Source organism: Mycobacterium mantenii, assembly GCF_001667865.1.
In the GTDB taxonomy this organism is placed as follows: Bacteria; Actinomycetota; Actinomycetes; order Mycobacteriales; family Mycobacteriaceae; genus Mycobacterium; species Mycobacterium mantenii_A.
This window is the reverse complement of the sequence record NZ_LZJP01000036.1, coordinates 1-115,343: the sequence shown is the minus strand read 5'-3', so window position 1 is coordinate 115,343 and position 115,343 is coordinate 1. Positions and strand designations below refer to the sequence as shown.

The following is a 115,343-nucleotide window of genomic DNA, read 5'->3' as shown; positions in this document are numbered from 1 at the left end:
CCGCTGGCCGTCGCCACCATTTTGGCCGAATTGGGTATGGACACCACCACTTTGGTGGCCGCGCTGCTGCACGACACCGTCGAGGACACCGGCTACACCCTGGACGCTTTGAGCGAGGAATTCGGTGAGGAGGTGGGCCATCTCGTCGATGGCGTCACCAAACTGGACCGGGTGGTGCTGGGCAGCGCCGCCGAGGGCGAGACCATCCGCAAGATGATCACCGCGATGGCGCGCGATCCCCGCGTGCTGGTGATCAAGGTCGCCGACCGGCTGCACAACATGCGCACCATGCGGTTCCTGCCGCCGGAGAAGCAGGCGCGCAAGGCCAGAGAGACGCTGGAAGTCATTGCGCCCCTTGCGCATCGGTTGGGTATGGCCAGCGTCAAATGGGAATTGGAAGACCTGTCGTTCGCGATCCTGCACCCCAAGAAGTACGAGGAGATCGTGCGGCTGGTCGCCGGGCGCGCCCCGTCGCGCGACACTTACCTGGCCAAGGTCCGCACCGAGATCGTCAACACGCTGAACGCGTCGAAGATCAAGGCGACCGTGGAGGGCCGCCCCAAGCACTATTGGTCGATCTACCAGAAGATGATCGTCAAGGGGCGCGACTTCGACGACATCCACGACCTGGTCGGCATCCGCATCCTGTGCGACGAGATCCGGGACTGCTATGCCGCCGTCGGCGTGGTGCATTCGCTGTGGCAGCCGATGGCCGGGCGGTTCAAGGACTACATCGCCCAGCCCAGATACGGGGTCTACCAGTCGCTGCACACCACCGTCGTCGGGCCGGAGGGCAAGCCGCTGGAAATCCAGATCCGCACCCGCGACATGCACCGCACCGCGGAATACGGCATCGCCGCGCACTGGCGCTACAAGGAAGCCAAGGGCCGCAACGGAGTTCCGCATCCGCACGCCACCGCCGAGATCGACGACATGGCGTGGATGCGTCAGCTGCTCGACTGGCAGCGGGAGGCCGCCGACCCGGGCGAGTTCCTGGAGTCGCTGCGTTATGACCTTGCGGTACAAGAGATCTTCGTGTTCACCCCGAAGGGTGACGTCATCACCCTGCCCAACGGTTCCACGCCGGTGGACTTCGCCTACGCGGTCCACACCGAGGTCGGGCACCGCTGCATCGGCGCCCGGGTCAACGGCCGGCTGGTAGCGCTGGAACGCAAGCTGGAAAACGGGGAAGTCGTCGAGGTCTTCACCTCCAAGGCCGCCAACGCCGGGCCGTCGCGGGACTGGCAACAATTCGTGGTCTCACCACGCGCCAAGGCCAAGATCCGGCAGTGGTTCGCCAAGGAGCGCCGCGAGGAGGCGCTCGAATCCGGCAAGGACGCCATGGCGCGTGAGGTGCGTCGGGGCGGACTTCCGTTGCAGCGCTTGGTCAATGGCGAGACGCTGGCGGCGGTGGCACGCGAGCTGCACTACACCGACGTGTCCGCGCTCTACACCGCGATCGGCGAGGGGCACGTGTCGGCCCGGCACGTGGTGCAGCGGCTGCTGGCCGAGCTCGGCGGCATCGACCAGGCCGAGGAGGACCTCGCCGAACGGTCCACGCCCACAACCATGTTGCGCCGGCCGCGCAGCAGCGACGATGTCGGCGTCTCGGTCCCCGGCGCACCGGGCGTGCTGACCAAGCTGGCGAAATGCTGCACCCCGGTGCCCGGCGACCAGATCATGGGGTTCGTCACCCGCGGCGGCGGGGTGAGCGTGCACCGCACCGACTGCACCAACGCCGCCTCGCTGCAGCAGCAGTCCGAGCGCATCATCGAAGTGCACTGGGCGCCGTCGCCGTCGTCGGTGTTCCTGGTCGCCATCCAGGTCGAGGCGCTCGACCGGCACCGGCTGCTGTCGGACGTCACGCGGGTGCTGGCCGACGAGAAGGTCAACATCCTGTCCGCGTCGGTCACCACCTCCGGTGACCGGGTCGCTATCAGCCGCTTCACCTTTGAGATGGGCGACCCCAAGCATCTCGGCCATCTGCTCAACGTCGTGCGCAACGTCGAAGGCGTTTACGACGTCTACCGCGTCACGTCGGCGGCCTGACCCGGCCTGAGCCCGGCCTCAGCTCAGCCGCACCGCGGTGACCTTCACCGGGTTGGTGGGCGCACCGCTCTGACGATTGCCGGCGATACCGGCCCGGGCGATCTTGTCCAGGGTTTCCAGCCCCGCCTGGTCGATGGTGCCCAGCACGGTGCTCTGCGGTTCCATCTCGGAATCCTTGAAGATCAGGGCGAACTGGCTGCCGTTGGTGTTGGCTCCTTCGGTGGCCATGACGATGGTGCCGCGCGGATACACCACCGTCGCGCGCAGTGCGGGATCGTCGGGCTTGTACTGGTCCGCGGGGTACTCGTCGGCGAATTCGTAACCGGGGCCGCCTGACCCGTCCACGTCGGGCCCCCCGCACAACAGCGACCCGCCATCCTGGGAGTTGATCAGCCGGGCGCACTGGGTGTTGTCGAAGAACTGCTGCCTGGCCAGGCTGACGAAACTGTTCACCGCGCACGGGGACTCGGAATTGGCGAGCTGGATGGCGATGTCACCGAGGTTGGTGGAGATGACGGCGCCGATCTGCGGGGGAATGGTGGACACCCTGCCCGCCGGCGGCGGGTTCACCGACCGGGCGGCCGGGTCGGGCACCGAGCGGTATTGGCAGTTGGCGCCCAGATCGGGTGGCGGTGCGAACGCCGGCAGCGGCGGGGCCGTCGCCGACGCCGGGTCGCTCGTACCGGGGTTGGAGCCGGTCCTGCCGGGCACCCGGGCCCGGGTCTGGGTGGACGACGCCGCGCTGTCGGCCGAACCGTGGCTCTGGGTCACCAGCGCGATGACCAGGACCGCCACCGCGGCCAGCGCCAGTGCCGAGGCGCCGAAGATGCCGGCCAGCAGCCGCCGCGAATGTGTCGGACGGTGTTGTTGCGCATCGGGTTTGCCGCCCGGCGGGGGAACCGCTGGGCCCGGCGGCGGTGACGCGCTCGACGTCGCGCCCATGCCATCGGCGGCCAGCACTGCCCTGGCGGCCGCGGCGAGCTCCATGGCGGTCTGATACCGCTGTTCGGGGTCCTTGGCCATTCCGCGGGCGACGACCGCGTCGAAACCCGGTGGAACGCCGGGCGCGGTTGCCGACGTTCGCGGCGGCGGCGCGTTCAGGTGCGCGTTGAGCTGTTCTTCGAGGCTTTCCCCCGCGAAGGGCCGCTTCCCGGTCAGGCACTCGTGCAGAACGCAGGCCAGCGAGTAGACGTCGGCACGGTGATCCGTCTTGCCCTTGAAGCGCTCGGGCGCCATGTACGCGACGGTGCCCATCGTGGCACCGGTCTGCGTGAGTTGAGTGTCGGCCTCCGCGCGGGCAAGACCGAAGTCGATCAGGTAGACGAAATTGTGTGCGGTGGTGATCAAGATGTTCATCGGTTTGATGTCGCGGTGGATCAGCCCCGCGTGGTGGGCGCTGTCCAGCGCCGCGGCAACCTGCTCGATCACCGCGACCGTCTGCTCCGGGCTGAGTCGGTCGCCGTTCTCCTTGATGTAGTGCGACAGGTCGCGGCCCTCGATCAGCCGCATGTCGACGTAGAGCCGACCGTCGAGCTCGCCATAACCATGAATGGGCACCACGTGCGGGTCGTTGAGACCGGCCGCTATCCGGGCCTCCCGGCGGAAACGCTGCTGAAAGTCTTGATCCTCAGCCAGATGCGGCGGGAGCACCTTGAGAGCCACCACCCGGTCCGTGGTCGCGTCGTAGGCGCGGTACACGCGTCCCATCCCGCCGCGCCCCAACAACTCCAATATCCGGTAATGACCGAATGAGTCCGGATCCAGATTCACCCAACGACCATAAGCTCTCGGCGGTACAGGCCGGGCGAATCTGGCCGATCAGAGCGTGTTTCGCACCGATCCCGCCTCGTCGACCCGGCCTGGTCGACCCGGCCTAGTCGAGCGCCACCGACGTGATGGTCACCTCGGTGGCGGGTGCGCCGTCTTCACCGCCGCCGGCGACGCCGGCCTTGGCGATCTTGTCCAGCGTGGCCAGCCCGTCGGCCTGGATGGTGCCGAAGACGGTGTACTGCGGCGGCAGCTGGGAGTCCTTGTAGACCAAGAAGAATTGGCTGCCGTTGGTGCCGGGTCCGGCGTTGGCCATGGCCAGGGTGCCGCGCGGATAGAGCACGGGTTCTTGGGCCTTGGGGTCGTTCGGCGGGTATTGGTCGGTCGGGTACTCGTTGGCGAATTGGTAGCCCGGACCACCCGTGCCCTCGCCCTTGGGGTCACCGCATTGCAGGACGCCCAGGCCCTGCGAGGTGGTCAGCCGATGGCACTTGGTGTTGTCGAAGTATTTCTGGCCGGCCAGGCTCGCGAAACTGTTGACGGTGCAAGGTGATTCGTTGTTCGCCAGCATCAAACCGATGTGGCCCTGGTTGGTCACCATGCTGGCGCTCACCTGGGCCGGATCGGTCGGTATCTTGCCGGTCCGCGGTGGCTTGACCTGCTTGGCCGCCGGTTCGGACGAGGCCGGGTACTGGCAGTTGGCGCCCACGGTGTCCGACGGCTTGAACGTCGGCAGCGGCGGAACCTGACCCGGCTGACTTGGGGCCGTCGTGTCCGGCGAGCTGCTGGTGGCGGTGGTGCTCGTCGCCGACGCCGCGGTGTTGCTCTTGTGGTCGTGCTTGGTGTTGACGATCGTGATCACCACCGCCGCGATCACGGCCACGGCCACGATCGAGCCGGCCGCGATCAGTACGATCCGGCGGGTTTTGGCTTGCTTCGCGCGCCGCTCCAACTGCCGTTCGAGCTTGCGTTTGGCGGTGGCACGTCGCTGTTCGTTGGTCGGCACGGCCGCTATGCCTCCATGCTTGGTGAGTCGGAGCCCTCTGAACCGGTGAAGGTGCCAGCTCAGGCTAATGTGAGCGCGGCGTGCAGTGTCAAGCGGCCCCCATGGGAAAATGGGTGGTGTGTTGATCACCGGATTTCCCGCGGGCATGTTGCAGTGCAACTGCTATGTGCTGGCCGAGCGGCCGGGGACGGACGCCGTCATCGTCGATCCGGGGCAGCGGGTGATGGGCCAGTTGCGCAACATCCTGGACAAGAACCGGCTGACGCCGGCCGCGGTGTTGCTGACCCACGGGCACATAGACCACATGTGGTCGGCGCAGAAGGTGTCGGACACCTACGGTTGCCCGACCTACATCCATCCCGAGGACAGGTTCATGCTCACCGACCCGATCTACGGCCTGGGCCCGCGCCTGGCGCAGCTGGTGGCGGGCGCTTTCTGGCGGGAGCCCAAACAGGTCGTCGAGCTCGACCGCGACGGCGACAAGCTCGACCTGGGCAGCGTGACGGTCAACGTCGATCACACGCCCGGGCACACCCGCGGGTCGGTGGTGTTTCGGGTGTCGTCCGATAAGGACGCAAAAGACTACGTGTTCACCGGCGACACCCTCTTCGAACGTTCGGTGGGGCGCACCGACCTGCACGGTGGCAGCGGCCGCGACCTGCTGACCTCCATACTCGACAAGCTGCTGGTGCTCGACGACAACACCGTGGTGCTGCCGGGGCACGGCAACGCCACCACCATCGGCGCCGAGCGGCGCCTCAACCCGTTCCTCGAAGGCCTGTAGCCCGTGAGCGAGTTCTCCGCGTTTACGTCGTTCTCCGCGCCCAAGGGCGTGCCCGATTACGTCCCGCCGGACTCGGCCCAGTTCATCGCGGTCCGAGACGGCCTGCTCGGCGCCGCCCGCCGGGCCGGCTACGGCGACATCGAGCTGCCCATCTTCGAGGACACCGCCCTGTTCGCCCGCGGTGTCGGCGAATCCACCGACGTGGTGTCCAAGGAGATGTACACGTTCGCCGACCGCGGCGGTCGTTCGGTGACGCTGCGGCCCGAGGGCACCGCCGGCGTGGTGCGCGCGGTCATCGAACACGGGCTGGACCGCGGCGCATTGCCGGTCAAGCTGTGTTACGCGGGGCCGTTCTTCCGCTACGAGCGTCCGCAGGCCGGCCGCTATCGCCAGCTTCAGCAGGTCGGCGTGGAGGCGATCGGCGTCGACGACCCGGCCCTGGACGCCGAGGTGATCGCCATCGCCGACGCCGGCTTCCGGTCACTCGGGCTCGACGGCTTCCGCCTGGAGATCACCTCGCTGGGCGACGACAGCTGCCGTCCGCAATACCGGGAACTGTTGCAGGAGTTCCTCTTCGCGCTCGACCTCGACGAGGAAACGCGGCGACGGGCGCAGATCAATCCGCTGCGGGTGCTCGACGACAAGCGGCCCGAGGTGCGCGTCATGACCGCCGACGCGCCGGTGCTGCTCGATCACCTGTCCGACGCGGCCAAGCAGCACTTCGACACCGTGCTGGCGCACCTGGACGCGATGGGGGTGCCCTACGTCATCAATCCGCGCATGGTCCGCGGGCTGGACTACTACACCAAGACCACCTTCGAGTTCGTGCACGACGGCCTGGGCGCGCAGTCCGGGATCGGTGGCGGTGGTCGCTACGACGGCCTGATGCGGCAGCTCGGCGGACAAGACCTGTCCGGCATCGGGTTTGGGCTCGGCGTGGACCGTACGGTGCTGGCGCTGCGCGCGGAGGGCAAGAGCGTGGGGGAGACCACGCGCTGCGAGGTGTTCGGCGTGCCGCTGAGCGAGCAGGCCAAGTTGCGGCTGGCGGTGCTGGCCGCACAGTTGCGCGCCGGCGGTGCGCGCGTCGACATCGCCTACGGTGACCGCGGGCTCAAGGGCGCGATGCGCGCGGCCGACCGCTCCGGTGCCCGGATCGCGCTGGTGCTCGGCGACCGCGACATCGAGTCCGGCACCGTCGGGGTGAAGGATCTCGGAACCGGGGAACAGGTCCCCATTGCTCTAGATTCCGTTGTCGCCGAGGTGCTTTCGCGACTGGGTCGGTAGGCGTTCGCGTGTGCGCGGCGGCGCACTATTTTTTGCTGGGAATGATGATTACGACGATCAACGTCAAGATAGAGAAGAACAGTCCGAGGATTCCCCAGCCCGGTCCTTTCGTGAGGGGCCCCGGGGTAATACCCGAACAAATGACACGTGAAACCGAACCCTTAATTCCTCGCGCAACCGAAAATCGACGGGCAACACGGTGTGTGGCACCGGCGCGGCTCGGTCTTTATCCGCGCGGATAACCACGGCGCACGGTGCGGTCGAGAATTCCGAGCGTCGCGCGCAATGCGCCCTCGGACAGAATCGGGAAAATTCCGGCTTCCCGCCACTTCGGGTCGATGTCGGACCAGTCGTAGAACGAGGTAACGGTCGTGGCCGACGCGTCCTCGGTGGGTGTGAGCGCATAGCCGTAGACATGACCGATCGGTGGCTGGATTTGGCCCAGAACCGTCCACGCAATCAGGCGATCCTGTTCGAACTCCCTGATGTCGACGGTGACATCGTATTTGCCCAATTCCGGGAAATCGTTCAATGATTCGCGGTCCATGTGCACCACGAACTGGTCTCCCACGCCGCGCACCGGATCGCCCTCGGCGTCTTGAAGCATCCCGGACGAGTCGATCGCGACGTGGCCGTGCGGGTCGCACAGCACGGCGAAGATGGCCTGCGCGGGGGCGGCGATGGTGCGGGAAGTCTCGATGCGTTCGGTCATAGATCCTCGCGGCCGGCGTAGGGGCGATACGACCCGAAGCTTAGCCTCGGGTGCGGCGCTGCGGGGATGGTCGCGCCGTGCGAAAGTTGTCGCCGCCCACTGGCATAATCGAACACATGTTCGAAGAGGCGATTGCTCGGCTGGACGAGTTGTTCGAGCGACAACATCCGTCGGTGACGCCGGAGTCGGCGGCACTGCTGGAGCGGATCGGCGTGTTTTCGCGGGTCGAGAACCGCGCGGCGGCTGAGCAGTTGACGGCGATCGGCGAGTTGTTTGCGCATCGGCTTTCGCGCTGTTCGGAGTGCGAGGAGTGGGCGGTCGACACCGAGGCGGCGGTGAGCGCGGAAGTGGCCGCCGAGCTGCGGATCAGTCAGGGACTGGCCGCCAGCCGGGTACGGTATGCCCGCGCGATGCGCGAACGGCTACCCGAGATCGGTGAGATCTTTCGGGCCGGCGACATCGACTTTCGGCTGTTTACCACGATCGTGTACCGCACCGACCTGATCACCGATGCGCAGGTGCTTGCCGCGGTGGACGCCGAGTTGGCAACGAAGGTCGCGCGCTGGCCGTCGATGACGCAGAGGCGGCTGGCTGCACAAGTGGACCAGGTCGTGGCCAGGAATGATGCCGATGCGGTGCGCCGGCGCACCGAGAGCCGGGCCGACCGGCAGGTTTGGGTCGCCGATATGGAGGGCGGCCTGTCGCACATCGAGGGCAGTCTGTTCAGCCCGGATGCGCATGCGCTTGATCAGCGGCTGGACGCATTGGCGGCCACGGTATGTGACAAGGACCCGCGCAGCCGCGAGCAACGCCGCGCTGATGCGTTGGGGGCGTTGGCCGCCGGCGCGGACCGGCTGGGATGCCGGTGTGGGCGCCCGGACTGCGCTGCCGGGAAACGGCCGGCCGCCGGGCCGGTGGTGATCCACGTGATCGCCGAGCGCGACACCCTGGAAGGCCGCGGCCAGGCGCCGGGAGCCGAGGTGGGTGCCGAGGGGCTGATCCCGCCGGAGCTGATAGCGGAGCTGGCCGCCTCGGCGACGCTGACGTCGCTGGTCCATCCGGTCGACTCCCCGCCCGAGCCGCATCGGGTGCCCTCGAAGGCGCTGGCGGATTTCGTGCGGTGCCGTGACCTGACCTGCCGCTGGCCCGGGTGCGACCGCCCGGCCACCGAGTGCGATGTGGACCATACGATCCCGTACGCCGACGGCGGGCCCACGCACGCGTCGAACCTCAAATGCTATTGCCGCACACATCATTTGGTGAAGACCTTTTGGGGCTGGCGCGAACAGCAACTGCCCGATGCGACGCTGATTTTGACCTCCCCATCCGGGCGCACCTATGTCACCACCCCGGGCAGCGCCCTGCTCTTCCCGAGTCTGTGCGCGCCCACCGGCGAGATTCTTGCGCCCGCTGCGCCACGGGCCGAACCGTGCGGTGACCGCACCGCGATGATGCCGCGGCGCAACAGAACTCGCGCCCAGAACCGAGCGCACCGCGTCGCCACCGAACGCGGGCAGAATCGCCAAGCCCGGCAAGCGAAACGTCGAGAACGCGCGGCCGCCTACTTTGGCCCCGCTCCACCGGCCGACGCCGACGACGACCCGCCGCCCTTCTAGCGCGGTGCTTGACTCGGCCTCGAACTGATGTTCGAATAGACGGATGCGGTGGGCAAATCAGGCCGTCGCGGTCAACGGGAAGCCGGTCGAGGACGGGGCATTGCCGGGGCTGCAACGCATCGGCTTCGTGCGCAGCGTGCGCTCGCCGCAGTTCGAGGGGATCACCTTCCACGAGGTGCTGTGCAAGTCCGCGCTCAACAAGGTGCCCAACGCGTCGGCGCTGCCGTTCCGCTACACCGTGAACGGCTACCGCGGCTGCTCGCACGCCTGCCGATACTGCTTCGCCCGGCCCACCCACGAATACCTGGAGCTGGACTGCGGCAACGACTTTGACACCCAGGTCGTCGTCAAGACCAACGTCGTCGAGGTGCTGCGCCGCGAGCTGCGGCGGCCGGCCTGGCAGCGCGAGACCGTCGCGCTGGGCACCAACACCGATCCGTACCAGCGGGCCGAGGGCCGCTACGCGCTGATGCCCGGCATCATCGGCGCCCTGGCCGAATCCGGCACGCCGCTGTCGATCCTGACCAAGGGCACCCTGTTGCGCCGCGACCTGCCGCTGATCACGGATGCCGCCACGCGGGTTCCGGTCTCGGTCGCGGTGTCGCTGGCCGTCGGCGATCCAGAGCTGCACAAGGACGTCGAACCCGGCACGCCCACACCGCAGGCCCGGCTGGGTCTGATCAGCGCCATCCGTGCCGCCGGGCTGGACTGCCACGTGATGGTCGCGCCGGTGCTGCCGCATCTCACCGATTCCGTCGAGCACCTCGACGGGCTGCTCGGCCAGATCGCGGCGGCGGGTGCCAGCAGCGTCACGGTCTTCGGCCTGCATCTGCGCGGCTCGACCCGGGGCTGGTTCATGGCGTGGCTGGCGCGCTCGCATCCCGAGCTGGTCGGCCGCTATCGCGAGCTGTACCGGCGGGGTGCCTACCTGCCGCAGGACTATCGCGACGCGTTGCGGGAGCGGGCCGCGCCGCTGATCGCCAAGTATCGGCTGGCCGGCGACCACCGCCCGTTCGCACAGCCGGTCTCACCCGGGCCGGCGCCGGAACCCGTTCAGCCGACGTTGTTTTGAGCTAGCCGGGATCGCTGACCCGCGGGGTTCGTCTGCGGGTGAACGCGACGAAGTGCCGGGTGCGCTGGGTGTCTTCGTTGATGTCGTGTAGGCGGGCGGCGAGCAGATCCTGCAGCAGCAGGTGACCTTGTTCCGTGCCGTCCGGCGACAGGACTCGCAGCGCGCGGCCGCCCGATTCGGCGAGGACGTTCGCGGCGTGGCGGAGGGTGTCGCGGGTGCTGACGCTGCCGTCCGTCGGTATGTCCGTGGGCTCGGAATGCATGACGTCGGCGACGAAGAACGCTTCCAGCGGGTCGGTGGTGTAGTCGCGGGTCAGATGCAGCCCGCGTCGGGCGATCTTCTCCGTCAGAACGGACCGGTCGAGCATCATCACCGACGCGGCATAGGCCGTGGCCGACGCGACGATCAAGGGAAGCAGCGCGGGCCAGGCATGCGTGAGTTCGAGGGTGAAGACGATGCCGGTCAGCGGCGAACGCATGACGCCGCCCACCACGGCCGCCAGGCCGAGGATCGCCCAGAAACCCGGGAACACGGCCGGCAGGCCCTGTCCCACAAGGGCTCCGAGCGCACCGCCGATCATGAACACCGGCGCGAGTACACCGCCAGACGTGCCCGAACCCAATGACAGTGACCAGATGACGGTCTTCACGATGAGGATGCCGACGATCAGGGACAGGGTGGCACGGCCGGTGAGCAGCGCGTCGATCACGTCATAGCCGACGCCGAGGGCGCGCGGCTCGATCAGCCCACCCGTTCCTATCACCAAGCCGCCGATCGCGGGCCACCACATCCAGTGGATCGGCAGGCGCGAGAAGGCGTCTTCGGCCAGATACACCAACCGCGTTGCGGCGATCGCGACCACGGCGCCGCAGGCTCCGATGACGAGTGCCAACAGGTCGATCTTCCAGTCGACGCGGGTGAGGTGCGCAACGTCGACGGGGAAGACCGGGTTGCCGCCGAGGATGAATTGGCGCACGACGGTCGCGACGACGACCGATGCCGTCACCGGAATCAGGCTGCGGGGCCGCCATTCGAACAGCAACAGCTCCACTGCCAGCAGGATGGACGCCAGCGGCGAATTGAAGGTGGCCGCCATTCCGCCGGCGGCTCCCGAAACCAGCAGGATCTTGCGCTCGTCGGCGGTCAGATGCAGGTGCTGGGCCAGGATCGACCCGAGCGCCCCGCCGGTCATGATGATCGGCCCCTCCGCGCCGAACGGGCCGCCGGTGCCGATGCTGATCGCGGCCGAAATTGGTTTGAGGATAGCGACTTTCGGCTCGACGCGGCTGCCCTGGGTGAGAATCGCCTCGATCGCCTCGGGCATGCCGTGACCGCGGATCTTCTCCGAGCCCAGCCGCGCCATGACGCCGACCACCAGGCCGCCGGCGACCGGGGCGCCCAGCAACAACCACCACGGATGGGGGTGGGATCCCGGTGCCACCAGGTCGACGGCCCAGCGCTGGTAGAAGACGAGGTTGGTGACCAGCCCGATCAACCGGAGCAGACACCACGCCGCACCGGCGGCAAGCGCTCCGATCGGCACCGCGAGCGCCGTGATCAGCAGCATGCGCCGGTCGACCACGAAGTCCGCCAGGCGGCCCCCGGCGACCGGACCACCCGGCGGTTCAACCATTTCTGAAGTATTTCACAGGGATAAAATCCGCCGCGGCCATGTTGCTGGGTGGGGCTAGCCGGCCTTATCGCCGCGCGGCTTGGTGAGCGTGAATTCGTCGATGACGGCGACTTCACCGAACGGGCCCCGCAGCGCGTAGTGCGTGGCCTTGATCGAGGTGTTACCGCCGGGCCGGCCCGGATCGACGTCGAAAGCCGCGAAACCGTAAGGGTTGTCGCGGTCGCGAAAGGCCGACCACGGCGCGTCCTCGAGGACGTAGATGGGCGCCTTGCGGCCCAGCCCGGGATCGAAGGCGCCCACGCCGGTCACCACCCGGCACCGAGGATCGGGGAAGAACATCGCGTTGCTCGGCGCCGAGGTGCCGCCGCCGCCGATGACCAGGTGCACCGTTCCCCGTGTGGCGTCGATGAGATCGTTTCGGGTGTCGACGGGTATCGGCGTGCGGGTATCGGTCCCGAGCGTGCCGCGCAGCGGGTGCGAGCGCTCGTAATGGTGTTCGTGACCGCACAGCACCAGATCGACCTGGTACTGGTCGAAGAGCGGCAGCCATTCCTCGCGGATGCCCAGGTCGGCGCCGTTGGTCCGGTCGGCGGTGGAGATCGCCGTCTGATGCATGCACACCACGATCCAGTCGATGTCCGGATCGTGCCTGGCCGCGGCGAGTTCGCTTGCAAGCCAACGCCTTTGCTCGCCGCCGGAGTAGCCGTGCACGTAGAAGTTGCCGCCGTCCTGAAAGGCGACGTCGTCGTTGCTGAGGCTGATCACCCGCACCGAGCCGGCGGTGAATGAGTACCACATGCCGCGCGTCTCGGGGCTCGACCCGGAATCGGGCACCGCGAAGTAGGCCTGATAGGCGCCGTAACCGATTGGACCGTTGCCCAATTCGTTCTCGTGATTCCCGGCCGCGGGCATCCACGGCCGGTATCGTGCCGAGCGGGTGTTGTTCTCGAACCAGTTCGACCAGGTGCGCACCCGGTCTCGGGCCAGGTTGGCGTAGCACAGGTCGCCGTTGATCAGGTTGAACAGCGGGCCCATCCGCTCGATCGCCATGGTGGTGTCGGCGGCGGCCGGCGAGCCGATGTTGTCGGTGGCGTAGCTGCCGTCGGGCATCTTGGCCAGGGCCGGCGTGGACTGGTCACCGAAGCTGGTGAACAGCAATCTCTTTCGGCCCGTCGGCGCGGTGCGCACGGTGCCCTGCTCGGCTTCCGCGCCGTCGTGCACCGCGGCGTACACGTAGTCGGTGTCCGGGCTGAGATTGGTCAGCCGGGCATGGTTGACGCGAACTTCGGTGCCCGACTTCGCGTCCCGATAGGTGCGGGTTTCCGCGGCCACGGTGTGGCCGAAGCCCGATGCCGGCGTCCCGAGCAGGACGCGGGGATTGCGGACCGCGTCGGTGGTGTGCCAGGACACCACCACTTCCGTGCCGGCGTTCTTCCCGAATTGCAGGTGCAGCCCGGCGACCGGTTGTGCGCCGTGGCGATCGGGCCGCAGCCAGGCCATCGGTCCGCGCGGGCGTGACCACAGCAGCGCGGCACCGCCCCCGATGCCCACCCCGAGAGCGGCCGAGACCGCGCCGGTCGTCAGCAATCGGCGGCGGGTCACCGGCGCTCGGGTGACGTCCGCCTGTTGCGAGGCCTGTTGTGGGGCCGAACGCGGGTCGTCGCTCATGCTTGCTTCATACCCGAGCCGGGCGACCGCGGGCACAGCCGCCGGTAAACAGCGAACCTCTGCTAACGAATCCGGTAGCGTTTTCGATATGACGAACGTGCAAAGGACAGCGAGCGCGATCTCAGCGGTACTGCTGGCAACGGCCGCGGGCGCGGTATTCACGCCCGCGACCAGCTATGCGGATCCGGCCGGTCATCAGGTGACGTACACGGTGACCAGCCCCAACAACGTGACCGCCACGGTCAACTACGTGAGTTCCGATCCGCCCAGCCAGGCGGCCTACAACGCGGACTCGTCGAAGTTCATGACCAACGTGCAGGCCCCGCTCAGCGCCGGGCAACCGGTCACCTACAACGCCACGCTGGCAAACCCGAACCAGTGGGCGAGCATCACCGCCAGCGGCATGCTGCACTGGCCGGATTCGGGCAACGGGCCCGCCTCGTTCCACTGCGAGATCGCGGTGGACGGCCAGGTGGTCGCCCAGCAGGACGCCACCACCACCGTCACCTGCACGGCCCCGCGCGGGTAATCAGGCCGGCTCGTTCATCGGTGCACGCGCAGTGCGAGGTAGTACTCGGGCTGCCGGGCCTTGTCGATGGTGTAGCTCACCGCCGTCGCGAGGCCGTCGTGGTCGGACTCCAGCCAGCGCTCGGTGTGCTGGTGCTGAAACTCGCTCCAGGACGGCACCGTGAACCTCTCGAGGACCGCGTCGGGGTCCTCGATGCTGTGATACAGCCGCCAGCTGTGTCCACCGGTGCGTAACCGCGACCGCCGGACCGCGCTCATCGCCTCGACGAACTCTTGGAGTTTGTCGGCCGCCACGCGGTAGCGGACGGCCACCAGGACGGGTCCGTCGTCAGGACAGGGTTCGAAGACGACCATCGGCGACGGCCATGCCCTGGAGATGTCCCGGCTGAGCTTGCCGGTGGCCGGTCGCAACGGAAGGACGGCGACGCTGAGTGCGGCGGCACCCAGGAACGCGGCCGACAACACCAGCGCGAAATCAAGCCCCGCCCGCGTGGCGATGGCGCCCCAGAGATATGAGCCGAGCGCCTGTGATCCGGTGAAGACGAGAAGGTACGCCGACAATCCGCGGGCCCGAACCCATTGCGGGAGATGGAGTTGCGCGGCGGCGTTCAGCGTCGTGAGCGTGACCAGCCAGGTCGTGCCGGACAGCACCAGAAACGGCGCCGCCGCCGCGAACGGCAGCAGGACCACGGCGAGCGGCGCCAGCGCATACGCGGCGGCCGAGACTGCCAGCAACGCGTTCGGGGGCACCGTCCGGCGCACGGGCGCGGGAACCGCGACGGCGAGCACCGCGCCACAACCTATGGCCCCCAGCGCCACACCGTAGCCACTGGCGCCCAGGTGCCACCGGTCGGCGGCGGCCACCGGCAACAGCGCCAGTAGGGCCGAGGCCGGGAACACGAAAAGTGTTGTGCGCAAGAGAATTCGGCGAAATATCGGGCCGTTGATGACGTAGCGGAGCCCGGTGACGATGGCCTGGCTGAAGTGTTCCCGTTCGACGGGTGGCTCTTGTTTGGGTCGACGCCACGCCGCCAGGGCGATGATGATTCCCGCGAAAGATATGGCGTTGATGGCGAAGACGGCTCCGGGCCCGGTCATGGCCAGCACCACGCCGCCGATCGCGGGCCCGACCACCCGGGCGACGTTCACCGAGACGCTGGCCAAAGTCGCTGCGGCCGGTATCTGCTCGCGCGTGACGACCTCGGGCTGAATGGCCTGCCAGGCCGGCGCGGTCAGGGCGGAGGCGAAGCCGACGGCCAGAGTGAACAGCAGTAGCTCGGTCGGGGTGAGGGTGCCGAGAAAGGTCAGCGCGGCCAGGGCCAGCGTCACCAGGACCGCATAGGACTGCAGGAAGATCAGTAGCCGCCGCCGGTCGAACAGGTCGGCAAGCGCCCCGGCGAAGATCCCCAGCAGCAGCGTCGGTCCCAGGCTCGCGGTCTGGACCAGCGCCACGACGACGGCACTGCTGTGGTCCTCGACGAGGAACCACTGCGCGGCCACACTCTGCATCCAGGTCCCGACGTTGGACACGAACTGGGCGATGAACAACGCGCGAAACACGCCGTTGCGCATCGGCGCCCATGCCGACACTTTCCCATCTTCGGTGAGCGCTGAGGTCTGAGTCACGGCTGGGTCGCTCGTTTCCTATCCGACATACGCGCGTGGGGGATAGAAGTCTAAGGCACAAACATGTCGCGGAGGCCGCGGGCGCTGGGCTCGGCATGCGCCACGACCACGACTTCGGGGCGTTCGGCGCCGACCGCCCGGATCTTATGGCTGACCGATGCGTCGAAATAGGCGCTGTCGCCGGGCCCGAGCGTGAACGTCTGGTCCCCGTAGTCGAGTTCGACGGTGCCGGCGTGCACGAACATGAATTCCTGGCCGGCGTGCTCGGGATGGGGATCGTCGGCGAGCTGCTCGGTCGGGCGAACCACGAAGGGCGACATCGACTTTCCCAGCAGGGTCGAGGCCAGTACCCGGTAGCGCTCACCCCCGGCGTCGGGGTCGGCACGCTCGACGGTGATCTTCTCCTGTGCGGCCTCCTCGGAAAACAGCCGCCCGACATCGACGTCGAGGACCTTGGCGACCTTGAGGGCCACCGCGATCGACGGTGTGCTGCGCCGGCGTTCGATCTTGGACAGGTAGCTCTTGGTCAATCCGGTCTGCTCGGCCAGCGCCTCGAGGGTAAGGCCGCGTTGCTTGCGGACCGCGCGCAGTAGTGCGGTCACGACGCCCCTTTCATGACACAAGGTTTCCTATTCTGTTACATTGTGTCATATGGCCAGCACGTTCACCGATTCGAAATCCGAACTGATGCGCCGCGCCGCCGAGCAACTGACCGCGAACGTCGCCGATTCGGGGTTGACCACCCGCCAGAAGCTGGCGTTGACCTGTCGGGCGCTGTTCGACGCCGGGCATGACTCCGGGCTGGCCGGGCAGATCACCGCCCGGGCCGAGGCCGACGGCACCTACTACACGCAGCGGCTCGGGCTGGGATTCGACGAGATCACCGACGCCAACCTGCTCCTGGTCGACGAGGACCTCAACGTTCTCGACGGGGACGGAATGGCCAACCCGGCCAATCGTTTTCACAGCTGGATCTATCGCGCCCGTCCCGACGTCCACTGCATCGTGCACACCCACGCGTTTCACGTGGCGGCACTGTCGATGCTGGAGGTCCCGCTGATCGTCTCCCACATGGACACCACGCCGCTCTACGACGACTGCGCGTTCTTGCCGGATTGGCCGGGTGTTCCGGTCGGCAACGAGGAAGGCGAGATCATTACCGCCGCCCTCGGCGACAAGAAGGCGGTGCTGCTGGCGCATCACGGTCACGTCATCGCCGGCGCCAGCGTCGAGGAGGCGTGCTCGTTGTCGATCCTCATCGAACGAGCCGCCAAGCTGCAGCTGACCGCCATGGCCGCCGGCGCCGTCAAGGAACTTCCCGAAGAACTCGCCCGCGAGGCCCATGACTGGACGCTGTCACCGCAGCGCAGCCGCGCCAACTTCGCCTACTACGCCCGCCGGGCCCTGGCCCGGCATCCCGACGTGTTGACCGGCTAAACCCGTTATCCGCCAACCCAATCCGAGGAGCCCGTCAGTGGCGCACACGCCTGAGCCCAAGATCCACGGCATCATCGCCTACCCGGTGACTCCGTTTTCGGCCGCGAAAGGCCGCAATGGCGTTGCCACCCAGCGGCTGGCCGCGCTGGTCGAGCGGCTGGTGTCCGCCGGCGTTCACGCGATCGCCCCGCTGGGCAGCACCGGCGAACTGGCTTACCTCGAGGAACCCGAATTCGACGCCGTCGTCGACACCACGCTCGCCACCGTCGCAGGCCGCGTACCGGTGATCGTCGGTGTGTCAGATGTGACCACCGCCAAGACCATTCGGCGCGCGAAGTACGCGCAGCAGGCCGGGGCCGACGCGGTGATGGTCCTGCCGGTGTCCTACTGGAAGCTCACCGAGCGGGAGATCTTCCGGCACTACCAGAGCATCGGCGACGCCATCGCCATCCCGATCATGGCCTACAACAACCCGGCCACCAGCGGTGTCGACATGCCCCCCGAGTTACTGGTCCGCATGTTCGACAGCATCGACAACGTCACCATGGTCAAGGAGTCCACCGGTGACCTGACCCGTATGCAGCGCATCGCCGAGCTGTCCGGCAACCGGCTGCCCTTCTACAACGGCAGCAACCCGCTGGTGCTCGACGCCCTGACCGCCGGGGCCTCCGGATGGTGCACGGCCGCACCGAATCTGCGGCCGCAACCCTGCATCGACCTGTACGAGGCGGTGCGCGCGCAAGACCTCGACACGGCGCAAAAGCTCTACGACGACCTCAAGCCGCTGCTCACGTTCATCGTCGCGGGCGGACTCGCCACCACCGTGAAGGCCGGCCTGGACCTGCTCGATTTCCCGGTCGGCGACCCGCGCGCGCCGCTGCTGCCGCTCGACGAGCAGGGTCGTGCCGAGCTGCGGGGCCTGCTCGCCTAGCGGCGGCTAACCCAGGTCGGGCGCGGAGAAGGTGTCACACTTGTTCGGGTCACCGGTCTGGTATCCGATGGTGAACCACTTCTGCCGCTGTTCCGACGAACCGTGCGTCCAGGACTCGGGATTGACCCGCCCGGTGGATTCCTTCTGGATACGGTCGTCGCCCACCGACGCCGCGGCGGAGAGGGCATCGGAAATGTCCTTGTCGCTCAACGGTTCCAGGTAGGGCACACCCGTGCTCTCCTGCTTGACCGTGGAGGCGTAGTGCGCCCAGATCCCGGCATAGCAGTCGGCCTGTAACTCGGTGCGCACGCCGTTGCCGCCGGCGCCCTGCGCGCCCTGCTGCGAGCGGCCGAGCACACCCTGCAGCTGCTGCACGTGGTGGCCGTATTCGTGGGCGACCACATACTCCTGGGCGAACGGCCCACCGCTGGAACCGAATCGATCGACCAGCTCCTGGAAGAAGTCGGTGTCGAAGTACGCCGTCTGGTCGACCGGGCAGTAGAACGGCCCGACGGCGGTGGTGGCCGCCCCGCAGCCGGTGCTCACCCGGCCGGTGAACAGCCGGACGTGCGGGCGGGTGTAACCCTGCAGCAGCTGATGCCACACCGCGTCCACCGAGTTGCCCGTGGCGACCACCCGGCATTGCACGTACTTGTTGGCGTCGGCGCCGGTCTTGCACTGGCTCAGGTCGAAACCCGGCGCCGAGTAGCCGCCGGTGTTGGTCTGCTGGGAGTTCATCACGCGGCCGGGGTCGACGCCCAGGAACAGCGCCCCGATCAGGATGAGCAGTCCGATGCCGCCGCCCCCGACGGCCATTCCCATGCCACCGCCACCGGATGAGGACGCAGTGCTGGTGTCGATCTGCATGCCCTCGTTGAAGGTCATGACACTCTCCTAATGTTGCCGGGTCGCAAGGGAATCGGTGTAGCTGCGCAGGTTGCGCAGGTAGCGGCGCAGGGCCAGGTTCAGCAGCGGCCCCACCACGACCATCGCCAGCCTCGCCGGGCCGGCGGGTTTCTGGGCCATCGTCCACGTCAGCCGGCAGCCACCCGGGATGACCTCGACCCGGTAATCCTCGGCGAAGGCAGCCACGGATCGGGTCGAGCATTCGTTGAACCGAAATGCCATGTGCGTGAACGGTTCCCAGGCGATGAATTCCTCATTGCCGACCAAGGGTTTCAAGCCGCCGCGCATCTCGACGACGCGGGTGGTCCCGACGCCGCGCGGCTCGGGGCTGGTCCAGGTCACCTTCGTGATCACCTTCGCCCACCGCGGCCAGGACTGGGCATCGGAAAGCACCTCGAACAGCTGCTCGGGGGTGATGGCCAGATCGACGCTGTTGCAAAAACGGAAACGGGCCTCGACAGAATCAGCGTCGGTGAAGCTCGCATCGACGCGCTCGCAGGGGAACATGACAACAACTTAGCCGGGGCCGTCACTGGCCGCGGCCAATAAGGGCACCACCACGTCGCTGATCGGCGTGGCCAGGCCGTGGGCCTGGCCCTTGCGAACGATCACGCCGTTGCGGATGTCCCATTCCATCGGCCGCTGATGTTCCGCGTCGGTCAGGATCGACGTGCCCATGTCCTCGGCGACGTTGCTGAACATGTCGACCAACTCGTCGACCACGCCGTCGGCCAGCCGGGCGCCCTCGGCCCGCGCGACGGCCAGGCACTCGGCGACATAGCGCCGCGACAGCGCGGCGACGTCGTCGCGGCGGAACATCCCGGACCGCCGCCGTGTCAGCGCCATGAACCCGGCCAGCGCGTTGGTGAGCAGCTTGTGCCAGGCCGCGGTCAGGATGTCGGGGTCGCAGTCGACCCGGCAGCCGGCGCCGCGCAGCAATTCGGCGACGGTCTCCGCGGCCGGCCCGCTCGGCAGGACCAGGGCGGCCTGCGTGCGCAGCCGCACCCAGCCGTCGGGCTGGGTCTGCGCCGAGTACCACACGATCCCGGGGATGACGGGGGACAACGGGCAGTGCGGCTGCACCTGCTCGACCTGCTCCACGCCGTTTTGCAGCACCACGACGATGGTGTGGACGTCGCACAGCCGGGCCAGCCACGCGGCGGCCGCGTCGTTCTGGGTGGCCTTGACGGCCAGCAGCACCACGTCCACCGGCCCGGTCACCTCGACGGGGTCGGTGTGCACGGGACCCGGGACGACGATCGGGTCGGCCCCGTCGGGCCGCAGTTCGATGGCGTCGCGCCGGGTGCGGCCGCACACCATGACCGAATGCCCGGCCCGGTACAGCAGCGCGGCGACCGTCGTGCCGACGGCGCCGGGACCGACCAGGGCGATGTTGGTAGCAGCGTCTGTGGCGATGCCACCGAAATTACCTCCTTTAGACTGGTCACTCGTTCAAGCCAGGTGAAAGGGAGTGTTTTGTGCTGCGCAGTCACGCCGCGGGTTCGCTGAGGAGTAGCGACGCCGGGCAGCAGGTGACCCTGGCGGGCTGGGTGGCTCGCCGCCGCGACCACGGCGGCGTCATCTTCATCGACCTCCGCGACGCCTCCGGGATCGCGCAGGTGGTCTTCCGCGCGGCAGACGTGCTGGCCCAGGCGCACCGGCTGCGCGCCGAGTTCTGCGTCGCGGTCACCGGTGTGGTCGAGATCCGCCCCGAAGGCAACGCCAACCCCGAGATCGCCACCGGCGAGATCGAGGTCAACGCCACCTCGCTGACCGTGCTCGGGGAGAGCGCGCCGCTGCCGTTCCAGCTCGACGAGCCCGCGGGCGAGGAGCTGCGGCTGAAGTACCGCTACCTGGACCTGCGCCGCGACGGGCCGGCCGAGGCAATCCGCTTGCGCTCCAAGGTGAATGCCGCCGCGCGTTCGGTGCTGGCGCAGCACGACTTCGTCGAGATCGAGACCCCGACCATCACCCGCTCCACGCCGGAAGGCGCGCGCGACTTCCTGGTGCCGGCCCGGCTGCACCCGGGCTCGTTCTACGCCCTGCCGCAGAGCCCGCAGCTGTTCAAGCAGTTGCTGATGGTGGCCGGCATGGAGCGCTACTACCAGATCGCCCGCTGCTACCGCGACGAGGATTTCCGCGCCGACCGCCAGCCGGAGTTCACCCAGCTCGACATGGAGATGAGCTTCGTCGACGCCGAGGACATCATCGCCGTCTCCGAGGAGATCCTGTGCGCGCTGTGGGAGCTGATCGGCTACCGGATTCCGACGCCGATCCCGCGGATCAGCTACGCCGACGCGATGCGGCGATTCGGCTCCGACAAGCCCGACATGCGCTTCGGGCTGGAGCTCGTCGACTGCACAGAGTTCTTCAAAGACACCACCTTTCGCGTCTTCCAGGCACCGTACGTCGGTGCGGTGGTGATGCCCGGCGGGGCGTCGCAGCCGCGGCGCACGCTCGACGGCTGGCAGGAGTGGGCCAAGCAGCGCGGTCACCGGGGACTGGCCTACGTGCTGATCGCCGACGACGGCACCCTGGGCGGCCCGGTGGCCAAGAACCTCACCGACGCCGAACGCGACGGGCTGGCCGCGCAGGTCGGGGCCAAGCCGGGGGACTGCGTCTTCTTCTCGGCCGGCCCGGCCAAGCCGTCGCGGGCCCTGCTGGGCGCCGCCCGCGGTGAGATCGCCCACCGGCTGGACATGATCGATCCCGACGCCTGGGCGTTCGTCTGGGTGGTGGACCCGCCGCTGTTCGAGCCCGCCGACGACGCCACCGCCGCCGGTGACGTGGCCGTCGGCTCGGGGGCGTGGACCGCCGTGCATCACGCGTTCACCTCACCCAAGCCCGGACACGAGAACGAAATCGAGACCGCCACCGGCAACGTGCTCGCCGACGCCTACGACATCGTCTGCAACGGCAACGAGATCGGTGGCGGGTCGATCCGTATCCACCGCCGCGACATCCAGGAGCGCGTGTTCGCGGTGATGGGCCTGGACCAGGCCGAGGCCCAGGAGAAATTCGGATTCCTGTTGGAGGCGTTCACCTTTGGCGCACCCCCGCACGGCGGGATCGCGTTCGGGTGGGACCGGATCAACGCGCTGCTGTCCGGGGTCGACTCGATCCGCGAGGTGATCGCCTTCCCGAAGACCGGCGGCGGCGTCGACCCGCTCACCGAAGCGCCGGCGCCGATCACCGCCCAGCAGCGCAAGGAATCCGGAATAGACGCCAAGCCCGAAAAGGTTGACCGGGCATGACCGAAATGCCCGACACCGACACGATCAACGCGTTCAACCAGAGCATCATCGACGAGTTCCGCACCAACGACGGCAAGGTCGGCGGCCAGTTCGAGAACGCAGACCTGCTGCTGCTCCACACCACCGGCGCCAAGTCGGGGGAGCCCCGGGTCTCGCCGCTGGCCTATTTCCGCATCGACGGCCGGCTGATCATCATCGGCTCCTTCGCCGGCTCGCCCGTCAGCCCGGCGTGGGTGCACAACCTGCGGGCCAACCCGCGGGCCCGCGTCGAGATCGGCACCGAGGATTTCGACGTCACGGCGCACGAGCTGCCCGCCGACGATCGCGCCGCGCTCTTCGACAAAGTCACCGCCGCCGCGCCCGGCTTCGCCGAGTACCAGGCCAAGACCACCCGGGTGATCCCGCTCTTCGAGTTAAGCCGGACCTAGCCGGTGCGCACTCCGCGGCGGGCGGTGCCATCGCTGGTTCTCGCCTCCGCGCGTGCGGGCAACAAACGGCTGCGGGTCGTGTGGTTCAACCTGGTGCAGACCGCGACGGCCGCGGGCCTGTCCTGGTACATCGCGCACGACGTCCTGGATCACCCGCAGCCGTTCTTCGCGCCGATCGCCGCCGCGGTGTCGTTGTCGACCAGCAACGTGCTGCGCGCGCAACGCGCCGTGCAGATGATGATCGGGGTGACCCTGGGCATCGGGCTGGGCTCGCTGGTGCAGGGCCTGCTCGGGCCCGGCGAGGTGCCTATCGCGGTCGCCGCGCTGGTGGCGCTGGGCGCGGCGGTGTTCATCGGCGGCGGCTTCATCGGGAACGGGATGATGTTCGCCAACCAGACCGTGGTGTCGGCGATTCTGGTGCTGGCCCTGTACCGCGGCGGCGTCGGGTTGGAACGCATCTTCGACGCGCTGATCGGCGGCGCCGTGGCCATCGTGTTCGCGGTCCTGTTGTTTCCCGCCGACCCGTTGAAGGTGTTGCGCACCGCGCGGGTCGGCGTGCTCGGCGTGCTGCACGACGTGCTGGCGCGGGCCGCGGACGTCGCCGTCGGGCGCAAGGAGCCACCGCCGGACTGGCCGCTGACGGCCGTCGACCGGGTGCACGAACAGCTCAGCGGACTGCTCGAGGCGCGCACCACCGCCCGCCACGTCGTGACCATCGCCCCTCGGCGGTGGGCCCTGCGGACCGCGATCGAGGCCGCCGATCACCAGGCCGTGCACGTGGCCCTGCTGGCCGGCTCGGTGCTGCAGCTGGCCCGGGCCGTCTCGCCGAGCCCCGATACCACCTCAGACGGCGACCGCGGACGCCTCCCGCAGCCCGTGCACTCGGTGCTGGTGGTGTTGGCGGCCGCGACGGCCCTGGCCGACCCCGATCCCGCCGGGGCCTGCGTGTACACCGCCTCGGCACGTCAGCACGCCGCGGAATTGCAGTCCGGCGCGCACGAGAAAACGCAGGTGATCCTCGCCGACGTCGTCAGCGCCTGCGTCGACGACCTGCAGCGGGTCATCGACCTGCGGCACGTGTGAGGGCTCAGCGCGAGTCGGCCAAGAACTCCTGGACCAGTTTCCGTGGCGCCTGGGTCAGCCACGCCTCGGTGATCAGCTCCTCGAGGTCGCGCACCGAGATCTCGGCCAGGTTGACCAGCACGGCGGGATAGCCGTCGAAATGCGGGGTGGTGAAGTAGATCCCCGGCTCGTCGTCGATCAGCGCGAACTTGACACCCTCGTCGGACACCCGCACCCCGAGGATGTCGCCCTGCGGTGGCTGCGGGCCGCTGCGTGCCAGCGCCTCGCGCTCGGAGGGCCGCAGCGGCCGCTCCCAGGCCAGCAACTTCTTGCCGACCCGCCAGTCGTGCGGTGACGGCTCGGAGGTGAGTGCCAGCTCACCAACGATGCGGGCGACGTCGCCCCACGTGGCCACCACTCGATTGTGCGCCCGTTTTGGCGTGCTCGCCGTCGGATTGGCAAACGGTGGGCGGCCGGGGCGAATCGCGGACCCCACGCGGCCCGGCGGCATGTGATGTGATCAGCGGTGAGGAGGTGGCGCTTGCCAGCAGAACCAGGCGAAGGTGGGGCCGGGGTCGCCCGCCGCCATCGGGTGACCCACCGCACCGAGTACCGCTACTCCGACGTCGTGACCAGCTCGTACGGCCGCGGATTCCTCACCCCGCGCGACTCGTTGCGGCAGCGCTGTGTCGCGCACCGGCTGACCATCGAACCGGCCCCCGCCGACAAATCCACCAGCACGGACACCTACGGGAACATCAGCTCGTATTTCCACGTGACCGAGCCGCACGGCGCCCTGAAGGTGACCAGCGATTCGATCGTTGACGTGTATCCGCCGGAGCCGGATCTGTACAGCGGCGGGCCGGCGGTCCAGCCGTGGGAGGCGGCCCGGCCGGTCGGGCGCGGCGGAGCGCTGGCGACCGAGTTCACCCTGGACCTGAATCCGCCGGAAATCACAGACGAGATTCGCGACTACGCGGCGCCCAGCTTCACGCCCGGGCGTCCGCTGATCGAGGTGTTGCGCGACCTGACATCGCGGATCTTCACCGACTTCACCTATCGGTCGGGGTCGACGACGATTTCCACCGGGGTGAAAGAGGTTCTGGCGGCCCGCGAAGGGGTATGTCAAGACTTTGCCAGGCTGGCGATTGCCTGCCTGCGAGCCAACGGGTTGGCGGCCAGTTACGTATCCGGGTATCTGGCCACCGACCCACCACCTGGGAAGGACCGGATGATCGGCATCGACGCCACCCACGCCTGGGCAGCGGTATGGACCCCGCGGGAGCCCGGCCAATTCGAGTGGCTGGGGCTTGATCCCACCAACGACCAGATGGTCGACGAGCGTTACATCATCGTGGGCCGGGGTCGCGATTACGCGGACGTCCCCCCGCTGCGCGGCATCATCTACACCGACTCGGAACGCAGCGTGATCGACGTCGCCGTCGACGTGGTGCCTTTCGAAGGCGATGTGCTGTATGCGTGACTTCACCTGCCCCAACTGCGGCCAGCGCCTGACCTTCGAGAACTCCACCTGCCTGAACTGCGGTAGCGCGCTGGGGTTTTCACTTGACCAGATGGCGCTGCTGGTGATCTCGGACGACGGGTCGACCGAGCACGCCGGCTTCGTGCCTGCCAGCGAGTATCAGCTGTGCGCCAACCTGCTGCTCGCCGAATGCAATTGGCTCGTCCCCGTCAACCACCCCCGGCTGTTGTGCACGTCGTGCGCGCTGACGACCGAACGGCCGAACGACGCCGACACCGTGGGGATGGCGGAGTTCGCCCGGGCCGAGGCGGCCAAACGCCGGCTGATCGCCGAGCTGCACGAGCTGAAGTTGCCGATCGTCGGGCGTGACAAGGATCCCGCCTACGGGCTGGCCTTCCGGCTGCTGTCCAGCGCGCACGAGAAGGTGTTGACCGGACACGAAAACGGGGTCATCACCATCGATTTGGCCGAGGGCGACGACGCGCATCGCGAGCAGCTGCGCGTCGAGATGGACGAGCCGTACCGGACCCTGCTGGGGCACTTCCGTCACGAGATCGGGCATTACTACTACTACCGGCTGATCGCGCCGTTCAGCGACTACGTGGAGCGGTTCAACGAGCTGTTCGGCGATCATGAAGCCGACTATCAGGAGGCGCTCGACCGGCACTACAGCGAGGGCCCGCCCGAGGGCTGGCAGGAGGACTTCGTGTCGTCCTATGCCACCATGCACCCGGCCGAGGACTGGGCCGAGACGTTCGCCCACTACCTGCACATCCGCGACACGCTGGACACCTCGGCGTGGTGCGGACTAGCGCCCGCGTCGGCCACCTTCGACCGGCCGGCCTTGGGCCCCAGCGCTTTTCAGACGATCATCGACATGTGGCTGCCGTTGTCGTGGTCGCTGAACATGGTGAACCGGTCGATGGGTCACGACGACCTGTACCCGTTCGTGCTGCCGGTCACGGTGCTGGAGAAGATGAAGTTCATCCACACCGTGGTCGACGAGGTGACCTCGGAGTCCCGCGGGCCCGCCTCGGTCGCGGGCTGAGCCGCGCCCGGGGCCGTACCCGATTCGCGGCGGCACAAACGGGAACTCTGCGGCGATGTGCTTCTCGATGACGGCGGATCTGGTGGTGGGCACCGCCCTGGTGCCGGTCGCCGTGGCGACCCTGCGCGAGGTGAAGCACTGGCGCGAAGTGCCATTCGCGTTGTTACCGGCGGTGTTCGCGGTACACCAGTTCATCGAGGTGGCCGTGTGGCCCAACGGCGTCGTCTCCCCGGGGATGGCCCAGCTGGCGGTGCGGGCATACGTCTTCATCGCACTGCCGCTGCTTCCCGCGCTGGTCCCGTGGGCGATCTTGCTGCTGGAACCGCGCGGCGCCCGGCTGCGGGTGGCGCCCTTCGCGGTGCTCGGCACCGTCGTGTCGGCCTATCTGGCCGTCGTCGTGCTGACCGAGCCGGTCACCGCGACGACGGGCCCCCACGCTCTGCAGTACCGGACCGGTGTTCACGACGGCTACGTGTGGGCGGTGCTGTACATCATCGCCGTCATCGGGCCGGCGGTGATGTCGGGCTATCGCTCCATCGTGGTGTTCGGGGTGGCGAACCTGGTGGGGCTGATCGTGGTGGCCGTCCTCTACCTGCAGGCGTTCGCGTCACTGTGGTGCATCTACGCCGCCACGCTGTCGGTCCTGGCGCTGGTGCACATGGTGCGGCGCCGGCGACTGCCCGATCCGCACCGCTATCACGGCGTCGCCGCGGATCGGGCACCGTCGAACGCCTGAAAGATGCGGGGAGCCAACGCAACTAGGCTGGCATCACCCGGCGTTCGTCGGGACCCCACAGTGGCTGCATATGACCGGGCAATGCCAGCTGGGTGGTGGTGATGACCTCGGCCAGGTCGCGCAGCTCGACATGCACCGAAGAGAGCAGCTCGGCGAGCTCGGCGCGCCGGCCGTCGGCGCCGACCCGTTCGAGTTCGGCGGGATGGGACCGCCGCAGCAGGGTGCCGATCTCGTCCACCAGCCGTTCCGGGCGCGACGACCCCGACGAGCCGGGCAAATCCTTGAGATCGGTGCGCAGCCGCTCCAACTGGTACAGCAGCGACCGCGGGTTCTGCGCGTCGAACAGCATCAGCTCGGCCATCGCGGCCACACTGATCTTGCCCACCGTGCGACGCCGGTAGATCACCGACGACTCGCAGGCCACCAGGGTGGACTCGATGACGGTTTGTTCGGCCGCCGCGCCGCGGCCGACGGTCAGCGTGGCCCGCAGCAACGCCGTCAGCCACAGGCCGCGTTCGATCCGTTTGCCGATGTCCATCATCGTCCAGCCGACGTCGCGCACCATCGACTCGCTGGCCACCCCCGACAGGGTGAGCATGCCGGCCAGCGTCTGGTTCTGGGCCGTGGTCAGCAGGGCGTCGGCCTCGGAAAGTGAGTCCGGCGGTTCGCTTTCCAGTGCCAGCGCCCGCTCCACCGCGGCCAGCACCATCCACGTGTCGTTGGACATCTGGTCGCGCACCGCCCGGGCGGCCAGCGCCAAACCCTCCACCGACTGCACCAGGGACCCGGGCCGGTGCGGGTCGACGGTCAGCGACCACAGGGTGGAGGGGGCGACGGCGATCATCTCGGCGTGGTCGCCGTCGCTGTCGGCCGCGGTGTCGGTTCCGGTGATGCGGCCCAGCGCGGTCATCAGCACCGGCACGCATTCGCTTTCCTCGCTCTGCTGGTGGTGGCGATAGACGTGGAAGCGGTCGCGGGCGACGATGAGCAGCCGCGCCATGCTTTCCGCGCGCTCACCGTAGCGGCCGATCCAGAACAGGTCGGACAGCACGCGCGGGGAGCTGATGCCCCAGGTGCCCGCGGCCGTCTTCGCCGGTGTCTCCGGCGTCGGAAAGCTGATGGTCTCGGCGCGCGCCCGTTCGGTGGGGCGCACCCAGACATCTTTGGCCGCAATGGTTTTCAGTGTGTATGCGTCCGACCCCGGTGCCAGCACGTAGCCGATGCCGCCGATCATCGGCGCGTAGCCGCCGCGCTGGGCAACGGTGAACAACCGGATGCCGATGCCCGCCGACGACAGCACACCGGCGTGGTCGGTCGGCGCGGACGAGAATTGCGGCAGTTCCTGGCCGATCCACTGCCACGGCAGCTGCTCGATCCGGGCCGCCAACTTCGTCAGCTGGCGAGACGAAAGCGTCGGTCCGACAAGGGTTTTCTCACCGATGGTGGACTTGATCAACAACGACGACAGATTCGCCAGCAGGTGCGAGCGCTCACTGGCAATGCCGCCCCAGTACACCGGGGCGGTGGGCAGCTGCAGGGTTTCCGACAGCAGGTGCTCGGCCATCGCGGGCAGAAAACGCAGCAGCCCAGGGTTTTCCAGAATCCCGCTACCCAGCGTATTGACGACGGTGACCGTCCCGCGACGCTGCGCCTCCACCAATCCTGCCACCCCGAGACGGGAGTCGGCGCGCAGATCCAGCGGGTCGGAGTAGTCGGCGTCGACCCGGCGCAGAACGACGTCGACACGTTTCAAGGTGCCCAGCGAGCGCATCCACAACATGCCCTCGCGCACCACCAGGTCGGCGCTTTCCACCATCGGGAAACCCAGCAGGGTGGCCAGGTAGGCCTGGTCGAACGCGGTCTCGGAATAGATCCCCGGGGACAGCACCACCACCACCGGGTCCTGGGCGTCGTCGGGTGCCGCGTCGGTCAGCGCGAGCCGCAGCGCCTGGGCGAACGGCGTCGTCGGCCGCGGCGCGATGCGTTCGTAGAGGTCGGGGATCGAGTGCGCGACCACGCGCCGGTCGGCCAGCGCATACCCGGCGCCCGAGGGCGCCTGGGTGCGGTCGCTGTTGACGACGAAGGCGCCGTCCGGTCGCCGGCTGACGTCGCAGGCGTGCATGAAAAGCTGGTGGCGGCCCGGGATTTCGATTCCATCGGCCGCGCGCACGTACCCGGGATGGCCGAACAGCAGCTCGGGGGGCAGGACGCCTTCGGTGAGCAGGCTGCGCGGCCCGTACAGGTCGGCCAGCACCGCGTCGAACACCCGCGAGCGTTGCAGCAGGCCGGCCTCGAGCGCCTCCCAGTCGGTCGCGGACAGCACGACCGGCAGGGTGTCCAGCTGCCAGGGCCTGGGTTCCTGGCCGCGGCCGCCAGGCTCGACGTCGGTGTAGGTGATGCCGTCGTTGTCGATGAGGCCGTGTACGACCGAGCGCAGCCGGTCCAGTCCGGCGCGGCCCCGCTCCGCGATGGCGTCGGCCAGCTCGGCCCACGCCGGGCGCACATTGCCGTCCTGGTCGACGAATTCGTCATAACCGCTTGCCGGGCCGTGCCGCAGATCGAAGAGTGCTTCCTGGGCCCGCGCTGCGCGGTAGGAGGCCAGCAGGCGATCGGCGTCGTAACGCCCGGTGCCGGCCATCGAGCCGGGCCCAGCCGGTGCACCGGTGCCGAATGTCATGTCCGCAAACGCCATTACTGCGCAACGGTACGCACGCGGCGCAGGTCGAGGATGCCCGGCGCGCCGACGTCGGTGAAGATCCGGGCCTGCTTCTCCCGGATGTCGGCCAGGTCCGCTTTGCCGGGGGTGAAGCCGGTCGCCTCGAAGCGGCGGGCGCGGCGCGCCTCGGCCTCCACGGCGTTGACCGGTGGCGTGTCGTAGGCCCGCCCGCCGGGATGGGCGACGTGGTATGTGCAGCCCCCGCGCGACGTGCCGGTGGTCAAATCGATCAGCTCGAACTGCAGGGGCCCGTCCGCCGAGATGGTCGAGTGCAGCGCGCTGGGCGGCTGCCAGGCCTTGAACCGCACCCCGCCCACATGAATGTCGGGATTGTCGGTGGCCAGCAACGGCACCGGGTAGCCGTTGACCGTCACCACGTAGCGATGACGGTCGGCCCCGATGATGCGGACCTGGATGCGCTCGACCGAGGAGTCGACGTAGCGGGCCGTGCCCGTCGCGGTGGACTCCTCGCCCAGCGTGGTCCACGGCTCGATCGCACCGCGCAGCTCGATCTCCACGCCGTCGAACACCGCGGTCCCGATGCGCGGGAACCGGAACTCGGTGAACGGATCCAGCCAGCTGGTCTCGAACGCGATACCGTGCGCGCGCAGGTCGGCGGCAACCTCGGCGATGTCGTGAATCAGGAAGTGCGGCAACAGATATCTGCCGTGCAGATTGGCGCCGTGGCGGATCAGCGGCGCGCGCAGCGGCTCGTCGATGAACCAGGCGACCAGTGAGCGCACCAACAGCGATTGCACCATCGCCATGCGCAGGTGCGGGGGCATCTCGAAGCCGCGCAGCTCCAGCAGGCCGAGCCGGCCGCGGGCGCTGTCGGGGCTGTAGAGCTTGTCGATGCAGAACTCGGCGCGGTGGGTGTTGCCGGTGATGTCGGTGAGCAGGTGGCGCAGCGCGCGGTCGATCACCCACGGCTTGGTGGCGCCACCGCCGCCCAGCCGGGCGATCTCGGCGAACGCGATCTCGAGCTCGTAGAGGGCCTCGGCGCGGCCCTCGTCCACTCGCGGCGCCTGCGAGGTGGTCCCGACGAACCGGCCGGCGAACAGGTAGGACAGCGACGGGTGACGCTGCCAATAGGTCAACAGTGAGACCAGCAGATCGGGACGACGCAGCAGCGGCGAGTCCGCGGGCGTCACGCCGCCCAGCGTGATGTGGTTGCCACCACCGGTGCCGCCGTGCGTGCCGTCGACGTCGAAGGACTCGGTGGACAGGCGGGCCAAACGGGCTTGCGCGTACAGCGTTTCCAGCTGTTGGTGCTGTTCGGCGAAGCTGGCGGTGGGCGCGACGTTGACCTCGATCACCCCGGGGTCCGGGGTGATGGTGGTCGAGCGCAGCCTCGGGTCGGGCGGGGGATCGTAGCCCTCGATCACCACCGGACAGTCGGCCTTCGCCGCGGCGGCCTCGACCCGGGAGATGAGATCGACGTAGTGCTCGAGCGCCTCAGTGGGCGGCAGGAAGAGGTAGAGCAGCCCGTCCCGGATCTCGGTGACCATCGCGGTCGGCGGCGCCCCTTCGGCATCGACCAGCACGGCGCCTATCGACTCCGTCGACAGGGCGCCACCGACGGTGAGGGGATCGGCGTCGAACGACGGGCGCGGCGGTTGCCAGCTGATCGAATCCAGTGGCAGCCGCAGCCCCGCCGGGGAATCGCCGGCCAGCAACACGATACGACCGCGGCGGAGCCGCCAGTCGGCGCTGGCCCACCCGAGGTCGTCCTCGCGCCGGTGCAGGGGCAGCACGAATGCCGCTGGGGCCGTGACGGATTCGTCCAATCGCGACAGCAGCGCGGCACGGCCGGCGGGCGAATCGGATTCGAGGTCGTCGGCGGCGTCCACCGGAACCCCGTCGGGCTCGCGGACTTTGGCCGCCAGCCGATGCAGCGGATCCTCGTAGGCCGGCCGCACCTGCGAGGCCGGCAACCCCAGGCCGTCGGCGATCCCGGCGAGCACCTGGTAGGCCGCTTCGGTGTCGGCGGGGCGCTGCGGCTCGGCGCCCCAGGGGTCGGCCAGCAGTCTGTCGTCGGTCCACAGCGGACGCCCGTCGGTGCGCCAATGCAACGCAATCTGCCAGCGCGGCAGAGGTTCTCCCGGATACCAGCGGCCCTGCCCGCGCTGGATCACGCCGCCCGGCGCCCACTCGGACTTCAGCCGGGCGGCCAGGTCGGAGGCACGCCGCCGCTTGTGCGGGCCGTCGGCGGCCGTGGTCCATTCCTCGGCCGAGCCTTTCGGGGGGATGTCCACCGCGACGAAAGTCGGCTCACCACCTATGGTCAGCCGGACGTCGGCCGCTGCGAGGCGCTCGTCGACGCGCCGGCCGACGTCCTGAATCGTCCGCCACGCGTCGTCGGTGTACGGCGCCGTGACGCGCGGATCCTCGTGGACCCGGGTGACGGTGTTGGAGAACTCCAGCGTCGACGTGCAGGGCTCGGTGCCCCCGCTGATGGGTGCGGCGGACGTGGGGTGCGGGGTGGCGGCCAGCGGGATGTGGCCCTCGCCGGCGAACAGTCCGGACGTCGGATCCAGCCCGATCCAGCCGGCGCCGGGGATGTACACCTCGGTCCAGGCGTGCAGGTCGGTGAAGTCGGCGGCGGGGCCCGACGGCCCGTCGAGCGCCTCGATGTCGGACGCCAGCTGCACCAGGTAGCCGGACACGAAGCGGGCGGCCAGCCCCATCTGGCGCAGGATCGACACCAGCAGCCAGGCCGAGTCGCGACACGAGCCCACCCCGGCGCGCAGCGTGTAATCCGGGGTCTGCACGCCGGGTTCCATCCGCAGGCTGTACGCGACGTCGGCGTTGATCGCCCGGTTGAGCTCGACCAGCATGTCGATGGTGCGGGTGCCGTCGCGCACCGAGAAATTGCCCAGCCAGTCCCGCACCAGTTCGCCCGGACCCGAGCCGTCGCCGTCTTCGTCGACGGGCCGCAGATAGGGCTCCAGGTCTTTGGCCAGGTCTGTGGGGTAGACCGAGCCGGCCCACGGCCAGGTTTCGGCCCAGTCCTCGATGAAGAAGTCGAACGGGTTGATCACCTTGAGGTCGGCGATCAGCCCGACCGTGATGGTCAGCCGTTGCGTCGGGTTCGGAAACACCAGCCGGGCAAGGAAATTGCCCACCGCGTCCTGTTGCCAGTTGATGAAGTGTTCGTCGGGCTCGATCCGCAGCGAGTACGCCTCGATGGGCGTGCGGGTGTGGGGCGCCGGGCGCAGCCGCACGATGTGCGGATACACCCGGACCAGCCGGTCAAAGGTGTAGCTGGTGCGGTGCTCCAGCGCAACTTTGATGCTCATAGTCGCTGATCCCATCACACGCGCGGACGCGGCGCAGCGCACCGCAATTGCGGCTTACCGCGCCGTAATACGAGTAACCCGCGCGCAGCCTCAGGCCGGCGCGGGCCCCGGTGGTGCGCCTGGCGGCGGACCGGCCTGGTACCCGGCCTGCTCGACCGGCACCACGTGACCGCCGGAGAACTTGCGATAGGCGTAGATCCCGACCAGGGCCGCGACCGGGGCCCCCACCAGCAGGCCGACACCGCACGCCAGCGCGCCCACCAGGAACGCCGCGACCTCGACCAGCCAGACCAGCAGGGCGTTGCCGAAGTTCGCGGTGACGGTGGAGAAGCTGGAAGTCAGCGCCTTGATCGGCTGCTGGGACCGATCGATCGCGTACGGAATGGTGAACTGGGCAAAGATCCCCAGGATCAGTCCGGGCAGGAAGCACAACGCGGAGGCGATCGAGGTGAGGACGCCGACCAGCAGCGCGGCCAGGAACACCATGGCGAAGTTGCGCGGCTTGAAGAAGGACCCGATGGTCACCGGGCGGCCGTCGGCCAGATCCAGGCAGCCGGACAGGAACGCGGACTGGGCGAACGCCCCCACCACGTAGGCGACGAGGTAGCCGAGGATGAGCAGCGCCAGCCCGCCGCCGTTGAGGTTCGTCGTGAAGGTGAAGTAGTCGTCGTCGGAACCGCTCGAGGCGGTGCCCATGCTTTGGCTCCAGCCGATCAGCGCGGAGGCGATGCCGAACAGCACCGCGTACACCAATGACGAAACAATAAGCGCCACAGGGTTTTTGGTGAACGTATTCCAGGCCCAGCCGAACGCGTCGCCCACGCTGAACGCGGGTGGGCCACCGTAGCCGGGTGGCGGTCCGTAGCCGGGAGGGGGCCCGTAGCCGGGAGGCGGTGCGCCGTAGCCCGGCGGTGGGGGAGGTGCGCCGTAACCCGGAGGCGGCGGGGGCGTGCCGTAACCCGGAGGCGGCGGGGGCGTGCCGTAACCCGGAGGCGGCGGGGCCCCGTAGCCCGGAGGCGGGGCGCCGTAACCCGGCGGCGGATAGCCGGGAGGATTGGTGCCCTGGGGGTCCGCCGGGGTGCCTGGATACTCGGGTGGTTGGCTCATGTCCGTCCTTGCTGTCGGATTTCCTCGTGTCTGAAGTTTCCTAGGAGGGAACGCGCGCGGAACTTGGCAAACGCCGAACTTAGCAAAGAAGCGGCCCGGGCGCGCGGATTGCGGCGCGCGCGGCTGGGCCGGCGCGGGCGTCCGCCCATCGTGGTATGCCTGAAGCCGTGTCCGACGGTCTGTTTGACCTTCCCGGCGCGCCGCAGCCGACCGACCACGGGCTGGGCGCGACGGGCGGCGCACCCCTGGCGGTCCGGATGCGTCCGGCATCGCTGGACGAGGTGGTCGGGCAGGACCACCTGCTGGCGCCCGGGTCTCCGCTGCGCCGCCTGGTCGAGGGTTCGGGCGTGGCGTCGGCCATCTTGTACGGGCCGCCCGGCAGCGGCAAGACGACGCTGGCCGCGCTTATCTCGCAGGCGACCGGCCGCCGATTCGAGGCGTTGTCGGCGCTGTCCGCCGGCGTCAAAGACGTTCGGGCGGTGATCGACACCGCCCGCCGGGCGCTGTTGTCCGGTGAGCAAACCGTGTTGTTCATCGACGAGGTGCACCGGTTCTCCAAGACCCAGCAGGACGCGCTGCTGTCCGCGGTGGAGAACCGGGTGGTGTTGCTGGTGGCGGCGACCACCGAGAACCCCAGCTTCTCGGTGGTGGCGCCGCTGCTGTCCCGCTCGCTGATCCTGCAGCTGAGGCCGCTGGGCGCCGACGACATCCGCGCCGTGGTGCAGCGCGCGATCGACGACCCGCGCGGGCTGGGCGGGCAGATCACGGTCGTGCCCGAGGCCGTCGACCTGATGGTGCGCCTGGCCGCCGGTGACGCCCGGCGCGCGCTGACGGCGCTGGAGGTGGCGGCCGAGGCGGTGGAGCCCGGCGGCGAGTTGACCGTCGCGGCCGTCGAGCAGTCCCTGGACGAGGCCGCCGTGCGCTATGACCGCGACGGCGACCAGCACTACGACGTCATCAGCGCCTTCATCAAGTCCGTCCGCGGCTCGGACGTCGACGCCGCGCTGCACTATCTGGCCCGCATGCTCGTCGCCGGCGAGGACCCACGGTTCGTCGCGCGCCGGCTGATGATCCTCGCCAGCGAGGACATCGGCATGGCCGACCCGGCCGCACTTCAGGTCGCGGTCGCGGCGGCGCAGACGGTGGCGCTGATCGGCATGCCCGAAGCGCAGCTGACCCTGGCGCACTGCACGATTTATCTGGCCACCGCGCCGAAGTCGAACGCGGTCACCACGGCGCTGGCCGCCGCGATGGCCGACATCAGGGCGGGCAAAGCCGGGCTGGTTCCACCGCACCTGCGCGACGGCCACTATTCGGGCGCGGCGGGGCTGGGCAACGCGCAGGGCTACAAGTACTCACACGACCACCCCGATGGCGTTGTCGCACAACAATATCCACCGGAGGAGCTGGTAGGGGTCGACTACTACCGGCCCACCGGCCGCGGCGGTGAGCGCGAGATGGCCGGCCGGCTGGACCGGCTGCGCGCGATCATCCGCAGAAGGGGACGGGCATGAAGATCTTCAGCGACGAGGAGATGGGCGCCCTGCTGCCCACCGCCAAGCCCTACAGCGTGGTCATCCTCAAGCGCGGCCCCAGGTTCGGCGACGAGTCGTCAGCGGGCATCATCTGGGAGCACGGCCGGCGCAACTTCGGGCTGCGCGACGACGGCGTGCTCGCGGTGGTCCTGCCGGTCAGCGACGAATCCGACATCTGCGGCATCGGGGTGTTCGCGGCGACGGTCGACGAGACCACGGCGATCATGACCGACGACCCCGGGGTGGCTGCGGGCGTCTTCACCTACCAGGTGCACGCCTGCCGCGGATTCGCCGGGGACAAACTGCCCTAGCTAGACCAGCTCGGGCACCCGCAGGTGGGCGATCGCCAGCTCGAACTCGGCCACGTCGATCACCTCGGCGCCCAGCTCGCGGACCCGCCTGCTGCGCAGTTCGCTGGCGCGGTCGCGGTTGCGGGCCATCGCCTCCATCGAGTCGAACGTCGAGCAGGTGACGGCCCGGCGGCAGGCCGGGTGGTCGACCAGCAGGCTGGCGCTGCAGAACCCGTCCATGTCCTCCATCTCGGGCAGCACCGCCATCCGGTAGAAGTCCAGGGACCGGCTGAGCTGATCCGGCACCACCTTGAGCCAGGTGGCGCGCACACACGCGCCCGGGCGCGACGGGTGGTCGCGGTGCAGCAGGGCGATGTCCCATTCCTCGACGCGCGCGCTGCCGTCGAACATCAGGGCGGCCCGGTCGCGGATGGGTGCGACCCGCTCGGCGCTGCCGCGCATCGCCTCCATGGTTTCCCACGAGCTGGTGGCGATGCAGGTGCCGGACTGCCGGTCAACCAACAGCGACAGTCCCACGCACCCGTCGATCTCGGTGAGGGCGGGCATGACGACATCGCGAACGTGCGCGATTCCGATGTCGACGGACAGGGGTTGCGCCTGGATGGTGGTGGAGCGTGCGTACACGGTCGCCCCCTCCTATGTCGGGGCGGCGCCCCGGTGGCGCCACCGGTCCCACCAGTTACCTTCCTCCTGCCGGGTGCGCGCCGCAATGCCCTGATGTGGCCGCGCTCACAGACGATTGGCTGGTCGCGGCGCCCGCGCCGTAGGCTTGTCCGGATGCATACCGATGTGTTGGACGTGGACACCTCGCGTCGCCGCATCGTCGATCTCACCGAGGCGGTGCGCGGGTTCTGCTGGTCGCGCGGGGACGGCCTGTGCAACGTGTTCGTGCCGCACGCCACGGCGGGGGTGGCCATCATCGAGACGGGCGCCGGTTCCGACGACGACCTGGTCGACACGCTGGAACGGCTGCTGCCGCGCGACGACCGTTACCGGCATTCGCACGGCTCCGCGGGCCACGGGGCCGACCACGTGATGCCGGCGCTGGTGGCGCCCTCGGTGACGGTTCCGGTCTCGGCCGGGGAGCCGATGCTGGGCACCTGGCAAAGCATCGTCCTGGTCGACCTGAACCGGGACAACCCGCGACGTTCGGTCCGGCTGAGCTTTCTGGAGGGTTAGCTCCCCCGGTGCCCGGCGCGCCGGGGCAGGTACTGTGAGCGGTCGAAATGCGTCGTGAGACGGGCTTGCCACGCCCCGGCGAATAGGCTGGGAATGAGACGTCGAAGTAACAGGAAGAAGCGGGCTGGAAAGTGCAGACACACGAGATCAGGAAGCGGTTTCTTGATCATTTCGTGAAGGCGGGCCACACCGAGGTGCCGAGCGCATCGGTGATCCTCGACGACCCCAACCTGCTGTTCGTCAACGCGGGCATGGTGCAGTTCGTGCCCTACTTCCTGGGTGCGCGCACCCCCGAATACCCGACCGCCACCAGCATCCAGAAGTGCATCCGCACCCCCGACATCGACGAGGTCGGGATCACCACCCGGCACAACACGTTCTTCCAGATGGCCGGCAACTTCTCGTTCGGCGACTATTTCAAGCGCCGCGCCATCGAACTGGCGTGGACCCTGCTCACCAACGGCGTCGAGCAGGGGGGCTACGGCCTGGACCCGAACCGGCTGTGGGCCACCGTGTTCGACGACGACGACGAGGCCGTGGAGCTCTGGCAGGAGGTCGCCGGTTTGCCGGCGGAGCGGATCCAGCGCCGCGGCATGGCCGACAACTACTGGTCGATGGGGATCCCTGGGCCGTGTGGGCCGTCGTCGGAGATCTACTACGACCGCGGGCCCGAGTTCGGCCCCGAGGGCGGTCCCATTGCCAACGAGGACCGCTATCTCGAGGTCTGGAACCTGGTGTTCATGCAGAACGAGCGCGGCGAGGGCAGCACCAAGGAGGACTACGCCATCCTCGGGCCGTTGCCGCGCAAGAACATCGACACCGGCATGGGCGTCGAGCGGATCGCGCTGGTCCTGCAGGGCGTGCACAACGTCTACGAAACCGACCTGCTGCGGCCGCTCATCGATGTCGTGGCGGCGCGCGCCCCGCGCGGTTACGACGCGGGCAACCACGACGACGATGTGCGCTACCGGGTGATCGCCGACCACAGCCGCACCGCGGCGATCCTGATCGGTGACGGCGTCACTCCCGGCAACGACGGGCGCGGGTATGTGCTGCGCCGGCTGCTGCGCCGGGTGATCCGATCGGCCAAGCTGCTCGACATCGAGGGGCCCATCGTCGGCGACCTGATGGCCACCGTGCGCGACTCGATGGGGCCGTCATATCCCGAACTCGTCACCGACTTCGACCGGATCAGGCGGATCGCTGTGGCCGAGGAGAGGGCCTTCAACCGGACACTGTCGTCGGGCTCGAAGTTGTTCGATGAGGTGGTCAGTGCGACGAAATCGTCGGGCGCCAAGGTGGTCTCGGGTTCCGATGCCTTCACCCTGCATGACACCTACGGATTCCCGATCGAACTCACCCTCGAGATGGCGTCCGAGGCCGGCCTGAAGGTCGACCGGAGCGGCTTTCACGAGCTGATGCTGCAGCAGCGCCAGCGCGCCAAGGCCGACGCCGCCGCGCGCAAACACGCGCACGCTGACCTGAGCGCCTACCGGGAACTGGTCGACGCCGGCCCCACCGAGTTCACCGGGTTCGACGAACTGACCTCCGAGGCAAAGATTCTGGGCATCTTCGTCGACGGCAAGCGGGTGCCGGTGGTCACCCACGGCACCGACGGCGCCGCCCGGGTCGAACTCGTGCTGGACCGCACCCCGCTGTACGCCGAGTCCGGCGGGCAGATCGCCGACGAGGGCACCATCAGCGGAACGGGCACCGGTGAGAGCGCCCGCGCGGCGGTCACCGATGTGCAGAAGATCGCGAAAACGCTTTGGGTGCATCGGGTCAACGTCGAGTCCGGGGAATTCGTGGAGGGCGACACCGTCGTCGCGGCGGTCGACCCGCAGTGGCGCCGGGGCGCCACCCAGGGGCACTCGGGCACCCACATGGTGCACGCCGCGTTGCGACAGGTGCTGGGGCCCAACGCCGTTCAGGCCGGGTCGCTGAACCGCCCGGGCTACCTGCGGTTCGACTTCAACTGGCAGGGCCCGCTGTCCGAAGAGCAACGCACCCAGGTCGAAGAGGTGACCAACCAGGCCGTGCAGGCCGACTTCGAGGTGCACACCTTCACCGAGCGGCTCGAGAAGGCCAAGGCGATGGGCGCGATGGCCATGTTCGGCGAGGCCTACCCCGACGAGGTCCGGGTCGTGGAGATCGGCGGCCCCTTCTCGCTGGAGCTCTGCGGCGGAACCCACGTGCACAACTCGGCGCAGATCGGGCCGGTGACGATCCTGGGCGAATCCTCGGTCGGTTCCGGGGTGCGCCGGGTGGAGGCCTATGTCGGGCTGGACTCGTTCCGGCACCTGGCCAAGGAACGCGCGCTGATGGCGGGGCTGGCGTCGTCGCTGAAGGTGCCCTCCGACGAGGTGCCCGCCCGGGTGGGCAACCTGGTGGAGCGGCTCAAGGCGGCGGAGAAGGAACTCGAACGCGCCCGGCTGGCCGGCGCGCGGGCCGCCGCGACCAACGCCGCGGCCGGAGCGGAGCGCATCGGTAACGTCCGGGTGGTGGCGCAACGCATGTCCGCCGGGATGACCGCCGGCGACCTGCGTTCCCTGGTGGGCGACATCCGCGGCAAGCTCGGCAGCGACCCCGCGGTGGTGGCGCTGATCGCGGAGGGCGAGGGCGGCAGCGTGCCGTACGCGGTCGCCGCGAACCCCGCCGCGCAGGACCTCGGGCTTCGCGCCAACGACCTGATCAAGCAGCTGGCCGTGACCGTCGACGGCCGCGGCGGCGGCAAGCCGGACCTGGCGCAGGGTTCCGGAAAGGACCCGAGCCGCATCGACGCGGCGCTCGAGGCGGTCCGCTCCGAGATAGCGCGGGTCGGCTGAGTGGTTTCGGCACAGCACCGGTTGCCTGACCGGCCCGGCGATCCGCAGCAGGACCCCGGCCGCGGGCGACGGCTCGGCATCGACGTGGGCAGCGTCCGCATCGGCGTGGCCTGCAGCGATCCCGACGCCATCCTGGCCACCCCGGTGGAGACCGTGCGCCGCGACCGCAACGGCAAGCACCTGCGCCGGCTGGCCGCGCTGGCCGCCGAACTCGAGGCCGTCGAGGTGGTCGTCGGGCTGCCGCGCACCCTGGCCGATCGGACCGGCCCGTCGGCGATCGACGCGATCGAGGTGGCCAGCAAACTAGCCGAAGTGCTGGCCCGCCGAGTTCCTCCCGTTCCGGTGCGGCTGGCCGACGAGCGGCTGACCACCGTGGCCGCGCAGCGATCGCTGCGCGCGGCCGGGGTGCGGGCCAAGGAGCAGCGTGCGGTGATCGATCAGGCGGCGGCGGTGGCCATCCTGCAGAGTTGGCTGGATCAGCGGCGCGCGGCGGCGGGGGAGCTCAGCGATGGTTGACAGCGCACGGCGGGAACGAGCCGAACCCGAGGCCGTGGGTGCGCCGCGCCGGCGCAAGTCGAGCCGGGTCGCCCGCAAGGCCGAGCGGGGCCGGCGGCGGCGCCGCCTTGCCGGCAAGATCGCGCTCGCGGTGTTCGTCGTGGTGGTGCTCGCGGGCGTGTTCGTCGGCGGCAAGCTGTGGCACACCCTGTTCGGGCCCGGTGACGACTACACAGGAGGCGGCAAGCGGGACCTCGTGATTCAGGTGCAAGCCGGTGACTCGACCACCAACATCGGCGAGACGCTGCAAAAAGAGCAGGTCATCAAGACGGTGCGGGCATTCGTCAACGCCGCGCACGGCAACAGCGCCATCAACTCGATACAGCCCGGCTTCTACCGGATGCGCACCGAGATCCCGGCGGCCAACGCCGTCGCCCGGCTGACCGACCCGAAGAGCCGGGTGGGCCGGCTGGTCATCCCGGAAGGCCGCCAGCTCGACGACACCACCGACATGAAAACCAACGTGGTGACGCCGGGGATCCTGACGCTGATCTCGCGTGCCACCTGCGTGGACCTCGACGGCGACACCCGGTGCGTGCGGGCGCAGGACCTGCGCGCCGCCGCGACCAACAGCTCTGCCCTGGCGTTGGCGGTGCCGCCGTGGGCCACCGAACCCGTCGGTGAGCTCGGCAAGGACCACCGCCGAATCGAGGGCCTGATCGCGCCGGGCACCTTCAACATCGATCCGTCCGCGTCGCCGGAGAGCATCCTGGCCACGTTGATCGGCGCCGGAGCCCAGGAGTACGTGAAGTCCGGGCTGGTGGACACCGCCCAGGCCATGGGCCTGTCGCCCTACGACATCCTGGTGGTGGCGTCGCTGGTGCAGCAGGAATCCAATTCCCAGGACTTCGCCAAGGTCGCGCAGGTCATCTACAACCGGCTGCACGCCCACCACACGCTCGAGTTCGACTCGACGGTCAACTACCCGCTGGACCGGCGCGAGGTGGCCACCAGCGACGCCGACCGCGCCCAGAAGACGCCGTGGAACACCTATGTGTCGCAGGGCTTGCCGGCCACCGCGATCTGTTCGCCCGGCACCGACGCGCTGAACGCCGCCGAGCACCCACTGCCCGGTGACTGGCTGTACTTCGTCACCATCGACGCGCAGGGCACGACGCTGTTCACCCGCGACTATCAACAACACCTGGCCAACATCGAGCTGGCTAAGCGCAACGGTGTCCTCGACAGCACGCCCCGCTAGCACGGGCCCCCGCAAGGCGGCGGTGCTCGGCAAGCCGATCGCCCATTCGAAGTCCCCGCAATTGCACCTGGCCGCCTACCGTGCGCTGGGCCTGACCGACTGGACCTACGAGCGCATCGAATGCGACGCCGACCAGCTGCCCGGGGTGGTCGGCGGATTCGGGACCGAATGGGTCGGGGTGTCGGTGACCATGCCCGGCAAATTCGCCGCCCTGCGATTCGCCGACGAGCGCACCGACCGCGCGCGGCGGGTGGGGTCGGCCAACACCCTGGTGCGCACCCCGACGGGCTGGCGGGCCGACAACACCGACATCGACGGCGTCGCCGGGGCGCTCGGGAGCGCCTCGGGATGGGCGCTGGTCTGTGGATCGGGCGGCACCGCGCCGGCCGCCGTCGCCGGCCTGGCCGAACTGGGCGTCGCCGGCATCACCGTGGTGGCCCGCAACGCCGACAAGGCGGCCCGGCTGGTGCACCTGGGCGACGAACTGGGCGTGCCGACCCGGTTCTGCGACCTGGACGGCGCCGGGCTGGCCGGGGAGGTGGCCGCGGCCGAGGTGCTGGTCAGCACCATCCCGGCGGAGGTGGCCGCGCGCTATGCCGGCACCTTCGAACGCATCGGTGTGCTGCTGGACGCCGTCTACGACCCGTGGCCCACGCCGCTGGCCGCCGCGGTGAGCGCGGCCGGCGGCCGGGTGATCAGCGGTCTGCAGATGCTGCTGCACCAGGCTTTCGCGCAGGTGGAACAGTTCACCGGGCTGCCCGCGCCCCGCGAGGCCATGACTTGCGCGGTGGCCGAACCGGATTAGCCTGCCGCGCATGCGAATTGCGGCGGTGTGTCTGGTGCTGGCCTGGTTGGCGGCGTTGAGTCGCTACGACATCCGCGAACGACGACTGCCCAACGCGCTGACGCTGACCGGTGCCGCGGCGGTCCTGGCGGTCGCGGCGCTGACCGGGCGCGGGGCATCGGCGCTGGCCGGGACGGTGGCGTTGACCGCGATCTACCTGGGGGTGCACTGCGTCGCGCCGCGCGGCATGGGCGCCGGTGACGTCAAGCTGGCCCTCGGGCTGGGCGCGTTGACCGGTTGCTTCGGCGTCGGCGCGTGGTTCCTGGCGGCGCTGGGCGCGCCGCTGCTGACCGTGGTGCTCGCCGTGGTCGCCCGGCTTCTCGGCGGTGGCACGGCCGCGGTGCCGCACGGGCCGTCGATGTGTCTGGCCAGCGCGGCGGGGGTGGGGCTCGTTCTCGGCGGTGGCGCGCAGATTTAAGTCCAGTCGGGCGCACATGGGAGAATGGGACCCGTGTTGCGTTGGATCACCGCCGGGGAGTCACACGGCCGCGCGCTGGTGGCCGTGCTCGAAGGCATGGTCGCCGGTGTGGAGGTCACCTCACTGGACATTTCGGAACAGTTGGCCCGTCGTCGCCTGGGTTACGGTCGCGGCGCCCGGATGGCGTTCGAGCGCGACGCGGTGAGCGTCCTGTCCGGGGTGCGGCACGGTGTCACCCTGGGCGGGCCCATCGCCGTCGAGATCGGCAACACCGAATGGCCGAAGTGGGAAACCGTGATGGCCGCCGACCCGGTCGACCCCGGGGAGCTGGCGGACAGCGCGCGCAATGCGCCGCTGACCCGGCCGCGGCCCGGCCACGCCGATTACGCGGGCATGCTCAAGTACGGCTTCGACGACGCCCGGCCGGTGCTGGAGCGGGCCAGCGCCCGCGAGACCGCGGCCCGCGTCGCGGCGGCCACCATCGCCCGCTCGTTCCTGCGCCAGGCGCTCGGCGTCGAGGTGCTGTCACACGTGATCGCGATCGGCCCGTCGGCTCCCTACGACGGCCCGCCGCCGGGTCCGGGCGACCTGCCCGCGATCGACGCCAGCCCGGTGCGCGCGTTCGACGGCACCGCGGAGCAGGCGATGATCGCCGAGATCGAGGCGGCCAAGAAGGACGGCGACACCCTCGGCGGCGTCGTCGAGGTGGTGGCCCTGGGCCTGCCCGTCGGGCTGGGCTCGTTCACCAGTGGCGACAACCGGCTGGACAGCCAGCTCGCCGCGGCCGTCATGGGCATCCAGGCCATCAAGGGCGTCGAGATCGGCGACGGCTTCGAGACGGCTCGCCGCCGCGGCAGCCGCGCCCACGACGAGATGTACCCCGGCCCCGACGGCGTGGTCCGCTCGACCAACCGCGCGGGTGGGCTGGAAGGCGGCATGACCAACGGCCAGCCGCTGCGGGTGCGCGCCGCGATGAAGCCCATTTCCACGGTGCCGCGGGCGCTGGCCACCGTCGACATGGCGACCGGCGACGAGGCCGTCGCGATCCACCAGCGTTCGGACGTGTGCGCGGTGCCGGCCGCCGGCGTGGTGGTCGAGGCCATGGTGGCGCTGGTGCTGGCCCGCGCCGCGCTGCAGAAGTTCGGCGGCGATTCGCTGACCGAGACCCGCCGCAACGTCGAGGCCTACCGGCAGGCGGTCGCCGAGCGGGAGTCGCCGGCCGCCCGGGGCACCGCGTAATGGCGCCCAAAGCGGTCCTGGTGGGGTTGCCGGGGTCGGGCAAGTCCACCATCGGCCGGCGGCTGTCCAAGGCGCTCGGGGTCGATTTCCTGGACACCGATGTGGCCATCGAGCAGCAGACCGGGCGCCGCATCGCCGACATCTTCGCCACCGACGGCGAGTCGGAGTTCCGCCGCATCGAGGAGGACGTGGTGCGCGCCGCGCTCGCCGGCCACGACGGCGTGGTGTCGCTCGGGGGCGGCGCGGTCACCAGCCCCGGGGTGCGTGACGCGCTCGCCGGTCACACCGTCGTCTACCTGGAGATCAGCGCCACCGAAGGCGTGCGGCGCACCGGCGGCAACGCCGTGCGACCGCTGCTGGCCGGGCCCGATCGCGCCGACAAGTACCGCGCGCTGCTGGCCGAACGCAGCCCGCTGTACCGGCGGGCGGCGACCATCCGCGTCGACACCAACCGGCGCAACCCCGGCGCGGTCGTCCGCTACATCGTCTCGCGGCTGCAGGCTCCCGCCCCCGATCCGTGCCGAGCCGCCACATGACGCGCTCCGGTGATCCGGTCACCATCGAGGTGGCCGTCGACCCGCCGTACCCGGTGATCATCGGTACCGGCCTGCTGGGCGAGTTGGACGAACTTCTCTGCGACCGGCACAAGGTGGCCATCGTGCACCAACCGGTACTGGCCGAGACCGCCGAGGTGATCCGAAGCCGGTTGGCGGACAAGGGCGTTGACGCGCACCGCATCGAAATCCCGGACGCCGAAGAGGGCAAAGACCTTCCGGTGGTGGGTTTCCTGTGGGAAGTGCTGGGCCGCATCGGGATTGGGCGCAAGGACGCATTGGTCAGCCTCGGCGGCGGTGCGGCCACCGACGTCGCCGGGTTCGCGGCCGCCACCTGGCTGCGCGGCGTGGACATCGTGCATGTGCCCACCACGCTGCTGGGCATGGTCGACGCGGCCGTCGGCGGTAAGACCGGGATCAACACCGACGCGGGCAAGAACCTGGTCGGGTCGTTTCATCAGCCACACGCCGTCCTGGTCGACCTCGCGACGCTGCAGACGTTGCCGCCCAACGAACTCGTCGCGGGGATGGCCGAAATCGTCAAGGCGGGATTCATCGCCGATCCGGTGATTCTCGACCTCATCGAGGCCGACCCGCAGGCCGCGCTGGACCCGTCGGGTGACGTCCTGGCGGAGCTGGTCCGCCGCGCGATCGCTGTGAAGGCGGAGGTCGTTGCCGCCGACGAGAAGGAATCGGAACTGCGCGAAATCCTCAACTACGGGCACACATTGGGGCACGCGATCGAGCGTCGCGAGCGCTACCAATGGCGGCACGGCGCCGCGGTGTCGGTGGGCCTGGTCTTCGCCGCCGAGCTGGCCCGGCTGGCCGGCCGGCTCGACGATGCCACCGCGCAGCGGCACCGCACCATCCTGTCCGCGCTCGGCCTGCCGGTGAGCTACGACGCCGATGCGTTGCCCCAGCTGCTGGAATACATGGCGGGAGACAAGAAGTCGCGGGCCGGGGTGCTGCGGTTCGTGGTCCTGGACGGCCTGGCCAAACCGGGCCGGATGGCCGGCCCCGACCCGTCGCTGTTGGCGGCGGCCTATGCCGGCCTTGCGGAGGTGTCATGACCACCACGACCGTCAACGTCATCAACGGCCCGAACCTGGGCCGGCTGGGCCGGCGCGAGCCCGATGTCTACGGCGACACGACGCACGAGCAGTTGGCGGCGCTGATCGAGCGCGAAGCCGACGCGCTGGGTCTCAAAGCCGTTGTGCGGCAAAGCGATAACGAAGCCGAACTGCTGGACTGGATCCATGCGGCCGCCGACGCAGGAGAACCGGTGATCCTCAACGCGGGCGGGCTGACCCACACCTCGGTGGCGCTGCGCGACGCGTGCGCCGAGTTGAGCGCACCCCTGATCGAGGTGCACATCTCCAATGTCCATGCGCGCGAAGAGTTTCGGCGGCACTCTTACCTCAGCCCGGTGGCGACCGGGGTGATCGTCGGGCTGGGGGTGCAGGGCTATCTGCTCGCCCTGCGCTACCTGGCCGGGAAGCCCGGCGCCGACAGCTAGCCCTTGTCGTGTTCCGCGCCCGGCTTGGTGTGCTCCTCGCCGGTGCGGATCACCTCCGTCTTCGGGTCTTCGTGCTTGGCGATCGATTCGGTCGGCGATTCGGTGGTGGCCACCGTGTCGGTGGGCGCGTCGCGCTCGGCCGTGGCGACCGCCGCGGTCCGCGCGTCGGCGTGGGCGCCGGACGTCTGCGCGGGAATCTCGCCGGTGGGCGCGTCGTCGCCGCGCACCGCGGAGAAGACGTCGGTGTCGGCCCGCTCCTCGTCGGTGCCCGGCCGGCGCTCCGGGGGATTGCGGTCCACCCGCCAGCGCCCGATGGTCACGCCGATGATCCCCGGCAGGAAGACGCACAGCGCGGTGAAGGCGGCAAACGTCGTCACCTCGTTGATCAGCCCCCCGGTGTACAGGCCCTTGTAGACGAGCGCGATCAGCCAGGAGACGGCGCCACTGAGCACACCGGCCACCAGGCCGGCCAGCAGCCAGGTCATCGCCAGGTCGCCGCGGCGATCCGGATCCGGGTTGGCGATGGCGTCGCGCCGGCCGTCGAGAACCCCCCAGACGGCCACGGCGATGATGAACAACAGCAGCAGCGTCACGCTGAACAGCCCGGCCTGCGTCTGCCACGCGTTGATCAGTGCACCTTGGAACAATCGGACGACGACCATCGCCGCGGCATAGACCAATCCGCGCAGCATCCAGTTACTCATGGCCCAAAAGCGTAGCGAGTACCGTCAAGACCTGTGACACATTCACAGCGTCGAGACAGGCTCAGAGCGCGACTTGAGGCCAGCGGATTGGATGCGCTGCTGGTCACGGACCTGGTCAACGTCCGTTACCTCTCCGGTTTTACCGGGTCCAACGGCGCGTTGCTGGTGTTCGCCGACGAGCGCGGCCCCGTGCTGGCCACCGACGGGCGGTACCGGACCCAGGCCGCCGAGCAGGCGCCGGACCTCGAAGTCGCCATCGAACGGGTGCTGGGACGCTATCTGGTCGGTCAGGCCGCCGAGGCGGGCACGCACAAGCTCGGCTTCGAAAGCAACGTGGTGACCGTCGACGGATTCGACGCGCTGACCCGCGAGCTCGACGACCGGGATTCGGCCACCGAGCTGGTCAAGGCCGCCGGAACCGTCGAGGCGTTGCGGGAGGTCAAGGACGCCGGCGAGGTCGCGCTGTTGCGGCTGGCCTGCGAGGCGGCCGACGCCGCACTCGCCGAACTGGTGGCGCGGGGCGGGCTGCGGCCGGGGCGCACCGAGCGCGAGGTCAGCCGCGAGCTGGAGGCCTTGATGCTCGACCACGGCGCCGACGCGATCTCGTTCGACACCATCGTGGCCGCCGGGCCGAATTCGGCGATCCCGCATCATCGCCCCACCGACGCGATGCTGGCCGACGGCGACTTCGTCAAGATCGACTTCGGCGCGCTGGTCGGCGGCTACCACTCCGACATGACCCGCACCTTCGTGCTCGGTAAGGCCGCCGATTGGCAGCTGGAGATCTACCAGCTGGTCGCCGACTCGCAGCGGGCCGGCCGCGAGGCGCTGCACGCGGGCGCGGACCTGCGTGGGGTGGACGCCGCGGCCCGCCAAGTGATCGCCGACGCGGGCTATGGCGAGCAGTTCAGCCACAGCCTGGGCCATGGCGTGGGCCTGGAAATCCACGAAGCGCCGGGCATCGGTGCCACGTCCACCGGCACGTTGCTGGCCGAATCCGTGGTGACGGTGGAACCCGGCGTCTACCTGCCCGGCCGCGGCGGCGTGCGCATCGAGGACACGCTGGTGGTGCCGGCGGAGACGCGCGGCGGTGCCCCGGAATTGCTGACCAAGTTCCCCAAAGAGCTGGCCGTCCTGACGTAGCACCCGCCGGATGCGTCGGCGAACGGCTTCGGGGGGGCTTGCGCCCGCGAGTACAGTCGGGTGCGTGAACGGGGTGGCACGGGGTTTGGCGCGCCTGCGGGATTTCCGGTGGGACATGTACGCGCAGCCCCTTCGGGAGATGCGGCTGGAGATGCAGATCGTCTACTTCGCGATCCACGTGCCATTCGCCAGCGGGGTCACCCTGAACCTCCCGTTGCTGACGATGATCAAGCCGTTGCCGTCGCCCGACGAGCACACCGCGCTCGGCTCCGAACGCGTCCATCGCTGACGGCGTTTCGCCCGTCACCGCCCCACCCCGGCCCGCGAGCACCGACCGCGGAGCGCTCTAAACTGACCGACAAGTTACAGACAGTTCCGTAGACGACTGTCCAACGTCCGAGGAGATATACCGAACCGTGGCAAGCACTGCCGATTTCAAGAATGGACTGGTGCTGGTGATCGACGGCCAGCTGTGGCAGATCGTCGAGTTCCAGCACGTCAAACCGGGCAAGGGCCCGGCCTTCGTGCGGACCAAGCTGAAGAACGTGCTCTCCGGCAAGGTCGTCGACAAGACGTACAACGCGGGGGTGAAGGTGGAGACCGCCACCGTCGACCGGCGCGACGCCACCTACCTGTACCGCGACGGCTCGGACTTCGTGTTCATGGACAGCCAGGACTACGAGCAGCACCCGCTGCCTGAGTCGCTGGTCGGCGATTCCGCCCGGTTCCTGCTGGAGGGCCTGCCGGTGCAGGTGGCGTTCCACAACGGCGCGCCGCTGTACCTCGAGCTGCCCGTCTCGGTCGAGATGGAGGTCACCCACACCGAGCCCGGCCTGCAGGGTGACCGGTCCAGCGCCGGCACCAAGCCGGCCACCGTCGAGACCGGCGCCGAGATCCAGGTGCCGCTGTTCATCAACACCGGAGACAAGCTGAAGGTCGACACCCGCGACGGCAGCTATCTGGGGCGCGTCAACGCGTGAGCAGGCCCGTCAGGGGACGCCACCAGGCCCGCAAGCGTGCCGTCGACCTGCTGTTCGAAGCCGAGGCCCGTGGGCTGAGCCCGGCGGAGGTCGTCGACGTCCGCACCGGGCTCGCCGAGACCAACCCCGAAATCGCGCCCCTGCAGCCGTATACGGCCGCGGCGGCCCGGGGCGTCGGGGAACACGCCGCGCACATCGATGACCTGATCAGCTCGCACCTGCAGGGCTGGACGCTGGACCGGCTGCCCGCCGTGGACCGTGCGATCCTGCGGGTCGCGGTCTGGGAGCTGCTGTATGCCGACGACGTGCCGGAACCGGTCGCCGTCGACGAGGCCGTCCAGCTGGCCAAGGAGCTGTCCACCGACGACTCGCCCGGCTTCGTCAACGGGGTGCTCGGCCACGTGATGCTGGTGACGCCGCAGATCCGGGCCGCCGCCGACGCGGTTCGCGGCGCGGTGGGTTCCGACGCCGCCGCAGAGGAGCACGGACCGCAGCCATGACCCGGTTGGAGCTGCGCCTGCTCGTTGCGGCCGCGCTGGCCGCGACGGTGGTGCTGGGTGCGGTGATCTGCGCCGCCTACGGGCTGACCATCGTCGCCTCGGTGCTCGCGATCTACGCGCTGGGCGTGGGCGCCTGGCTGTATCACTGCGCCGAACGGGTGGTCGTGGCCCGCCGCATCAGCACGGTGCGCTCCGCTGCCAGGCCGCTGCAGCCGCTGCTGCCGGTGATGGCCGCGATCATGGGCCTGACGCAGGGCGTGGTGCGGTCGCTGTCCGATGTCACCGAGCTGCCGGTGCGGCGCTGGGAGCTGCCCGTGCTGCGGTGGGTGGACAGCACGCGCGCCAATCGGCGCGTCGTGGACGCTGACGAGGGTGACGACGAGCTGAACAGGTGAGCGAGCTCACGCGAAACGATCACGTGGGCAGCGGGGTGGGGTGAGAATACAAGTCGCCCAGAAGAACAGGTGAGGTCATGATTCGATACAGCACCCAGCCGCGACGACTCCGGGTGTCTGCGCTGGCGGCCGTGGCCAACCCGTCATACGCGCGGATCGACACCTGGAATCTGCTCGACGACGCGTGCCGTCACCTCGCCGAGGTGGACCTCGCCGGGCTGGACAAAACCCATGACGTGGCCCGGGTGAAACGCCTGATGGACCGCATCGCCGCCTACGAGCGGTACTGGCTGTACCCCGGTGCGGCGAATCTGGCGATCTTCCGCGCCCATCTGGAGAGCCTGTCCACCGTGCGGCTCACCGAAGAGGTCTCCCTGGCCGTGCGGCTGCTCAGTGAATACGGTGATCGCGCAGGGCTTTTCGATACCTCGGCGCCCCTGGATGACCAGGAACTGGTCGCGCAGGCCAAGCAGCAGCACTTCTACACCGTGCTGCTCGCCGACGACGCCCCGAGCACGGCGCCGGACAGCCTGGCCGAATGCCTGCGGGCGCTGCGCTGTGCGTCCGACGATGTGCAGTTCGAGATCCTGGTGGTGCCCAGCGTCGAGGACGCCATCACCGCGGTCGCCCTGAACGGCGAGATTCAGGCCGCGATCATCCGCGACGACTTGTCGCTGCGGTCCCGCGACCGGCTGCCCCTGATGAACACGTTGCTCGGGCCCAACGAGGATGCCGGCGACGGCATTCCCGATCACGCCAACTACTGGGTGGAGTGCGGCGAGTGGATCCGGGAGCTGCGGCCCCACATCGATCTGTATCTGCTCACCGATGAGTCGATCGCGGCGGGCGACGGCAGCGAGCCCGACGTCTACGACAGGACGTTCTACCGGCTCAACGACGTCACCGACCTGCACAGCACGGTGCTCGCCGGGCTGCGAAATCGTTATGCCACACCATTTTTCGATGCGCTGCGCGCGTACGCCGCCGCGCCGGTCGGCCAGTTCCACGCCCTGCCCGTCGCGCGCGGCGCCAGCATCTTCAACTCCAGGTCGCTGCAGGACATGGGGGAGTTTTACGGCCGCAACATCTTCATGGCCGAAACCTCCACCACCTCCGGTGGTCTGGACTCGCTGCTGGACCCGCACGGCAACATCAAAAAGGCGATGGACAAGGCCGCGAAGACGTGGAACGCCGACCACACCTACTTCGTCACCAACGGGACGTCGACCGCCAACAAGATCGTCGTGCAGTCGCTGACCCGGCCGGGCGACATCGTGCTGATCGACCGCAACTGCCACAAGTCGCACCACTACGGGTTGGTGCTGGCCGGCGCCTACCCGCTGTACCTGGACGCCTATCCGCTGCCGCAGTTCGCGATCTATGGTGCGGTGTCGCTGCGCACCATCAAGCAGACGCTGCTGGATCTGGAGGCGGCCGGACAGCTGCACCGGGTGCGCATGCTGCTGCTGACCAACTGCACCTTCGACGGCGTCGTCTACAACCCGCTGCAGGTCATGCAGGAGGTGCTGGCGATCAAGCCCGACATCTGCTTCCTGTGGGACGAGGCGTGGTATGCGTTCGCGACGGCCGTGCCGTGGGCCCGGCAGCGCACGGCGATGGTGTCCGCCGAGCGCCTCGAGCAGATGCTGGCATCGCCGGAATACGTTGGGGAATACCGGAAATGGGCCGCATCCATGGCGGGCGTCGACCGGTCGGAGTGGGTCGAGCGCGAGCTGATGCCCGACCCGGCGACCGCGCGGGTCCGCGTCTACGCCACGCATTCCACGCACAAATCGCTGTCGGCGCTTCGGCAGGCATCGATGATCCACGTGCGGGATCAGGATTTCAACGCGCTGACCCGTGACGCGTTCGGTGAGGCGTTCTTGACCCACACCTCGACCTCGCCCAACCAGCAGCTGCTGGCGTCCCTGGACTTGGCGCGCCGCCAGGTCGACATCGAAGGCTTCCAGCTGGTCCGACAGGTCTACGACATGGCGCTGGTCTTCCGGCACCGGGTACGCAAGGACCGGCTGATCAGCAAGTGGTTCCGCATCCTCGACGAGTCCGACCTGGTGCCTGAGGAATTCCGGGAGTCCTCGGTGAGCTCGACCGCGTCGATCAGGCAGGGGGCGCTGGCCGAGTGGAACGAGGCGTGGCGCTCCGACCAGTTCGTGCTGGATCCGACCCGGGTGACGTTGTTCGTCGGCAAGACCGGAATGAACGGTTACGACTTCCGCGAGAAGATCCTGATGGAGCGCTTCGGCATCCAGATCAACAAGACGTCGATCAACAGCGTGCTGCTGATCTTCACCATCGGTGTCACCTGGTCGAGCGTGCACTACCTGCTCGACGTGTTGCGAAGGGTGGCAATCGATTTCGACCGCATCGAGAAGGAGGCCAGCGTCGCCGACCGGGTGTTGCAGGAGCGTCACGTCGAGGAGATCACCGAGGATCTGCCGCATCTGCCGGACTTCAGCGAATTCGACGTGGCGTTCCGGCCCGTCGACGAGTGCAACTTCGGCGACATGCGATCGGCGTTCTACGCCGGCTATGAGGAGTCCGATCGCGAACATGTGCTGATCGGCATGGCCGGGCGACGGCTGGCCGAGGGCAAGACCCTGGTGTCGACCACCTTCGTGGTGCCCTACCCGCCCGGCTTCCCCGTGCTGGTGCCGGGGCAGGCGGTCTCCAAGGAGATCGTCTACTTCCTGGCCCAGCTCGACGTCAAGGAAATCCACGGGTACAACCCCGATCTCGGGTTGTCGGTGTTCACCGAGACCGCGCTGGCGCGCATGGAAGCGCAGCGTAATGCCGCCATGGCGGCGGTGGGTTCGGTGACCGCGGCTTTCGAGCTCCCCGCGGACGCGTCCGGGACGAACGGGGCGCGCAACAATGGCGCCGACGCCCCGGCCGTGCCGTCGGCGGCAGACAGCTCCTGAGATCAGCCTGTCGTCGGCGTCGGGCTGGGGCCGCACGTGGTGCGGGACGAGGGGTGCGGTCCGCCCGGCGGCCAGTCGGCGATGGCTCGTCGCATCCCCTGGACGAGTGCGTCCCTGCCCGCCGGAGCTGTTTGGTTGCAGCTCGAACTCAGGGTGTTGAACGGGTTCGGGTCTGCGGGGGCTGGCGCCGCTGCCAGCAGACCGAAGCCGAATGCGATTGCCGCGCTGACCATTATCCGGGGGATCGCACGATCGTTACGACGCGCAAGGCGTGCAGTACCAGACATACCGGCACCAGCCTAGGACGATGCCGCTGAGAGGCCGCTGAGAACGCGCTGAGCTCGATGTTTCCAGTCGGGTCGCGGCCCTGCAGAATCGAGGGCGTGCGGGTATCGGGTGTAGGGCCGTTTCGGCGAGGCGGGCGAGTGCGTCGGTGGGACCTCGCGCACCTGGGCATTTCGGCCCGTTCGGCGGCGGTGTCGGCGCTCGTCGTGCTGTGCGCGCTCAGCGTGGCCGGCGCCGGCCTGGACGCGATCCTGTATCGCTCGTTGTTGACGGGCGTCGATTATGCCGCCGCGGAACGGGTCCGCGATATTTCCAAGGCGCTGCAATCCGACTCGCCCGCCGAGCTCGACAACGCCTTGTTGAGCACCGACCAGCGGGTGGTCGCAACCCAAGTCATCGGTCCCGACGGCCACGTGGTCAAGCGGTCCGGTGCCGCCCCGATAACGCCGTTGGTGCCGACGAGCGCGTTCGACTTCGAGCTGCGTCGCGGCCTGCCCGACGACGCGGTGGCCGGCGACGACATGCGGGTCAGCGGGCAGAAGGTCGCGACCCGATCCGGGGTGTACACGGTGCTGGTGGGCGGCGGCAGCGAGGCGGTCGAGGCGACCGCGCGGACGCTGGCGATCCTGTTGGCCTGCAGCGCGCCGGTCATCGTCGCGGTGGCGGCGGGGGCGACCTACTGGCTGGTTCGCCGCTCGCTGCAGTCGGTGGACGCGATTCGCTCCCGGGTGGCCGACATCTCGACGTCCGACCTGGCCGAGCGGGTGCCGGTGCCGGACGGCCACGACGAGATCGCGGCCCTGGCCGTCACCATGAACGAGATGCTGTCGCGTCTGGAAGCGGGTCACCGTGCGCAGCAACGCTTCGTGGGCGACGCGTCTCACGAATTGCGCAGCCCGCTGACCACCATCATCTCCGCGCTGGAGGTGGCCGAGGCCCACCCCGACCTGCTCGATGCCGAGCTGGCGGTCAACACCTTGCTGCCCGAGGCGCAGCGCATGCACACCCTGGTCGAGGATCTGCTGCTGCTGGCCCGCGCCGACGAGCAGACCCTGCTGCGGCGCAGAGAGCGGGTTGCCCTCGACGACCTCGCGCGGATCGAAGCCGACCGTGCCCGCCGCGAAGCGCAAGTCGTGATCCACACCGATATCCGCCCGGTGCGGCTGGACGGCGACCCGGTGGCCATGTCGCGCATGATCCGCAACCTGGTCGAAAACGCTGTCCGCCATGCGGTTTCGTGTGTCGCCATCGAGGTGGGCGGCCGGGACGCCGTTGCGGTTCTTGTCGTCAGCGATGACGGCCCCGGGATAGCCCCGGCCGACCGGAGCCGGGTGTTCGAACGTTTCGTGCGCCTGGATTCCGACCGGGCGCGTAGCGGGGGAGGGGCCGGCCTGGGTCTGGCGATCGTCGCCGAGATCGTCGCCGCACACGGCGGCACGGTCAGCATCGACGACCCGCCCTGCGGCGGAACCAAGGTGACTGTGACGTTGCCCCCCAACGCGTCTCAGCCCAGCAAGCGGTAACCGACGCCCCGAATCGTCTCGATGGTGTTGGTACCGAAGGGCACATCGATCTTGCGACGCAGGTATCCCACATAGACCTCGACCACGTTGTCCGGGCCGTGATGGTGCGCATCCCACACGTTCTGCAATATCTCCGCCTTGGTCACCACCACGTCCTTGTTGCGCATCAGGAACTCGAGCACCCCGTACTCACGTGGCGTCAGTGCGATCGGGGTCGAGCCCCGTTTGACCGTGTGCCGGGCGGGATCCAGCGCCAGCGACCCCGCTTCCAGCACCACCGGCCGCGCTGGTGCGCCGCGACGAACCAACGCCCGCAGCCGCGCCACCAGCACCCGGAATGAGAATGGTTTCGTCAGGTAGTCATCCGCACCCAGATCGAAGGCATCGGTTTCGTCGTACTCGCCGTCCTTGGCGGTCAGCATGAGCACCGGTGTCCACACGTTGTGTGAGCGCATTCGGCGCAGCACCTCATAACCGCTGAGGCTGGGCAGCATGATGTCGAGAATGATTACGTCGAAACCGTTTTCGGTGGCCTCCCGCAGGCCGTCGGCGCCGTTGCCGACGGCCACCACGACGAATCCCTCCGCCTTGAGCCCTCGAGCCACGGTCGCGGACAGTCGTGGTTCATCCTCAACGAGCAGGACTCGCATGTTTCAACGCTACGTCGAGCGCGAGACGCACCCTCAGTCGGGCCAGCGGGCCTCGATCCGGATCGCACGGTCAGTGCGCGTCCTGGTCTGGTTGCTCGACGTCAAGGCGCGGGCCGGCTTCCGTCGCATCGTCTTTGGGCTGGCCGGGGTGGCGGCCGGGACGTTGCGGTATGACGACGAGCAGCACCGCGATCAGCGCCGCCAGCACCGCCGTGGCGAGCGGGCGGCTCCACGCCAGGCCGCCGTCGGCGACGGGCTTGTCGATGAAGTCACCCAGGGTCGCCCCCAGCGGCCGGGTGAGGATGAACGCCACCCAGAACAGGGTGACCCGGGAGATGGAGGTCCAGAAGTACAGGGCCGCGACCACTGCCAGGCCGGCAGCGAAAACCAGCGCACCGCGTTCGTAGCCGAAATCGCGCGTGTCGGCCAGCCAGTCGCCGAGCGCGGTGCCCAGCGTCTGCGAGAACGTGATGGTCGCCCAGTAGAAGGCCTCCACCTTAGGCGTCGAGACCGTGCTGACCGATACGGTGCCCTGCGACCATCGCCACAGACCCAGGGTCACCACTAGACACGCCAAAAGCAGCAGCGATCCGCCGGTGTAGCCGATGCCCAGCGACCGGTCCGCGAAATCGGCCAGCACGGTGCCGAACGTCGTCGAGGCCACGATCGTCAACCAGTAGAGGACCGCGTGGAATCGCTTGGCGAGGATCTGAGCCGCGACCAGCACCACCAGCGCGACGCCGAAGATCGCGACCCCGGCGGCATAACCCCAATTCAGGGTCATCGTGACGGTGTCGCCGCCCGTTTCGCCCAACGTCGTCGCCAAGACTTTGATGACCCAGAAGCCCAGGGTGACCGCGGGCACCTTGGTCAACGCGTGTTTCGAAACGTCAGTCATGCAAGCCATCTTCCGCCGTCGGGAGTCCACACCGGAATCGTGGGGTCGCACGGCGTGGCGGGTTCCGCTCACCGGGATCACAAAGCCGACGGGTTCTCGCAGGTGGCGCAATGGCGTGGCGGGTGGCGGTTTTGGCTGGTCGGGTTCGCCGGCGGCCCGGCGCAATACGCCCGGGCGCCGTCGCCGACCGGCCTGCTCGACCCGAAAACCGCTCCTGAGCTGGGTTAGCGTGACTCCCGTGGCGCAACCAGTACCCATCGGGGGACCCAGGGCCGATCGTGCCCGCCGGGTCGCCGACGTGTTGCGCCAGCAGGTCCACGCCGACGCCTACCCCGACGGCCTGCCCGCCGAACTGGCGCTGGCCGCCGAATTCTCGGTATCGCGCAACACCATTCGGGAGGCACTGGCCGTCCTCAAGCACGAGGGGCTGATCGACCGCGGACCCAAGGTCGGCACGCACGTCGCGCAGCGCAAGTACGACCATGGGCTCGACGCGCTGCTGGGTTTGAAGGAGACGTTCAAGGATCTCGGTGAGGTCCGCAACGAGGTGCGCGCCGCGATGCCGGTCACCGCGCCGCCGTCGGTGGCCCGCCGGTTGCGGCTGCAACCGGGCGAGCAGGCGGTGTTTGTCGAGCGGTTGCGCTACCTCGGTGACCTGCCGCTCAGCCTGGACCTCACCTACCTCGCCCCGGACATCGGCCGCCAGGTGCTGAACCATCCGCTGGAGACCAACGACCTGTTCGCGCTCATCGAGCAGGTGAGCGGGCAGCGACTGGGCTCGGCGGCGCTGGCGCTCGAGGCCATTCCGGCCGACGCGCACTCGGCGGCCACGCTGCAGGTGCCCGACGGCGCACCGCTGCTGATGCTGGAGCGGCTTACCAGCCTCGCCGACGGCACACCCGTCGACCTGGAGTACATCCGAATGCGGGGAGATCGAATCACCATGCGCGGCAACCTTTTTAGAACCGAGCCGATGAGGAGCGACCCATGACGCTGATCCACAACAACCGCGCCGACGTGCCGGTCACGATCGACGAGTCGCTGTGTATCGACGGCTGCACGCTGTGCGTGGAGGTCTGCCCGCTCGATGCGCTGGCCATCGACCCCGACACCGGCAAGGCCTTCATGCACGTCGACGAGTGCTGGTACTGCGGCCCCTGCGCGGCGCGCTGTCCGACCGGCGCCGTCACGGTCAACATGCCCTACCTTCTTCGCTGAAAAGCTCTCAACCCCAGGATCTTCGATGAAACGACGCGCCGTTCGGCCGGCGTCGGCGGTGATCGCCATCGCCGCGCTCACCGCCGGATGCTCGCTGGAATCCCTGTCCCAGTCATCCGGTGTGGTCAGCGTGGTGGTCGGATATCAGTCCAAGACCATCAACACCGTCACCGCGGGCACGCTGCTGCGCGCGCAGGGCTACCTGGAGCGCCGCCTGGCCGACATCACCACCCGCACCGGCACCAAATACGCGGTGCGGTGGCAGGATTACGACACCGGTGCGCCGATCACCGCGCAGATGCTCGCCGAGAAGATCGACATCGGCTCGATGGGGGATTACCCCATGCTGATCAACGGCTCCAAGACGCAGGCCAACCCGCTGGCGAAAACCGAGATCGTCTCCATCACCGGTTACAACCCCAAGGGCGCGCTGAACATGGTGGTGGTGGCGCCCGGCTCGTCGGCGACCACATTGAACGACCTGGCCGGCTCCAAGGTCTCGGCGAGTGTGGGGTCGGCCGGTCACGGCACCCTGATGCGGGCGCTGGACAGGGCAGGGATCAACGGCGTGGAAGTCCTCAACCAGCAACCGCAGATCGGCGCCTCGGCCCTGGAATCCGGTCAGGTGCAGGGCCTTTCGCAATTCGTCGCCTGGCCGGCGCTGCTGGTCTACCAGAACAAGGCCAAACTGCTGTACGACGGGGCCGAGCTGAACCTGCCCACCCTGCACGGCGTGGTGGTGCGGCGCTCGTATGCATCGGCGCATCCGGAGGTGCTGGGCGCCTTCCTGCAGGCGCAACTGGACGCAACCGATTTCCTCAACGGCAAGCCGCTGGAAGCCGCCCGCATCGTCGCCCAGGGCAGCGGACTGCCCCAGGAGGTCGTGTACCTGTACAACGGTCCGGGCGGGACGTCGTTCGACACCACGCTCAAACCGTCACTGGTCGAGGCGTTGAAAAACGATGTGCCGTATCTGAAGTCGATCGGTGACTTCGCCGACCTCGACGTGTCGGGCTTCGTCCAGGACGGGCCGTTGCGCACCGTGTTCGGTGCGCGCGGGCTGAACTACGACGCGACCCGGGCCGCCACCGCCAACCCGTCGGCGCTGCGCGGGGATCCCGCCCTCGCCAGTGAACTGTCGCTGGACGGCGCCGATTCCACTCAAACCGTCGCCAATCCGGCCAGTCTGCTCCGGGCGGTGCGCGACGCGGCGTCGCGGGGCACCAAAGTCCGTGCCGCCTATGTTCCCGACGCCGAGCTGGGCACCCGGTGGTTCGCGGACCGCGCGGTCTGGGTGCGCGACGGCCAGAACTACCTGCCGTTCGGAACACCAGCCGGCGCGCACCGCTATCTCGCCGCGCACCCCGGCGGCACCATCATGAATTACCAACAGGCCCTTGGAGGCTCGGTATGACCGCTTATCTCACCGGCGACCCGGCAGCCCGGGTGTCTACGCACGTCGTCGACGCGGCCCCGGCGCCAGGCACCCCGCGGCGTGCCGGCTCGCCGTGGCAGTGGCGGCTGCTGCGGCTCGCCTCGATTGCCGCCGCGATCGGGCTCTGGCAGCTGCTCACCGCCGACAAGGTCCGGCTGCTGCTGCGCTTCGACACGCTGCCCACCGTCACCGAGATCGTGCACGCGCTGGGGCGCCGGCTCGGCACCGGGGAGTACTGGCTTGATTTGGCGCAGTCGCTGATCCGCATTCTCACCGGCTTCGGATTGGCCGCCGTGGTCGGCGTCGCGACCGGTGTGCTGCTGGGGCGTTCGCGCGTGTTCGCCAACACCTTCGGCCCACTGGCGGAGTTGGTCCGACCCGTTCCGGCCATCGCGATGGTGCCGGTGGCGATCCTGCTGTTCCCGACGGACGAGGCCGGCATCGTGTTCATCACCTTCCTCGCGGCGTACTTCCCGATCCTGGTCAGCACCCGGCACGCGGTGCGGGCGCTGCCCACGCTGTGGGAGGACTCGGTGCGTACCCTGGGCGGCGGCCGGTGGGATGTGCTGAAGCAGGTGGTGTTTCCGGGCATCCTGCCGGGGGTCTTCGGCGGGCTTTCGGTCGGCATGGGCGTGGCGTGGATCTGCGTGATCTCCGCGGAGATGATCTCGGGCCGACTCGGGATCGGCTATCGCACCTGGCAGGACTACACCGTGCTGGCCTACCCCCAGGTGTTCGTCGGCATCATCACCATCGGCGTGCTGGGCTTCGTGACCGCGGCGGCCGTCGAAGTCGTGGGCCGTCGGGTGACCGGGTGGCTGCCGCGCGCGGAGGAGGAGCAGAGATGACCGTCGGAGTGAGTCTGGAACTGGATCGGGTTCGCCTGTCCTACACCGGAGAACCGGTGATCGACGGGCTGAGCCTGACGGTGCGCCCCGGGGAGATCCTGGTGCTCACCGGCCCCTCGGGCTGCGGCAAGTCGACGGTGCTGCGGGCCCTGGCCGGACTGCTGCGGCCCGACGAGGGCCGGATCGTGGCCGACGGTGACGGGGTGACGACCACCTCGGGCGACCGCGGCATGGTGTTCCAGGACAACGCGTTGCTGCCGTGGCGCACCGTGCGGTCCAACATCGAGTTGGCGCTGCGGCTGCGCGGTGTCCCGCGGGCCGGCCGGCGCGCCGAGGCGGACCGCTGGATCGCGGAGCTCGGCTTGACCGGCTTCGGCGACTACCTGCCCAAGAGCCTGTCCGGCGGCATGCGCCAGCGCGTGCAGCTGGCCCGCGGCCTGGCCGGCGCGCCGCGCGCGGTGATGATGGACGAGCCGTTCGGCGCGCTGGACACCCAGACCCGTGCGGCCATGCAGCGGCTGCTGATCGACACCTGGCGTGTCCATCCGACGACGATCGTCTTCGTCACGCACGACGTCGACGAGGCGCTGCTGCTGGGTGATCGCATCGCCGTGCTGGGCAGGGCCGGTCAGCCGCTGCGCGCCCTGATCGACGTGCCGGAGCCGCGCGTCGATCGGCAGCGCGCCGCGCTGCGCGCTGAAGTCATTGCTGCGCTGAACCATTCGGCGGTGGCGGCATGATGCAGATTCCGGACCCCGTGGCACCGGTTCGCCTGGACTGTGACGTGCTGGTCATCGGCGGCGGCACCGCTGGCACCATGGCGGCGCTGTCAGCGGCCGAGAACGGCGCGCAGGTGCTGCTGCTGGAGAAGGCCCACGTGCGCCACTCCGGAGCCCTGGCGATGGGCATGGACGGGGTCAACAACGCGGTGATCCCCGGCAAGGCCGAACCCGAGGACTACGTCGCCGAGATCACCCGCGCCAACGACGGAATCGTCAACCAGCGCACCGTGTATCAGACCGCCACCCGCGGTTTCGCGATGGTGCAGCGGCTGGAGCGCTACGGCGTGAAGTTCGAGAAGAACTCCCGCGGCGAATACGCCGTGCGCCGGGTGCACCGCTCGGGCTCCTACGTGCTGCCGATGCCCGAGGGCAAGGACGTCAAGAAGGCCCTGTATCGCGTGCTGCGGCAGCGGTCGATGCGCGAGAAGATCCGGATCGAGAACCGGCTGATGCCGGTCCGGGTGCTGACCCGGGAAGGCCGCGCCGTGGGCGCGGCGGCGCTGAACACCCGCACCGGGGAATTCGTCACGGTCGGCGCCAAGGCGGTCATCCTGGCCACCGGCGCGTGCGGCCGGCTCGGCCTGCCCGCGTCGGGCTACCTGTACGGCACCTACGAGAACCCCACCAACGCCGGCGACGGCTACTCGATGGCCTACCACGCGGGTGCGGAGCTGTCCGGAATCGAATGTTTCCAGGTCAATCCGCTGATCAAGGACTACAACGGCCCGGCATGCGCCTACGTGGCCAATCCGTTCGGCGGCTATCAGGTCAACGCGCACGGCGAGCGGTTCGTCGACTCCGACTACTGGTCGGGACAGATGATGGCCGAGGTCAAGACGGAGATCGACTCCGCGCGCGGCCCCATCTACCTCAAGGTGTCCCACCTGCCGGACGAGACGCTGACCGCGCTGGAGAACATCCTGCACACCACCGAGCGACCGACTCGGGGCACCTTCCACGCCAACCGCGGCCACGACTACCGCACCCACGACATCGAGATGCACATCTCCGAAATCGGCTTGTGCAGTGGACATTCCGCGTCGGGTGTCTGGGTCGACGAGCACGCCCGCACCACCGTGCCCGGGCTGTACGCCGCGGGGGACATGGCCTGCGTCCCGCACAACTACATGATCGGGGCGTTCGTGTTCGGCGATCTGGCCGGCACCCATGCGGCCTCGACGCTGGCTGACGTCCCTGCGCCGCAACAGCTTCCGGACGAGCAGGTGCGCGAGGCGCACGAGCTGATCTACCGGCCGCTGCGGCATCCGGACGGCCCGCCCCAACCGCAGGTCGAATACAAGCTGCGCCGCTTCGTCAACGACTACGTCGCGCCCCCCAAGACCGGGGCCAAGCTGTCCCTGGCCATCCGCACCTTCGAGCGGATGAGCGCCGAGATCGCCGAGATGGGCGCCCGCAATCCGCATGAGCTGATGCGCGCGGTGGAGGTCTCGTTCATCAGGGACTGCGCCGAGATGGCCGCCCGCTCGTCACACACCCGCACCGAATCGCGCTGGGGCCTGTATCACGATCGCGCCGACCTGCCCGGCCGCGACGACAGCCAGTGGGGCTACCACCTCAACCTGCGCAAAGCGACCCAAGGCGACGCCGAAATAGGAATGGTGTTCCTCAAGCGGCCGGTGGCGCCGTACTTCGTGCCGGTCCCCGAGCTCGACGGCCTGCCGCCCACCGACCAGACGGTGTACCCGGTGGAGCAGCCACCGCTGGTCGGCGGACAGGCGCCCGCCACCGCGGTGTCCCGAATCAATTCGGCCACAACGACAGTCGAGCCGCCGTCGCCGCGCATCGCCGAGGTGCTGGCGCTCGAGGAGCCGACGATGGCCGACCTCGACCCCTACCTTGCCGACACGGATGCCGGGGTGCGCCGCACCGCGGTGTCGACGCTGACCGAGCACATTCCCGACGGGTATGCGCCGGCCCTGGTGGCCGCGCTGAACGACGACGACGCCGCGGTTCGGCGCACCTGCGCCGACGGCATTCGCGAGCTGGTCGAGGTGCTGCCCAACCCGGAAAGTGTTCTCGCGCACATTGATTCGGTCGATCGGGTGGTGCGCGCGGCCTCGCTGTACGTGCTCTCCGCGCGCCGGGCCGGTGATGGAGCGCAGTACCGTCGCGCCCTGGGCGACGCCGATCATCGGGTGCGCATCGAGGCCGTCCGCGCGCTGGTGTCCGTCGACGATGTGCAAGGTGTCGTCACCGCCGCCGGTGACGAGAACCGCGAGGTACGCATCGCGGCGGCGGCCGGGCTGGCGACGCTAAGGGCGGCAGCGGCCCCGGCTAGCTCGGCCGTGCGGCGGCTGGTCGCCGACCCCGACCCGTTGGTCCGCGCGGCCGCACTGGCCGCGTTGGCCCAATTGAGTTGTGGCCGAGACGATTACGCTGCCATCAAGCAGGCGCTGCGGGCGCCGGCCTGGCAGGTGCGGGAAGGCGCGGCGCGGGCGCTGGCCGGGGCGCCGGTGGACTTCGCGGTTCCGAACCTGTCCGAGGCGCTGGGCGATGCCCACCTGGACGTGCGCAAGGCGGCCGTGCTCAGCCTGACCCGGTGGGCCGGTGAGCCCGCCGCCCGGGACGCCCTGGGGCTCGCGCTCAAGGACGGCGACGCCGACGTGCGGGCCTACGCGCGCCGGGCGCTCGAACACGACGGCTAGTCAGCGAAAGGCCGGTCAGCGCAGAATCTTGGCGTAGAGCAGGCTGTCCTGGGGCTCGGGCCCCATGGTGGGGTAGACCGCATGCCGGGCCAGCCGCCCCTCCAAGAAGAACCCGGCGTGCTCGAGCAGTCGCGCCGAGCGCTCGTTGTCCACACTGCAGGTGGCCCAGACGCGGTACACCTCGCGGTCGGCGTCGAGCGCGGTGAGCAACATGCCGAGCACCTCGGACATGAAACCCTTGCCCCACCAGCGTCGGCCCAGGCAGTAGCCGACCTCGACCGAGTGCGGCGCGCTGCGCCGGCAACTGGCCAGCCCGATCACCTTGCCGCGGTGCCGCGACTCGATGACCCAGGTTTTCTCGTCCGCGCTGGCGTTGAGTTTTTCGGTGATCACCCGCCGCGTCGCGGCCACGTCGGGGTGCGGCGCCCACAGCAGATACTTGGTGACCTGCGGGTCGCGGGCGACCCGCTGGAACAGGGCTCCCGCGTCGTCGAGCACGGGCGGGCGCAGCGTCAGCCGCGGCCCGCTGATGCGGTCGGGTGGGTATTCGGCCATCGCAGTGTGACTTTAGAGGCCGAGGGCGCGATAGGTGTTGCGGACGAATCTCGGTTGCGCCGTGCGCAGTTTGGCCAGCGACGTGTTGCCGGCGACGGCCGTGGCCGCATCCACGGTCAGGTCCGGCAGATTCTGAATCAGGTAGAGCAGGATCAGATCCGCGCCGGGGTCGGCCTGCCACCAGGTCCCGTACGCGCCGGGCCAGCTGAACGTGCCGGGACCGCCCGGCCCGAAAAGCGGTGCGCTCTTGGCCGGGTCGGTCACCAGCGACAGGTTCAGCCCGAATCCGCGGCCGACCCAGTAGGGCGCGCCCAAAAAGTTGTGCCGCTTCTGTTCGTCAGTGAGCCGGTCGGTCCGCATCAGCCGGACGGACTCCTCCGAGAGCACCCGCACGCCGTCGACCGTTCCGTCGCCCAGCAGCATCCGGACGAACCGCAGGTAATCGTCGGCGCTCGACCACAATCCGCCGCCGGCATTGCAGAACGAGGGCGGGGTGATGTGCGGCGGGCCCATCACGCCGTGCCGCAGGCGACTGTGCTCGTCGAGCGAGTACATGGTCGCCGCGCGGCGCCGCGCCTCGGGCGAGACGAAGAACCCCGTGTCGGTCATGCCGGCAGGGCCCAGAATCCGTTCGTCGAGCACCTGGTGGAAGGGCTTGCCCTCGACGCGGGAAGCGATGACGCCCAGCAGGTCGATGGAGTGGCTGTAGGTGACGCGGTCACCGGGCTGGTGCACCAGCGGCAGCTTGGCCAGCTCGGCCAGCCAGGCGTCCGGTCCGTGATTGAACGGCAGCCGCATGTAGGCCTTGGAGATCGGCCCGGACACCGAGAACCCGTACGCCAGGCCGCTGGTGTGGGTGAGCAGATCCTCGATCAGGAGGGTGCGGTTCACCGGGTGTGTGCGGTCCAGCGGGCCGTGCGGATCGTCCAGCACCCGCACCTCGGCCAGCTCCGGCGCCCACCGCGTGACCGGATCCTTCAGCGTCAGCTTGCCCTCGTCGACCAGGCTCATCACCGTGGCCACCGTCACCGGCTTGGTCATCGACGCGATGCGAAACAGCGTGTCGCGCTGCATCGGCAGACCGGCGTCCACGTCGCGGTAGCCGATTTCGTTGACCTGCAGCAGTTCTCCGCGCTGCCAGACCACCGTCACCGCGCCGGCGAGTAGGCCGGCGTCGCAGACTTCGCGGACGGAGGCGGCATTGCCATCAAGGGTCGAGCGATTCACCTGGTCAGGTTAGCGGGCCGGTGGCGGCGCCCGGTCAGCCCGCCGACGTATCGGCGGATCGCGGGCAAGATTTCATGACGGTCTCGGTTGCGCAAAGGTACGGCAGCCCCCCGCGATGCGACGGCCGATGTCGCCCGTTCGGCTTTAGTGTCGCCAGCTATGGCCGAACTGAACAATTACGTGAAGCGCTGGCGGACAGCGCTTCACGTGACCGTGTCGGCACTGCTGGTTGCCATCCTCGGACTCGCCATCAGCCCGGTGGCCCATGCGGCCGCGGTGACGGCGACGTTGTCGGTGGAACATACGTGGCAGACCGGTTTCATCGCCCGGTTCGCCGTCACCAACGCGAGCGTGGCGCCGCTGGCCGATTGGAAGCTCGAATTCGACATGCCCGCCGGACAATCCGTCTTGCACACGTGGAATAGCACCGTTACCCAATCCGGCACGCATTTTGTTCTCACCCCCGCGAATTGGAATCGCGTCATCGCGCCCGGTGGTTCAGCCACGGGTGGTTTTAGAGGCATGCTGACGGGTGCCTACTCGCCACCGGTGAATTGTGTGCTCAACGGGCAATATCCCTGCAGCTAGAGGCGGCCGCCGGGGTGCCGGCAGCGCCGCTTTCCGCCGGGATTCGAACATATTTCTTCGATAATTTCAGGCCTCCGATGCGCCAACCGCGGCATATTGCCCCGTCGCAGCCCTGTACATTCAGCGCGCAGAAATGTGACTCTTGTGTCATGGCCATTCAAAAGGCCAGGACAATAGCCGCAGCGTGCGGTTGTGCCGCCGTATTTGCCCTGGCGCTCAGCGGAATCGATGATGGCGACGGTATTGGGGTGCCGCGCAGCGTTGCGGACCCGGACCCGGGCCCCTCGCCGACGGTGGCCCCGACGCCTTCGTCGCCCGACGACGCTTGCTGCGACACGGTCGCACCTCAATCGGGCAACTGGGACTGCAAGATCGGCCTGAATTGTGGGCCGATCCGGCCCCGCCAGTCTCCGCCGGCGAACCGCCCGCCGAGTCCCCCGCCGCCGCCGCAATAGGCGCTTGAGCGCCAGCTGCTTGAGTGCGCTCAAGCAGCGCGCCACCGCGGAACGCGGCTTGTCGCTGTGAGGCGGGCTCACGCCGCATGCCTCCCTCCCAGAGACTGATGGGGCGGGTGTGACTAGCGCCGGTGGTGGCGACGGGCACCATTCGTGCCTCGCGGCGTCGCACTCGAAATAAGTGCTACGCTGCCTCGCAGTCGACATCCTTTAACGATCCGTCCGGCGAGGCGGAGAAGGAGGTCAAGTTTCGTATGGGTGCTGCGGGCGACACCGGCTTAGGCAGCGATTCCCGGGAGTTGATGTCGGCGGCCGATGTGGGCCGCACCATTTCCCGCATTGCGCATCAGATCATCGAAAAGACCGCGCTGGACGGTCCGGACGCGCCACGGGTGGTGCTGCTGGGCATCCCGACCCGCGGTGTGATCCTGGCCGAGCGGCTGGCCGCCAACATCGGCGAATACAGCGGGGTCGAGGTCGGCCACGGCGGCCTGGACATCACGCTCTACCGCGACGACCTGATGCAGAAACCGCCGCGGCCGCTGGAGGCCACCTCGATTCCGGCCGGCGGCGTCGACGACGCTCTGGTGATCCTGGTCGACGACGTCTTGTACTCCGGTCGCTCGGTGCGTTCCGCTCTGGACGCGCTGCGCGACGTGGGCCGGCCGCGGGCGGTGCAGCTGGCGGTGCTGGTCGACCGCGGCCACCGCGAACTGCCGCTGCGCGCCGACTACGTCGGCAAGAACGTCCCCACCTCACGCGGCGAGAGCGTGCACGTGCTGCTACGCGAGACCGACGGTGACGACGGGGTGGTGATCTCCCGATGACGCGCCACCTGCTGGCCGCCGGCGACCTGAGCCGCGACGACGCCACCGCCATCCTCGACGACGCCGACCGGTTCGCGCAGGCGCTGGTGGGCCGCGAGATCAAGAAGCTGCCGACGCTGCGCGGCCGCACCATCGTCACGATGTTCTACGAGAACTCGACCCGCACCCGGGTGTCCTTCGAGGTAGCCGGCAAGTGGATGAGCGCCGACGTGATCAACGTCAGCGCCTCCGGATCGTCGGTCGGTAAGGGGGAGTCGCTGCGCGACACTGCGTTCACGCTGCGCGCCGCCGGCGCCGACGCGCTGATCATCCGGCACCCGGCCTCCGGCGCGGCGCACCTGCTCGCCGAGTGGACCGGCGCGAACGACGTGGCCTCCCAGGGGGGTCCGTCGGTGATCAACGCCGGCGACGGCACCCACGAGCACCCGACCCAGGCGCTGCTGGACGCGCTCACCATTCGCCAGCGCCTCGGCGGCATCGAAGGCCGCCGCATCGTGATCGTCGGCGACATCCTGCACAGCCGGGTCGCCCGCTCCAACGTGATGCTGCTGCACACCCTGGGCGCCGAGGTGGTGCTGGTCGCGCCGCCGACGCTGCTGCCGGTCGGCGTCCAGGGCTGGCCGGTCACCGTGTCGAACGACTTCGATGCCGAGCTGCCCGCCGCTGACGCGGTGTTGATGCTGCGGGTGCAGGCCGAGCGGATGAACGGCGGATTCTTCCCGTCGGTACGCGAATACTCCTCGCTCTACGGGCTTTCCGATCGTCGCCAGGCGTTGCTGCCCGGCCACGCAGTGGTGCTGCACCCGGGGCCGATGCTGCGTGGCATGGAGATCGCATCGTCGGTGGCTGACTCATCGCAATCGGCTGTGCTGCAACAGGTTTCCAATGGCGTGCACGTGCGGATGGCGGTGCTGTTCCATGTGCTGGTCGGCACCGAACTCGCCGGGGAAGAGGGTGCGGCGTGAGCGTGCTGCTGCGTGGGGTTCGGTTGTACGGCGAGGGCGATCGCGTCGACGTGCTGGTCGATGACGGCCAGATCGCCGACATCGGCGCCGGTCTCGATCTTCCCGACACGGCGGACGTGATCGATGCCACCGATCACGTCCTGCTGCCCGGCCTGGTGGACCTACACACCCATCTGCGTGAACCCGGGCGTGAATACGCCGAGGACATCGAAACCGGCTCGGCCGCAGCGGCTCTGGGTGGGTACACCGCGGTGTTCGCGATGGCCAACACCAACCCGGTCGCCGACAGCCCTGTGGTCACCGACCATGTCTGGCATCGCGGCCAGCAGGTCGGCCTGGTCGACGTGCACCCGGTGGGCGCCGTCACCGTCGGGCTGGCCGGCAAGGAGCTCACCGAGATGGGCATGATGGCGGCCGGGGCGGCGCAGGTGCGGATGTTCTCCGACGACGGCATCTGCGTGCACGACCCGCTGGTGATGCGCCGCGCGCTGGAATACGCCACCGGGCTGGGCGTGCTCATCGCCCAGCACGCCGAGGAACCCCGGCTGACCGTCGGCGCCGTCGCCCACGAAGGGCCCACCGCCGCGCGGCTGGGCCTGGCGGGATGGCCCCGGGCGGCCGAGGAATCGATCGTCGCCCGTGACGCGTTGTTGGCCCGCGATGCCGGCGCTCGGGTGCACATCTGCCACGCCTCCACGACGGGCACCGTCGAGATCGTGAAATGGGCTAAGGAGCAAGGGATCTCGATCACCGCCGAGGTCACGCCGCACCACCTGATGCTCGATGACAGCAGGCTGGCCAGTTATGACGGGCAAAACCGCGTCAACCCCCCGCTGCGCGAACCGGCCGACGCGGTGGCGTTGCGCCAGGCGCTGGCCGACGGCGTCATCGACTGTGTGGCCACCGATCACGCCCCGCATGCCGAGCACGAGAAGTGCGTGGAGTTCTCCGCGGCGCGTCCCGGCATGCTGGGCCTGCAGACCGCGCTGTCGATCGTCGTGCAGACCATGGTCGCCCCGGGCCTGTTGACCTGGCGGGACGTCGCACGGGTGATGAGCGAAAACCCCGCCCGCATCGCGCGCCTGCCCGATCACGGGCGTCCGCTGGAGATGGGGGAGCCGGCCAACCTCACGGTGGTGGACCCGATGGCCTCCTGGACCGTCGCCGGGTCGGACCTGGCCAGCCGGTCGGCCAACACGCCCTACGAGGCGATGACGCTGCCCGCCACCGTGACCGCCACGCTGCTGCGCGGCAAGGTCACCGCCCGAGACGGAAAGTGCCCGGCATGAATTCGGGCACGCTGGTGGGATCGCTGATCTTCGCGGCCGTGGTGGTCGTGGTGATCACGGTGGTGATCCAACTGATGATGCGCGGCTGGCGGCGCAAATCCCAGCGGCAGGCGGAGCTGATCGGCGAGTTGCCCGGCATGCCCGACCGGGTAGGCGCAGCGATCATCACCACCCGCGGCCACTATTGCGGCTCGATGATGGCGCCCGGTTGGAACGAGCGGATCGCGGCCGGCGACCTGGGTTTCCGTTGCAAAGCGGCGCTGACCCGCTATGCCGCCGGAATCATGATGGAACGCCTACGGGCTCAACCGATTTGGATTCCACAAGACTCGATCATCGCTATCCGTATGGAGCGCCGTATGGGAGGCAGGGCCGCGGCCCGGGTCGGGATACTGGCAATTCGGTGGCGGCTGCCATCGGGAGTCGAGATCGACACCGGCTTCCGGGCAAACCACCGCGACGACTACGCCGAGTGGCTGGAGTCCCAGCAGGAGGGAGCCGCGTGAGCAAAGCATTGTTGGTACTCGAGGACGGCCGCGTCTTCACCGGCACGCCGTTCGGCAAGATCGGCCAAACACTGGGCGAGGCCGTGTTTTCCACCGGCATGTCCGGCTACCAGGAGACGCTGACCGACCCCAGTTACCACCGGCAGATCGTGGTGGCCACCGCGCCGCAGATCGGCAACACCGGCTGGAACGGCGAGGACGCCGAGAGCCGCGGCGACAAGATCTGGGTCGCCGGCTACGCGGTGCGCGATCCGTCGCCGCGCCCGTCCAACTGGCGGGCCACCGGAACCCTGGAGGACGAACTGGTCCGCCAGCACATCGTGGGGATCGCCGGCATCGACACCCGCGCGGTGGTGCGGCATCTGCGCACCCGCGGCTCGATGAAGGCGGGCGTGTTCTCCGGTGACGCGCTCGCGGACGCGGACCAACTGCTGCAGCGGGTGCGGGGACAGCAGTCCATGCTGGGCGCCGACCTTTCCGGCGAGGTCAGCACGCCGGACACCTACATCGTGGAACCCGAAGGCTCACCGCGATTTACGGTGGCCGCGCTGGACCTGGGGATCAAGACCAACACGCCGCGCAACTTCGCCCGCCGCGGCGTGCGCACCCACGTGCTGGCATCGTCGGCGACCTACGAGCAGATCGCCGACATCAATCCCGACGGGGTGTTCCTGTCCAACGGCCCCGGCGACCCCGCCACCGCCGATCACATCGTCGCGGTCACCCGCGAGGTGCTGGGCGCCGGAATCCCGTTGTTCGGCATCTGTTTCGGCAATCAGATCCTGGGCCGGGCGCTGGGACTGTCCACCTACAAGATGGTGTTCGGTCACCGCGGCATCAACATCCCGGTGATCGACCACGCCACCGGCCGGGTGGCCGTCACCGCCCAAAACCACGGCTTCGCGCTCGAGGGGGAGGCCGGCCAATCCTTCGACACGCCGTTCGGTGCGGCGGTGGTCAGCCACACCTGCGCCAACGACGGAGTCGTCGAAGGCGTCAAACTCGCCGACGGGCAAGCCTTCTCGGTCCAGTACCACCCGGAGGCCGCGGCCGGACCGCACGATGCGGAGTACTTGTTCGACCAATTCATCGATTTGATGGCGGCCCCAAACCGCGGAAGGGGGCGGTAGTGCCGCGTCGTACCGACTTGCAGCACGTGCTGGTGATCGGCTCGGGCCCGATCGTGATCGGTCAGGCCTGCGAGTTCGACTACTCCGGGACCCAGGCCTGCCGGGTGCTGCGCGCGGAGGGGTTGCAGGTCAGCCTGGTCAACTCCAACCCGGCGACCATCATGACCGACCCGGAGTACGCCGACCACACCTACGTCGAGCCGATCACCGCCGCCTTCGTGGAGAAGGTGATCGCCCAGCAGGCCGAGCGCGGCAACAAGATCGACGCGCTGCTGGCCACCCTGGGCGGGCAGACCGCGCTGAACACCGCGGTCGCGCTGTACGAGAACGGGGCGCTGGAGCGCCACGGCGTCGAGCTCATCGGCGCCGACTTCGACGCCATCCAGCGCGGCGAGGACCGCCAGATGTTCAAGGACATCGTGGCCAAGGTGGGCGGCGAATCCGCCCGCAGCCGAGTGTGTTTCACCATGGAAGAGGTCCGCGAGACGGTCGCCGAGCTCGGCCTGCCGGTCGTGGTGCGGCCCAGCTTCACCATGGGCGGCCTGGGTTCGGGCATGGCGCGATCGGTCGAGGAGGTCGACCGGATGGCCGGCGCCGGGCTGGCCGAAAGCCCGAGCGCCAACGTGCTGATCGAGGAATCGATCTACGGCTGGAAGGAATTCGAGCTCGAGCTGATGCGCGACGGCAACGACAACGTCGTCGTGGTGTGCTCGATCGAGAACTTCGACCCGATGGGCGTCCACACCGGTGACTCGGTCACCGTCGCGCCGGCCATGACGCTGACCGACCGCGAATACCAGCGGATGCGAGACCTGGGCATCGCGATCCTGCGCGAGGTCGGGGTGGACACCGGCGGCTGCAACATCCAGTTCGCGATCAACCCGGCCGACGGCCGGCTGATCGTCATCGAGATGAACCCCCGGGTGTCGCGGTCGAGCGCGCTGGCGTCCAAGGCCACCGGCTTTCCCATCGCCAAGATCGCCGCCAAGCTGGCCATCGGGTACACGCTCGACGAGATCGTCAACGACATCACCAAGGAGACCCCGGCCTGCTTCGAGCCCACCCTGGACTACGTGGTGGTCAAGGCGCCGCGGTTCGCGTTCGAGAAGTTCCCGGGCGCCGATCCCACGCTGACCACCACCATGAAATCCGTCGGCGAGGCGATGTCGCTGGGCCGCAACTTCATTGAGGCGCTCGGCAAGGTGATGCGCTCGCTGGAGACCGGCCGCGCCGGTTTCTGGACCAAGCCCGACCCCGACGGTGACGTCGACGAGGTGCTGAGCCGGCTGCGGACGCCGACCGAGGGCCGGCTCTACGACATCGAACTGGCGCTGCGGCAGGGCGCGTCGGTCGAACGGGTCGCCGAGGCCAGCGGGGTGGACCCGTGGTTCGTCGCGCAGATCGGCCAGCTGATCGAGCTGCGCGCCGAGCTGATCGCGGCCCCGGTGCTCGACGCCGACCTGTTGCGCCGCGGCAAGCACAGCGGGTTGTCGGATCGCCAGATCGCCGCGCTGCGGCCCGAATTGGCCGGCGAGAACGGGGTGCGCTCGCTGCGCGAGCGCCTCGGTGTGCACCCGGTGTACAAGACCGTCGACACCTGCGCGGCCGAGTTCGAGGCCAAGACGCCGTACCACTACAGCAGCTACGAGCTGGACCCGGCCGCCGAGACCGAGGTGGCGCCGCAGACCGAGAAGCCCAAGGTGCTGATCCTGGGGTCGGGACCCAACCGCATCGGGCAGGGCATCGAGTTCGACTACAGCTGCGTGCACGCGGCAACGACGTTGAGCCAGGCGGGCTTTGAGACCATCATGGTCAACTGCAACCCGGAGACGGTGTCCACCGACTACGACACCGCCGACCGCCTGTATTTCGAGCCGCTGACCTTCGAAGACGTCCTCGAGGTGTTCCGCGCCGAGCGGCAGTCGGCGGGCGACGGCCCCGGTGTGGCGGGGGTGATCGTGCAACTCGGCGGCCAGACGCCGCTCGGGCTGGCGCAGCGCCTGGCCGACGCGGGCGTACCGATCGTCGGCACTCCGCCGGAAGCCATCGACCTGGCAGAGGACCGCGGCGCCTTCGGCGACGTGCTCACCGCGGCCGGCCTGCCGGCCCCGAAGTACGGCACCGCAACCACTTTCGCCCAGGCCCGGCGGATCGCCGAGGACATCGGATACCCGGTGCTGGTGCGGCCGTCCTACGTGCTGGGCGGGCGGGGCATGGAGATCGTCTACGACGAGGAGACGCTGCGGGGCTACATCACCCGCGCCACCGAACTCTCACCCGAGCACCCGGTGCTCGTCGACCGCTTCCTGGAGGACGCGGTGGAGATCGACGTCGACGCGCTGTGCGACGGCACCGAGGTGTACATCGGCGGCATCATGGAGCACATCGAGGAGGCCGGCATCCACTCCGGCGATTCGGCGTGCGCGCTGCCGCCGGTGACGCTGGGCCGCAGCGACATCGAGAAGGTGCGCCGCGCGACCGAGGCCATCGCCCACGGCATCGGCGTGGTGGGGCTGCTCAACGTGCAGTACGCGCTCAAGGACGACGTGCTCTATGTCCTGGAGGCCAACCCGCGGGCCAGCCGCACGGTGCCGTTCGTGTCGAAGGCCACCGCGATCCCGCTCGCCAAGGCGTGTGCCCGGATCATGCTGGGCGCCAACATCTCCCAGCTTCGCGAGGAGGGGCTGCTGGCGGCGTCCGGCGACGGCGCCCACGCGGCGCAGGACGCCCCGATCGCGGTCAAGGAGGCCGTGCTGCCCTTCCACCGCTTCCGCCGCGCCGACGGGGCCGCCATCGACTCGCTGCTGGGCCCGGAGATGAAATCCACCGGCGAGGTGATGGGAATCGATCGGGACTTCGGCAGCGCCTTCGCCAAGAGTCAGACGGCCGCCTACGGTTCGCTGCCGGCCCAGGGCACCATCTTCGTCTCGGTGGCCAACCGGGACAAGCGCTCGCTGGTCTTCCCGGTCAAGCGGTTGGCCGATCTGGGTTTCCGCGTTCTCGCCACCGAGGGGACGGCGGAGATGTTGCGCCGCAACGGAATCCCCTGCGATGAGGTGCGCAAACACTTCGAGGACCCGCAGCCGGGCCGCCCCACGACCTCGGCGGTGGACGCGATCAAGGCCGGCGAGGTCGACATGGTGATCAACACGCCCTACGGCAATTCCGGGCCGCGTATCGACGGCTACGAAATCCGTTCGGCCGCAGTGTCGGTCAACATCCCCTGCGTCACCACCGTGCAGGGCGCCTCGGCCGCGGTCCAGGGCATCGAGGCCGGCATCCGCGGCGACATCGGCGTGCGCAGTCTGCAGGAACTGCACAGCCAGATGTCGGAGAAAGGCGCGCGGTGACCGGGTTCGGCGTTCGGCTGGCGGACGCGAAGGCGCAACGCGGGCCGCTGTGCGTGGGCATCGACCCACATCCCGAGCTGCTGCGCGCCTGGGATCTGCCCACCACCGCCGACGGCCTGGCTGCGTTCTGCGACATCTGCATCGAGGCGTTTTCCGGATTCGCCGTCGTCAAACCCCAAGTGGCGTTCTTCGAGGCCTACGGCGCGGCGGGATTCGCGGTGCTCGAACGCACCATCGCGGACCTGCGATCGGTCGGGGTGCTGGTGCTGGCCGACGCCAAACGCGGCGACATCGGGACGACGATGGCGGCGTATGCGGCCGCCTGGGCGGGTGACTCGCCGCTGGCGGCCGATGCCGTGACGGCTACCCCCTACCTCGGCTTCGGCTCGCTGCGGCCGCTGCTGGAGGTCGCCGCGGCGCACGACCGCGGGGTGTTCGTGCTGGCGGCCACCTCCAACCCCGAGGGCGCGACCGTGCAGCGTGCCGCCTTCGACGGCCGCACGGTGGCCCAGCTGGTCGTCGACCAGGCGGCGGTGGTTAACAAGTCCTTCACGCCGTACGGGCCCGGCTACGTCGGCGTGGTGGTCGGCGCGACGGTGCTCGAGGCGCCCGACCTCAGTGCGCTGGGCGGACCGGTGCTGGTGCCTGGTCTGGGCGTGCAGGGCGGTCGGCCCGAGGCGCTCGCCGGGCTGGGAGGCGCGGATCCCGGGCAGCTGCTGCCCGCCGTGGCCCGCGAGGTGCTGCGGGCGGGACCCGGGGTGGCGGAGCTGCGCGCGGCCGCCGATCGGATGCTGGACGCGGTCGCTTACCTCGGCGCGCTGTAGACGGCTAGTCCGACGCCACTGCCGTGCTGGGCCGCGCGGTTTCGACGATGACGGTCGTGGCCTTGACGACGGCCACCGCGACGCTTCCCGGACGCAAATGCAATTCCTCGGCGGCCTCGGTGCTCATCAGCGACACGACGGTGAACGGACCGCACTGCATCTCCACCTGGGTCATCACCTTGTCGCTGACCACCGACGTGACCAGCCCGACGAAGCGGTTGCGGGCCGAGCTGCCGATGCTGAGCGGGTCCGCCGGCGGCGCGGGCGCATTCGTGCGGGAGAAGTGGGCGAGGTCCTCGCTGGCGATCACCTTGCGGCCGGCGGCGTCATGGCTGACCGCCAATGTGCCCTGGTTGATCCAGCGCCGCACGGTGTCGTCGCTGACGCCGAGCAGCTCAGCCGCCTGGCGAATTCGCAGGTTGGACACCGCTCGATCGTATCGGATTTCGCGGTGCCGATTAGCTGAAATGAGACCCGGTGCAGCCTTCTTCCCGCAGCTACGGAAACAGAACGGTGATTAGTCCGCGGGTGCGGAAACCAAGGTCAATTTCTCCCGGATGCCGCGGAGGCGGGCGCCCGCGATCACTTGCCCGCGTCCGGCGCGGCGGCGAACCCCCGGCGGTCAACGACGCTGCGGCCCTTGATGGTTGGTGAAACGGCGCGGTGGGCTGGCGAGAGGGGAGTTTGGTGACGTCGAACGTGGTTCGGTCGCAGCGCCGGCTCGACGCCGCGCCGCCGACCGGGACTCCGGCCCCGGTCGGGCCGGCGTCGCCGCCGCCGGATCCGCTGGGATGGGGCGGCCGGGGTCGTCGGTTGCTGGGCGATCGTGACCTGGGGCGGCGCCTGAGCGCCGTGGACGGCGACACGGCGGCGGAGGCGGTCTTGGCCCCGGCCCGGCGGCATTCCGGGCCCGGAAGGCCCCCGGGGCCCGCTGAGACCGGTGCGTCGGTCCGCACGGCGGCGTTGGCCTGGCCTTTGACCGGCGACGCGACACGCGCGACACGCCGCAACAAATCCGTGATCCCTCGCACCGGGCCTGACAGCGGCCCGGCGGCGACTTTCCGGGCTGGCCGACCGCACCGCCCTTCGCGGCCATCGAATGCTAAAGACGCAGGTAGATGGCTTAGTCACGCGTCGAAACCGGGCCGGTGATGGCGGCCGGCCGGCGCCGACCGCGGCCGTCGTCGACGCCGGCTGGAGCGTCGCTTCGGCCGGCCACACTCCGGTCCATGCTGGGAGTTTGCCCCCTGAAGCGGGGGGTCGGGTTAGATTTCGTCAGAAGGCCTGAGTACGGTCGTCTGCGCTGGCAGAAGTACCGGCGAGACAAAATGAGATCGATTGAAATTGATTGATCAGATACGGAGGAATCGTGGCCCTTCCCCAGTTGACCGACGAGCAGCGCGCGGCCGCGTTGGAGAAGGCTGCTGCCGCACGTCGAGCGCGAGCAGAGCTCAAGGACCGCCTGAAGCGTGGCGGCACCAACCTCACCCAGGTGCTCAAGGACGCCGAGACCGACGAAGTCCTGGGCAAGATGAAGGTTTCCGCGCTTCTCGAGGCGTTGCCCAAGGTGGGCAAGGTCAAGGCGCAGGAAATCATGACTGAGTTGGAGATCGCCCCCACCCGCCGTCTGCGCGGCCTCGGCGATCGTCAGCGCAAAGCCCTGCTGGAAAAGTTCGGCTCCTAACCCGACCGCCGACGATGCAGGCCGAACGGCCTGAGGAGAAGGCGGGCGAGCGGACCCGACCCGTGGGCGCACCGGCCCAGGAGCGCCTGTGAGCGCCGGCGGGGGACCGGACATCCAGCACGGCACACGTCCTGAACCGTCAGGTCCCGGACGTGTGGTCGTGCTGTCCGGTCCCTCCGCGGTCGGCAAGTCAACCGTGGTCCGGTGCCTGCGCGAGCGGGTCCCGAACCTGCATTTCAGCGTGTCGGCAACGACGCGGGCGCCGCGGCCCGGCGAGGTCGACGGCGTCGATTACCACTTCGTCAGCCCCGCCCGCTTCCAGCAGCTCATCGACGAGGGCGCGCTGCTGGAGTGGGCCGAAATTCACTCGGGGCTGCACCGATCCGGCACCCTGGCCGAGCCGGTCCGGGCCGCCACGGCCCGCGGACTCCCGGTGCTGATCGAGGTTGACCTGGCCGGGGCCAGGGCGGTCAAGAAGGCGATGCCCGAGGCCCTGGCGGTCTTTCTGGCGCCACCCAGCTGGGAGGACCTCAAGGCCAGGCTCATCGGCCGCGGCACCGAAACCCCGGAGGCCGTGGAGCGGCGTCTTCAGACCGCCCGCGTCGAAATGGCGGCCCAAAACGACTTCGACCGGGTGGTCGTGAACAGTCAATTGGAGTCGGCGTGCTCCGAATTGGTATCCTTGCTGGTGGGAACTGCGCCGGGCCGGCACGACCCGTCTGGCCAGACCAGAAACCGGACCACATCCCAGCAAGATTGAACACCGAATTTCAGCATTTTCCAGTGGTGACCAGCCGCTACAATCCGCCAGGAGATTGACCTACGTGAGTATTCCGCAGTCCGACGCGGCCTTGGCCGCCGTCCCCGACCGGTTCGACCCGTCCGCCGGGGGACCGGGCGCCTACGACACCCCGCTGGGCATCACCAACCCGCCCATCGACGAGCTGCTGGACCGCGTCTCGAGCAAGTACGCCCTGGTGATCTACGCCGCCAAGCGGGCCCGTCAAATCAACGACTACTACAACCAGCTGGGCGAGGGCATCCTCGAATACGTGGGTCCGCTGGTCGAGCCGGGGCTGCAGGAAAAGCCGCTGTCGATCGCGATGCGCGAGATTCACAGCGACCTGCTCGAGCACACCGAGGGCGAGTAACGGGGCCGGGCCGGGCGCGCTGTGGAGGACCGTAATCGGGCCGCGAAAAGGGTCATCGTCGGCGTCTCCGGCGGTATCGCCGCCTACAAGGCGTGCACCGTCGTTCGTCAGCTCGCCGAGGCCGGCCATTCCGTCCGCGTCATCCCCACCGAGTCCGCGTTGCGCTTCGTCGGGGCCGCCACGTTCGAGGCGCTTTCCGGCGAGCCGGTGCGCACCGGCGTCTTCGACGACGTGCCGGAGGTTCCGCACGTCCAGCTCGGCAAGGAGGCCGACCTGGTCGTGGTGGCGCCGGCGACGGCGGACCTGCTGGCCCGGGCGGTACACGGCCGCGCCGACGACCTGCTGACCGCCACCCTGCTCACCGCGCGATGTCCGGTGCTGTTCGCGCCGGCGATGCACACCGAGATGTGGTTGCACCCTGCCACCGTGGACAACGTCGCCACGCTGCGCCGCCGCGGAGCGATTGTGCTCGAGCCCGCGGCCGGGCGCCTCACCGGCACGGACAGCGGGTCGGGCCGGCTGCCCGAAGCCGAGGAGATCACCACCCTGGCCCACCTGCTGCTGGAGCGCCACGACGCGCTTCGGTACGACCTCGCCGGCTGCAGGGTGCTGGTCACCGCCGGCGGCACCCGTGAACCGGTCGACCCGGTGCGCTTCATCGGAAACCGGAGCTCCGGCAAGCAGGGCTATGCGGTGGCCCGGGTGGCCGCCCAGCGCGGCGCCGAGGTCACGCTGATCGCCGGGCATACCGCCGGGCTGATCGACCCCGCCGGCGTCGAGGTGGTCCGCGTCAGCTCGGCCGAGCAACTGGGCGACGCCGTGGCCAAGCACGCGTCCGAAGCGGACGTGCTGGTGATGGCCGCCGCGGTCGCCGACTTCCGGCCCGCCCGGGTTGCTGCCGCCAAGATCAAAAAGGGCCCCAACGATCAAGAGGGACCGCCCACGATCGAGCTGGTCCGCAACGACGACGTGCTGGCCGGTGCGGTGCGTGCGCGCGCTCACGGCGAGCTGCCGAACCTGCGCGCCATCGTGGGATTCGCCGCCGAGACCGGTGATGCCAACGGGGACGTGCTGTTTCACGCCCGGGCGAAGCTGCGCAACAAGGGCTGCGATCTGTTGGTCGTGAACGCGGTGGGCGACGGCAGGGCCTTCGAGGTGGACAACAACGACGGCTGGCTGCTGGCGGCCGACGGTACCGAGTCGGCGCTGCAGCACGGCTCCAAGACATTGATGGCCAGTCGTATCGTGGATGCGATCGCCGCGTTCCTGCACGGCGGCGCGTAATACGGTTCGGTTTTCCTGTGGCGCCAGGCCAGGTGCTGGCCGGCCCGATACCAACCGATATAATTCGGTTAACTAACTATTTGGAAGGGTAGAGATTGTGAGCGAAAAGGGTCGCCTGTTTACCAGTGAGTCGGTGACTGAGGGACATCCCGACAAGATCTGTGACGCGATCAGCGACTCGGTCCTCGACGCCCTGCTGGCGCAGGACCCCCGCTCACGTGTCGCGGTCGAGACGCTGGTCACCACCGGACAGGTGCACGTGGTGGGTGAGGTGACGACGACGGCCAAAGAGGCGTTCGCCGACATCACCAACACCGTTCGCGAGCGCATCCTCGAGATCGGCTACGACTCGTCCGAGAAAGGGTTCGACGGCGAGACCTGCGGCGTGAACATCGGCATCGGCCGTCAGTCGCCCGACATCGCCCAGGGCGTCGACACCGCACACGAGACGCGTGTCGAGGGCGCCGCGGACCCGCTGGACCTACAGGGCGCCGGTGACCAGGGCCTGATGTTCGGCTACGCCATCAACGACACCCCCGAGCGGATGCCGCTGCCGATCGCGCTGGCGCACCGGCTGTCGCGGAAGCTGACCGAGGTCCGCAAGAACGGCACCCTGCCCTACCTGCGTCCGGACGGCAAGACGCAGGTCACCATCGAGTACGAGGACGACGTGCCCGTCCGGCTGGACACCGTGGTGGTCTCCACCCAGCACGCCGACGGCATCGACCTGGAGAAGACGCTGGATCCCGACATCCGGCAGCACGTGCTCAAGACCGTGCTGGACGAGCTGGCCCACGACACCCTGGACTCGTCGGCGACGCGGGTGCTGGTCAACCCGACCGGCAAGTTCGTGCTCGGCGGGCCGATGGGCGACGCCGGGCTGACCGGCCGCAAGATCATCGTCGACACCTACGGCGGCTGGGCCCGGCACGGCGGCGGCGCCTTCTCCGGCAAGGATCCGTCCAAGGTGGACCGGTCGGCGGCGTACGCGATGCGCTGGGTGGCCAAGAACATCGTCGCCGCCGGGCTGGCGGAGCGGGTCGAGGTCCAGGTGGCCTACGCCATCGGCAAGGCCGTCCCGGTCGGGCTGTTCATCGAGACGTTCGGCACCGCGGTCGTCGACCCGGTCAAGATCGAGAAGATCGTCCCGGAGGTGTTCGACCTGCGGCCCGGCGCGATCATCCGCGACCTGGACCTGCTGCGCCCCATCTACGCGCAGACCGCCGCCTACGGGCACTTCGGCCGCACCGACATCGAACTGCCCTGGGAGCAGCTCAACAAGGTCGACGACCTCAAGCGCGCGATCTAGGCCCGCCGGGCGCTAGCCGGTGAACCGGTAGTCGTCCAGGTCGAACCTGCGGCTGCGCCAGTACACCTCAGGGGTGGTGCCCGGACGCAGCGGCACGTCGCCGTTCTTGTCGAAGTAGTAGCTGTTGGCCAGCCGGCAGCTGTCCTGCCAGAAGATCTGCCGGTGCCGTCGGCGCATCATCTCGGCAAAGTAGCGATCGTTGGCTTCCTCGCTCACCTCGACGCGGGTCGCGCCGACGCGCTCGGCGCGTTTGAGGCACCGCACGATGTGATGGGTCTGCGCCTCGATGAGCGCGAAATATGAAGAGCCGACGTAACCGTACGGACCGAACACGGTGAAGAGGTTGGGAAAACCCGGCACGGTAACGCCTTCGTAGGCCTGCAGCCGGTGCTCATCCCAGAACCGGCTCAACGACTTTCCGCCGCTTCCGGTCACCGCGAACGTGGGCACGTTGTCGGGGTCCATCACCTTGAAGCCGGTCGCCAGGATCAGCACGTCGATCTCGTGGTTCTCGCCGTCGGTGGTGGCCACAGCGTCGGGCGTGATCTTGTCGATCGGTTCGGTGACCAGCCGCACGTTGTCGCGGTTGAACGTGGCCAGGTAGCCGTTGTGGAAACCGGGGCGCTTGCAGCCCACCGCGTACTTCGGGGTCAGCTGCTCGCGCACGGCCGGATCCTGAACCTGTTGCCGCAGATAGGATTTCCCCAGTGAGGCCATCCTCTTGGCCAGCGGGATGACGGTGAAATAGTGCGCCGAGATGGGGAAGGTGAGCTCCACGTAGGCCTGGCTGAGCAGGCGCTGCAGGAACTTGCCGCCGGGGATTCGCATTGCCCAGCGCGCGGCCGCGGGCAACGGAACGTCGAATTTGGGAAAACACCAGATCGGGGTGCGCTGAAATACGGTGAGCTGGTTGACGATCGGCGCGATTTCGGGAATCACCTGTACGGCCGAGGCCCCGGTGCCGATCACCGCGACGCGCTTGCCGCGCAAATCCTGGCCGTGATCCCACCGCGCGGTGTGCATGGTGATGCCGCCGAACGAGTCCACGCCGTCGATGTCGGGCAGGTTCGGCACCGTCAACACGCCGCAGGCGCTGATCACGAACCTGGCGGTCACCTCCCCGCCGGGGTCGGTCTGTACCCGCCACAGGCCGCGCTCGTCGTCGAACTCGGCGCTTTGCACCTTGGTGTTGAACCGGATTCGGGATCGGATGCCGTACTTGTCGGCGCAGTGTTCGGCATAGGCCTTGAGCTCGCGGCCCGGCGCGTAGGTGCGCGACCAGTGCCGGCTCTGCTCGAAGGAGAACTGATAGGAGAATGACGGAATGTCCACGGCGATACCGGGATACGTGTTCCAGTGCCAGGTGCCGCCGACCCCGTCGCCGGCTTCGATCACCAGGTAGTCGGGCAGCCCGGCCCGGTCCAGGTTGATGGCCGCGCCGATGCCGGAGAATCCGGCGCCGATGATCAGCGTGTGATAGTCGGGGGTTTCGTCTTCGTGCGGGACCATCGTTGCCTGCCTAGGGGTGCAGCGCCTTGTTGAGCGCCGTCAGGCCGCGCTCGGCGGCCTCGGCGGCGGCGGGTATCGCCAGGGCGAAGCTGACGTACCCGTGCACCAGGGTGGGCTCGTTGCTCAGCTCGACCGGCACGCCCGCGGCGGCCAGCAGCTCGGCGTAACGGGCCCCGTCATCGCGCAGCGGATCGTGTTCGGCGGTGCCGATGTAGGCCGGCGCCAGCCCGGACAGGTCCGCGGCGTTTGCCGGCGCCATCGTGGTGGGCAGCGCAGTCGGGTCGGTGATGTCGAGGTCGGGGACGTACCAGGACAGAAACGCGTCGATCACCTCACGGTTCAGAATCGGCGCCGCGGCGTTGTCGGTGTACGACGGCAGGGACAGATCCGCGGTGACCGTCGGGTACCACAGCAGCTGGAAGCGCAGTGCGGGGCCGCCGTTCTCGCGGGCCAGCAGCGCCGTCACCGCGGCGAGGTTGCCGCCCGCCGAGTCGCCGGCCACGGCGATGTTGTCCGGGTCGCCGCCGATCTCGGCGGCGTGCTCGGCGACCCATTGCAGGGCCGACCAACAGTCGTCCACCCCGGCCGGGAACGGATGCTCGGGGGCCAGCCGGTAGTCGACGGACACCACGATGGCCTCGGCGCCGACGGCGTGCGCCCGGGCGACCGGGTCGTGGGTGTCCAGGTCGCCCAGGCAGAACCCGCCGCCGTGGTAGAAGACGACCACCGGCAGCGGTTCGAGGTCACTGTCGGGCCAGTAGATGCGCACCGGGATGTCGGTCCGGTCGCCGTGGGCGACCGTGCGGTCCTCGATCCGCAGCTCCGGCAGCATCTTCGGCGGCACCTTGAGCAGCCGGAGCCGCGAGCGGGCGACCTCGACGCCGTCGGCCTCGCGGAACGTCATCGGAAAGGCGTCGAGCAGCGCCTTGAACGTCGGATCGATCCCCGGGCGGGCGATGGTCGGCTCGCTCATGCGTTTACCGTACGCTGCGGGGTCACGCGTGCAGGGCGGTTCGCAACGCCGTCAGTCCGCCCTCGAGCGCCGCGGTGGCCGCGGGCACCACACCCGCATACCCCAGGTAGCCGTGCACCAGCGTCTCGGCGTTGTGTACCCGGGCGGCGACGCCGGCGGCCGCCAGCAACTCGCCGTACCGGATGCCGTCGTCGCGCAGCGGGTCGTAGCCGGCGACGGCGATGTAGGCCGGCGCCAGGTCGCTCAGGTCCGTCGCCCGCCCCGGGGCCATGTCCGACGGCGGATCGGACATGTCGACTTCGCCCGCGTACCAACGGGAGAACTCCGCGACGGCCTTGACGTCGAGGATGGGCGCCGTGGCGTTCTCGGTGAACGACGGCAGCGACGAGTCCCACATGGTCGACGGATACCACAACAGCTGGAACACGATCGGCGGCCCGGCGTTGTCCCGCGCCCGTTGCGCCACCGCGGCGGAGATGGTGCCGCCGGCCGAATCCCCGGCGACCGCGATCCGGCCCGGGTCGCCGTGCAACTCGGTGGCGTTCTCGGCGACCCAAAGCGTTGCGGCCCAAGCGTCTTCGACGGCGGCGGGGTAGGGGTGCTCGGGGGCCAGCCGGTAGTCGACGGACACCACGATCGCGTCGGCGCCGACCGCGTGCTGGCGGGCCGCGCCGTCGTGCGTGTCGAGGTCGCCGACGACGAAGCCGCCACCGTGGAAAAACAGCACGACCGGCGCCGCGGCGCCCTCCGGATGCCCGTCGGAATGTGCTGGCGGCCAATAGATCCGGACCGCGATTGAGCCGGCGGGGCCCGGGATCGTGCGGTCCTCGACCCGCAGTTCGGGATGCAATGGCCGGCGCGGCAGGTCGCGGAACCGCTGCCGCGCCGCGTCGACTCCGTCCTCAGTGGATAGCCGGAAGGGAACCGCATCCAGTACCTTCTGCAGAATGGGGTCGATAGCGGGTTTCTCGTCGGCTGTGTTATCCAAGCTGGGCATGGACGTACCGTACGCACCTCGCCTGATGGCAGGCGCCTGGGTGGTGGCCGGCTGGGTGGCCCTCGGCTACGGCATCTACCTGACCGTGCTGGCCCTGCGCTCGCCGCCGGGAGTGGAGCTGACCGGGCACTGGGTGCTGCAGCCGGCGTTCAAGGCCTCGATGGCGTTCCTGCTGACCCTTGCCGCGGCGGGCCACGCAAACGTCCGCGAGCGGCGGTGGCTGATGCTGGCGCTATTGCTCTCGGCCGTCGGCGACTGGGTGCTGGCGATCCCGTGGTGGACGCTGTCTTTCGTGGTGGGCCTGGCGGCATTCCTGTTGGCGCACTTGTGTTTCGTGGCCGCGCTGCTGCCGCTGGTACCGGCGTTCTCCGGGGCCGCCAATGATGCGCGGCCGTCGGCGGTGCGCATCGCCGCGGTGATCCTGATGTGTGCGGCGTCGATCGCGCTGCTGGTCTGGTTCTGGCCCCACCTGGGCGCGGACAAGCTGACGCTGCCGGTGACGGTTTACATCGTGGTGCTGACCGCGATGGTGTGTACGGCCCTGCTGGCGAAACTGCCGACGATCTGGACGGCGATGGGTGCAGTGTGCTTCGCGGCCTCGGACTCGATGATCGCCATCGGGCGGTTCATCCTGGGCAACGAGGCGCTGGCCGTGCCGATCTGGTGGTCCTACGCGGCGGCCCAGATCCTGATCACGGCCGGCTTCTTCTTCGGCCGCGAGGTGCCCGCCCAGCACACCGGGGCGGCCGCCGGGGACGCCCCGGCGCCCGCCGAGAGCTGAGTGTCGCCCGTGCCCGGTACGCTGCGGACCGGACGGTAATGCATTGGATAGCAACATGATTCGCGGCCCGGGGACGCGGTGAGCCCCAGCGCGCGCACGCCCGTCGAGGTGGAGCCCATCGCCCGGGTGCTGCCGATGCTGTCGGTGCCGCATCTGGACCGCGAGTTCGACTATCTGGTGTCGGCCGAGCAGTCCGACGACGCCCAGCCCGGGGTGCGGGTCCGGGTGCGCTTTCACGGCCGGCTGGTCGACGGGTTTGTGCTGGAGCGCCGCAACGACACCGACCACCCGGGGAAGCTGGGCTGGCTGGATCGCGTCGTCTCGGCCGAACCGGTGCTCACCCCGGAAATCCGCCGGCTGGTCGACGCGGTGGCGGCGCACTACGCCGGCACCCGCCCCGACGTGCTGCGGCTGGCGGTGCCGGCCCGGCACGCCAGGGTGGAGCGGGAACCCCCGGCCGGCCGGGATCCGGTGATCCCGGGTCCCGTCGACCCCTCGGGCTGGGACGCGTACGGCCGCGGCGCTCAGTTCCTGGCCGCCCTGGCCGAATCGCGGGCTGCCCGGGCCGTCTGGCAGGCGCTGCCGGGCGAGTCGTGGACGGGCCGGTTCACCGACGCGGCCGCGCAAACCGTGCGGACCGGCCGCTCGGTGCTGGCGATCGTTCCCGATCAGCGCGACCTGGACGCGCTGTGGCACGCCGCGACGGCCCGGATCGACGAGGCCGCCGTGGTGGCCCTGTCGGCCGGTCTGGGGCCGGCGGCCCGGTACCGGCGCTGGCTCGCCGCGCTCCGCGGCTCCGCGCGGTTGGTGATCGGTACCCGCAGCGCGGTGTTCGCGCCGCTGAGCGACCTGGGGCTGGTCATGGTGTGGGCCGACGCCGACGACAGCCTGGCCGAGCCGCGGGCGCCGTACCCGCATGCCCGCGAGGTGGCGATGCTGCGCGCGCATCAGGCCCGGTGCGCGGCGCTGATCGGCGGCTACGCGCGCACCGCCGAAGCCCATGCGCTGGTGCGCAGCGGCTGGGCGCACGACATCGTCGCGGCGCGGCCGGTGGTGCGCGCCCGCACGCCGCGGGTGATCGCCCTCGACGACACCGGCTACGCCGACGAGCGCGACCCGGCGGCGCGCACGGCACGCCTTCCGTCCATCGCGCTGCGCGCCGCCCGCTCGGCGCTGCAGGCCGAGGCGCCGGTGCTGGTGCAGGTGCCGCGGCGGGGGTACGTCCCGGCGCTGGCCTGCGCGCGCTGCCGCACCATCGCCCGTTGCCGGCACTGCACGGGGCCGCTGTCGCTGCAGGAGGGTGGCGCGGCGCTGCTCTGCCGCTGGTGCGGTCGCGTCGACCCGACGCGGCGGTGCGCGCGCTGCGGGTCGGACGCGGTGCGCGCCGTCGTCGTCGGGGCCCGCCGCACCGCCGAAGAACTCGGCCGCGCGTTTCCCGGTACGGCGGTGATCACGTCGTCGGGGGACGGAGTCGTGCCCGAGGTGGCGGCGGGTCCGGCCCTGGTGGTGGCCACCCCGGGCGCCGAGCCGCAGGCCTGCGGCGGTTATGGGGCGGCCCTGCTGTTGGACACCTGGGCGCTGCTGGGCCGGCAGGACCTGCGCGCGGCCGAGGACGCGTTGTGGCGCTGGATGAGCGCCGCCGCGCTGGTGCGTGCCCGCGGCGACGGCGGCGTGGTGATGGTGGTCGCCGAGTCATCGCTTCCCACGGTGCAATCGCTGATCCGCTGGGATCCGGTGGGCCACGCGGAGGCCGAGGTGTCGGCGCGAGCCGAGGTCGGTCTGCCGCCCAGCGTGCACATGGCGGCCATCGACGGGACCGCCGGCGCCGTGGCCGCGCTGCTCGACGAGGCCCGGCTGTCCGATCAGGAGACCCTGCAGGCCGATCTGCTTGGGCCGGTTGACCTTCCGCCCGGTGTGCGCCGCCCTGCCGGAACCCCGGCCGGCGCCCCGGTGACGAGAATGCTGGTGCGCGTGCCGCGTCAGCAGGGCCTGGCGCTGGCGGCGGCGCTGCGCCGTGGCGTCGGCGTGCTCAGCGCCCGGCAAACCCACGAGCCGGCCCGGGTGCAGATCGACCCGCTGCACATCGGGTAACCTTCACGAACCGTTACCCTAGGCGACAATATGTGTATGCAATAATCTCTTCTTACGACATTAGAAGGTTGCTACACTTTCTAATCCTCAGCCGCCGAGAGGCCGGAACCCATCCGAAAAGGGGCGATATGGCAGCGGACAACACCGCCGTTGACGAGTCCTTGGACGTCATCACCGATGCTTTGCTGACGGCCTCCCGTTTGCTTATGGCCATCTCGGCGCGCTCCGTCGGGCAGGTCGACGAGACCATCACCATCGCGCAGTTCCGGACGCTGGTGATCCTGTCCAATCGCGGCCCGGTCAACCTGGCCACCCTGGCGGGCCTGCTGGGTGTGCAGCCGTCGGCCACCGGCAGGATGGTGGACCGCTTGGTCGCCGCCGGGCTGATCGACCGCTTGCCGCACCCGACCTCGCGCCGTGAGCTGCTCGCCGCGCTGACCACGCGCGGCCGCGAAATCGTCCGCCAGGTCACCGCGCACCGGCGCGCCGAAATCGCGGCCATCGTGGCGAAGATGCCACCGCCGGAGCGGCACGGGCTGGTGCGGGCCCTGACGGCCTTCACCGCCGCCGGTGGCGAGCCCGACGTCCACCTGGACGCCGAGATCGACCTGTAGCCGCCACCCTCCGAGCTAGTCGGCCCGCTTTTCGGCGGTCACCAGCAGGTACTCCCAGCCCATGGTGCCGTTGACGAGGTGGTCCTGGGCGAGCTCGACGAGTTGGGCGTCGAGCTCGGCGGCCAGCACGCGGTTGTGGCCGATGTTCGCGTACGCCTCGATCGTCGGGCCGTAGTGCGCCTTGAAGTACGCGTGCACCGCCTCGGCGCTGTCGAACCGGTTGACCGCCAACATGCCTCGCGTGGCGGTGAAAGCGGCGATGTGGTCACCGAGCAGCGCGGCGACGTAGCCCGGGCGTCCCCAGAGGGCCGCCGGCGGCACGGGGTGCGACAGGCTCGGCCGGTACGGCCGGATGGTGGCGAGCATCCGGCCGAAGAACCCTTCGGGGGTCCAGCTGATCACGCCGATCGTGCCGCCCGGGCGGCATACCCGAACCAGTTCGGCGGCGGCGCGCTGCTGATCGGGGGCGAATTGCACGCCGATCGCGGACATGACGACGTCGAATTCGCCGTCGCCGAACGGCAGCGCATGCGCGTTGGCCTCCCGGTAATCGATCGTCAGGCCCCGCGCCTCGGCCCTGGCCCGCGACCGCTGCAGCAACTCCGGGGTGAGGTCGGTGGAGACGACGGTGGCGCCGGTGGCGGCCGCCGGAAGCGAGATGTTGCCCGAGCCGGCGGCGACGTCGAGAACGCGCACACCGGACTCGATGCCGGTGGCTTTGACCAGGGCGGGACCGAGCGGGGCCATCACCTCCTCGGCCATCAGGGCGTAGTCGCCCAGCGCCCAGACCGTGCGATGCGTTGCGGCCACCGAAGCGTCGCTGATGGTGGTGTCGAGGGTCATCTGGACCTCCTTGGGGGAAGGGGAAGGGGTTGGCTCTCGACCTCGTTGTCGACACGAATCGGCGGTGCGGTTCACACCGCTAAATAGTTACTCCCAGAAATAGTAACCATAAGCAACAGTGTACGCACGCATATGATGGCGACTCGGGCGGGTCGGGCGCGCATCCGCCGCTTTCTAGACTGGGCCGGTGCGCCTTGTCTTCGCCGGAACCCCCGAGCCCGCGCTGCCCGCACTGCGGCGCCTCATCGACTCACCGCGTCACGAGGTGATCGCGGTGCTGACCCGGCCCGACGCGGCCGTCGGACGCCGCGGCAAGCCGGAGCCGTCGCCGGTGGCCCGCGAGGCGCTCGACCGCGGCATCCCGGTGTTGCGGCCGGCACGGCCGAACTCGGACGAATTCGTCGCGGAGCTCTCGGCGTTGGCGCCGGACTGCTGCGCGGTCGTGGCCTACGGTGCGCTGTTGCGCGACGGCCTGCTGGGCGTGCCCCCGCACGGGTGGATCAACCTGCACTTCTCGCTGCTGCCCGCCTGGCGCGGCGCCGCGCCGGTGCAGGCGGCCATCGCGGCGGGCGACAGCATCACCGGCGCCTCGACATTCCGGATCGAGCCGAGCCTGGACTCGGGGCCGATCTACGGAGTGGTGACGGAGACGATCCGGCCGACCGATACCGCCGGGGAACTGCTTGAGCGACTTGCCGTTTCGGGTGCGGCCCTGTTGTCGACCACGCTGGACGGCATCGCGGACGCGACGTTGACCCCGGTGCCGCAACCCGCCGACGGGGTCAGCGTCGCGCCCAAGATCACCGTGGAGCAGGCCCGGGTGCGCTGGGACCTGCCGGCGCAGGTGGTGGATCGCCGCATTCGCGCGGTCACGCCCAGCCCCGGCGCCTGGACCTTGATCGGCGACCTGCGCATCAAACTGGGGCCGGTGCAGGCCGTGGAGGCCGTCGAGGCCACCGCACCGCCAGAACCGTTGTCGCCCGGAGCTATTCACGTCGACCGCAAAAGCGTCTGGGTCGGCACGGGTTCCGATCCGGTACGGCTGGGCCAAATCCAGCCGCCGGGAAAGAGATTCATGAACGCCGTCGACTGGGCGCGCGGCGCCCGGCTCGACCCCGCGGTGCGGGCGACGTGAGCACCGGCCGCGACAGGCCGCAGCGCGGGCGGCCGGAGCGCAAGCCGCCGCGCCCGCAGCAGCGCGACCGCCGTCCGCCACAACGGGACCGCCGGCCGCCGCGCCGGCCGCTGGACCCGGCCCGCGCCGCCGCATTCGACGTGCTTCGGGCGGTCAGCGAGCGCGACGCCTACGCGAACCTGGCGTTGCCCGCCCTGCTGCGCGAACGCGGAATCACCGGTCGCGACGCGGCATTCGCCACCGAGCTGACCTACGGCACCTGCCGCAGCCGGGGCCTGCTCGACGCCGTCATCGGCGCGGCCGCTGGGCGCTCGCCGCAGGCCATCGATCCCGTGTTGCTCGACCTGCTGCGCCTCGGCGCGTATCAGCTGTTGCGCACCCGGGTCGACGCGCACGCCGCGGTGTCCACCACCGTCGAGCAAGCCGGTATCGAATTCGATTCGGCGCGAGCGGGTTTCGTCAACGGGGTGCTGCGCACCATCTCCGGGCGCGACGAGCAGTCCTGGGTGCGGGAGTTGGCCCCGAATCCGGCGCAGGATCCGGTCGGGCACGCCGCGTTCGTGCATGCACATCCCCGGTGGATCGCCCAGGCGTTCGCCGATGCGTTGGGCGCCGCCGCGACCGAGCTCGACGCGGTACTGGCCAGCGACGACGAACGGCCTCAGGTGCATCTGGCCGCGCGGCCTGGCGCGCTGACCGCCGCCGAACTGGCCGAGGCGGTGGGCGGCACGGTCGGCCGGTATTCGCCGTATGCGGTGTACCTGGCGGGCGGCGATCCCGGGCGGCTGGCGCCGGTGCGCGATGGCGTCGCGCTCGTCCAGGACGAGGGCAGCCAGCTGGTGGCCCGGGCGCTGACGCTGGCGCCGGTCGGCGGCGACGGCGGGCGGTGGCTGGACCTGTGTGCCGGCCCGGGCGGGAAGACGGCGCTGCTGGCATCCCTGGGCGCGCAGCAGCACTCGGAGTCCGGATTCCGGCTCACCGCGGTGGAGCCGGGTCCGCGCCGCGCCGATCTGGTGGCCGAAAACACGCGCGGCCTGCCCGTCGACGTGCTGCGGGTCGACGGGCGGCACACCGACCTGGAGCCCACCTTCGACCGGGTGCTCGTCGACGCGCCCTGCACCGGGCTGGGGGCGCTGCGGCGTCGGCCGGAAGCCCGATGGCGGCGTCAACCCGCCGACGTGCCCACGCTCACCAAGCTGCAGCGCGAATTGCTGGGCGCCGCGATCGCACTGACCCGGCCGGGCGGCGTGGTGCTCTACGCGACCTGCTCGCCGCACCTGGCCGAGACCGTCGGCGTCGTCGCCGACGCGCTGCGCCGCCACCCGGTGAGCGCGCTGGACACCCGGCCGCTGTTCGAGCCCGTCGCCGACCTGGGGGACGGGCCGTACGTCCAGCTCTGGCCGCACCGGCACGGCACCGACGCGATGTTCGCGGCCGCGCTGCGCCGCGAGGCGGGGTAGCCCGGGCGCGCCGGATGTGAATCGGGCTGCGCGGCTCAGTAGTCTGGCGCTCATGCCTCGCAATACGGAACCGTTGAAGGGGCCTCTGATCGCGCCGTCGATCCTTTCCGCCGACTTCGCCCGGCTCGCCGACGAAGCCGCCGCCGTGACCGGCGCAGACTGGTTGCACGTCGATGTGATGGACAACCACTTCGTGCCGAATCTGACCTTCGGGCTGCCCGTGGTGGAGAGCCTGCTGGCCGCCACCACCATCCCGATGGACTGCCATCTGATGATCGAGGACCCCGACCGCTGGGCGCCTCCCTACGCCGAAGCGGGGGCGTACAACGTCACCTTCCACGCCGAGGCCACCCAGAATCCGATCGCGGTGGCCCGCGACATCCGCGCCGCCGGCGCGAAAGCGGGCATCAGCGTGAAGCCGGGGACCCCGCTGGAGCCCTACCTGGAAATCCTGCCGCAGTTCGACACCCTGCTCATCATGTCGGTGGAGCCGGGCTTCGGCGGCCAGAGCTTCATCCCCGAGGTCCTCAGCAAGGTGCGCACCGCGCGCAAGCTCATCGAGGCGGGGGAGTTGACGATCCTCGTCGAAATCGACGGCGGCATCAACGCGGACACCATCGAGCAGGCCGCCGAGGCCGGCGTCGATTGCTTCGTCGCCGGGTCGGCCGTGTACGGCGCCGACGACCCCAAGGCCGCGATAGAAGCGCTGCGCCGACAGGCCGCCGGCGCATCCCCGCACCTGCGTCGATGACGGTTCCGCCGGGCGACAGCCTCGACTCCGCGATGCGCTTGGCGATCGACCAGTCCAACCAGGTCAAGGGGACCACTTACCCGAATCCGCCGGTGGGGGCGGTCATCCTGGATGCCGGCGGCGAGGTCGTCGGCGTCGGCGCCACCGAACCCGCCGGCGGCGATCACGCCGAGATCCTGGCCCTGCGGCGGGCCGGCGGTTTGGCGGCCGGTGGCACCGCCGTGGTAACGCTCGAGCCGTGCAATCACTACGGCAAAACCCCGCCGTGTGTGAACGCCCTGCTGGACGCGAAGGTCGGCACCGTGGTGTACGCCGTCGCCGACCCCAACCCGGAGGCCGCCGGCGGGGCGGCCCGGCTCGAGCAAGCGGGCGTCGCGGTGCGCTCGGGCGTGCTGGCCGACGAGGTGACCGGGGGCCCGCTGCGGGAGTGGCTGTACAAGCAGCGGACCGGCCTGCCGCATCTGACGTGGAAATACGCCAGCAGCGTCGACGGCCGCAGCGCGGCCGCAGACGGTTCCAGCCAATGGATCTCCAGCGAGGCCTCACGGCTGGATCTGCATCGGCGCCGCGCGGTCGCCGACGCGATCGTGGTGGGAACCGGCACCGTGCTGGCCGACGACCCCGCGTTGACCGCGCGACTGCCCGACGGCTCGCTGGCCGACCGGCAACCGCTGCGCGTGGTCGTCGGAATGCGTGAAATACCTTCAGAGGCAAAGGTTCTCAACGACGATTCGCGGACCATGCTGATCCGCACGCACGACCCCATGGAGGTGCTCAAGGCCGTTTCGGATCGTACCGACGTGCTGCTGGAGGGTGGCCCGACGCTGGCGGGGGCCTTCCTGCGCGCCGGGGTGGTCAACCGGATCCTGGCCTACGTCGCGCCGACCCTGCTGGGCGGCCCCGTGACAGCGGTCGACGACGTGGGGGTGTCGACGATCGCGCGGGCGCTGCGCTGGCAGTTCGACGGAATCGACCGGGTCGGCCCCGATCTGGTGCTCAGCCTGGTGCCGCGCAGCGGCTAGCGCTCACCCATCGAAACCGATTGCGGCTCGGCGACTTCCGGCTCCTCGGCGTGCTCCTTGCGGCCGCCGATCAACAGGCCCAGCAGCGCCCCGAGAACGCAGATGCCGACGGTGGCCTCGAAGATGTCGCCGTACATCATGGCGAAGGCCTTGAGGTACATCGTGCCCTGGGCGGCGATGCGCTCCAACAGGGAGGCGTTGGCCGGGATCGCGGCCGTCAGGCCCGCCACGATCTGGTTGAACCGGTACAGGCCCCACGCGCTGAGCGCGGCCACACCGATAAGCATGCCCGTCATCCGGGCCACCACCACGGCCGCCGAGGCGATGCCGTGTTGGGCGGACGGCACCACCCGCAGCGCGGCGGAGGTCAGCGGCCCGATCACCAGGCCCAGGCCCACACCGGCCACCAGCAGGTCGGCGTGCAGCACAGGCACGCTGAACACCCCGAAGATGTCGTGCTTCTGGCTCATCACGTCTTGGCGCCAGTAGTGGATCAGCCAGTACCCGTACGCCGCGATGAGCAGCCCGACGAAGGTCATCACCCGGTCACCGACCCGGGTGGCGATCCAGCCGCCCAGCACCGCCCCGATCGGCAGCGCGATCAAGAACCACAACAACAGCCCGGCGGCCTGCGTCTGGGACTGTCCGAGCACGCCCTGGCCGAACAGCTCGACGTCGACCAGCGTCACCATCAGCGCGGCACCCGCGAACAGCGAGGCGCCCAGCGCGGCGAGGAACGGGCGGAAGTGCACGCCCGCCGGTTCGATCAGCCGGGTGCGCGCGAAGCGCTCCCAGAGCAGGAACAGCACCCCGACCACGACCGCGCCGATGACCAGCGGCAACCCGTAGCTGGGCAGGATCTGCTTGCCGTCGGGTTCCGGGTTGTAGAGGCCGATGACGGCCAGGCCCAGGGCGACCGCGAGTAGCACACCGCCGACCAGGTCGACCTTCTCGGGCTCCTCCACCCGCTCGTGCGCGGGCAGGCTGAACTGGATCATCACCATGGCGATCAGGGTCAGCGGGACGTTGATCCAGAAGACGTAGCGCCAGTCATGGAACAAGAAGACGATGAAGATCCCGTACAGCGGGCCCAGCACGCTACCGAGCTCCTGGGCGGCCCCGATGCCGCCGAGCACGCCGGCGCGGTTGCGCTGCGACCACAGATCGGCACCGAGAGCGAGGGTGACCGGCAACAGCGCGCCGCTGGCCACACCCTGGATGGTGCGTCCGCCGATCAGGAGGTGGAAATCGCCCCAGTGGCCGGCCAGCGCGGTGACCACCGAGCCGACGATGAACAGCGCCAGGCTGACCTGCAGCACCAGCTTGCGGCCGAACCGGTCGGAGGCGCGGCCCAGCAACGGCATCGCGGCGATGTAGCCCAGCAGGTACATCGTGATGATCCAGGTGATGCGCTGCAGCTGGTTAATCGGGATGTGAACGTCGGTCATGATGTCGCGCATGATCGTCACGACGACATACGCGTCCAGGGCGCCCAGCAGGACCGCCAGGCTGCCCGCGCTGATCGCTACGCGGCGTCCGGTCTGGTGCCCGGCCAGGGCTGCGGTGTCCACGGTCACTGGCTCACCGGGGGCTTGGTTACCTGAACCTGCTCGCCCCAGTTGGACAGGGTGATCTGGGCGGAGTTGCCCGAGCTCTTCTGCAGGTTGGCCTGGACCAGCTGGTGGTCACCGGTCTCCAGGACCCACACCGTGCTGGGCACCGGCTGCGTCGCGTTGAACTGCGGCACGATCTTGTTCACCGCGTCCGCCGACACGTTTCCGCTGACGCGGATGGTGCTCTGCCCGTTGATGGTGTCGCGGCCCTCGGACTTGGCGTTGCTGAAGTTCGCCAGCGCGTTGCCCAGCCCGCTGTCGGGGTTCAGCAGCACCGAGACGTCGTAGACGTCGGAGGCCTTGCCGAAGTCACTCCACTTGTTCGGGGTGAGGGTGGCGTACAGCGTCCCGTCGAGCACCACGAAGTTGGCGTCGATGTCGGACCCGCCCAGGGTGATCAGGGCGTTGCCCGATGCGGCCGTGGCCGGAGCCGTGGTGAGGTCACCGGTCAGCGTCTTGATGGGCAGCCCGGGGATCTTGCCCTGGATGCTCAGCGCGATGTGCGCGCTCTTCACTTTCTTGGTGGCGTCGGCCGACTGCTTGACCAAGGTCGTGCCGTCGGGAAGCGGCGCGCTGCTCTGCTTCGAGCCCGACGAACAGCCGGCGATCAAGGTGGTGGCGAGGGTCAGGGATGCGATGACGGCCTGTAGACGGCGGCGGGTCTGCATACTCTGCATCGTAGAGGGTGCCGGTGACTGCCCTGGTGAACGCGGGGTGCCAGTGTCGATGAGGCGCGGGTGTTTGCCCTGCTCATCAGCCTGAGCGGGGGCCAATTAGCCTGGGGGGATGTTTACCGGAATTGTCGAGGAACTCGGCGAGGTGACGGCTCGCGACGTCCTTTCCGACGCGGCGCGGCTGACCATTCGCGGCGCCGTCGTGACGGCCGATGCGGGCCACGGCGATTCCATCGCCGTCAACGGCGTGTGCCTGACCGTCGCCGAGCTGTTGCCCGACGGTCAGTTCACCGCCGACGTGATGGCCGAGTCGCTCAACCGGTCCAACTTGGGCGAATTGCAGGTGGGCAGCCGGGTCAACCTGGAGCGCGCCGCGGCCGTCAACAGCCGGCTGGGCGGGCACATCGTGCAGGGGCACGTCGACGGGACGGGGCACATCGTGGCCCGGACGCAGTCGGAACACTGGGAAGTGGTGCGGATCGAACTGCCCGCCGCGGTGGCCCGCTACGTCGTGGAGAAGGGATCGATCACCGTCGACGGGATTTCGCTGACCGTGTCCGCGCTGGGCAGTGGCCCGGAAGACTGGTTCGAAGTCTCGCTGATTCCCACCACCCGGGAGTTGACCACCTTGGGCCGCGCTCCGGTCGGGACGCAGGTGAACCTCGAAGTCGACGTGATCGCGAAATACGTCGAACGATTGATGGTCCGCTAGCCCGGCGCGATGAGCGAAACGGGCCCGGTTCGGCTAACAGGGCTCGCCCGGCGGCGTCCAGTAAGGCTCGCCGGACGGGGTGTAGCACGGCGGTGGTGCGTCGGGTGGCGGGACCGTCATCGCACCGGCCGGAAGGACCCAGTTACCCCAGCGTCCCGGATCAGTGCACCCGCCGACGCTCACATGCCGGCCGCCGACGTCGGCGCACGCGTCGGCCGTCGCCCGTTGCGGGCAGGCGACACCCGCTGCCAATCCGGCTGCGAACATCAAGGTCACGGACGGTACCGCCACTCTCAACGCGATTCTCATGCGGTCAGCGTAGATTGCTGGCACCGGATCAGGAGTCGTTTCGCCGCACCGATCCGCGTTGTCTTCGAAGGTGCGCAGCCCGCTGAGGACCGCGCCACACCACGTGATCGGCGTCGCCGCCAGGTGGCAGTCATGGGGAAAATGCCGCGGCAATAACGTGGCCCGCGCCGTGGTTCATACTGAATGCAACACTTGGGCTCTTCCTGCGGACCCCTGAGACAGCAAGGTAGCAACGATGACGAGGTTGGACTCCGTCGAGAGGGCGGTTGCCGACATTGCGGCCGGCAAGGCCGTCATCGTCATCGACGACGAGGACCGCGAGAACGAGGGCGATCTGATCTTCGCCGCCGAGAAGGCGACGCCGGAGATGGTGGCGTTCATGGTGCGCTACACCTCGGGATACCTGTGCGTGCCGCTGGACGGCGAGGTCTGCGACCGGCTGGGCCTGCTGCCGATGTACGCGGTGAACCAGGACAAGCACGGCACCGCCTATACCGTGACGGTCGACGCAAGACGGGGTGTGGGCACCGGGATTTCGGCCTCGGACCGGGCGACCACCATGCGCTTGCTGGCCGATCCGACCAGCGTCGCCGACGATTTCACCCGGCCCGGTCACGTGGTTCCGTTGCGCGCCAAGGACGGTGGCGTGCTGCGCCGCCCCGGGCACACCGAGGCCGCCGTCGACCTGGCCCGGCTGGCCGGGCTGCAGCCGGCGGGCGCCATCTGCGAGATCGTCAGCCAAAAAGACGAAGGCTCGATGGCGCAGACGGACGAATTGCGGGTCTTCGCCGACGAACACGATCTCGCCATGATCACCATCGCCGACCTGATCGAGTGGCGACGCAAACACGAGAAGCACATCGCCCGCATCGCCGAAGCCCGGATACCGACCCGCCACGGGGAGTTTCGTGCCATCGGCTACTCCAGCATCTACGAAGAAGTCGAACACGTCGCGCTGGTGCGCGGCGACATCGCCGGCCCGAACGCCGACGGTGACGACGTGCTGGTGCGCGTGCACTCCGAATGCTTGACCGGTGACGTGTTCGGCTCGCGGCGCTGCGATTGCGGGCCCCAGCTGGACGCCGCGATGGCGATGGTCGCCCGCGAGGGACGCGGCATCGTGCTGTACATGCGCGGCCACGAGGGACGCGGCATCGGGCTGATGCACAAGCTGCAGGCCTACCAGCTGCAGGACGCCGGTGAGGACACCGTCGACGCCAACCTGAAGCTCGGGTTGCCCGCCGATGCAAGGGATTACGGGATCGGCGCGCAGATCCTGGTGGACCTCGGGGTGCGTTCGATGCGGCTGCTGACCAACAACCCGGCCAAACGCGTCGGGCTGGACGGGTACGGCCTGCACATCATCGAGCGGGTGCCGCTTCCGGTGCGCGCCAACGCGGAGAACATCCGTTACCTGATGACCAAGCGGGACAAGATGGGCCACGACCTGGCCGGGCTGGACGACTTTCACGAATCCGTCCATCTGCCAGGTGAATTCGGCGGTGCTTTGTGAGCCGCGTCCGCGACGATGCAGAGCGTAGCGATGCTGAGGAGGGGGCGCAGATGAGCACCGTCCGCGACGATGCAGAGCGTAGCGATGCTGCGGAGGGGCGCAAATGAGCCCTGCCGACGGTGTGCCGGAGGTTCCGCCGCTGGATGCAACCGGCCTGCGACTGGCCCTGGTCGCGAGTACCTGGCACACCGAAATCTGCGACGCCCTGCTGGCGGGCGCCCGCAAGGTGGCCTCGGAATCGGGTATCGACGACCCGACGGAGGTCCGGGTGGTCGGCGCGATCGAGATCCCGGTCATTGCGCAGGAACTCGCCCGCAACCACGATGCCGTGGTCGCCCTGGGTGTCGTAATTCGTGGGCAGACACCGCATTTCGAATACGTGTGTGATGCGGTGACTCAGGGCCTGACCCGGGTGTCGTTGGACACTTCCACTCCGGTGGCCAACGGCGTGCTGACCACCGACACCGAGCAGCAGGCCCTGGACCGGGCCGGCCTTCCGGAATCGGCCGAGGACAAAGGGGCCCAAGCCACACTGGCGGCCCTCACCACCGCGCTGACCCTGCGTGAGTTGCGCGCCCGGTCGTGACTTCGCCTCCGGACCGCGAGATTTGGGATGCGGTGGTGCGTCCCCATCGCACACCGTTGTTCGCCTATGGGGCGGCGTTCGTCATCGCCGCGGCACACATCGCGGTGGGTCTTCTGCTCAAGGCGGGGTCCACCGGGGTGGTCTTTCAGACCTCCGACCAGGTGGCCATCGCGATGCTGGGCCTGGTCATCGCCGGCGTCGTACTGTTGTTCGCGCGGCCGCGGCTGCGGGTCGGACCGGCCGGCGTTTCGGTGCGAAACCTGTTGGGCGACAAGCTAATCGGATGGCCGGACGTGGTCGGCGTCTCGTTTCCGGTGGGGCACCGCTGGGCGCGGATCGACCTGCCCGATGACGAGTACATCCCGGTGATGGCCATCCAGGCCGTCGATAAGGCGCGTGCTGTGGAGGCCATGGACACCGTGCGGTCGCTGCTGGCGCGCTATCGGCCGGACCTGAAAACGCACTGAGCGCTGTACCATCAGCCGATGGCACTTCAGGCACGGGTGGCCGCAATCGCCGTCGTCGCCATGCTGGCACTCGGTGGGTGCAGCGCAGTGGTGGGGGGACGGGCGGTCCGGGCGTCCGGCCAGTCGGGGGGAGCGCCGTCGACAACGGTGAAACCCCCGCAGGCCCGCGCGCAGGATCTACTGCTGCAGAGCGGCGATGACACCCCGTTCGGCGCCGCGAGCGCGATGCCGGTGGGCGATACCTATTTCACCACCGCCCGGCCGCCGGAGTGCTCGGCGGCACTGCTTTTCAAGGGCTCTCCGCTGCGACCCGCCGGCTCCTCCGACCACGCCGAATCGGCCTACCAATTCAATGGTTCGGCGCTGTACGCCGAGTCGGTCGACACCTACGACAATGCGCTGGACCCCCATCACGAGGTCGTGAGTGGTTTCATCGCCGTCGCCCAGTGCCGCCACGACGCCGTGGGCATCGCCCCGGTCGGGGAGGCGCCGCCAATGCGGCTGGCCGGCTTCGCCACGCCGTCGGAAGGCGTCCTGGTATGGACGATGAACCAGCCAGGGTGGACCTGCGATTACGGATTGGCCGTGCTGCCCCACGTGGCTCTGCTGCTGTCCGCCTGTAACAACGCCCCCGGATTTCCGATGGCGGACTGGGCGGCGAAACGGCGAACACAGGTCGACGGGCGCACCGCTTAGCTGCGGTGGCCCGTCGCCTGGTGATCTAACGGTTGTGTCGGAAAGCCCGAGTCGGAGGCACTCAGTAGCGAGTGCAGTCCGTCATCATTTGCTGGAAAATCGGAAGGGCCTGCTGGGCCCCCTGGTTGTGCTCGATCGCGTGCAGCAGGTTCACCCGCTGGTCGGGCGACGACGCCAGATACTGCTGCAGGAACTGCTGGTTCGGCGGCGACTGGTCCAGGTACTGAGCGGCCATCGGGTTTTCCGCGTGCACGGCCCGCATCGCCTGGTCGTAGTTGCAGGTCGTGTTGATCATCGGACCGTAATCAGGGCTGGCCGATGCGACCCCTGCCCCAGCGGTCGACGCCAATGCCAGACCGCCGACGGTGACAGCCAGTTTGGCCAACGAGCGCTTCATCATTTACGGACTCCCTCCATTGCTCTGCCCCCACCTTACGTTGAGCTAGGAGCTTGGTAGCCGGAATCGACGGCGTCCAAACCGCCGCCACCGCCCGCGGCGCGCATCACGGGCCCTCTACCTGCCGCGTTGCTACTTATTCGGTTTCGGGGCTCCAGGCGCTCGGCAGCAGCGGCAGACCCGGATTGTCGTCCAGTGAACCGCCGGCAACTGTGGTCAAGCCCACAGGAGCGGTGTCGGGCTGATGGGCGGTGCCGGCGAAACCCAAGCGTCCGGCGCCCCGATCAGACGCCGACGCGGCGGGGGATTCGGCGCGCGACGCATCGTCGAGATATTCGTAGCGGCGTCCGGGGTCGATCAGGCCCGGCCGGGGCCGCCGGCGGCGCCGGGCCTGTTCCCCACGAACCGGGGCGGCCGGCACGGCGACGGTGTCGCGCCCGGGCGACGTCTGATCGGCGCGGGAGCCGACGCTCATGCCGGTGCCGGCCCCGAGCCCGGGGGGACCGACGACGTAGGGGTAGCTGAACCCCGGAACGCCGGCTGCGGGCGGCGCCGGCGCCGCGGCGGACGCAGATGCGGCGACGGGGGCGGGCGCGGGAGCCGGGGTGGTGGCAGGGGTCGCGGTGGGTGCGCCGGGGCCGGGGGCCATCGCGGCGGGGGCCCCCTGGTGGGATGGCGCCGGCGCGGCCGCCGCCCCGGGCAGGGCGGGGGCGGGTTGCGGGGCGACGCCCAGCCCGGCCAGGCCCGCCAGACCCGGCGCACCCGCGACGGGGACGAAGGGCGCGATCAGGCCGAACGACAGCTGCGTCAATTGCGGCACCTGCGGGGCGAAATAGAGGAGCGACTCACCCGCCCAGTGCGGAACCTCGGAGGCCAGTAGCGGATCGCCCATCAGGTCGGAGAGGGTCGCGGACGGGTTCGATGGCGACTGGCTCAGATCCCCGCTGATTGCCCTGGCGACCTCCTGCACCCGAGTCACCCACCAGCTCAACTGAGTTGGGCCGCCGCCGGCGTCCTGGTTCGGGATGTCGGTCTTCTGGATCGCCGGCGGCGGCGCGGTGGGCGGCGCCCACGTCATTGCGGTCTCGGACACGGCTTCGTACATCGCCATCGTGGTGGCCGCCTGCAGCCACATCTGCAGATATTCGATCTCGTTCTGCGCGATCGGAATCGTGTTGACACCAAAGAAATTCGTCGCGACCAATTGCGCGAAAACGGCGTGGTTGGTCGCCAGCTCCTCCAGGGTCGGCATGGCTGACAGCGCCGCGGTGTAGGCCGCGGCCACGGTCTCGGACTCGAGGGCCGCCGCGGTGCTGTTGGCGCTGTTCTGCAGGAGCCAGGCCAGATACGGAACGTGGGCGGCGACGAACGCCTCCGCGCTGGGGCCCTGCCAGGTTCCGGCCTGCACGGCCGCCAGCAGGTCGCCGAGTTCCTGGGCCGCCGAATCGTATTCGGCGCTCAGCGCCTGCCAAGCCTGCTCGGCCGCCAGCAAGGACCCGGGCCCCGGCCCACTGGAGAGCGCCGCCGAATGCACCTCCGGTGGGAAAGCGGCCCAGATCGGCATGGTCATCGCGGGTCACCGGCGTGCGTCCGTGCCGCCATGATTCGCTCCTTCCGGTGAACCGGTCAGCGGTCCGCGGTGTGCGTGAGCGGCGACCCCGACGGGACCCGCAGGTACCCGAAGTCTACGGCGCTCCTATCCGCAAATACGGATAGAATCGGGCACTTTCACCGGAGATGCGAAGCTAACTGTCAGCCATTGGACAGCCGGACCAGGAAACCGTTCAGGATCAGCGTCTGCGCCAGACCTGTCTGCTGAGCCGCGCTGAGCCCGGGTAGATCGCCGACCCGAAACGGCTCGGTGCTGCCGGCGAGGAACAGCAGCGCGGCCTCGTGGTCGGCGCCGGCGCCCACCGACAGTTGGGCGAACTGCAGGACGACGCGGTCGCCGGCGTGCGTAACCTGCGAATAGAGCGGCTCGTACTTGGCCACCAACGTTCGCCCGTCGATCCCGACGGTGTCGCTGACCCGCCCGACCGGCGGGCACCGGCCGCGCCGGACCAAGACGTCCGCCATCGCGTCGAGGCCCTCGCCGACGATCTCGGGATCCCCGACGGCCCGCAGGGTGTCGCGCACGAGGTCGGCCAGGCCGGCGCGAGCGGTCGCGTCATCGAGGTGTCGTGGCGACAAGCGGGCGTGCACCCGGGGATCGCGCAAACTCAGCGCGTGCAGCGCATGCGTGACGAGCGTGAGCACCGTGGGCGCATGCAGCCCGATCGTCAGATGGACCGACGGCTCGGCGTGCGTTTCGGCCGAATGCACTTGGCCGCGCGGCAGATACAGCACATCGCCGGGTTGCAGGCACACGTCGGTCGGCGACGTGAGCCCGTCCGTCCCCACCCCCTTGCGCCGCTGGATCTCGTGCGGCGGCACGGCGGCGGCGTCGGACAAATGCCACGTCTTCGATCCCTGGATCTGTAGGACGAGCACGTCGTGCGGGTCGTAGTGCGGGACAAAGCCGGTCGATTCCGGTGGCGTGACGTAGCCGTTGACCCGCGTCGGGAAGTTCAGCTCGACCTCGATGGAGTGCGACAGCGACGCGATCGTGCGCAGGTACCGCTCGAGCCCGTTGAGCACGATGGTGTAGCCGTCGGCCAGGCCCTGCCGTGCCCGGACCGGGTCCAGGCCGCCGTCGGATTGCCGGTATTCCGCCGGGTCCATGTCCCGGCCGCCCTTCACCAGCCGCACGGCCGCCGGCTCCGGCCGCACGTGCTCCAGGAGCCCGTCGACGGCCGAAGGCCCGGGCAGCAGCCGGTCGAAGTAGCCCGGTTGGCATCGCTTGATGTGGTGGTGCCTGCTCGCCCAGATCTCGTCGAGGAAGGCGTCGACACCGACGGGCTGCAGCAACCAGGCTAGCGAGGACTCGACGGTAATCCCCCCCAAACATCGCGGCGACCGGTAGGCACCACAGTAGACCGGCACCCGCACGCGCCCGGCCTTTCTCGGTACCGCGCCGGCGGCTACTAGCCTGGATCCGTGCCCGATCCCGCCACCTACCGCCCCGCCCCCGGGTCCATCCCGGTCGAGCCCGGCGTCTACCGATTCCGGGATCCGCACGGGCGAGTCATCTACGTCGGCAAGGCCAAGAGCCTGCGCAGCCGGCTGACGTCTTACTTCGCAGACATCGCCGGCCTGCACCCGCGAACCCGGCAAATGGTGACCACCGCTGCCAAGGTCGAGTGGACGGTGGTCAACACCGAAGTCGAGGCGCTGCAGCTCGAGTACAACTGGATCAAAGAGTTCGACCCGCGGTTCAACGTCCGCTATCGGGACGACAAGACCTATCCGGTGCTTGCGGTGACCCTCAACGAGGAGTTCCCGCGGCTGATGGTCTACCGCGGCCCCCGCCGCAAGGGGGTGCGGTACTTCGGGCCCTACTCGCACGCGTGGGCCATTCGGGAGACGCTGGATCTGCTCACCCGGGTGTTCCCGGCGCGCACCTGCTCGGCGGGAGTGTTCAAGCGGCACAAGCAGATCGACCGTCCATGCCTGCTCGGCTACATCGACAAGTGCTCGGCGCCGTGCATCGGCAGGGTCAGCGCGGAGCAGCACCGCCAGATCGTGGACGATTTCTGCGACTTCCTGTCCGGCAAGACCGACCGGTTCGCCCGCGAGTTGGAGCAGCGGATGAACGCCGCGGCCGAGCAACTCGATTTCGAGCGGGCCGCGCGGCTGCGCGACGACCTGGGCGCTGTCAAGAGGGCGATGGAAAAACAGGCCGTGGTCCTGGGCGACGGCACCGACGCCGACGTGGTGGCATTCGCCGACGACGAGCTCGAGGCCGCCGTGCAGGTGTTCCACGTCCGGGGCGGCCGGGTGCGCGGTCAGCGCGGCTGGATCGTCGAAAAGTCCGCCGACCCCGGTGATTCCGGTGAGGAACGACTGGTCGAACAGTTCTTGACGCAGTTCTACGGCGAGCAAGCCGAATTAGGCGGCGCCGCAGACGAATCGGTGAACCCGGTGCCGCGCGAGGTGCTGGTGCCCTGCCTGCCGTCCAACGCCGGCGAGTTGACCAGTTGGCTTTCCGGCTTGCGCGGATCCCGGGTGGCCCTGCGGGTGCCGCAGCGCGGCGACAAACGCGCACTGGCCGAAACCGTACAGCGCAACGCCAAAGAGGCGCTGCAGCAACACAAATTGAAGCGTGCCGGCGACTTCAACGCCAGATCCGCTGCGCTGCAGAACATTCAGGAGGCACTCGGCTTGTCCGACGCGCCGCTTCGCATCGAGTGTGTCGACATCAGCCATGTGCAGGGCACCGACGTGGTGGGCTCGCTGGTGGTGTTCGAGGACGGTCTGCCGCGCAAATCGGATTACCGGCACTTCGGGATCCGGGAAGCCGCCGGGCAGGGGCGTTCCGACGACGTCGCCTCCATCGCCGAGGTGACCCGCCGCCGCTTCGCGCGGCACGTCAGTGAACAAAACGATCCGAATATGCTTTCACCGGAAGGAAAGTCTCGCCGGTTCGCCTACCCGCCGAACCTGTACGTCGTCGACGGCGGTGCCCCGCAGGTCAACGCGGCCAGCGCGGTGCTCGAGGAACTCGGCGTCACCGATGTCGCGGTGATCGGCCTGGCGAAGCGGCTGGAAGAGGTGTGGGTGCCCTCGGAGCCCGATCCCGTCATCATGCCGCGCAACAGCGAGGGGCTGTATCTGCTGCAACGTGTCCGCGACGAAGCGCACCGGTTCGCGATCACCTACCATCGCAGCAAGCGATCCAAGCGAATGACGGCATCGGTGCTGGATTCGGTGCCAGGATTGGGAGAACATCGCCGTAAGGCATTGGTAAGCCATTTCGGATCGATAGCCCGCCTCAAGGAGGCCACCGTCGACCAGATCACCGCCGTTCCCGGCATCGGTGTGGCAACCGCCACCGCCGTCCTGGAGGCGCTGCGACCCGATCAGTCCGAGGCCGCGCAGTGACGGGCCCAGATGAGTTCGCGGGCGGCCGCTCGGTGGATTCCCCGGCCGGTATCGACGTCGTCCTGGTGACCGGATTATCCGGTGCCGGCCGGGGTACCGCAGCCAAGGTGCTCGAAGACCTCGGCTGGTATGTGGCGGACAACCTGCCCCCGCAGCTGATCACCCGGATGGTCGATTTCGGTCTGGCCGCCGGCTCACGGATCACCCAGCTGGCGGTGGTGATGGACGTGCGGTCGCGCGGCTTCACCGGTGACCTGGATTCGGTCCGCACCGAGCTGGCAACCCGAAACATCGCGCCCCGCGTGGTGTTCATGGAAGCATCCGACGACATGTTGGTGCGCCGCTACGAACAGAATCGTCGCAGCCACCCGCTGCAGGGTGATCAGACCCTGGCCGAGGGCATCGCCGCCGAGCGCCGGATGCTGGCCTCGGTTCGCGCCACCGCCGACCTGATCATCGACACCTCGACGCTGTCGGTGCGCGGCCTGCGCGAGAGCATCGAGCGGGCATTCGGCGGCGTCGCCAGCGCGACCACCAGCGTCACGGTCGAGTCGTTCGGCTTCAAGTACGGCCTGCCGATGGACGCCGACATGGTGATGGACGTGCGCTTTTTGCCGAATCCGCACTGGGTCGACGAATTGCGTCCGCGCACCGGGCAGGACCCGGCGGTGCGCGATTACGTGTTGAGCCAGCCCGGCGCGGCCGAGTTTCTCGAGGCCTACCACCGATTGCTGTCCCTGGTCGTCGACGGCTACCGCCGGGAGGGCAAGCGCTACATGACGGTCGCCATCGGCTGCACCGGGGGCAAGCATCGCAGCGTCGCCATCGCCGAGGCGCTGGTGCAGCTGCTGGAGGCCCAGAAGGGTGAGGCGCAACTGTCGGTGCGGGTGCTGCACCGGGATCTGGGCCGCGAATGACCGAGCCGATGAACCGGGGCATCGTCGCGCTGGGCGGCGGACACGGCCTGTACGCGACGCTGTCGGCGGCCCGTCGGCTGACGCCCCACGTCACCGCGGTGGTGACCGTCGCCGACGACGGCGGTTCTTCCGGCCGGCTGCGCAGCGAACTGGACGTGGTGCCCCCGGGCGATTTGCGAATGGCATTGGCGGCCTTGGCATCTGACAGTCCGCACGGGCGACTGTGGGCGACCATCCTGCAGCACCGGTTCGGCGGCAGCGGGGCCCTGGCCGGGCATCCGATCGGCAACCTGATGCTGGCCGGGCTGTCCGAGGTGCTGGCCGATCCGGTGGCCGCGCTCGACGAGCTGGGGCGCATCCTCGGCGTCAAGGGCAGGGTGCTGCCGATGTGCCCGATCGCGCTGCAGATCGAGGCCGACGTCTCCGGGCTGGAAAGCGACCCGCGGATGTTCCGGCTGATCCGCGGCCAGGTGGCGATCGCGAGCACGCCGGGCAAGGTGCGCCGCGTGCGGCTGCTGCCCGACCATCCCCCGGCGACGCGACAGGCCGTCGACGCCATCATGGCCGCAGATCTGGTGGTGCTGGGCCCCGGGTCGTGGTTCACCAGCGTGATCCCGCATGTGCTGGTGCCGGGGTTGGCCGCGGCGCTACGGGCGACCACCGCACGGCGCGCCCTGGTGCTCAATCTGGTGGCCGAGCCGGGGGAGACGGCCGGCTTCTCCGTCGAGCGTCATCTGCACGTGCTGGCCCAGCACGCACCGGACTTCAGCGTGCACGACATCATCATCGACGCCGAACGGGTGCCCAGTGAGCGCGAACGCGAGCAATTGCGCCGCACCGCCACACTGCTTTCGGCCGAGGTCCACTTCGCCGACGTGGCCAGACCTGGTACACCTTTACATGATCCAGGCAAGCTCGCGGCGGCCCTGGACGGGGTCCGGGCGGCCCGCAAGGCTCCGGGACCGTCTTCGGTCACGGCCACCGCGGATATTCGGGTCGACGGTGCAAACCCACCAGCCGGTGGGAGTGGACCGGCCGGCAGCGGACCAAGGGGTGACGACGCGTGGCGATGACGACCGAAGTCAAGGACGAACTGAGCCGCCTCATCGTGAAATCGGTCAGCGCGCGCCGGGCGGAGGTCACGTCGCTGTTGCGGTTCGCCGGCGGGCTGCACATCGTCGGCGGCCGCGTCGTGGTCGAGGCCGAGGTGGACCTGGGCAATGTCGCGCGGCGGTTGCGCAAGGACATTTTCGAGCTCTACGGGTACAGCGCCGTCGTGCATGTGTTGTCGGCCAGCGGGATTCGCAAGAGCACCCGGTACGTGTTGCGGGTGGCCAACGACGGCGAGGCGCTGGCCCGCCAGACCGGCCTGCTCGACAACCGCGGCCGTCCGGTGCGCGGACTGCCGGCCCAGGTGGTGGGCGGCAGCGTCGGCGACGCCGAGGCCGCGTGGCGGGGAGCCTTCCTGGCGCACGGGTCGCTGACCGAGCCGGGCCGGTCGTCGGCGCTGGAAGTCAGCTGCCCCGGACCGGAGGCGGCGCTGGCGTTGGTGGGTGCCGCGCGCCGGCTCGGTGTCAGCGCGAAGGCCCGCGAGGTGCGCGGCGCCGACCGGGTCGTGGTGCGCGACGGCGAGGCCATCGGCGCATTGCTCACCCGGATGGGCGCCCAGGACACCCGGCTGGTGTGGGAGGAGCGCCGGATGCGACGCGAGGTCCGGGCCACGGCCAACCGGCTCGCCAACTTCGACGACGCCAACCTGCGCCGCTCGGCGCGCGCGGCCGTCGCGGCCGCGGCCCGGGTGGAGCGGGCGCTGGAGATCCTGGGCGACACCGTTCCCGACCACCTGGCCTCGGCCGGGAAGCTGCGCGTCGAGCACCGGCAGGCCTCACTGGAGGAGCTCGGCCGGCTCGCGGATCCCCCGATGACGAAAGACGCTGTGGCGGGCCGTATTCGGCGGCTGCTGTCGATGGCCGACCGCAAGGCGAAGGTCGAGGGCATTCCCGACACCGAGTCGGCGGTGACCCCGGACCTGCTCGAAGACGCATAGCCCGGTGGCGATGCGCGCTTCTGAAGGCGCGTCGTAGCTACCGCCGGCAAAGCTGCGTTGGAGCGCTCCGTGGTCAACGGGATCGCATTGCTCGAGCCGGCCCGGAGCTGCGCTACGTAGCGCCGCGACGACGCCTCCCTGAGTCATGGGTTCGCGTCCCTGCAGTAGTTGAATCTGTGAAATGGACGAATTATTTATGTTGGGTATGAGTAGAGGCTATCGATAGTCTTCTCATGGCGGCCGTGCCGTGACAAAGGATTTCCGTCGCGCCCCACTAACCCCCGAAGAAGAACTCTAGATCAGCAAACTCATAGAACACGCATATTTTCTTTGAAAGAGATATGAGCTGGGGGTGTATTTGATTTCTGCGCTGCAGAAAGATGCTGTGCCCTAGTTATTTTCGGCACCCGGGGCCCAGTTCTGAGGCTCGCCGGCTCATTCCACCGCTGCTGCGTGGCGAACGTTTTCTTGCCGCGAAACCAATTATTGATAGCGAGATTTTTATTCACGGGCAGTCCTCGAGGTACGCCCTCAACGGATTGTCATCACCTATTCACCGCCTCGTCCTGTCGGATTTACGCGAGGTAGAGCGGTTTACAGGCGGCTCGATTGCCGAACCACCGACTCGCGGCGCCCCAATTCGAGCGGCGCACCGGCGCTCAGGCCGGCTGATCTTGGCGGAAGGCGTTTTGGTCATCGCTGGCTAGTGTCTCGTCTACACGAGAGGCGCCCGCCGCGCAGCAAACTCGTCTCCCGGGTTCTGGCGGCGGTGGAAGTTGTTCGGCTTGTCCGCGAACGGCAAGCACACGGCCGGCGGTGGTGACACAACCGGGGGCGGAGGAAGCGATGGATTTCGGATTGTTACCACCGGAGGTCAACTCCGGCAGAGTCTATTCAGGGCCGGGTCCGGCACCGTTGCTGGCGGCTGCGGCCGCCTGGGCTGGGCTGGCGGCCGAATTGCGTTCGGCAGCAGCGTCTTACGGTTCGGCAATTTCGGAGCTGAGAACCGCCTGGCGTGGGCCCTCGTCGACGGCGATGGCGGCCGCGGCCGCACCCTACATCGCGTGGCTGGACAACACCGCCGTGCAGGCCGAGCAGACGGCCGTCCAAGCCGAGGCGGCGGCCGCGGCCTATGAAGCCGTGTTCGCGGCCACTGTCCCGCCGCCGGTGATCGTGGCCAACCGGGCACTGTTGGCGTCGCTGATTGCGACCAACGTTCTGGGCCAGAACACTTCGGCGATCGCGGCCACGGAGGCCCAGTACGCCGAGATGTGGGCTCAGGACGCCGCCGCGATGTACGCCTACGCGGGCTCCTCGGCGGCCGCGACCCGGCTGACCCCGTTCAACGCACCACCAACGACCGCCGACGCCAACGGAGCGGCCGACCAGTCCGCAGCGGTCACCTCCGCGCTGCAATCGTCTACCGCATCCGGCGTGGAATCAGTTCTGTCAGAAGCTGTCTCGCAGGCTCCGGTCGCAGCGGTAACGGCGGCGGCGGAACTTCCGCTGAGCCTGACGGACATCACCGGGATTCTGAAGACTTTCAACAGTGTCATGGGCACCATCTCCGGGCCGTACACGCCGCTCGGCGTGGCGAACCTGATGAAGAACTGGTACCAGATCGCCGTCAGCATCCCGTCCTTGGGCACCGGCATCCAAGGTATCGGCCCGCTGCTTCACCCAAAGCCGCTCCTCGGCGTTTTGGCGCCGCTGCTGCACAGCGATCTCCTGACCGGCTCGACCGCGCTGTCGGGTGCGGGCACGATTTCGGCGTCGGCGGGCCGTGCCGGCTTGGTGGGGTCGCTGTCGGTGCCGGCGAATTGGGCCTCCGCGGTCCCAGCGGTCAGGACGGTCGCCTCCGAGCTGCCGGAGACCATGCTGGACGCCGCGCCCGCGATGGCCGCCAACGGTCAGCGGGGTCTGTTCGGGCCGACGGCCCTGTCGAGTCTGGCCGGGCGCGCCGTCGGCGGGACCGCCACTCGCTCCGTCGCGGGCCCGACCGTTCGTGTGCCCGGTGCCGTGGCTGTCGACGACATCGCGACGACGTCCACCGTCATCGTGATACCTCCGAATACGAAATAAGGAAGGCGCGGCAATGGTTTTCGGGGATTTCGGAGCGCTGTCACCCGAGGTGATCTCCACCCAGATCTACGCGGGCCCAGGCGCGGGGTCGTTGCTGGCCGCGGCCGCGGCGTGGGACGGGCTGGCCGCCGAGTTGCACGCCACCGCGGCGTCGTACGCATCGGTGATCTCGGAGCTGGTTGGCGAGTCGTGGCAGGGTTCGTCGTCGGAATCCATGGCGGCCGCGGCGGCGCCCTATGTGGTGTGGATATCGACCACGGCGGGCCTGGCCGAGGAGACCGCCGCCCAGGCCCGGGCGGCGGCCGCCGCCTACGAGGCGGCACTGGCGGCCACCGTGCCGCCGGCGGTCGTCGCGGCGAACCGCAGCCAGTTGGCCGCACTGTTGCAGACCAACATCTTGGGGCAAAACGGCGCGGCGATTGCTGCCACTGAAGCCGAGTACGGCCAGATGTGGGCCCAGGACGTCGCTGCCATGTTCAGTTACGCCGGCGCGTCGGAGTCCGCCGGAGAGCTGACCCCGTTTGCGGACGCGCCGACTACCACCAGTGACACCGCCGCGGCGGCCCAGGCGGCCGCGGAGTCGTCCACCTCGTTGTCGTCGTGGCTGAAACAGATCGAGGCCTACATCACCTCGCTCACCACCCAATACACCCAGTTTTGGCAGAACCTGATCGGGGGAGCCACGGGCAGCACGGAGATCGCACCCTTCTGGGAGACGCTGTATTCGAGCATCTCGCAGATCGGCACCCAGGCCACATGGACCAACGTCGTCAATGCTAGTACCAGCCTGGGTGTTTCGCAGTGGAAGAACTTTTTCGTCTATGCGCCGTGGAGTGCCGCGATGTCGAAAACGTCACTGGGCGCCGGTCTGGCGTCGCCGGGGCACGTTGCCTCTGGCGTCGCGGTGAAACCCGTATCGGCTGTATTGGGCAACGCGCCGACGGTGGGAAAGATGTCGGTGCCGCCTGGTTGGGCAACCGCCGCCCCGGCGATCAGGCTGGCCTCCACCGCGCTACCGGCCACCAGTATGGCCGCGGCCGCTGCGGCAGATATCCCCGACGGCCTGGTCAACGAAGCGACCCTGGGCAGTCTGGCGGGCGGGGCGGTGGGCGGCCCGGCGTCGCGCGTCGTCAGGTCAACCGGCATCCAGGCCCACGCCATCACCGGCGAGCGCCGACAGGCGCCGGTCAAGCTCGACCGCATCATCGCCCAATTGCAGGAGATGCCCGATCAAGTACGGCACTGGAGCGTCGACGAGGCCGGCCTCGACGACCTCGTCGCCAAACTCCGAACGACACCCGGCGTGCACGCCGTGCACGTGACGGACGGAGAGGGGATCACGGCCGGACCGTCCCAATCAAATCTGGGTTAGTGCATTCGGGCGCAATGCTTTTCGCAACACAACCTAAGACGGCCCAACCCCGCAAGAGGTGAAACAATCACAACGGACTCAGGAGGATGCATGAAACCGCTGTTAACGCTTCTCGGTGTATCGCTGGGGATCGCTATCGCCGTGCCCGCACACGCCGTACCGGGAGAGGATGAGGCGGCCGCTGACGACAACAACGAAGTCTTCATCGCCGACCTACACACGGTAGGCATCAGCTTTCAGGACCCGAACCAAGCCGTGAGCGCCGGCAAAGCGGTATGCGGCCTGCTCTCTCGAGGCGTATCGGGTCTTCAACTACTCAATGACCTCCGCGACAACAACCCCGCCCTGACCACCAACGGCGCCGCCCAGTTCGCGACGATATCAGCGAAGGCGTATTGCCCGCGACAACTCGACGCTTCCGCCGGGCCTAGCGCCAAGGGAGGCGGCTGAAAGCCGAAAAGCTTTCTGTCACAGCACGACCACCAGATTCACCGAGCTTGCTTCCATCGCTCCTCAACAGAAACGCCTGATGCTGCAACACAATTCGCCCACCGTCGAGCTGGGGCCAGTGACGGATTTCGGGATCACACCCCCGGAAAGCAATTCCGCGCGGATGCATGCGGGCCCCGGCGCCGGATCGATGGTGGACGCCGCCAGGGCTTGGGATGTGTTGGCCGTCCAACTCAGCGACGTGGCACTGACCTACCGGACGGTGATCTCCAAGCTCGACGTGGGAGAGCCGAGCGCTTCGGCAGCGGCGATAGCCCAGGCCGTCGCACCCTATCTCGCGTGGCTCGACGCGACCGCTGCACAGGCTCGGCAGACGGCCATCCAGGCCACAGCGGCCGCGGGCGCCTACGGCTTGACGCTGGCGGCGATGGCGGCGCCGCATCTGATCGACGCCAACCGACTACGGCGGATCTCGCTGGCCGCGGCGAACTGCCTGGGCCAGATCAGTCCGGCTATCGCCGACGCCGAAGCTGACTACGAACGGATGTGGGCTCAAGACGCCGCCGCCATGTATGCGTACGCCCGCGCCTCGGCCGACATCTGGAAGCTGACGCCATTCAGTTCGCCCCCGCCCTTGGCCGGCCTCTGCGAGCCGGCCCGCCAAGCCGGGGGCGTCACGCCACCGCCGCGGAACTGGATTCTGACGGTCGCGCCGGAAGTCATATCGACTGGCCGTCAGGTGATCTCAGCGATCTCCGACGCTCTCGATGCGCTGTGCTCCTCGCCGCTGGCCACCTTGGATGCGTCCCTGTTGTCGATAACGGCGCCCCTGTCCAAGTTGAGTTCGTTGTCGGCGCCGCGGGACTTCGCGCTCAACCACCTGAGTGCCGTCAACAAGGCCGCCGCGTTGAACAGGGCCGCGGCAATGTGCGTGCCGTCGTTCGCCGGGGTCAGCGCGAATCACGCGGCGTCTCGGGTGAGCGTCGGGGGCGGCACAGCGATCGGGATTCTGTCGGTTCCGCGGGCGTGGGCTCGATCGACGCCAAGCCCCACGTGTCCGAGTTCGCCCGCAAGTCCCGTCGATCGAAGCCAGTGAGCTACCCGTCCGGCGCCCCATAAGAAACAACTGAATATGTTGCGGCAGAGGGGCTCCGGTCATTGGCGGCAGGTGCGTGTGAGGTGTAGGCCGCCAAGGCCCTCGGCTCGGCCCCGATCCGCACGGCGGGTAGCCGCAACGAACTGGCGGCCACGCGGACGCCTCCTCGGCCGAACAGACAGGTAGTTTGTTTGCCATTGCTGGTCGCGACGGGGGTTGGGGGGATACGGTCGGGGGATGAAGCGGCTTTCGAGCGTTGATGCGGCGTTTTGGTCGGCCGAAACTGCGGGCTGGCACATGCATGTGGGGGCGTTGGCGATCTGCGACCCGAAGGAGTCACCCGAATACAGTTTCCAGCGACTCCGCGAACTGATCATCGAACGGTTGCCGGAGCTGCCGCAGCTGCGATGGCGGGTCACCGGGGCCCCGCTCGGGCTGGACCGGCCGTGGTTCGTCGAAGACGAGGACCTGGACATCGACTTCCACATCCGGCGCATCGCCGTTCCGGCGCCGGGTGGTCGCCGCGAGCTCGAGGAGCTGGTGGGCCGGTTGATGTCCTACAAGCTGGACCGTGCCCGGCCGCTGTGGGAGATGTGGGTGATCGAGGGTGTCGAGGGCGGCCGGATCGCGTCGCTGACCAAGATGCACCACGCCATCGTCGACGGTGTCTCGGGCGCCGGCCTGGGTGAGATTCTGTTGGACGTCACGCCGGAACCGCGCCCGCCGCAACAGGAAACGGTGGGGTCTCTGGTGGGATCGCGGATTCCGGGAATCGAACGGCGTGCAGTGGGCGCGCTCATCAACGTCGGAGTCAAGACGCCGTTCCGCATCGCCAGGCTCATGGAGCAGACCGTGCGCCAGCAGATCGCCGCGCTTGGTGTGAGCGGCCGGCCCCCGCGCTACTTCGAAGCACCCAAAACCCGCTTCAACGCGCCGGTCTCGCCGCACCGGCGGATCACCGGCTGCCGCGTCGAACTGACCCGCGCCAAGGCCGTCAAGGACGCGTACGGCGTCAAGCTCAACGACGTCGTGCTGGCGTTGGTGGCCGGCGCCGCGCGCGACTATTTGCAGAAACGCGGTGAGCTGCCCGCCAAACCGCTGATCGCCCAGATCCCGGTTTCCACCCGCACCGACGACAATAAGGACGACGTCGGCAACCAGGTGAGTTCGATGACCGTCTCGTTGGCCACCGATGTCGAAGACCCAGGGGAGCGGCTGCGGGCCATCCACGAAAGCACCCAGAACGCCAAGCTCATGGCCAAGGCGTTGTCGGCGCACCAGATCATGGGGCTGACCGAAACGACGCCGCCGGGGCTGTTGGGGCTGGCCGCGCGGGCCTACACCGCCAGCGGACTGTCGCGAAACCTGGCCCCCATCAACCTCGTTGTCTCCAACGTGCCCGGTCCGCCGTTCCCGTTGTACATGGCCGGCGCCAAACTGGATTCGCTGGTGCCGCTGGGTCCGCCGGTGATGGACGTCGCGCTGAACATCACCTGCTTCTCCTACACCGATTACCTGGACTTCGGTTTCGTGACGACACCCGAGGTGGCCAGCGACATCGACGACATGGCCGATCGCATCGAGCCGGCGTTGACCGATCTGGAGAAGGCCGCGGCGCGCGAGAGCGGTTAGGCCTCAGTCGGGTTCGTCGTGGTCCCCGCGCCGTAGGAGCCTGTCGGTGATGAAACGTGTTGGTCCCCGGTCGAACTGAAGCCGCAGGAACGCTGCTGGACCATCCGCGCCGAACCGCGAGGAGAACCCGATGCGCACCGATATAACCTTCCCCTCCGGCGACGACCAGTGCGCCGGCTGGCTGTACCGGCCTGAAGGCTTCGAAGGTCCGCGGCCGCTGATTGTGATGGCGCACGGCTTCAGCGGGACCAAGGAACTGCGCCTGCCCGCCTACGCCGAGCGGTTCTGCGCGGCCGGGATCGGGGTGTTGCTGTTCGATTACCGCCACTTCGGTGCCAGCGGCGGCGAGCCCCGCGAGCTGCTCGACATCTCCCGTCAGCAGGCTGACTTCCACTCCGCGCTGGCGTATGCGCGCGAGCTCGACTGGGTCGATCCGCGGCGGGTCGGCCTGTTCGGCAGCTCGTTCTCCGGCGGCCACGTGCTCGCCGTCGGGGCGGCCGACGGGCGGGTCGCGGCGATCGTTTCGCAATGCCCGTTCACCGACGGCCTCGCGACCATGTCCGCGCTCGGGGGCAAGACGGTAATGCGGGCCGGCGTCGCCGGGCTGCGCGATCAGCTCCGCGCGCTGCGTCGCGACGCGCCGTATTACATCCCCGCCATAGCACCGCCCGGCAGCCTCGGAATCATAACCAAGGAAGAAGTGCAGTCCGACTGGACCGCGATCCTCGAGCAATCAGTCGACGTGCAATGGGTCAACCGTGTCGCCGGCCGGGTCGCGCTGCGGATTGGGATGTACCGCCCAGGTTTGAAGGCGGCGAAGCTGCCGTGTCCGGCGTTGTTCTGCATCGCCGACCAGGATTCGGTGGTGCCCGCAGGACGCACCGCGAAACTGGCCGCGCGGGGGCCGCGAAATGAGGTCAAGCATTACCCGGTCCGTCACTTCGAGATTTACGTGGGTGAGGCCTGGGAGCGAGCGGTCGCCGATCAGACCGAGTTCCTCGTGCGGACGCTGAAGCCTTAGTGCCTTCGATGTGACCGACGACGCAGCTTTTGTGACGTCAGCGGTCACGGATCGTTCGCGTCTTCGTCGTCTTCCTCGGCGAGGACTTTTTCGGGGTGGTGGAAGGTGTTGGTGCGGGGTTGGCCGCGGTCGAGGTGTGGTGGTGGGATCCATTGGGTCTGGCC

Annotated in this window: 105 protein-coding genes and 1 pseudogene (1 of these 106 running past the window's edge); 75 read left to right on the top strand and 31 right to left on the bottom strand. The window is 69.1% G+C overall.

From position 1 onward, the window contains the following. Window positions 1-2,049, top strand: partial view of a RelA/SpoT family protein gene (locus tag A5688_RS06425; protein WP_067827745.1) — the 3' portion only. 330 nt of this gene lie to the left of the window's left edge; only the last 2,049 of its 2,379 coding nucleotides appear in the window; its start codon lies beyond the left edge, outside the window; its stop codon occupies window positions 2,047-2,049. Between the two features lie 18 nt (window positions 2,050-2,067). Here A5688_RS06425 and A5688_RS06420 read toward each other — a convergent pair whose 3' ends face one another. Next, window positions 2,068-3,819 carry a protein kinase domain-containing protein gene (locus A5688_RS06420; RefSeq protein ID WP_067913698.1) on the bottom strand — a complete coding sequence of 584 codons (1,752 nt, stop codon included), beginning with the start codon at window positions 3,817-3,819 and terminating at the stop codon, window positions 2,068-2,070. A gap of 103 nt (window positions 3,820-3,922) precedes the next feature. Continuing rightward, on the bottom strand, window positions 3,923-4,822 hold the full coding sequence (locus A5688_RS06415) for a peptidylprolyl isomerase (protein WP_067913700.1): 900 nt from the start codon (window positions 4,820-4,822) through the stop codon (window positions 3,923-3,925). A gap of 118 nt (window positions 4,823-4,940) precedes the next feature. On the opposite strand from A5688_RS06415, the gene A5688_RS06410 reads away from it, so the two are divergent. Together A5688_RS06410 and hisS are read left to right on the top strand one after the other, a co-directional pair. Continuing rightward, window positions 4,941-5,606 (top strand): MBL fold metallo-hydrolase, encoded by a 666-nt coding sequence (locus A5688_RS06410; RefSeq protein ID WP_067913793.1) that lies wholly within the window; start codon window positions 4,941-4,943, stop codon window positions 5,604-5,606. A gap of 3 nt (window positions 5,607-5,609) precedes the next feature. Beyond that, window positions 5,610-6,890, top strand: a complete 1,281-nt coding sequence (hisS, locus tag A5688_RS06405) for a histidine--tRNA ligase (protein ID WP_067827753.1) — start codon at window positions 5,610-5,612, stop codon at window positions 6,888-6,890. Window positions 6,891-6,915: 25 nt separating this feature from the next. Here hisS and A5688_RS28510 read toward each other — a convergent pair. Continuing rightward, window positions 6,916-6,993: pseudogene (locus tag A5688_RS28510) on the bottom strand (deoxyribodipyrimidine photolyase); the annotation flags it as partial. A gap of 123 nt (window positions 6,994-7,116) precedes the next feature. After that, entirely contained in the window at window positions 7,117-7,602 is a 486-nt protein-coding gene (locus tag A5688_RS06400; protein WP_067827756.1) for an SRPBCC family protein, read from the bottom strand. Between the two features lie 116 nt (window positions 7,603-7,718). On the opposite strand from A5688_RS06400, the gene A5688_RS06395 reads away from it, so the two are divergent. Beyond that, the gene (locus A5688_RS06395) at window positions 7,719-9,218 is read left to right on the top strand and encodes an HNH endonuclease signature motif containing protein (protein WP_067913702.1); all 1,500 of its coding nucleotides are present in this window, start codon (window positions 7,719-7,721) and stop codon (window positions 9,216-9,218) included. Window positions 9,219-9,261: 43 nt separating this feature from the next. Beyond that, entirely contained in the window at window positions 9,262-10,290 is a 1,029-nt protein-coding gene (locus A5688_RS06390; protein WP_067913703.1) for an Rv2578c family radical SAM protein, read from the top strand. A 1-nt stretch (window position 10,291) separates the two neighbouring features. Here A5688_RS06390 and A5688_RS06385 read toward each other — a convergent pair whose 3' ends face one another. Both A5688_RS06385 and A5688_RS06380 read right to left on the bottom strand, forming a co-directional pair. Next, window positions 10,292-11,923 (bottom strand): chloride channel protein, encoded by a 1,632-nt coding sequence (locus A5688_RS06385; RefSeq protein WP_067913706.1) that lies wholly within the window; start codon window positions 11,921-11,923, stop codon window positions 10,292-10,294. A 54-nt stretch (window positions 11,924-11,977) separates the two neighbouring features. After that, window positions 11,978-13,591: a purple acid phosphatase family protein gene (locus A5688_RS06380; RefSeq protein WP_067913796.1), complete on the bottom strand. Its 1,614-nt coding sequence runs from the start codon at window positions 13,589-13,591 to the stop codon at window positions 11,978-11,980. 88 nt (window positions 13,592-13,679) lie between these two features. Here A5688_RS06380 and A5688_RS06375 point away from each other — a divergent pair, with 88 nt between their 5' ends. Further along, entirely contained in the window at window positions 13,680-14,120 is a 441-nt protein-coding gene (locus tag A5688_RS06375; protein ID WP_067827766.1) for a hypothetical protein, read from the top strand. Window positions 14,121-14,134: 14 nt separating this feature from the next. Here the strand turns inward: A5688_RS06375 and A5688_RS06370 are convergent, their stop codons facing one another. Beyond that, the gene (locus tag A5688_RS06370; protein ID WP_347503078.1) at window positions 14,135-15,745 is read right to left on the bottom strand and encodes an MFS transporter; all 1,611 of its coding nucleotides are present in this window, start codon (window positions 15,743-15,745) and stop codon (window positions 14,135-14,137) included. A 50-nt stretch (window positions 15,746-15,795) separates the two neighbouring features. Next, on the bottom strand, window positions 15,796-16,347 hold the full coding sequence (locus A5688_RS06365) for a helix-turn-helix domain-containing protein (protein WP_067827771.1): 552 nt from the start codon (window positions 16,345-16,347) through the stop codon (window positions 15,796-15,798). A gap of 49 nt (window positions 16,348-16,396) precedes the next feature. Between A5688_RS06365 and A5688_RS06360 the strand changes: the two genes are divergently transcribed. Then, window positions 16,397-17,182, top strand: a complete 786-nt coding sequence (locus A5688_RS06360; RefSeq protein ID WP_067913712.1) for an aldolase — start codon at window positions 16,397-16,399, stop codon at window positions 17,180-17,182. 37 nt (window positions 17,183-17,219) lie between these two features. Then, on the top strand, window positions 17,220-18,113 hold the full coding sequence (locus A5688_RS06355; RefSeq protein ID WP_067913715.1) for a dihydrodipicolinate synthase family protein: 894 nt from the start codon (window positions 17,220-17,222) through the stop codon (window positions 18,111-18,113). A 6-nt stretch (window positions 18,114-18,119) separates the two neighbouring features. Here the strand turns inward: A5688_RS06355 and ypfJ are convergent, their stop codons facing one another. Genes ypfJ through A5688_RS06340 form a run of 3 tightly spaced genes read right to left on the bottom strand, consistent with a single transcriptional unit; the run spans window position 18,120 to window position 20,435 of the window. Then, window positions 18,120-18,998: a KPN_02809 family neutral zinc metallopeptidase gene (gene ypfJ / locus A5688_RS06350; RefSeq protein ID WP_067827778.1), complete on the bottom strand. Its 879-nt coding sequence runs from the start codon at window positions 18,996-18,998 to the stop codon at window positions 18,120-18,122. 9 nt (window positions 18,999-19,007) lie between these two features. Next, a complete protein-coding gene (locus A5688_RS06345) occupies window positions 19,008-19,526 on the bottom strand; it encodes an SRPBCC family protein (RefSeq protein ID WP_067827781.1) in 519 nt (172 codons plus the stop codon). A gap of 9 nt (window positions 19,527-19,535) precedes the next feature. Then, window positions 19,536-20,435 (bottom strand): oxidoreductase, encoded by a 900-nt coding sequence (locus tag A5688_RS06340; RefSeq protein WP_207546614.1) that lies wholly within the window; start codon window positions 20,433-20,435, stop codon window positions 19,536-19,538. Between the two features lie 62 nt (window positions 20,436-20,497). On the opposite strand from A5688_RS06340, the gene aspS reads away from it, so the two are divergent. Genes aspS through A5688_RS06325 form a run of 3 tightly spaced genes read left to right on the top strand, consistent with a single transcriptional unit; the run spans window position 20,498 to window position 23,784 of the window. Continuing rightward, window positions 20,498-22,273: an aspartate--tRNA ligase gene (aspS, locus tag A5688_RS06335; RefSeq protein WP_067913721.1), complete on the top strand. Its 1,776-nt coding sequence runs from the start codon at window positions 20,498-20,500 to the stop codon at window positions 22,271-22,273. Then, complete coding sequence (locus A5688_RS06330) at window positions 22,270-22,701, top strand: nitroreductase family deazaflavin-dependent oxidoreductase (RefSeq protein WP_067913724.1); 432 nt, start codon at window positions 22,270-22,272, stop codon at window positions 22,699-22,701. The genes aspS and A5688_RS06330 overlap by 4 nt, the downstream gene beginning before the upstream one ends. Window positions 22,702-22,704: 3 nt before the next feature. After that, window positions 22,705-23,784, top strand: coding sequence for an FUSC family protein (locus A5688_RS06325; protein ID WP_067913727.1), 1,080 nt, complete (start codon window positions 22,705-22,707; stop codon window positions 23,782-23,784). 4 nt (window positions 23,785-23,788) lie between these two features. Here A5688_RS06325 and A5688_RS06320 read toward each other — a convergent pair whose 3' ends face one another. Beyond that, the gene (locus tag A5688_RS06320; protein WP_067827946.1) at window positions 23,789-24,178 is read right to left on the bottom strand and encodes an MmcQ/YjbR family DNA-binding protein; all 390 of its coding nucleotides are present in this window, start codon (window positions 24,176-24,178) and stop codon (window positions 23,789-23,791) included. 126 nt (window positions 24,179-24,304) lie between these two features. On the opposite strand from A5688_RS06320, the gene A5688_RS06315 reads away from it, so the two are divergent. The 3 genes from A5688_RS06315 to A5688_RS06305 all read left to right on the top strand — a co-directional run bounded on the left by A5688_RS06315 (window position 24,305) and on the right by A5688_RS06305 (window position 27,030). Beyond that, window positions 24,305-25,246: a transglutaminase family protein gene (locus A5688_RS06315; protein WP_067913730.1), complete on the top strand. Its 942-nt coding sequence runs from the start codon at window positions 24,305-24,307 to the stop codon at window positions 25,244-25,246. Further along, the gene (locus A5688_RS06310; RefSeq protein ID WP_067827798.1) at window positions 25,239-26,294 is read left to right on the top strand and encodes a zinc-binding metallopeptidase family protein; all 1,056 of its coding nucleotides are present in this window, start codon (window positions 25,239-25,241) and stop codon (window positions 26,292-26,294) included. Before A5688_RS06315 ends, A5688_RS06310 begins: the two co-directional genes overlap by 8 nt. Before the next feature lie 67 nt (window positions 26,295-26,361). Then, window positions 26,362-27,030 carry a DUF6629 family protein gene (locus A5688_RS06305; RefSeq protein ID WP_242660366.1) on the top strand — a complete coding sequence of 223 codons (669 nt, stop codon included), beginning with the start codon at window positions 26,362-26,364 and terminating at the stop codon, window positions 27,028-27,030. 22 nt (window positions 27,031-27,052) lie between these two features. On the opposite strand, the gene A5688_RS06300 is transcribed toward A5688_RS06305, so the two are convergent. The 3 genes from A5688_RS06300 to A5688_RS06290 form a co-directional block, all read right to left on the bottom strand. Then, complete coding sequence (locus A5688_RS06300; RefSeq protein WP_120312487.1) at window positions 27,053-29,668, bottom strand: circularly permuted type 2 ATP-grasp protein; 2,616 nt, start codon at window positions 29,666-29,668, stop codon at window positions 27,053-27,055. A 53-nt stretch (window positions 29,669-29,721) separates the two neighbouring features. Continuing rightward, a complete protein-coding gene (locus tag A5688_RS06295) occupies window positions 29,722-33,045 on the bottom strand; it encodes a DUF2126 domain-containing protein (protein WP_067913733.1) in 3,324 nt (1,107 codons plus the stop codon). A gap of 90 nt (window positions 33,046-33,135) precedes the next feature. Next, window positions 33,136-34,152, bottom strand: coding sequence for a hypothetical protein (locus A5688_RS06290; protein ID WP_067827810.1), 1,017 nt, complete (start codon window positions 34,150-34,152; stop codon window positions 33,136-33,138). 155 nt (window positions 34,153-34,307) lie between these two features. Here A5688_RS06290 and A5688_RS06285 point away from each other — a divergent pair, with 155 nt between their 5' ends. Both A5688_RS06285 and A5688_RS06280 read left to right on the top strand, forming a co-directional pair. After that, window positions 34,308-35,666: a replication-associated recombination protein A gene (locus A5688_RS06285; protein WP_067827812.1), complete on the top strand. Its 1,359-nt coding sequence runs from the start codon at window positions 34,308-34,310 to the stop codon at window positions 35,664-35,666. Further along, the gene (locus A5688_RS06280; RefSeq protein ID WP_067913735.1) at window positions 35,663-35,998 is read left to right on the top strand and encodes a hypothetical protein; all 336 of its coding nucleotides are present in this window, start codon (window positions 35,663-35,665) and stop codon (window positions 35,996-35,998) included. Before A5688_RS06285 ends, A5688_RS06280 begins: the two co-directional genes overlap by 4 nt. On the opposite strand, the gene A5688_RS06275 is transcribed toward A5688_RS06280, so the two are convergent. Continuing rightward, complete coding sequence (locus tag A5688_RS06275) at window positions 35,999-36,622, bottom strand: hypothetical protein (protein WP_067827817.1); 624 nt, start codon at window positions 36,620-36,622, stop codon at window positions 35,999-36,001. Between the two features lie 165 nt (window positions 36,623-36,787). On the opposite strand from A5688_RS06275, the gene A5688_RS06270 reads away from it, so the two are divergent. From A5688_RS06270 to aroQ, 10 genes are all read left to right on the top strand, one after another. Further along, window positions 36,788-37,177 carry a secondary thiamine-phosphate synthase enzyme YjbQ gene (locus tag A5688_RS06270; RefSeq protein WP_207546613.1) on the top strand — a complete coding sequence of 130 codons (390 nt, stop codon included), beginning with the start codon at window positions 36,788-36,790 and terminating at the stop codon, window positions 37,175-37,177. 131 nt (window positions 37,178-37,308) lie between these two features. After that, window positions 37,309-40,002 (top strand): alanine--tRNA ligase, encoded by a 2,694-nt coding sequence (gene alaS, locus A5688_RS06265; RefSeq protein ID WP_067827822.1) that lies wholly within the window; start codon window positions 37,309-37,311, stop codon window positions 40,000-40,002. Next, window positions 40,003-40,518, top strand: a complete 516-nt coding sequence (gene ruvX, locus A5688_RS06260) for a Holliday junction resolvase RuvX (protein WP_067913738.1) — start codon at window positions 40,003-40,005, stop codon at window positions 40,516-40,518. After that, window positions 40,511-41,758 carry an endolytic transglycosylase MltG gene (mltG, locus tag A5688_RS06255; protein WP_067827825.1) on the top strand — a complete coding sequence of 416 codons (1,248 nt, stop codon included), beginning with the start codon at window positions 40,511-40,513 and terminating at the stop codon, window positions 41,756-41,758. Before ruvX ends, mltG begins: the two co-directional genes overlap by 8 nt. Then, window positions 41,733-42,563 carry a shikimate dehydrogenase gene (locus tag A5688_RS06250; RefSeq protein ID WP_067913741.1) on the top strand — a complete coding sequence of 277 codons (831 nt, stop codon included), beginning with the start codon at window positions 41,733-41,735 and terminating at the stop codon, window positions 42,561-42,563. Before mltG ends, A5688_RS06250 begins: the two co-directional genes overlap by 26 nt. A gap of 10 nt (window positions 42,564-42,573) precedes the next feature. Further along, window positions 42,574-43,020 (top strand): prepilin peptidase, encoded by a 447-nt coding sequence (locus tag A5688_RS06245; protein ID WP_067913744.1) that lies wholly within the window; start codon window positions 42,574-42,576, stop codon window positions 43,018-43,020. Between the two features lie 33 nt (window positions 43,021-43,053). Then, entirely contained in the window at window positions 43,054-44,259 is a 1,206-nt protein-coding gene (aroC, locus tag A5688_RS06240; RefSeq protein ID WP_067827952.1) for a chorismate synthase, read from the top strand. Continuing rightward, complete coding sequence (locus A5688_RS06235; protein ID WP_067913753.1) at window positions 44,259-44,795, top strand: shikimate kinase; 537 nt, start codon at window positions 44,259-44,261, stop codon at window positions 44,793-44,795. The genes aroC and A5688_RS06235 overlap by 1 nt, the downstream gene beginning before the upstream one ends. Further along, complete coding sequence (aroB, locus tag A5688_RS06230) at window positions 44,792-45,883, top strand: 3-dehydroquinate synthase (protein WP_067913799.1); 1,092 nt, start codon at window positions 44,792-44,794, stop codon at window positions 45,881-45,883. The genes A5688_RS06235 and aroB overlap by 4 nt, the downstream gene beginning before the upstream one ends. Further along, window positions 45,880-46,329 (top strand): type II 3-dehydroquinate dehydratase, encoded by a 450-nt coding sequence (gene aroQ / locus A5688_RS06225; protein WP_067913756.1) that lies wholly within the window; start codon window positions 45,880-45,882, stop codon window positions 46,327-46,329. Before aroB ends, aroQ begins: the two co-directional genes overlap by 4 nt. Here the strand turns inward: aroQ and A5688_RS06220 are convergent. Beyond that, window positions 46,326-47,033, bottom strand: a complete 708-nt coding sequence (locus A5688_RS06220; protein ID WP_207546612.1) for a B-4DMT family transporter — start codon at window positions 47,031-47,033, stop codon at window positions 46,326-46,328. The two genes, aroQ and A5688_RS06220, sit on opposite strands and share 4 nt — an antisense overlap. A 33-nt stretch (window positions 47,034-47,066) precedes the next feature. Between A5688_RS06220 and A5688_RS06215 the strand changes: the two genes are divergently transcribed. From A5688_RS06215 to A5688_RS06190, 7 genes are all read left to right on the top strand, one after another. Beyond that, entirely contained in the window at window positions 47,067-48,176 is a 1,110-nt protein-coding gene (locus tag A5688_RS06215; RefSeq protein ID WP_067827840.1) for a M24 family metallopeptidase, read from the top strand. A gap of 64 nt (window positions 48,177-48,240) precedes the next feature. Continuing rightward, the gene (locus A5688_RS27530) at window positions 48,241-48,465 is read left to right on the top strand and encodes a hypothetical protein (protein ID WP_082951035.1); all 225 of its coding nucleotides are present in this window, start codon (window positions 48,241-48,243) and stop codon (window positions 48,463-48,465) included. Between the two features lie 127 nt (window positions 48,466-48,592). Beyond that, window positions 48,593-49,156, top strand: a complete 564-nt coding sequence (gene efp / locus A5688_RS06210) for an elongation factor P (RefSeq protein ID WP_067827843.1) — start codon at window positions 48,593-48,595, stop codon at window positions 49,154-49,156. After that, window positions 49,153-49,656: a transcription antitermination factor NusB gene (gene nusB / locus A5688_RS06205; RefSeq protein WP_067827846.1), complete on the top strand. Its 504-nt coding sequence runs from the start codon at window positions 49,153-49,155 to the stop codon at window positions 49,654-49,656. Before efp ends, nusB begins: the two co-directional genes overlap by 4 nt. Beyond that, window positions 49,653-50,051 carry an antitermination protein NusB gene (locus tag A5688_RS06200; protein WP_067827850.1) on the top strand — a complete coding sequence of 133 codons (399 nt, stop codon included), beginning with the start codon at window positions 49,653-49,655 and terminating at the stop codon, window positions 50,049-50,051. The genes nusB and A5688_RS06200 overlap by 4 nt, the downstream gene beginning before the upstream one ends. 77 nt (window positions 50,052-50,128) lie before the next feature. After that, a complete protein-coding gene (locus A5688_RS06195) occupies window positions 50,129-52,990 on the top strand; it encodes an aminotransferase class I/II-fold pyridoxal phosphate-dependent enzyme (RefSeq protein ID WP_067827854.1) in 2,862 nt (953 codons plus the stop codon). A gap of 344 nt (window positions 52,991-53,334) precedes the next feature. Continuing rightward, window positions 53,335-54,798: a HAMP domain-containing sensor histidine kinase gene (locus A5688_RS06190; protein WP_082951036.1), complete on the top strand. Its 1,464-nt coding sequence runs from the start codon at window positions 53,335-53,337 to the stop codon at window positions 54,796-54,798. Here the strand turns inward: A5688_RS06190 and A5688_RS06185 are convergent. Both A5688_RS06185 and A5688_RS06180 read right to left on the bottom strand, forming a co-directional pair. Beyond that, window positions 54,780-55,448 carry a response regulator transcription factor gene (locus tag A5688_RS06185; protein WP_067827858.1) on the bottom strand — a complete coding sequence of 223 codons (669 nt, stop codon included), beginning with the start codon at window positions 55,446-55,448 and terminating at the stop codon, window positions 54,780-54,782. The two genes, A5688_RS06190 and A5688_RS06185, sit on opposite strands and share 19 nt — an antisense overlap. 70 nt (window positions 55,449-55,518) lie before the next feature. Continuing rightward, window positions 55,519-56,346, bottom strand: a complete 828-nt coding sequence (locus A5688_RS06180) for a COG4705 family protein (protein WP_067827861.1) — start codon at window positions 56,344-56,346, stop codon at window positions 55,519-55,521. Window positions 56,347-56,400: 54 nt separating this feature from the next. Between A5688_RS06180 and A5688_RS06175 the strand changes: the two genes are divergently transcribed. From A5688_RS06175 to A5688_RS06145, 7 genes are read left to right on the top strand one after another with little or no spacing between them, the layout of a single operon-like run. Next, complete coding sequence (locus A5688_RS06175; protein WP_165606869.1) at window positions 56,401-56,574, top strand: hypothetical protein; 174 nt, start codon at window positions 56,401-56,403, stop codon at window positions 56,572-56,574. A 1-nt stretch (window position 56,575) separates the two neighbouring features. Continuing rightward, on the top strand, window positions 56,576-57,337 hold the full coding sequence (locus A5688_RS06170; protein WP_067827864.1) for a GntR family transcriptional regulator: 762 nt from the start codon (window positions 56,576-56,578) through the stop codon (window positions 57,335-57,337). Further along, on the top strand, window positions 57,334-57,564 hold the full coding sequence (locus A5688_RS06165) for a 4Fe-4S dicluster domain-containing protein (RefSeq protein ID WP_067827866.1): 231 nt from the start codon (window positions 57,334-57,336) through the stop codon (window positions 57,562-57,564). Before A5688_RS06170 ends, A5688_RS06165 begins: the two co-directional genes overlap by 4 nt. A 25-nt stretch (window positions 57,565-57,589) precedes the next feature. Then, complete coding sequence (locus A5688_RS06160) at window positions 57,590-58,978, top strand: ABC transporter substrate-binding protein (protein ID WP_067913758.1); 1,389 nt, start codon at window positions 57,590-57,592, stop codon at window positions 58,976-58,978. Next, window positions 58,975-59,847, top strand: coding sequence for an ABC transporter permease (locus tag A5688_RS06155; protein ID WP_067913761.1), 873 nt, complete (start codon window positions 58,975-58,977; stop codon window positions 59,845-59,847). The genes A5688_RS06160 and A5688_RS06155 overlap by 4 nt, the downstream gene beginning before the upstream one ends. Continuing rightward, window positions 59,844-60,587, top strand: coding sequence for an ABC transporter ATP-binding protein (locus tag A5688_RS06150; RefSeq protein ID WP_067827875.1), 744 nt, complete (start codon window positions 59,844-59,846; stop codon window positions 60,585-60,587). Before A5688_RS06155 ends, A5688_RS06150 begins: the two co-directional genes overlap by 4 nt. Next, entirely contained in the window at window positions 60,584-63,295 is a 2,712-nt protein-coding gene (locus A5688_RS06145; protein ID WP_207546611.1) for a fumarate reductase/succinate dehydrogenase flavoprotein subunit, read from the top strand. Before A5688_RS06150 ends, A5688_RS06145 begins: the two co-directional genes overlap by 4 nt. Window positions 63,296-63,310: 15 nt before the next feature. On the opposite strand, the gene A5688_RS06140 is transcribed toward A5688_RS06145, so the two are convergent. Together A5688_RS06140 and A5688_RS06135 are read right to left on the bottom strand one after the other, a co-directional pair. Next, window positions 63,311-63,850, bottom strand: coding sequence for a GNAT family N-acetyltransferase (locus A5688_RS06140; RefSeq protein ID WP_067913764.1), 540 nt, complete (start codon window positions 63,848-63,850; stop codon window positions 63,311-63,313). A 12-nt stretch (window positions 63,851-63,862) separates the two neighbouring features. Then, on the bottom strand, window positions 63,863-65,077 hold the full coding sequence (locus A5688_RS06135; protein ID WP_067827883.1) for a serine hydrolase domain-containing protein: 1,215 nt from the start codon (window positions 65,075-65,077) through the stop codon (window positions 63,863-63,865). Between the two features lie 159 nt (window positions 65,078-65,236). On the opposite strand from A5688_RS06135, the gene A5688_RS06130 reads away from it, so the two are divergent. The 8 genes from A5688_RS06130 to pyrF all read left to right on the top strand — a co-directional run bounded on the left by A5688_RS06130 (window position 65,237) and on the right by pyrF (window position 75,011). After that, a complete protein-coding gene (locus A5688_RS06130) occupies window positions 65,237-65,665 on the top strand; it encodes a cellulose-binding domain-containing protein (RefSeq protein WP_067827886.1) in 429 nt (142 codons plus the stop codon). 709 nt (window positions 65,666-66,374) lie between these two features. Then, a complete protein-coding gene (gene pyrR / locus A5688_RS06125; protein ID WP_067913767.1) occupies window positions 66,375-66,947 on the top strand; it encodes a bifunctional pyr operon transcriptional regulator/uracil phosphoribosyltransferase PyrR in 573 nt (190 codons plus the stop codon). Further along, window positions 66,944-67,912: an aspartate carbamoyltransferase catalytic subunit gene (locus A5688_RS06120; RefSeq protein WP_067827892.1), complete on the top strand. Its 969-nt coding sequence runs from the start codon at window positions 66,944-66,946 to the stop codon at window positions 67,910-67,912. Before pyrR ends, A5688_RS06120 begins: the two co-directional genes overlap by 4 nt. Continuing rightward, window positions 67,909-69,201 carry a dihydroorotase gene (locus tag A5688_RS06115; protein WP_067913769.1) on the top strand — a complete coding sequence of 431 codons (1,293 nt, stop codon included), beginning with the start codon at window positions 67,909-67,911 and terminating at the stop codon, window positions 69,199-69,201. Before A5688_RS06120 ends, A5688_RS06115 begins: the two co-directional genes overlap by 4 nt. Then, on the top strand, window positions 69,198-69,707 hold the full coding sequence (locus tag A5688_RS06110; RefSeq protein WP_067827958.1) for a transporter: 510 nt from the start codon (window positions 69,198-69,200) through the stop codon (window positions 69,705-69,707). The genes A5688_RS06115 and A5688_RS06110 overlap by 4 nt, the downstream gene beginning before the upstream one ends. Next, window positions 69,704-70,837, top strand: a complete 1,134-nt coding sequence (gene carA / locus A5688_RS06105) for a glutamine-hydrolyzing carbamoyl-phosphate synthase small subunit (RefSeq protein WP_067913772.1) — start codon at window positions 69,704-69,706, stop codon at window positions 70,835-70,837. The genes A5688_RS06110 and carA overlap by 4 nt, the downstream gene beginning before the upstream one ends. Next, complete coding sequence (carB, locus tag A5688_RS06100; protein WP_067913777.1) at window positions 70,837-74,187, top strand: carbamoyl-phosphate synthase large subunit; 3,351 nt, start codon at window positions 70,837-70,839, stop codon at window positions 74,185-74,187. Before carA ends, carB begins: the two co-directional genes overlap by 1 nt. After that, window positions 74,184-75,011: an orotidine-5'-phosphate decarboxylase gene (gene pyrF / locus A5688_RS06095; RefSeq protein ID WP_067913780.1), complete on the top strand. Its 828-nt coding sequence runs from the start codon at window positions 74,184-74,186 to the stop codon at window positions 75,009-75,011. The genes carB and pyrF overlap by 4 nt, the downstream gene beginning before the upstream one ends. A gap of 4 nt (window positions 75,012-75,015) precedes the next feature. On the opposite strand, the gene A5688_RS06090 is transcribed toward pyrF, so the two are convergent. Then, window positions 75,016-75,438 (bottom strand): TOBE domain-containing protein, encoded by a 423-nt coding sequence (locus A5688_RS06090; RefSeq protein ID WP_067827907.1) that lies wholly within the window; start codon window positions 75,436-75,438, stop codon window positions 75,016-75,018. Window positions 75,439-76,380: 942 nt separating this feature from the next. Between A5688_RS06090 and mihF the strand changes: the two genes are divergently transcribed. The 5 genes from mihF (at window position 76,381) to metK (ending at window position 80,439) form a co-directional block, all read left to right on the top strand. After that, complete coding sequence (gene mihF, locus A5688_RS06085; protein WP_007171927.1) at window positions 76,381-76,695, top strand: integration host factor, actinobacterial type; 315 nt, start codon at window positions 76,381-76,383, stop codon at window positions 76,693-76,695. A gap of 88 nt (window positions 76,696-76,783) precedes the next feature. Next, window positions 76,784-77,455 (top strand): guanylate kinase, encoded by a 672-nt coding sequence (gmk, locus tag A5688_RS06080; protein ID WP_431739701.1) that lies wholly within the window; start codon window positions 76,784-76,786, stop codon window positions 77,453-77,455. A 64-nt stretch (window positions 77,456-77,519) separates the two neighbouring features. Beyond that, window positions 77,520-77,846, top strand: a complete 327-nt coding sequence (gene rpoZ / locus A5688_RS06075) for a DNA-directed RNA polymerase subunit omega (protein ID WP_067827913.1) — start codon at window positions 77,520-77,522, stop codon at window positions 77,844-77,846. A gap of 21 nt (window positions 77,847-77,867) precedes the next feature. After that, window positions 77,868-79,130, top strand: a complete 1,263-nt coding sequence (gene coaBC, locus A5688_RS06070; RefSeq protein ID WP_067827916.1) for a bifunctional phosphopantothenoylcysteine decarboxylase/phosphopantothenate--cysteine ligase CoaBC — start codon at window positions 77,868-77,870, stop codon at window positions 79,128-79,130. A gap of 97 nt (window positions 79,131-79,227) precedes the next feature. Further along, window positions 79,228-80,439, top strand: a complete 1,212-nt coding sequence (gene metK / locus A5688_RS06065) for a methionine adenosyltransferase (protein ID WP_067913785.1) — start codon at window positions 79,228-79,230, stop codon at window positions 80,437-80,439. 12 nt (window positions 80,440-80,451) lie between these two features. Here metK and A5688_RS06060 read toward each other — a convergent pair whose 3' ends face one another. The 3 genes from A5688_RS06060 to A5688_RS06050 are packed head-to-tail and all read right to left on the bottom strand — an operon-like array spanning window position 80,452 to window position 83,918. Further along, window positions 80,452-81,948 (bottom strand): flavin-containing monooxygenase, encoded by a 1,497-nt coding sequence (locus A5688_RS06060; protein ID WP_067837474.1) that lies wholly within the window; start codon window positions 81,946-81,948, stop codon window positions 80,452-80,454. A gap of 10 nt (window positions 81,949-81,958) precedes the next feature. Continuing rightward, entirely contained in the window at window positions 81,959-82,921 is a 963-nt protein-coding gene (locus A5688_RS06055) for an alpha/beta hydrolase (RefSeq protein ID WP_067837470.1), read from the bottom strand. A gap of 22 nt (window positions 82,922-82,943) precedes the next feature. Next, the gene (locus tag A5688_RS06050; protein WP_067837466.1) at window positions 82,944-83,918 is read right to left on the bottom strand and encodes an alpha/beta hydrolase; all 975 of its coding nucleotides are present in this window, start codon (window positions 83,916-83,918) and stop codon (window positions 82,944-82,946) included. On the opposite strand from A5688_RS06050, the gene A5688_RS06045 reads away from it, so the two are divergent. From A5688_RS06045 to A5688_RS06035, 3 genes are all read left to right on the top strand, one after another. After that, window positions 83,917-84,699 (top strand): lysoplasmalogenase, encoded by a 783-nt coding sequence (locus A5688_RS06045; protein WP_067837461.1) that lies wholly within the window; start codon window positions 83,917-83,919, stop codon window positions 84,697-84,699. The genes A5688_RS06050 and A5688_RS06045 overlap by 2 nt on opposite strands. 78 nt (window positions 84,700-84,777) lie before the next feature. Next, complete coding sequence (locus tag A5688_RS06040) at window positions 84,778-86,790, top strand: primosomal protein N' (RefSeq protein ID WP_207546610.1); 2,013 nt, start codon at window positions 84,778-84,780, stop codon at window positions 86,788-86,790. 128 nt (window positions 86,791-86,918) lie between these two features. Then, complete coding sequence (locus A5688_RS06035) at window positions 86,919-87,404, top strand: MarR family transcriptional regulator (protein WP_067837453.1); 486 nt, start codon at window positions 86,919-86,921, stop codon at window positions 87,402-87,404. A gap of 15 nt (window positions 87,405-87,419) precedes the next feature. Here A5688_RS06035 and A5688_RS06030 read toward each other — a convergent pair whose 3' ends face one another. Continuing rightward, window positions 87,420-88,247 (bottom strand): class I SAM-dependent methyltransferase, encoded by an 828-nt coding sequence (locus A5688_RS06030; RefSeq protein ID WP_067837452.1) that lies wholly within the window; start codon window positions 88,245-88,247, stop codon window positions 87,420-87,422. Between the two features lie 187 nt (window positions 88,248-88,434). On the opposite strand from A5688_RS06030, the gene fmt reads away from it, so the two are divergent. The 4 genes from fmt (at window position 88,435) to ribD (ending at window position 92,615) form a co-directional block, all read left to right on the top strand. Next, a complete protein-coding gene (gene fmt / locus A5688_RS06025) occupies window positions 88,435-89,382 on the top strand; it encodes a methionyl-tRNA formyltransferase (RefSeq protein WP_067837450.1) in 948 nt (315 codons plus the stop codon). Window positions 89,383-89,492: 110 nt separating this feature from the next. Then, the gene (locus tag A5688_RS06020) at window positions 89,493-90,842 is read left to right on the top strand and encodes an RsmB/NOP family class I SAM-dependent RNA methyltransferase (protein ID WP_120312484.1); all 1,350 of its coding nucleotides are present in this window, start codon (window positions 89,493-89,495) and stop codon (window positions 90,840-90,842) included. 52 nt (window positions 90,843-90,894) lie between these two features. Further along, window positions 90,895-91,593 (top strand): ribulose-phosphate 3-epimerase, encoded by a 699-nt coding sequence (rpe, locus tag A5688_RS06015; RefSeq protein WP_067837446.1) that lies wholly within the window; start codon window positions 90,895-90,897, stop codon window positions 91,591-91,593. Beyond that, window positions 91,590-92,615, top strand: coding sequence for a bifunctional diaminohydroxyphosphoribosylaminopyrimidine deaminase/5-amino-6-(5-phosphoribosylamino)uracil reductase RibD (gene ribD, locus A5688_RS06010; RefSeq protein WP_067837445.1), 1,026 nt, complete (start codon window positions 91,590-91,592; stop codon window positions 92,613-92,615). Before rpe ends, ribD begins: the two co-directional genes overlap by 4 nt. Here the strand turns inward: ribD and A5688_RS06005 are convergent. After that, a complete protein-coding gene (locus A5688_RS06005; protein WP_067837443.1) occupies window positions 92,612-94,186 on the bottom strand; it encodes an MFS transporter in 1,575 nt (524 codons plus the stop codon). The genes ribD and A5688_RS06005 overlap by 4 nt on opposite strands. Before the next feature lie 2 nt (window positions 94,187-94,188). Beyond that, a complete protein-coding gene (locus A5688_RS06000; protein ID WP_067837440.1) occupies window positions 94,189-94,896 on the bottom strand; it encodes an LppX_LprAFG lipoprotein in 708 nt (235 codons plus the stop codon). A gap of 118 nt (window positions 94,897-95,014) precedes the next feature. Between A5688_RS06000 and A5688_RS05995 the strand changes: the two genes are divergently transcribed. The 5 genes from A5688_RS05995 to A5688_RS05975 all read left to right on the top strand — a co-directional run bounded on the left by A5688_RS05995 (window position 95,015) and on the right by A5688_RS05975 (window position 99,185). Next, window positions 95,015-95,614 (top strand): riboflavin synthase, encoded by a 600-nt coding sequence (locus A5688_RS05995; RefSeq protein ID WP_067837439.1) that lies wholly within the window; start codon window positions 95,015-95,017, stop codon window positions 95,612-95,614. A gap of 544 nt (window positions 95,615-96,158) precedes the next feature. Further along, a complete protein-coding gene (locus tag A5688_RS05990) occupies window positions 96,159-97,436 on the top strand; it encodes a bifunctional 3,4-dihydroxy-2-butanone-4-phosphate synthase/GTP cyclohydrolase II (RefSeq protein ID WP_067837437.1) in 1,278 nt (425 codons plus the stop codon). 103 nt (window positions 97,437-97,539) lie between these two features. Then, complete coding sequence (gene ribH, locus A5688_RS05985; RefSeq protein WP_067837435.1) at window positions 97,540-98,022, top strand: 6,7-dimethyl-8-ribityllumazine synthase; 483 nt, start codon at window positions 97,540-97,542, stop codon at window positions 98,020-98,022. Continuing rightward, a complete protein-coding gene (locus A5688_RS05980) occupies window positions 98,019-98,489 on the top strand; it encodes a PH domain-containing protein (RefSeq protein WP_067913787.1) in 471 nt (156 codons plus the stop codon). Before ribH ends, A5688_RS05980 begins: the two co-directional genes overlap by 4 nt. A gap of 18 nt (window positions 98,490-98,507) precedes the next feature. Next, entirely contained in the window at window positions 98,508-99,185 is a 678-nt protein-coding gene (locus tag A5688_RS05975; RefSeq protein WP_067837431.1) for a hypothetical protein, read from the top strand. A gap of 61 nt (window positions 99,186-99,246) precedes the next feature. Here the strand turns inward: A5688_RS05975 and A5688_RS05970 are convergent, their stop codons facing one another. The 3 genes from A5688_RS05970 to A5688_RS05960 all read right to left on the bottom strand — a co-directional run bounded on the left by A5688_RS05970 (window position 99,247) and on the right by A5688_RS05960 (window position 102,516). Continuing rightward, window positions 99,247-99,585, bottom strand: coding sequence for a hemophore-related protein (locus tag A5688_RS05970; RefSeq protein ID WP_067837419.1), 339 nt, complete (start codon window positions 99,583-99,585; stop codon window positions 99,247-99,249). Window positions 99,586-99,718: 133 nt separating this feature from the next. Next, window positions 99,719-101,152, bottom strand: coding sequence for a PPE family protein (locus tag A5688_RS05965; protein WP_068268080.1), 1,434 nt, complete (start codon window positions 101,150-101,152; stop codon window positions 99,719-99,721). 182 nt (window positions 101,153-101,334) lie between these two features. Continuing rightward, window positions 101,335-102,516: a cupin domain-containing protein gene (locus A5688_RS05960; RefSeq protein WP_067914184.1), complete on the bottom strand. Its 1,182-nt coding sequence runs from the start codon at window positions 102,514-102,516 to the stop codon at window positions 101,335-101,337. A gap of 102 nt (window positions 102,517-102,618) precedes the next feature. On the opposite strand from A5688_RS05960, the gene uvrC reads away from it, so the two are divergent. From uvrC to A5688_RS05910, 10 genes are all read left to right on the top strand, one after another. Continuing rightward, entirely contained in the window at window positions 102,619-104,562 is a 1,944-nt protein-coding gene (uvrC, locus tag A5688_RS05955) for an excinuclease ABC subunit UvrC (protein WP_067914178.1), read from the top strand. Continuing rightward, the gene (rapZ, locus tag A5688_RS05950; protein ID WP_067836522.1) at window positions 104,559-105,479 is read left to right on the top strand and encodes an RNase adapter RapZ; all 921 of its coding nucleotides are present in this window, start codon (window positions 104,559-104,561) and stop codon (window positions 105,477-105,479) included. The genes uvrC and rapZ overlap by 4 nt, the downstream gene beginning before the upstream one ends. Before the next feature lie 8 nt (window positions 105,480-105,487). Next, window positions 105,488-106,552: a uridine diphosphate-N-acetylglucosamine-binding protein YvcK gene (yvcK, locus tag A5688_RS05945; protein ID WP_120312422.1), complete on the top strand. Its 1,065-nt coding sequence runs from the start codon at window positions 105,488-105,490 to the stop codon at window positions 106,550-106,552. Beyond that, on the top strand, window positions 106,549-107,526 hold the full coding sequence (gene whiA, locus A5688_RS05940) for a DNA-binding protein WhiA (protein ID WP_067836544.1): 978 nt from the start codon (window positions 106,549-106,551) through the stop codon (window positions 107,524-107,526). The genes yvcK and whiA overlap by 4 nt, the downstream gene beginning before the upstream one ends. 846 nt (window positions 107,527-108,372) lie before the next feature. Beyond that, window positions 108,373-109,608 carry a PPE family protein gene (locus A5688_RS05935; protein WP_067914182.1) on the top strand — a complete coding sequence of 412 codons (1,236 nt, stop codon included), beginning with the start codon at window positions 108,373-108,375 and terminating at the stop codon, window positions 109,606-109,608. Between the two features lie 13 nt (window positions 109,609-109,621). Continuing rightward, a complete protein-coding gene (locus tag A5688_RS05930) occupies window positions 109,622-110,980 on the top strand; it encodes a PPE family protein (protein ID WP_067914174.1) in 1,359 nt (452 codons plus the stop codon). 90 nt (window positions 110,981-111,070) lie between these two features. Next, the gene (locus tag A5688_RS05925; protein WP_067836531.1) at window positions 111,071-111,430 is read left to right on the top strand and encodes a DUF732 domain-containing protein; all 360 of its coding nucleotides are present in this window, start codon (window positions 111,071-111,073) and stop codon (window positions 111,428-111,430) included. A gap of 79 nt (window positions 111,431-111,509) precedes the next feature. Next, window positions 111,510-112,526, top strand: a complete 1,017-nt coding sequence (locus A5688_RS05920; RefSeq protein WP_067914171.1) for a PPE family protein — start codon at window positions 111,510-111,512, stop codon at window positions 112,524-112,526. Window positions 112,527-112,763: 237 nt separating this feature from the next. Continuing rightward, a complete protein-coding gene (locus tag A5688_RS05915; RefSeq protein WP_067836536.1) occupies window positions 112,764-114,158 on the top strand; it encodes a WS/DGAT/MGAT family O-acyltransferase in 1,395 nt (464 codons plus the stop codon). Between the two features lie 130 nt (window positions 114,159-114,288). Next, complete coding sequence (locus A5688_RS05910) at window positions 114,289-115,179, top strand: alpha/beta hydrolase (RefSeq protein WP_067836538.1); 891 nt, start codon at window positions 114,289-114,291, stop codon at window positions 115,177-115,179. Window positions 115,180-115,343: the final 164 nt, after the last annotated feature.

Bases quoted from the DNA above. Each gene is read 5' to 3' on its own strand.
- A5688_RS06400 (WP_067827756.1), bottom strand. From the start codon at position 7,602: ATGACCGAACGCATCGAGACTTCCCGCACCATCGCCGCCCCCGCGCAG.
- A5688_RS06395 (WP_067913702.1), top strand. From the start codon at position 7,719: ATGTTCGAAGAGGCGATTGCTCGGCTGGACGAGTTGTTCGAGCGACAA.
- A5688_RS06390 (WP_067913703.1), top strand. From the start codon at position 9,262: ATGCGGTGGGCAAATCAGGCCGTCGCGGTCAACGGGAAGCCGGTCGAG.
- A5688_RS06385 (WP_067913706.1), bottom strand. From the start codon at position 11,923: ATGGTTGAACCGCCGGGTGGTCCGGTCGCCGGGGGCCGCCTGGCGGAC.
- A5688_RS06380 (WP_067913796.1), bottom strand. From the start codon at position 13,591: ATGAGCGACGACCCGCGTTCGGCCCCACAACAGGCCTCGCAACAGGCG.
- A5688_RS06375 (WP_067827766.1), top strand. From the start codon at position 13,680: ATGACGAACGTGCAAAGGACAGCGAGCGCGATCTCAGCGGTACTGCTG.
- A5688_RS06360 (WP_067913712.1), top strand. From the start codon at position 16,397: ATGGCCAGCACGTTCACCGATTCGAAATCCGAACTGATGCGCCGCGCC.
- ypfJ (WP_067827778.1), bottom strand. From the start codon at position 18,998: ATGACCTTCAACGAGGGCATGCAGATCGACACCAGCACTGCGTCCTCA.
- A5688_RS06345 (WP_067827781.1), bottom strand. From the start codon at position 19,526: ATGTTCCCCTGCGAGCGCGTCGATGCGAGCTTCACCGACGCTGATTCT.
- A5688_RS06330 (WP_067913724.1), top strand. From the start codon at position 22,270: ATGACCGAAATGCCCGACACCGACACGATCAACGCGTTCAACCAGAGC.
- A5688_RS06310 (WP_067827798.1), top strand. From the start codon at position 25,239: ATGCGTGACTTCACCTGCCCCAACTGCGGCCAGCGCCTGACCTTCGAG.
- A5688_RS06305 (WP_242660366.1), top strand. From the start codon at position 26,362: ATGACGGCGGATCTGGTGGTGGGCACCGCCCTGGTGCCGGTCGCCGTG.
- A5688_RS06300 (WP_120312487.1), bottom strand. From the start codon at position 29,668: ATGGCCGGCACCGGGCGTTACGACGCCGATCGCCTGCTGGCCTCCTAC.
- A5688_RS06295 (WP_067913733.1), bottom strand. From the start codon at position 33,045: ATGAGCATCAAAGTTGCGCTGGAGCACCGCACCAGCTACACCTTTGAC.
- A5688_RS06290 (WP_067827810.1), bottom strand. From the start codon at position 34,152: ATGAGCCAACCACCCGAGTATCCAGGCACCCCGGCGGACCCCCAGGGC.
- A5688_RS06285 (WP_067827812.1), top strand. From the start codon at position 34,308: ATGCCTGAAGCCGTGTCCGACGGTCTGTTTGACCTTCCCGGCGCGCCG.
- A5688_RS06280 (WP_067913735.1), top strand. From the start codon at position 35,663: ATGAAGATCTTCAGCGACGAGGAGATGGGCGCCCTGCTGCCCACCGCC.
- mltG (WP_067827825.1), top strand. From the start codon at position 40,511: ATGGTTGACAGCGCACGGCGGGAACGAGCCGAACCCGAGGCCGTGGGT.
- A5688_RS06245 (WP_067913744.1), top strand. From the start codon at position 42,574: ATGCGAATTGCGGCGGTGTGTCTGGTGCTGGCCTGGTTGGCGGCGTTG.
- A5688_RS06235 (WP_067913753.1), top strand. From the start codon at position 44,259: ATGGCGCCCAAAGCGGTCCTGGTGGGGTTGCCGGGGTCGGGCAAGTCC.
- aroB (WP_067913799.1), top strand. From the start codon at position 44,792: ATGACGCGCTCCGGTGATCCGGTCACCATCGAGGTGGCCGTCGACCCG.
- aroQ (WP_067913756.1), top strand. From the start codon at position 45,880: ATGACCACCACGACCGTCAACGTCATCAACGGCCCGAACCTGGGCCGG.
- A5688_RS06220 (WP_207546612.1), bottom strand. From the start codon at position 47,033: ATGAGTAACTGGATGCTGCGCGGATTGGTCTATGCCGCGGCGATGGTC.
- A5688_RS06200 (WP_067827850.1), top strand. From the start codon at position 49,653: ATGACCCGGTTGGAGCTGCGCCTGCTCGTTGCGGCCGCGCTGGCCGCG.
- A5688_RS06195 (WP_067827854.1), top strand. From the start codon at position 50,129: ATGATTCGATACAGCACCCAGCCGCGACGACTCCGGGTGTCTGCGCTG.
- A5688_RS06190 (WP_082951036.1), top strand. From the start codon at position 53,335: ATGTTTCCAGTCGGGTCGCGGCCCTGCAGAATCGAGGGCGTGCGGGTA.
- A5688_RS06185 (WP_067827858.1), bottom strand. From the start codon at position 55,448: ATGCGAGTCCTGCTCGTTGAGGATGAACCACGACTGTCCGCGACCGTG.
- A5688_RS06180 (WP_067827861.1), bottom strand. From the start codon at position 56,346: ATGACTGACGTTTCGAAACACGCGTTGACCAAGGTGCCCGCGGTCACC.
- A5688_RS06165 (WP_067827866.1), top strand. From the start codon at position 57,334: ATGACGCTGATCCACAACAACCGCGCCGACGTGCCGGTCACGATCGAC.
- A5688_RS06160 (WP_067913758.1), top strand. From the start codon at position 57,590: ATGAAACGACGCGCCGTTCGGCCGGCGTCGGCGGTGATCGCCATCGCC.
- A5688_RS06155 (WP_067913761.1), top strand. From the start codon at position 58,975: ATGACCGCTTATCTCACCGGCGACCCGGCAGCCCGGGTGTCTACGCAC.
- A5688_RS06150 (WP_067827875.1), top strand. From the start codon at position 59,844: ATGACCGTCGGAGTGAGTCTGGAACTGGATCGGGTTCGCCTGTCCTAC.
- A5688_RS06145 (WP_207546611.1), top strand. From the start codon at position 60,584: ATGATGCAGATTCCGGACCCCGTGGCACCGGTTCGCCTGGACTGTGAC.
- A5688_RS06140 (WP_067913764.1), bottom strand. From the start codon at position 63,850: ATGGCCGAATACCCACCCGACCGCATCAGCGGGCCGCGGCTGACGCTG.
- A5688_RS06130 (WP_067827886.1), top strand. From the start codon at position 65,237: ATGGCCGAACTGAACAATTACGTGAAGCGCTGGCGGACAGCGCTTCAC.
- pyrR (WP_067913767.1), top strand. From the start codon at position 66,375: ATGGGTGCTGCGGGCGACACCGGCTTAGGCAGCGATTCCCGGGAGTTG.
- A5688_RS06120 (WP_067827892.1), top strand. From the start codon at position 66,944: ATGACGCGCCACCTGCTGGCCGCCGGCGACCTGAGCCGCGACGACGCC.
- A5688_RS06110 (WP_067827958.1), top strand. From the start codon at position 69,198: ATGAATTCGGGCACGCTGGTGGGATCGCTGATCTTCGCGGCCGTGGTG.
- A5688_RS06060 (WP_067837474.1), bottom strand. From the start codon at position 81,948: ATGGTCCCGCACGAAGACGAAACCCCCGACTATCACACGCTGATCATC.
- A5688_RS06055 (WP_067837470.1), bottom strand. From the start codon at position 82,921: ATGAGCGAGCCGACCATCGCCCGCCCGGGGATCGATCCGACGTTCAAG.
- A5688_RS06045 (WP_067837461.1), top strand. From the start codon at position 83,917: ATGGACGTACCGTACGCACCTCGCCTGATGGCAGGCGCCTGGGTGGTG.
- A5688_RS06050 (WP_067837466.1), bottom strand. From the start codon at position 83,918: ATGCCCAGCTTGGATAACACAGCCGACGAGAAACCCGCTATCGACCCC.
- A5688_RS06035 (WP_067837453.1), top strand. From the start codon at position 86,919: ATGGCAGCGGACAACACCGCCGTTGACGAGTCCTTGGACGTCATCACC.
- A5688_RS06030 (WP_067837452.1), bottom strand. From the start codon at position 88,247: ATGACCCTCGACACCACCATCAGCGACGCTTCGGTGGCCGCAACGCAT.
- rpe (WP_067837446.1), top strand. From the start codon at position 90,895: ATGCCTCGCAATACGGAACCGTTGAAGGGGCCTCTGATCGCGCCGTCG.
- ribD (WP_067837445.1), top strand. From the start codon at position 91,590: ATGACGGTTCCGCCGGGCGACAGCCTCGACTCCGCGATGCGCTTGGCG.
- A5688_RS06000 (WP_067837440.1), bottom strand. From the start codon at position 94,896: ATGCAGACCCGCCGCCGTCTACAGGCCGTCATCGCATCCCTGACCCTC.
- A5688_RS05995 (WP_067837439.1), top strand. From the start codon at position 95,015: ATGTTTACCGGAATTGTCGAGGAACTCGGCGAGGTGACGGCTCGCGAC.
- A5688_RS05990 (WP_067837437.1), top strand. From the start codon at position 96,159: ATGACGAGGTTGGACTCCGTCGAGAGGGCGGTTGCCGACATTGCGGCC.
- ribH (WP_067837435.1), top strand. From the start codon at position 97,540: ATGAGCCCTGCCGACGGTGTGCCGGAGGTTCCGCCGCTGGATGCAACC.
- A5688_RS05975 (WP_067837431.1), top strand. From the start codon at position 98,508: ATGGCACTTCAGGCACGGGTGGCCGCAATCGCCGTCGTCGCCATGCTG.
- A5688_RS05970 (WP_067837419.1), bottom strand. From the start codon at position 99,585: ATGATGAAGCGCTCGTTGGCCAAACTGGCTGTCACCGTCGGCGGTCTG.
- A5688_RS05965 (WP_068268080.1), bottom strand. From the start codon at position 101,152: ATGACCATGCCGATCTGGGCCGCTTTCCCACCGGAGGTGCATTCGGCG.
- yvcK (WP_120312422.1), top strand. From the start codon at position 105,488: ATGAACCGGGGCATCGTCGCGCTGGGCGGCGGACACGGCCTGTACGCG.
- whiA (WP_067836544.1), top strand. From the start codon at position 106,549: ATGACGACCGAAGTCAAGGACGAACTGAGCCGCCTCATCGTGAAATCG.
- A5688_RS05935 (WP_067914182.1), top strand. From the start codon at position 108,373: ATGGATTTCGGATTGTTACCACCGGAGGTCAACTCCGGCAGAGTCTAT.
- A5688_RS05930 (WP_067914174.1), top strand. From the start codon at position 109,622: ATGGTTTTCGGGGATTTCGGAGCGCTGTCACCCGAGGTGATCTCCACC.
- A5688_RS05925 (WP_067836531.1), top strand. From the start codon at position 111,071: ATGAAACCGCTGTTAACGCTTCTCGGTGTATCGCTGGGGATCGCTATC.
- A5688_RS05920 (WP_067914171.1), top strand. From the start codon at position 111,510: ATGCTGCAACACAATTCGCCCACCGTCGAGCTGGGGCCAGTGACGGAT.
- A5688_RS05915 (WP_067836536.1), top strand. From the start codon at position 112,764: ATGAAGCGGCTTTCGAGCGTTGATGCGGCGTTTTGGTCGGCCGAAACT.
- A5688_RS05910 (WP_067836538.1), top strand. From the start codon at position 114,289: ATGCGCACCGATATAACCTTCCCCTCCGGCGACGACCAGTGCGCCGGC.